This window comes from Micromonospora mirobrigensis (assembly GCF_900091555.1).
Classification (GTDB): Bacteria; Actinomycetota; Actinomycetes; order Mycobacteriales; family Micromonosporaceae; genus Micromonospora; species Micromonospora mirobrigensis.
This window is the reverse complement of record NZ_FMCX01000001.1, coordinates 1248263-1357297: the sequence shown is the minus strand read 5'-3', so window position 1 is coordinate 1357297 and position 109035 is coordinate 1248263. Positions and strand designations below refer to the sequence as shown.

At 73.7% G+C, this 109035-nt stretch carries 117 protein-coding genes, 1 tRNA gene, 1 pseudogene and 1 riboswitch (2 of these 120 only partly in view); of the genes and pseudogenes, 55 read left to right on the top strand and 64 right to left on the bottom strand.

Annotated elements, in window-relative coordinates; genetic code table 11:
* Positions 1 to 702, top strand: partial view of a cryptochrome/photolyase family protein gene (locus GA0070564_RS06435; RefSeq protein ID WP_091603800.1) — the 3' portion only. 621 nt of this gene lie to the left of the window's left edge; the window shows 702 of its 1323 coding nt (coding positions 622-1323); its start codon lies beyond the left edge, outside the window; the stop codon is at positions 700 to 702.
* A gap of 361 nt (positions 703 to 1063) precedes the next feature.
* Positions 1064 to 1210 carry a hypothetical protein gene (locus GA0070564_RS06430; RefSeq protein WP_218104878.1) on the top strand — a complete coding sequence of 49 codons (147 nt, stop codon included), beginning with the start codon at positions 1064 to 1066 and terminating at the stop codon, positions 1208 to 1210.
* 4 nt (positions 1211 to 1214) lie between these two features.
* On the opposite strand, the gene GA0070564_RS06425 is transcribed toward GA0070564_RS06430, so the two are convergent.
* On the bottom strand, positions 1215 to 2315 hold the full coding sequence (locus tag GA0070564_RS06425) for a serine hydrolase domain-containing protein (protein WP_091604674.1): 1101 nt from the start codon (positions 2313 to 2315) through the stop codon (positions 1215 to 1217).
* Positions 2316 to 2407: 92 nt separating this feature from the next.
* Here GA0070564_RS06425 and GA0070564_RS06420 point away from each other — a divergent pair, with 92 nt between their 5' ends.
* Complete coding sequence (locus tag GA0070564_RS06420; protein ID WP_091604671.1) at positions 2408 to 3892, top strand: dihydrolipoyl dehydrogenase family protein; 1485 nt, start codon at positions 2408 to 2410, stop codon at positions 3890 to 3892.
* Here the strand turns inward: GA0070564_RS06420 and GA0070564_RS06415 are convergent.
* The 5 genes from GA0070564_RS06415 to GA0070564_RS06395 all read right to left on the bottom strand — a co-directional run bounded on the left by GA0070564_RS06415 (position 3889) and on the right by GA0070564_RS06395 (position 9272).
* Entirely contained in the window at positions 3889 to 4650 is a 762-nt protein-coding gene (locus GA0070564_RS06415) for a crotonase/enoyl-CoA hydratase family protein (RefSeq protein WP_091603797.1), read from the bottom strand. The genes GA0070564_RS06420 and GA0070564_RS06415 overlap by 4 nt on opposite strands.
* Positions 4651 to 4846: 196 nt before the next feature.
* On the bottom strand, positions 4847 to 4951 hold the full coding sequence (locus GA0070564_RS06410; RefSeq protein ID WP_091603795.1) for a DUF397 domain-containing protein: 105 nt from the start codon (positions 4949 to 4951) through the stop codon (positions 4847 to 4849).
* A gap of 164 nt (positions 4952 to 5115) precedes the next feature.
* Positions 5116 to 6111, bottom strand: a complete 996-nt coding sequence (locus GA0070564_RS06405; protein WP_091603792.1) for a ribonucleotide-diphosphate reductase subunit beta — start codon at positions 6109 to 6111, stop codon at positions 5116 to 5118.
* Between the two features lie 2 nt (positions 6112 to 6113).
* Positions 6114 to 8384: a ribonucleoside-diphosphate reductase subunit alpha gene (locus tag GA0070564_RS06400; protein WP_425412425.1), complete on the bottom strand. Its 2271-nt coding sequence runs from the start codon at positions 8382 to 8384 to the stop codon at positions 6114 to 6116.
* Positions 8385 to 8579: 195 nt separating this feature from the next.
* Positions 8580 to 8745: riboswitch (cobalamin riboswitch) on the bottom strand.
* 116 nt (positions 8746 to 8861) lie between these two features.
* The gene (locus GA0070564_RS06395) at positions 8862 to 9272 is read right to left on the bottom strand and encodes a hypothetical protein (RefSeq protein WP_141714707.1); all 411 of its coding nucleotides are present in this window, start codon (positions 9270 to 9272) and stop codon (positions 8862 to 8864) included.
* 182 nt (positions 9273 to 9454) lie between these two features.
* Here GA0070564_RS06395 and GA0070564_RS06390 point away from each other — a divergent pair, with 182 nt between their 5' ends.
* From GA0070564_RS06390 to GA0070564_RS06380, 3 genes are all read left to right on the top strand, one after another.
* On the top strand, positions 9455 to 9970 hold the full coding sequence (locus tag GA0070564_RS06390; RefSeq protein ID WP_091603786.1) for a SigE family RNA polymerase sigma factor: 516 nt from the start codon (positions 9455 to 9457) through the stop codon (positions 9968 to 9970).
* On the top strand, positions 9967 to 11076 hold the full coding sequence (locus tag GA0070564_RS06385) for a hypothetical protein (RefSeq protein ID WP_091603783.1): 1110 nt from the start codon (positions 9967 to 9969) through the stop codon (positions 11074 to 11076). The genes GA0070564_RS06390 and GA0070564_RS06385 overlap by 4 nt, the downstream gene beginning before the upstream one ends.
* 89 nt (positions 11077 to 11165) lie before the next feature.
* Positions 11166 to 12005: a Rieske (2Fe-2S) protein gene (locus GA0070564_RS06380; RefSeq protein WP_245669819.1), complete on the top strand. Its 840-nt coding sequence runs from the start codon at positions 11166 to 11168 to the stop codon at positions 12003 to 12005.
* A 14-nt stretch (positions 12006 to 12019) separates the two neighbouring features.
* On the opposite strand, the gene GA0070564_RS06375 is transcribed toward GA0070564_RS06380, so the two are convergent.
* Genes GA0070564_RS06375 through GA0070564_RS06320 form a run of 12 tightly spaced genes read right to left on the bottom strand, consistent with a single transcriptional unit; the run spans position 12020 to position 21270 of the window.
* A complete protein-coding gene (locus GA0070564_RS06375) occupies positions 12020 to 13327 on the bottom strand; it encodes a LysM peptidoglycan-binding domain-containing protein (RefSeq protein ID WP_091603777.1) in 1308 nt (435 codons plus the stop codon).
* A gap of 15 nt (positions 13328 to 13342) precedes the next feature.
* Positions 13343 to 13768, bottom strand: coding sequence for a pilus assembly protein TadG-related protein (locus tag GA0070564_RS06370; RefSeq protein ID WP_091603774.1), 426 nt, complete (start codon positions 13766 to 13768; stop codon positions 13343 to 13345).
* Positions 13765 to 14244: a TadE/TadG family type IV pilus assembly protein gene (locus tag GA0070564_RS06365; RefSeq protein ID WP_245669818.1), complete on the bottom strand. Its 480-nt coding sequence runs from the start codon at positions 14242 to 14244 to the stop codon at positions 13765 to 13767. Before GA0070564_RS06365 ends, GA0070564_RS06370 begins: the two co-directional genes overlap by 4 nt.
* Positions 14229 to 14738 carry a TadE/TadG family type IV pilus assembly protein gene (locus GA0070564_RS06360; RefSeq protein ID WP_091603771.1) on the bottom strand — a complete coding sequence of 170 codons (510 nt, stop codon included), beginning with the start codon at positions 14736 to 14738 and terminating at the stop codon, positions 14229 to 14231. Before GA0070564_RS06360 ends, GA0070564_RS06365 begins: the two co-directional genes overlap by 16 nt.
* Before the next feature lie 9 nt (positions 14739 to 14747).
* On the bottom strand, positions 14748 to 14945 hold the full coding sequence (locus GA0070564_RS06355; protein WP_091603768.1) for a hypothetical protein: 198 nt from the start codon (positions 14943 to 14945) through the stop codon (positions 14748 to 14750).
* 27 nt (positions 14946 to 14972) lie between these two features.
* Positions 14973 to 15839, bottom strand: a complete 867-nt coding sequence (locus GA0070564_RS06350; RefSeq protein ID WP_091604662.1) for a type II secretion system F family protein — start codon at positions 15837 to 15839, stop codon at positions 14973 to 14975.
* A complete protein-coding gene (locus GA0070564_RS06345; protein ID WP_176730589.1) occupies positions 15839 to 16786 on the bottom strand; it encodes a type II secretion system F family protein in 948 nt (315 codons plus the stop codon). The genes GA0070564_RS06350 and GA0070564_RS06345 overlap by 1 nt, the downstream gene beginning before the upstream one ends.
* Positions 16735 to 18285 (bottom strand): TadA family conjugal transfer-associated ATPase, encoded by a 1551-nt coding sequence (locus GA0070564_RS06340; protein ID WP_091603762.1) that lies wholly within the window; start codon positions 18283 to 18285, stop codon positions 16735 to 16737. Before GA0070564_RS06340 ends, GA0070564_RS06345 begins: the two co-directional genes overlap by 52 nt.
* A complete protein-coding gene (locus GA0070564_RS06335) occupies positions 18275 to 19075 on the bottom strand; it encodes a CpaE/TadZ family protein (protein ID WP_091603759.1) in 801 nt (266 codons plus the stop codon). Before GA0070564_RS06335 ends, GA0070564_RS06340 begins: the two co-directional genes overlap by 11 nt.
* 2 nt (positions 19076 to 19077) lie before the next feature.
* Positions 19078 to 19740 (bottom strand): SAF domain-containing protein, encoded by a 663-nt coding sequence (locus GA0070564_RS06330; protein ID WP_091603757.1) that lies wholly within the window; start codon positions 19738 to 19740, stop codon positions 19078 to 19080.
* A gap of 31 nt (positions 19741 to 19771) precedes the next feature.
* Positions 19772 to 20707, bottom strand: a complete 936-nt coding sequence (locus GA0070564_RS06325; protein ID WP_176730554.1) for a hypothetical protein — start codon at positions 20705 to 20707, stop codon at positions 19772 to 19774.
* The gene (locus GA0070564_RS06320; protein ID WP_091603753.1) at positions 20701 to 21270 is read right to left on the bottom strand and encodes a hypothetical protein; all 570 of its coding nucleotides are present in this window, start codon (positions 21268 to 21270) and stop codon (positions 20701 to 20703) included. The genes GA0070564_RS06325 and GA0070564_RS06320 overlap by 7 nt, the downstream gene beginning before the upstream one ends.
* 358 nt (positions 21271 to 21628) lie before the next feature.
* Here GA0070564_RS06320 and GA0070564_RS06315 point away from each other — a divergent pair, with 358 nt between their 5' ends.
* Positions 21629 to 22399: a prepilin peptidase gene (locus tag GA0070564_RS06315; RefSeq protein WP_245669817.1), complete on the top strand. Its 771-nt coding sequence runs from the start codon at positions 21629 to 21631 to the stop codon at positions 22397 to 22399.
* A gap of 15 nt (positions 22400 to 22414) precedes the next feature.
* Here the strand turns inward: GA0070564_RS06315 and GA0070564_RS06310 are convergent, their stop codons facing one another.
* Positions 22415 to 22879 (bottom strand): hypothetical protein, encoded by a 465-nt coding sequence (locus GA0070564_RS06310; protein WP_091603750.1) that lies wholly within the window; start codon positions 22877 to 22879, stop codon positions 22415 to 22417.
* Between the two features lie 186 nt (positions 22880 to 23065).
* On the opposite strand from GA0070564_RS06310, the gene GA0070564_RS06305 reads away from it, so the two are divergent.
* A complete protein-coding gene (locus tag GA0070564_RS06305) occupies positions 23066 to 23863 on the top strand; it encodes an SAM-dependent methyltransferase (RefSeq protein ID WP_281182061.1) in 798 nt (265 codons plus the stop codon).
* Positions 23864 to 23881: 18 nt separating this feature from the next.
* Here GA0070564_RS06305 and GA0070564_RS06300 read toward each other — a convergent pair whose 3' ends face one another.
* From GA0070564_RS06300 to GA0070564_RS06280, 5 genes are read right to left on the bottom strand one after another with little or no spacing between them, the layout of a single operon-like run.
* Positions 23882 to 24244 carry a hypothetical protein gene (locus GA0070564_RS06300; protein ID WP_091603744.1) on the bottom strand — a complete coding sequence of 121 codons (363 nt, stop codon included), beginning with the start codon at positions 24242 to 24244 and terminating at the stop codon, positions 23882 to 23884.
* The gene (locus GA0070564_RS06295; RefSeq protein WP_091603741.1) at positions 24241 to 24729 is read right to left on the bottom strand and encodes a hypothetical protein; all 489 of its coding nucleotides are present in this window, start codon (positions 24727 to 24729) and stop codon (positions 24241 to 24243) included. The genes GA0070564_RS06300 and GA0070564_RS06295 overlap by 4 nt, the downstream gene beginning before the upstream one ends.
* Positions 24722 to 25210, bottom strand: a complete 489-nt coding sequence (locus GA0070564_RS06290) for a WXG100-like domain-containing protein (RefSeq protein WP_245669852.1) — start codon at positions 25208 to 25210, stop codon at positions 24722 to 24724. The genes GA0070564_RS06295 and GA0070564_RS06290 overlap by 8 nt, the downstream gene beginning before the upstream one ends.
* Positions 25211 to 25220: 10 nt before the next feature.
* Complete coding sequence (locus GA0070564_RS06285; RefSeq protein WP_091603735.1) at positions 25221 to 25541, bottom strand: hypothetical protein; 321 nt, start codon at positions 25539 to 25541, stop codon at positions 25221 to 25223.
* A gap of 4 nt (positions 25542 to 25545) precedes the next feature.
* Positions 25546 to 25962 carry a YbaB/EbfC family nucleoid-associated protein gene (locus tag GA0070564_RS06280; RefSeq protein WP_091603732.1) on the bottom strand — a complete coding sequence of 139 codons (417 nt, stop codon included), beginning with the start codon at positions 25960 to 25962 and terminating at the stop codon, positions 25546 to 25548.
* A 246-nt stretch (positions 25963 to 26208) separates the two neighbouring features.
* On the opposite strand from GA0070564_RS06280, the gene GA0070564_RS06275 reads away from it, so the two are divergent.
* Both GA0070564_RS06275 and GA0070564_RS06270 read left to right on the top strand, forming a co-directional pair.
* Positions 26209 to 26562: a YciI family protein gene (locus GA0070564_RS06275; protein WP_091604654.1), complete on the top strand. Its 354-nt coding sequence runs from the start codon at positions 26209 to 26211 to the stop codon at positions 26560 to 26562.
* Positions 26563 to 26564: 2 nt separating this feature from the next.
* Complete coding sequence (locus GA0070564_RS06270; RefSeq protein ID WP_091603729.1) at positions 26565 to 27857, top strand: RNA polymerase sigma factor; 1293 nt, start codon at positions 26565 to 26567, stop codon at positions 27855 to 27857.
* An 11-nt stretch (positions 27858 to 27868) separates the two neighbouring features.
* Here GA0070564_RS06270 and GA0070564_RS06265 read toward each other — a convergent pair whose 3' ends face one another.
* The 8 genes from GA0070564_RS06265 to GA0070564_RS06230 form a co-directional block, all read right to left on the bottom strand.
* Positions 27869 to 28498: a hypothetical protein gene (locus GA0070564_RS06265; RefSeq protein ID WP_091603726.1), complete on the bottom strand. Its 630-nt coding sequence runs from the start codon at positions 28496 to 28498 to the stop codon at positions 27869 to 27871.
* A complete protein-coding gene (locus GA0070564_RS06260; RefSeq protein ID WP_091603724.1) occupies positions 28495 to 29985 on the bottom strand; it encodes a hypothetical protein in 1491 nt (496 codons plus the stop codon). The genes GA0070564_RS06265 and GA0070564_RS06260 overlap by 4 nt, the downstream gene beginning before the upstream one ends.
* Entirely contained in the window at positions 29982 to 30842 is an 861-nt protein-coding gene (locus tag GA0070564_RS06255) for an ATP-binding cassette domain-containing protein (protein WP_091603721.1), read from the bottom strand. Before GA0070564_RS06255 ends, GA0070564_RS06260 begins: the two co-directional genes overlap by 4 nt.
* Positions 30839 to 31669: a zf-HC2 domain-containing protein gene (locus GA0070564_RS06250; RefSeq protein ID WP_091603718.1), complete on the bottom strand. Its 831-nt coding sequence runs from the start codon at positions 31667 to 31669 to the stop codon at positions 30839 to 30841. Before GA0070564_RS06250 ends, GA0070564_RS06255 begins: the two co-directional genes overlap by 4 nt.
* Positions 31666 to 32244, bottom strand: coding sequence for an RNA polymerase sigma factor (locus GA0070564_RS06245; RefSeq protein ID WP_091603714.1), 579 nt, complete (start codon positions 32242 to 32244; stop codon positions 31666 to 31668). The genes GA0070564_RS06250 and GA0070564_RS06245 overlap by 4 nt, the downstream gene beginning before the upstream one ends.
* A 104-nt stretch (positions 32245 to 32348) precedes the next feature.
* Positions 32349 to 33236, bottom strand: coding sequence for a transglutaminase-like domain-containing protein (locus GA0070564_RS06240; RefSeq protein ID WP_091604649.1), 888 nt, complete (start codon positions 33234 to 33236; stop codon positions 32349 to 32351).
* A gap of 118 nt (positions 33237 to 33354) precedes the next feature.
* Positions 33355 to 33816, bottom strand: coding sequence for a hypothetical protein (locus GA0070564_RS06235; protein ID WP_245669816.1), 462 nt, complete (start codon positions 33814 to 33816; stop codon positions 33355 to 33357).
* Positions 33817 to 34548, bottom strand: a complete 732-nt coding sequence (locus GA0070564_RS06230; RefSeq protein WP_091603711.1) for a hypothetical protein — start codon at positions 34546 to 34548, stop codon at positions 33817 to 33819.
* 306 nt (positions 34549 to 34854) lie between these two features.
* Between GA0070564_RS06230 and GA0070564_RS06225 the strand changes: the two genes are divergently transcribed.
* The 5 genes from GA0070564_RS06225 to GA0070564_RS06200 all read left to right on the top strand — a co-directional run bounded on the left by GA0070564_RS06225 (position 34855) and on the right by GA0070564_RS06200 (position 39173).
* Positions 34855 to 36300: an endo-1,4-beta-xylanase gene (locus GA0070564_RS06225; protein ID WP_091603708.1), complete on the top strand. Its 1446-nt coding sequence runs from the start codon at positions 34855 to 34857 to the stop codon at positions 36298 to 36300.
* 84 nt (positions 36301 to 36384) lie between these two features.
* A complete protein-coding gene (locus tag GA0070564_RS06220) occupies positions 36385 to 36900 on the top strand; it encodes a hypothetical protein (protein WP_141714706.1) in 516 nt (171 codons plus the stop codon).
* Between the two features lie 104 nt (positions 36901 to 37004).
* Positions 37005 to 37460: a lamin tail domain-containing protein gene (locus tag GA0070564_RS06215; RefSeq protein WP_245669815.1), complete on the top strand. Its 456-nt coding sequence runs from the start codon at positions 37005 to 37007 to the stop codon at positions 37458 to 37460.
* Positions 37461 to 37947: 487 nt separating this feature from the next.
* Positions 37948 to 38688: an HAD family hydrolase gene (locus GA0070564_RS06205; protein ID WP_218104876.1), complete on the top strand. Its 741-nt coding sequence runs from the start codon at positions 37948 to 37950 to the stop codon at positions 38686 to 38688.
* A 17-nt stretch (positions 38689 to 38705) separates the two neighbouring features.
* Positions 38706 to 39173 (top strand): DIP1984 family protein, encoded by a 468-nt coding sequence (locus GA0070564_RS06200; protein ID WP_091603693.1) that lies wholly within the window; start codon positions 38706 to 38708, stop codon positions 39171 to 39173.
* A gap of 281 nt (positions 39174 to 39454) precedes the next feature.
* Here GA0070564_RS06200 and GA0070564_RS06195 read toward each other — a convergent pair whose 3' ends face one another.
* The 3 genes from GA0070564_RS06195 to GA0070564_RS06185 form a co-directional block, all read right to left on the bottom strand.
* Positions 39455 to 39985, bottom strand: coding sequence for a DUF6036 family nucleotidyltransferase (locus GA0070564_RS06195; RefSeq protein ID WP_091603691.1), 531 nt, complete (start codon positions 39983 to 39985; stop codon positions 39455 to 39457).
* Positions 39982 to 40281, bottom strand: coding sequence for a hypothetical protein (locus tag GA0070564_RS06190; RefSeq protein WP_141714705.1), 300 nt, complete (start codon positions 40279 to 40281; stop codon positions 39982 to 39984). Before GA0070564_RS06190 ends, GA0070564_RS06195 begins: the two co-directional genes overlap by 4 nt.
* Before the next feature lie 420 nt (positions 40282 to 40701).
* Positions 40702 to 40773: transfer RNA gene (locus GA0070564_RS06185), tRNA-Lys, on the bottom strand.
* Positions 40774 to 40877: 104 nt separating this feature from the next.
* On the opposite strand from GA0070564_RS06185, the gene GA0070564_RS06180 reads away from it, so the two are divergent.
* Both GA0070564_RS06180 and GA0070564_RS06175 read left to right on the top strand, forming a co-directional pair.
* Entirely contained in the window at positions 40878 to 41171 is a 294-nt protein-coding gene (locus tag GA0070564_RS06180) for a hypothetical protein (RefSeq protein ID WP_245669814.1), read from the top strand.
* 45 nt (positions 41172 to 41216) lie between these two features.
* Positions 41217 to 42299 (top strand): NAD-dependent epimerase/dehydratase family protein, encoded by a 1083-nt coding sequence (locus GA0070564_RS06175; RefSeq protein ID WP_091603682.1) that lies wholly within the window; start codon positions 41217 to 41219, stop codon positions 42297 to 42299.
* A 153-nt stretch (positions 42300 to 42452) separates the two neighbouring features.
* Here the strand turns inward: GA0070564_RS06175 and GA0070564_RS06170 are convergent, their stop codons facing one another.
* Both GA0070564_RS06170 and GA0070564_RS06165 read right to left on the bottom strand, forming a co-directional pair.
* A complete protein-coding gene (locus GA0070564_RS06170) occupies positions 42453 to 43664 on the bottom strand; it encodes a hypothetical protein (protein WP_091603679.1) in 1212 nt (403 codons plus the stop codon).
* Between the two features lie 79 nt (positions 43665 to 43743).
* Positions 43744 to 44493, bottom strand: a complete 750-nt coding sequence (locus GA0070564_RS06165; protein WP_091603676.1) for a ZIP family metal transporter — start codon at positions 44491 to 44493, stop codon at positions 43744 to 43746.
* A gap of 71 nt (positions 44494 to 44564) precedes the next feature.
* Between GA0070564_RS06165 and GA0070564_RS06160 the strand changes: the two genes are divergently transcribed.
* On the top strand, positions 44565 to 45260 hold the full coding sequence (locus GA0070564_RS06160; RefSeq protein ID WP_091603673.1) for an SDR family NAD(P)-dependent oxidoreductase: 696 nt from the start codon (positions 44565 to 44567) through the stop codon (positions 45258 to 45260).
* Positions 45257 to 46903, top strand: coding sequence for an MFS transporter (locus tag GA0070564_RS06155; protein ID WP_091603670.1), 1647 nt, complete (start codon positions 45257 to 45259; stop codon positions 46901 to 46903). Before GA0070564_RS06160 ends, GA0070564_RS06155 begins: the two co-directional genes overlap by 4 nt.
* Before the next feature lie 16 nt (positions 46904 to 46919).
* Here GA0070564_RS06155 and GA0070564_RS06150 read toward each other — a convergent pair whose 3' ends face one another.
* Together GA0070564_RS06150 and GA0070564_RS06145 are read right to left on the bottom strand one after the other, a co-directional pair.
* Positions 46920 to 48113 carry a GNAT family N-acetyltransferase gene (locus GA0070564_RS06150; protein WP_091603667.1) on the bottom strand — a complete coding sequence of 398 codons (1194 nt, stop codon included), beginning with the start codon at positions 48111 to 48113 and terminating at the stop codon, positions 46920 to 46922.
* A 62-nt stretch (positions 48114 to 48175) separates the two neighbouring features.
* Entirely contained in the window at positions 48176 to 48895 is a 720-nt protein-coding gene (locus tag GA0070564_RS06145) for a PP2C family protein-serine/threonine phosphatase (protein ID WP_091603664.1), read from the bottom strand.
* A gap of 64 nt (positions 48896 to 48959) precedes the next feature.
* Here GA0070564_RS06145 and GA0070564_RS06140 point away from each other — a divergent pair, with 64 nt between their 5' ends.
* Together GA0070564_RS06140 and GA0070564_RS06135 are read left to right on the top strand one after the other, a co-directional pair.
* On the top strand, positions 48960 to 49973 hold the full coding sequence (locus GA0070564_RS06140) for a response regulator transcription factor (RefSeq protein ID WP_091603661.1): 1014 nt from the start codon (positions 48960 to 48962) through the stop codon (positions 49971 to 49973).
* Positions 49974 to 50055: 82 nt separating this feature from the next.
* On the top strand, positions 50056 to 51324 hold the full coding sequence (locus GA0070564_RS06135) for a benzoate/H(+) symporter BenE family transporter (RefSeq protein WP_091603658.1): 1269 nt from the start codon (positions 50056 to 50058) through the stop codon (positions 51322 to 51324).
* Here GA0070564_RS06135 and GA0070564_RS06130 read toward each other — a convergent pair whose 3' ends face one another.
* The gene (locus tag GA0070564_RS06130; RefSeq protein ID WP_091603655.1) at positions 51325 to 51600 is read right to left on the bottom strand and encodes a hypothetical protein; all 276 of its coding nucleotides are present in this window, start codon (positions 51598 to 51600) and stop codon (positions 51325 to 51327) included.
* 76 nt (positions 51601 to 51676) lie between these two features.
* On the opposite strand from GA0070564_RS06130, the gene GA0070564_RS06125 reads away from it, so the two are divergent.
* Complete coding sequence (locus GA0070564_RS06125) at positions 51677 to 52303, top strand: pyridoxamine 5'-phosphate oxidase family protein (protein ID WP_091603652.1); 627 nt, start codon at positions 51677 to 51679, stop codon at positions 52301 to 52303.
* A gap of 10 nt (positions 52304 to 52313) precedes the next feature.
* Here GA0070564_RS06125 and GA0070564_RS06120 read toward each other — a convergent pair whose 3' ends face one another.
* The 4 genes from GA0070564_RS06120 to GA0070564_RS06105 all read right to left on the bottom strand — a co-directional run bounded on the left by GA0070564_RS06120 (position 52314) and on the right by GA0070564_RS06105 (position 54385).
* Positions 52314 to 52688, bottom strand: a complete 375-nt coding sequence (locus GA0070564_RS06120) for a hypothetical protein (RefSeq protein ID WP_091603648.1) — start codon at positions 52686 to 52688, stop codon at positions 52314 to 52316.
* A 29-nt stretch (positions 52689 to 52717) separates the two neighbouring features.
* Complete coding sequence (locus tag GA0070564_RS06115) at positions 52718 to 52963, bottom strand: hypothetical protein (protein WP_091603645.1); 246 nt, start codon at positions 52961 to 52963, stop codon at positions 52718 to 52720.
* Positions 52964 to 53189: 226 nt separating this feature from the next.
* Complete coding sequence (mscL, locus tag GA0070564_RS06110; protein ID WP_091603642.1) at positions 53190 to 53663, bottom strand: large conductance mechanosensitive channel protein MscL; 474 nt, start codon at positions 53661 to 53663, stop codon at positions 53190 to 53192.
* 38 nt (positions 53664 to 53701) lie between these two features.
* Positions 53702 to 54385 carry a FadR/GntR family transcriptional regulator gene (locus tag GA0070564_RS06105; RefSeq protein ID WP_091603640.1) on the bottom strand — a complete coding sequence of 228 codons (684 nt, stop codon included), beginning with the start codon at positions 54383 to 54385 and terminating at the stop codon, positions 53702 to 53704.
* 187 nt (positions 54386 to 54572) lie between these two features.
* Here GA0070564_RS06105 and GA0070564_RS06100 point away from each other — a divergent pair, with 187 nt between their 5' ends.
* Complete coding sequence (locus tag GA0070564_RS06100; RefSeq protein ID WP_245669851.1) at positions 54573 to 55727, top strand: MFS transporter; 1155 nt, start codon at positions 54573 to 54575, stop codon at positions 55725 to 55727.
* A gap of 9 nt (positions 55728 to 55736) precedes the next feature.
* Here the strand turns inward: GA0070564_RS06100 and GA0070564_RS06095 are convergent, their stop codons facing one another.
* The gene (locus GA0070564_RS06095; protein WP_088969299.1) at positions 55737 to 56093 is read right to left on the bottom strand and encodes an STAS domain-containing protein; all 357 of its coding nucleotides are present in this window, start codon (positions 56091 to 56093) and stop codon (positions 55737 to 55739) included.
* A gap of 158 nt (positions 56094 to 56251) precedes the next feature.
* Between GA0070564_RS06095 and GA0070564_RS06090 the strand changes: the two genes are divergently transcribed.
* The 6 genes from GA0070564_RS06090 to GA0070564_RS06065 are packed head-to-tail and all read left to right on the top strand — an operon-like array spanning position 56252 to position 61847.
* Complete coding sequence (locus GA0070564_RS06090) at positions 56252 to 57109, top strand: STAS domain-containing protein (protein ID WP_091603633.1); 858 nt, start codon at positions 56252 to 56254, stop codon at positions 57107 to 57109.
* Positions 57109 to 57525, top strand: coding sequence for an STAS domain-containing protein (locus tag GA0070564_RS06085; RefSeq protein ID WP_091603630.1), 417 nt, complete (start codon positions 57109 to 57111; stop codon positions 57523 to 57525). The genes GA0070564_RS06090 and GA0070564_RS06085 overlap by 1 nt, the downstream gene beginning before the upstream one ends.
* A complete protein-coding gene (locus tag GA0070564_RS06080) occupies positions 57522 to 57941 on the top strand; it encodes an ATP-binding protein (protein ID WP_091603627.1) in 420 nt (139 codons plus the stop codon). The genes GA0070564_RS06085 and GA0070564_RS06080 overlap by 4 nt, the downstream gene beginning before the upstream one ends.
* On the top strand, positions 57938 to 58951 hold the full coding sequence (locus GA0070564_RS06075) for a SpoIIE family protein phosphatase (protein ID WP_091604644.1): 1014 nt from the start codon (positions 57938 to 57940) through the stop codon (positions 58949 to 58951). Before GA0070564_RS06080 ends, GA0070564_RS06075 begins: the two co-directional genes overlap by 4 nt.
* Positions 58952 to 58977: 26 nt before the next feature.
* Complete coding sequence (locus tag GA0070564_RS06070; protein WP_091604641.1) at positions 58978 to 60306, top strand: ATP-binding protein; 1329 nt, start codon at positions 58978 to 58980, stop codon at positions 60304 to 60306.
* Complete coding sequence (locus GA0070564_RS06065) at positions 60303 to 61847, top strand: SpoIIE family protein phosphatase (RefSeq protein ID WP_091603623.1); 1545 nt, start codon at positions 60303 to 60305, stop codon at positions 61845 to 61847. Before GA0070564_RS06070 ends, GA0070564_RS06065 begins: the two co-directional genes overlap by 4 nt.
* A gap of 81 nt (positions 61848 to 61928) precedes the next feature.
* On the opposite strand, the gene GA0070564_RS06060 is transcribed toward GA0070564_RS06065, so the two are convergent.
* On the bottom strand, positions 61929 to 62726 hold the full coding sequence (locus tag GA0070564_RS06060) for a helix-turn-helix domain-containing protein (protein ID WP_091603620.1): 798 nt from the start codon (positions 62724 to 62726) through the stop codon (positions 61929 to 61931).
* Positions 62727 to 62757: 31 nt separating this feature from the next.
* Between GA0070564_RS06060 and GA0070564_RS06055 the strand changes: the two genes are divergently transcribed.
* From GA0070564_RS06055 to GA0070564_RS06045, 3 genes are all read left to right on the top strand, one after another.
* The gene (locus tag GA0070564_RS06055; RefSeq protein ID WP_091603618.1) at positions 62758 to 63330 is read left to right on the top strand and encodes a TIGR03086 family metal-binding protein; all 573 of its coding nucleotides are present in this window, start codon (positions 62758 to 62760) and stop codon (positions 63328 to 63330) included.
* Positions 63331 to 63511: 181 nt separating this feature from the next.
* Positions 63512 to 63994 (top strand): hypothetical protein, encoded by a 483-nt coding sequence (locus tag GA0070564_RS06050; protein WP_091603614.1) that lies wholly within the window; start codon positions 63512 to 63514, stop codon positions 63992 to 63994.
* 2 nt (positions 63995 to 63996) lie between these two features.
* Complete coding sequence (locus GA0070564_RS06045) at positions 63997 to 66102, top strand: bifunctional polysaccharide deacetylase/glycosyltransferase family 2 protein (RefSeq protein ID WP_091603611.1); 2106 nt, start codon at positions 63997 to 63999, stop codon at positions 66100 to 66102.
* A 63-nt stretch (positions 66103 to 66165) separates the two neighbouring features.
* Here the strand turns inward: GA0070564_RS06045 and GA0070564_RS06040 are convergent, their stop codons facing one another.
* Positions 66166 to 66354 (bottom strand): hypothetical protein, encoded by a 189-nt coding sequence (locus tag GA0070564_RS06040; RefSeq protein WP_091603608.1) that lies wholly within the window; start codon positions 66352 to 66354, stop codon positions 66166 to 66168.
* A 74-nt stretch (positions 66355 to 66428) separates the two neighbouring features.
* Between GA0070564_RS06040 and GA0070564_RS06035 the strand changes: the two genes are divergently transcribed.
* Positions 66429 to 66989, top strand: coding sequence for a GNAT family N-acetyltransferase (locus GA0070564_RS06035; protein WP_091603605.1), 561 nt, complete (start codon positions 66429 to 66431; stop codon positions 66987 to 66989).
* A gap of 190 nt (positions 66990 to 67179) precedes the next feature.
* Here the strand turns inward: GA0070564_RS06035 and GA0070564_RS06030 are convergent, their stop codons facing one another.
* Positions 67180 to 69276, bottom strand: a complete 2097-nt coding sequence (locus GA0070564_RS06030) for a S9 family peptidase (RefSeq protein WP_091603603.1) — start codon at positions 69274 to 69276, stop codon at positions 67180 to 67182.
* A 97-nt stretch (positions 69277 to 69373) separates the two neighbouring features.
* On the opposite strand from GA0070564_RS06030, the gene GA0070564_RS06025 reads away from it, so the two are divergent.
* The gene (locus tag GA0070564_RS06025) at positions 69374 to 70753 is read left to right on the top strand and encodes an FAD-binding oxidoreductase (RefSeq protein ID WP_091603600.1); all 1380 of its coding nucleotides are present in this window, start codon (positions 69374 to 69376) and stop codon (positions 70751 to 70753) included.
* A gap of 219 nt (positions 70754 to 70972) precedes the next feature.
* Here GA0070564_RS06025 and GA0070564_RS06020 read toward each other — a convergent pair whose 3' ends face one another.
* Both GA0070564_RS06020 and GA0070564_RS06015 read right to left on the bottom strand, forming a co-directional pair.
* Positions 70973 to 71404 carry a hypothetical protein gene (locus GA0070564_RS06020; protein WP_091603597.1) on the bottom strand — a complete coding sequence of 144 codons (432 nt, stop codon included), beginning with the start codon at positions 71402 to 71404 and terminating at the stop codon, positions 70973 to 70975.
* Positions 71405 to 71451: 47 nt separating this feature from the next.
* Positions 71452 to 73515 carry a SpoIIE family protein phosphatase gene (locus GA0070564_RS06015; RefSeq protein ID WP_091603595.1) on the bottom strand — a complete coding sequence of 688 codons (2064 nt, stop codon included), beginning with the start codon at positions 73513 to 73515 and terminating at the stop codon, positions 71452 to 71454.
* Between the two features lie 206 nt (positions 73516 to 73721).
* Between GA0070564_RS06015 and GA0070564_RS06010 the strand changes: the two genes are divergently transcribed.
* Together GA0070564_RS06010 and GA0070564_RS06005 are read left to right on the top strand one after the other, a co-directional pair.
* On the top strand, positions 73722 to 78092 hold the full coding sequence (locus tag GA0070564_RS06010) for a hybrid sensor histidine kinase/response regulator (RefSeq protein WP_091604638.1): 4371 nt from the start codon (positions 73722 to 73724) through the stop codon (positions 78090 to 78092).
* Entirely contained in the window at positions 78089 to 78643 is a 555-nt protein-coding gene (locus tag GA0070564_RS06005; protein WP_091603592.1) for a response regulator, read from the top strand. Before GA0070564_RS06010 ends, GA0070564_RS06005 begins: the two co-directional genes overlap by 4 nt.
* Positions 78644 to 78800: 157 nt before the next feature.
* Here GA0070564_RS06005 and GA0070564_RS06000 read toward each other — a convergent pair whose 3' ends face one another.
* Complete coding sequence (locus tag GA0070564_RS06000) at positions 78801 to 79292, bottom strand: GbsR/MarR family transcriptional regulator (protein WP_091603589.1); 492 nt, start codon at positions 79290 to 79292, stop codon at positions 78801 to 78803.
* Between the two features lie 93 nt (positions 79293 to 79385).
* On the opposite strand from GA0070564_RS06000, the gene GA0070564_RS05995 reads away from it, so the two are divergent.
* Positions 79386 to 80303, top strand: coding sequence for an ABC transporter ATP-binding protein (locus GA0070564_RS05995; RefSeq protein ID WP_091603586.1), 918 nt, complete (start codon positions 79386 to 79388; stop codon positions 80301 to 80303).
* Positions 80300 to 81892 carry an ABC transporter permease gene (locus tag GA0070564_RS05990; RefSeq protein ID WP_091603583.1) on the top strand — a complete coding sequence of 531 codons (1593 nt, stop codon included), beginning with the start codon at positions 80300 to 80302 and terminating at the stop codon, positions 81890 to 81892. Before GA0070564_RS05995 ends, GA0070564_RS05990 begins: the two co-directional genes overlap by 4 nt.
* A 24-nt stretch (positions 81893 to 81916) precedes the next feature.
* Here the strand turns inward: GA0070564_RS05990 and GA0070564_RS05985 are convergent.
* A pseudogene (locus GA0070564_RS05985) lies at positions 81917 to 82525 on the bottom strand (VOC family protein); the annotation flags it as partial.
* On the bottom strand, positions 82518 to 82850 hold the full coding sequence (locus tag GA0070564_RS05980) for an STAS domain-containing protein (protein WP_091603580.1): 333 nt from the start codon (positions 82848 to 82850) through the stop codon (positions 82518 to 82520). The pseudogene GA0070564_RS05985 and the gene GA0070564_RS05980, both read right to left, overlap by 8 nt.
* Positions 82851 to 82997: 147 nt before the next feature.
* On the opposite strand from GA0070564_RS05980, the gene hemL reads away from it, so the two are divergent.
* Genes hemL through ccsB form a run of 6 tightly spaced genes read left to right on the top strand, consistent with a single transcriptional unit; the run spans position 82998 to position 89015 of the window.
* A complete protein-coding gene (gene hemL / locus GA0070564_RS05975; RefSeq protein WP_091603577.1) occupies positions 82998 to 84335 on the top strand; it encodes a glutamate-1-semialdehyde 2,1-aminomutase in 1338 nt (445 codons plus the stop codon).
* 4 nt (positions 84336 to 84339) lie between these two features.
* Positions 84340 to 84990 (top strand): histidine phosphatase family protein, encoded by a 651-nt coding sequence (locus tag GA0070564_RS05970; protein WP_091603574.1) that lies wholly within the window; start codon positions 84340 to 84342, stop codon positions 84988 to 84990.
* The gene (locus GA0070564_RS05965) at positions 84990 to 85553 is read left to right on the top strand and encodes a TlpA family protein disulfide reductase (protein WP_091603571.1); all 564 of its coding nucleotides are present in this window, start codon (positions 84990 to 84992) and stop codon (positions 85551 to 85553) included. The genes GA0070564_RS05970 and GA0070564_RS05965 overlap by 1 nt, the downstream gene beginning before the upstream one ends.
* Complete coding sequence (locus GA0070564_RS05960) at positions 85553 to 86416, top strand: cytochrome c biogenesis CcdA family protein (RefSeq protein ID WP_091603568.1); 864 nt, start codon at positions 85553 to 85555, stop codon at positions 86414 to 86416. The genes GA0070564_RS05965 and GA0070564_RS05960 overlap by 1 nt, the downstream gene beginning before the upstream one ends.
* On the top strand, positions 86416 to 88038 hold the full coding sequence (locus GA0070564_RS05955; RefSeq protein ID WP_091603565.1) for a cytochrome c biogenesis protein ResB: 1623 nt from the start codon (positions 86416 to 86418) through the stop codon (positions 88036 to 88038). Before GA0070564_RS05960 ends, GA0070564_RS05955 begins: the two co-directional genes overlap by 1 nt.
* Positions 88038 to 89015: a c-type cytochrome biogenesis protein CcsB gene (ccsB, locus tag GA0070564_RS05950; protein ID WP_091603562.1), complete on the top strand. Its 978-nt coding sequence runs from the start codon at positions 88038 to 88040 to the stop codon at positions 89013 to 89015. Before GA0070564_RS05955 ends, ccsB begins: the two co-directional genes overlap by 1 nt.
* On the opposite strand, the gene GA0070564_RS05945 is transcribed toward ccsB, so the two are convergent.
* Both GA0070564_RS05945 and GA0070564_RS05940 read right to left on the bottom strand, forming a co-directional pair.
* Positions 88984 to 89199 (bottom strand): hypothetical protein, encoded by a 216-nt coding sequence (locus GA0070564_RS05945; RefSeq protein WP_091603559.1) that lies wholly within the window; start codon positions 89197 to 89199, stop codon positions 88984 to 88986. The genes ccsB and GA0070564_RS05945 overlap by 32 nt on opposite strands.
* Positions 89200 to 89243: 44 nt before the next feature.
* Positions 89244 to 89714: a MarR family winged helix-turn-helix transcriptional regulator gene (locus GA0070564_RS05940; protein WP_091603556.1), complete on the bottom strand. Its 471-nt coding sequence runs from the start codon at positions 89712 to 89714 to the stop codon at positions 89244 to 89246.
* Between the two features lie 63 nt (positions 89715 to 89777).
* Between GA0070564_RS05940 and GA0070564_RS05935 the strand changes: the two genes are divergently transcribed.
* On the top strand, positions 89778 to 90338 hold the full coding sequence (locus GA0070564_RS05935; RefSeq protein ID WP_091603553.1) for a carboxymuconolactone decarboxylase family protein: 561 nt from the start codon (positions 89778 to 89780) through the stop codon (positions 90336 to 90338).
* A 29-nt stretch (positions 90339 to 90367) separates the two neighbouring features.
* Here the strand turns inward: GA0070564_RS05935 and GA0070564_RS05930 are convergent, their stop codons facing one another.
* Positions 90368 to 91237, bottom strand: coding sequence for an alpha/beta fold hydrolase (locus tag GA0070564_RS05930; RefSeq protein ID WP_091603550.1), 870 nt, complete (start codon positions 91235 to 91237; stop codon positions 90368 to 90370).
* 171 nt (positions 91238 to 91408) lie between these two features.
* Between GA0070564_RS05930 and GA0070564_RS05925 the strand changes: the two genes are divergently transcribed.
* Together GA0070564_RS05925 and mqnP are read left to right on the top strand one after the other, a co-directional pair.
* The gene (locus GA0070564_RS05925; RefSeq protein ID WP_091603547.1) at positions 91409 to 92869 is read left to right on the top strand and encodes a menaquinone biosynthesis decarboxylase; all 1461 of its coding nucleotides are present in this window, start codon (positions 91409 to 91411) and stop codon (positions 92867 to 92869) included.
* Positions 92869 to 93774: a menaquinone biosynthesis prenyltransferase MqnP gene (mqnP, locus tag GA0070564_RS05920; RefSeq protein ID WP_091603543.1), complete on the top strand. Its 906-nt coding sequence runs from the start codon at positions 92869 to 92871 to the stop codon at positions 93772 to 93774. The genes GA0070564_RS05925 and mqnP overlap by 1 nt, the downstream gene beginning before the upstream one ends.
* Here the strand turns inward: mqnP and GA0070564_RS05915 are convergent.
* On the bottom strand, positions 93749 to 94735 hold the full coding sequence (locus GA0070564_RS05915) for a terpene synthase family protein (RefSeq protein WP_091603540.1): 987 nt from the start codon (positions 94733 to 94735) through the stop codon (positions 93749 to 93751). The genes mqnP and GA0070564_RS05915 overlap by 26 nt on opposite strands.
* 109 nt (positions 94736 to 94844) lie before the next feature.
* Here GA0070564_RS05915 and GA0070564_RS05910 point away from each other — a divergent pair, with 109 nt between their 5' ends.
* Positions 94845 to 95474 (top strand): UbiX family flavin prenyltransferase, encoded by a 630-nt coding sequence (locus tag GA0070564_RS05910; protein WP_091603537.1) that lies wholly within the window; start codon positions 94845 to 94847, stop codon positions 95472 to 95474.
* A 65-nt stretch (positions 95475 to 95539) separates the two neighbouring features.
* Here GA0070564_RS05910 and GA0070564_RS05905 read toward each other — a convergent pair whose 3' ends face one another.
* On the bottom strand, positions 95540 to 95806 hold the full coding sequence (locus GA0070564_RS05905) for a BldC family transcriptional regulator (protein WP_091603534.1): 267 nt from the start codon (positions 95804 to 95806) through the stop codon (positions 95540 to 95542).
* Positions 95807 to 96074: 268 nt separating this feature from the next.
* Between GA0070564_RS05905 and GA0070564_RS05900 the strand changes: the two genes are divergently transcribed.
* The 3 genes from GA0070564_RS05900 to cds1 all read left to right on the top strand — a co-directional run bounded on the left by GA0070564_RS05900 (position 96075) and on the right by cds1 (position 98939).
* Positions 96075 to 96533, top strand: coding sequence for an Lrp/AsnC family transcriptional regulator (locus GA0070564_RS05900; RefSeq protein ID WP_091603531.1), 459 nt, complete (start codon positions 96075 to 96077; stop codon positions 96531 to 96533).
* A gap of 446 nt (positions 96534 to 96979) precedes the next feature.
* On the top strand, positions 96980 to 97837 hold the full coding sequence (locus GA0070564_RS05895) for an SDR family NAD(P)-dependent oxidoreductase (RefSeq protein WP_091603529.1): 858 nt from the start codon (positions 96980 to 96982) through the stop codon (positions 97835 to 97837).
* A gap of 10 nt (positions 97838 to 97847) precedes the next feature.
* Complete coding sequence (gene cds1 / locus GA0070564_RS05890; RefSeq protein ID WP_091603526.1) at positions 97848 to 98939, top strand: L-cysteine desulfhydrase Cds1; 1092 nt, start codon at positions 97848 to 97850, stop codon at positions 98937 to 98939.
* A gap of 25 nt (positions 98940 to 98964) precedes the next feature.
* On the opposite strand, the gene GA0070564_RS05885 is transcribed toward cds1, so the two are convergent.
* From GA0070564_RS05885 to GA0070564_RS05870, 4 genes are all read right to left on the bottom strand, one after another.
* On the bottom strand, positions 98965 to 99585 hold the full coding sequence (locus tag GA0070564_RS05885; RefSeq protein ID WP_091604636.1) for a putative glycolipid-binding domain-containing protein: 621 nt from the start codon (positions 99583 to 99585) through the stop codon (positions 98965 to 98967).
* 135 nt (positions 99586 to 99720) lie between these two features.
* A complete protein-coding gene (locus tag GA0070564_RS05880) occupies positions 99721 to 101517 on the bottom strand; it encodes a DEAD/DEAH box helicase (RefSeq protein ID WP_091603523.1) in 1797 nt (598 codons plus the stop codon).
* 221 nt (positions 101518 to 101738) lie between these two features.
* On the bottom strand, positions 101739 to 103208 hold the full coding sequence (locus tag GA0070564_RS29775; protein WP_091603520.1) for a hypothetical protein: 1470 nt from the start codon (positions 103206 to 103208) through the stop codon (positions 101739 to 101741).
* Between the two features lie 114 nt (positions 103209 to 103322).
* Entirely contained in the window at positions 103323 to 105080 is a 1758-nt protein-coding gene (locus GA0070564_RS05870; RefSeq protein WP_091603517.1) for a C40 family peptidase, read from the bottom strand.
* Positions 105081 to 105319: 239 nt separating this feature from the next.
* On the opposite strand from GA0070564_RS05870, the gene mqnE reads away from it, so the two are divergent.
* From mqnE to GA0070564_RS05855, 3 genes are all read left to right on the top strand, one after another.
* Positions 105320 to 106489, top strand: a complete 1170-nt coding sequence (gene mqnE, locus GA0070564_RS05865; RefSeq protein ID WP_091603515.1) for an aminofutalosine synthase MqnE — start codon at positions 105320 to 105322, stop codon at positions 106487 to 106489.
* Between the two features lie 26 nt (positions 106490 to 106515).
* Positions 106516 to 106974 (top strand): hypothetical protein, encoded by a 459-nt coding sequence (locus tag GA0070564_RS05860; RefSeq protein WP_091603512.1) that lies wholly within the window; start codon positions 106516 to 106518, stop codon positions 106972 to 106974.
* Between the two features lie 95 nt (positions 106975 to 107069).
* Positions 107070 to 107351 carry a DUF4229 domain-containing protein gene (locus GA0070564_RS05855; protein WP_091603509.1) on the top strand — a complete coding sequence of 94 codons (282 nt, stop codon included), beginning with the start codon at positions 107070 to 107072 and terminating at the stop codon, positions 107349 to 107351.
* A 66-nt stretch (positions 107352 to 107417) separates the two neighbouring features.
* On the opposite strand, the gene GA0070564_RS05850 is transcribed toward GA0070564_RS05855, so the two are convergent.
* Complete coding sequence (locus tag GA0070564_RS05850; RefSeq protein ID WP_176730552.1) at positions 107418 to 108287, bottom strand: septum formation family protein; 870 nt, start codon at positions 108285 to 108287, stop codon at positions 107418 to 107420.
* A 202-nt stretch (positions 108288 to 108489) separates the two neighbouring features.
* Here GA0070564_RS05850 and GA0070564_RS29195 point away from each other — a divergent pair, with 202 nt between their 5' ends.
* Positions 108490 to 108894 (top strand): hypothetical protein, encoded by a 405-nt coding sequence (locus GA0070564_RS29195; protein WP_176730551.1) that lies wholly within the window; start codon positions 108490 to 108492, stop codon positions 108892 to 108894.
* Positions 108895 to 108946: 52 nt separating this feature from the next.
* Here GA0070564_RS29195 and GA0070564_RS05845 read toward each other — a convergent pair whose 3' ends face one another.
* Positions 108947 to 109035, bottom strand: partial view of a C39 family peptidase gene (locus tag GA0070564_RS05845; protein WP_091603503.1) — the end only. Its footprint extends 1249 nt past the window's final position; 89 of the gene's 1338 nt are visible here — the last part of the coding sequence; its start codon lies beyond the right edge, outside the window; its stop codon occupies positions 108947 to 108949.

Here is a 109035-nt window from a genome sequence, read left to right as displayed (position 1 = left end):
CCGACCCTGGACCGGTACGACGACATCCACGACGACATGGCCGGCGACGAGACCTCGCGGCTCAGCCCGTACCTGCGGTTCGGCTGCGTCTCCCCGCTGGCGGTGGCCGAGCGGGCCGGCGACCGGTCCCACCCGTTCGTCCGGCAGCTCTGCTGGCGCGACTTCTACTACCAGGTGACCGCCGCCTTCCCGGAGATCTCGACGAAGGCGTACCGGCGCGGCGCGAGCGAGGACTGGCGGTACGACGACGAGGCGATGGCCGCCTGGACCGAGGGCCGGACCGGCATGCCGATCGTGGACGCCGGGATGCGGCAGATGCGCGCCGAGGGCTGGATGCACAACCGGGCCCGCCTGATCACCGCCGGCTACCTGACCAAGGTGCTCGGGCTGGACTGGCGGCCCGGGGTGGCGGTCTTCGCCCGCTGGCTGCTCGACGGGGACGTGGCGAACAACTCCGGCAACTGGCAGTGGGTGGCCGGCACCGGCAACGACAGCCGCCCCTACCGGAGCCTCAACCCGGTCCGGCAGGCCGAACGGTACGACCCGACCGGCGACTACGTCCGGCGCTGGGTGCCCGAGCTGGCCTCCGTGGCGGGCAAGGCGGTGCACCAGCCGTGGCGGCTGCCCCCGGAGGCACGCCGGACGCTGGACTACCCGGCCCCGCTGGAGGTCCCCGGCGCCGACCCGGTCTGGATGCGCTGACCAGTCCCACGGTTGCGCTGCCCGGCCGTGGTCGGGCTGCCCGCCTGCGGCTGGGCTTGGCCGATCAGCGTCACCGAGCGCGATTGCCCGGCCGCCCCGCCGACCTGTCTCCGCTCCCTTTGCTCTGCTGCCACCCGCGCAACAGTCACCGAAAGTCACCCGCAGTGGCCGTCATGCGGGCTCTCCAGATGGTTGAACCGCTGTTCAGCACTGTGTTGCTTGGGTGGCAGCAGAGCAAAGCGGCGGAGGAAGGAACGTGGACCCGGGCGGGCTGGTGACGCCGGGTGATCGGCGGCGCCCGTAACGGAAGGTGACGGGGGCGGGTGGGCGGCGATGCTCCCGCCCCCACGGCGGAAAGTCGGTGGAGCTGCTGCGGGCCGCCGGGGTGACCCTGGCCGTGGTCGGCACCGGCGGGGAAGACGGGCACGCCCCCGCCCGCCGGACGTACGAGAAGGCGGGATTCACCGGGTTGCCGTTGGTCCGCTACTACGCGCGGCTGGACGGCTGAGGAGTCACAGGCAGGAGTGCAGCGCCTCGACCAGCTCGTCGACCCGGTCGTGGGCGGCCAGCCGGGCCGTCGCGTAGGCGAAGGTGTAGCCGCGTTCCGGGTCCGCCCAGGCGCTGCTGCCACCGATCCCGCCCATGCCCCAGCTGCCGTCCGGCTCCCACTGCATGCCCAACGTCCAGTACGCCCGCCGGTCCAGCACCAGGTCCGGGCCGTCGTACTGCACCCGGGTCGCCTCCGCCACCAGGTCGGGGGAGAGCAGCCGTACGCCGTCCAGGGTGCCGCCGGCCAGCAGTCCGCCGTAGAGGCGGGCCAGCGCGGTGGCGGTGGCGTGCAGGTTCACCGCCGGGATCTCCGCGGCCCGCCAGGCCGCCCCGTTCACCACCGCCACGTCCCGGCCACCGGGCGGGTTGTCCAGCGCCCGGGCCCGCAGCGACCCCGGCTCACCCCGGGTCGCGTCCGGCCAGCCCCGATCGGCGTACGACAGGTCGGCGCACCGCCGCCGGTCGGTGGCACCCAGTCCGAAGGCCAGGTCGAGTCCCCACGGACCGGCGACCTCCTCGGCCAGGAACCGGCCCACCGTCCGCCCGTCCACCCGCCGGACCAGTTCGCCCACCAGATGCCCGTACGTCCAGGCGTGCTCGCCCGCGCTCGCCCCCGGCTCCCACTCGGGGTCGGCGGCGGCCAGGTCGGCGCAGAGCAGCGCCCAGTCGGTGACCGACCCGGCGGGCCGGGGCACCGGGAAGGCCGGCAGCCCGGCGGTGTGGCTGAGCACCTGCCGCACGGTCGCCGGGGTGCGGAACCCCGGCCAGTACGCCGACACCGGCGCGTCCAGCTCCACCCGCCCCCGGTCGACGAGGATCAGCAGGCAGAGCGCGACGACGGGCTTGCCCACCGAGTAGACGTTCACCAGGGTGTCCGGCCGCCACGGCCGGTCGGCGCCCACCGCCGGCACCACCACCCCGGGTGGGACCGCCGCACGGGTCCCGCCGACCAGGTCGACCACGGTCTCCCCGGCGTACCGGACGGTCAGCGCCGCCCCGGTCTCCCGGCTGGCGGCGAAGAGGTCGTGGAAGCAGTCCCGGACCGGGGCGAAGCGCGCGTGCATCCCGCCACGGTAGGCGGTGAGGATCATTACGGGCGGGGGAATTCCGCCCGGGCGTGGTGGCCGGCGGCCCGGCGGTGCGCAATGCTGGCGGGGTGACGGAGCCGGAGATCGTGGACGTGGTCGTCGTCGGGCTGGGCGTGGGCGGCGAGGAGGTGGCCGGGCGACTCGCCGAGGCCGGCCTCAGCGTCGTCGGCGTCGAACGGGACCTGGTCGGCGGCGAGTGCCCGTACTGGGGCTGCATCCCGAGCAAGATGATGATCCGGGCGGCGAACGCCCTGGCCGAGGCGCACCGGGTCAACGAGCTGGCCGGTTCGGCGCAGGTCCGGGCGGACTGGGCGCCGGTGGCGAAGCGGATCCGCGAGGAGGCCACCGACACCTGGGACGACCGGGCGGCGGTGGACCGGTTCACCGGCAGGGGCGGCCGGTTCGTCCGGGGCGCCGGGCGGCTCGACGGCCCCGGCCGGGTACGCGTCGGCGACCAGGTGTACCAGGCTCGGCACGGGATCGTGCTGGGCACCGGCACCCGCCCCTCGGTGCCGCCGATCGAGGGGCTGGCCGACACGCCGTACTGGACGAACCACCAGGCGATCGAGGTCGAGGAGCTGCCGGACACGCTGCTGGTGCTCGGCGGCGGGGCGATCGGGCTGGAGCTGGCGCAGGTCTTCGCCCGGTTCGGGGTGCGGGTGATGGTGATCGAGGCCGCCGACCGGGTGCTCGCCGTGGAGGAGCCGGAGTCGTCCGAGGTGGCCGCGAAGGCGCTGCGCGCCGACGGCGTCACCATCGAGACGGGCGTCAAGGCGGAGCGGGTCAGCCACGACGGTTCGGCGTTCACCGTGCACGCGGGCGGCGGGTCGTACACCGGCGAGCGGCTGCTGGTGGTCACCGGCCGCCGGGCCCACCTGGAGGAGCTGGGCCTGGACAGCGTCGGGGTGGACGCGAAGCAGCGGTACCTGCCGGTGGACAACCGGATGCACGCCGCCGACGGGATCTGGGCGGTCGGCGACCTCACCGGCGAGGGTGCGTTCACCCACATCGCCATGTACCAGGCGGGGATCGTCGTGGCCGACGTGCTCGACCACGTGCGCCGCGCCAAGGGCGGGCCGGACGCCAGCGGCACCGCCAGCGTGGTCGGCGGCGCGGCCGGCGTGGTCAGCGCCGTCGGCGGGGCGATGAGCGCCGGCGGGTCGACCGTCGCGCCCGGCAGCGTCCCGGTCGCCGACTACCGGGCCCTGCCCCGGGTGACCTTCACCGACCCGGAGGTGGGCGCGGTCGGCCTCACCGAGCAGCAGGCCCGGGACCGGGGGATCAACGTGCAGATCGGCTTCGCCGAGCTGTCGTCGTCCACCCGCGGCTGGATCCACAAGACCCCCGGCGACGGCTTCATCAAGCTGGTCGCCGACGCCGACCAGGGCGTGCTGATCGGGGCCACCTCGGTCGGCCCGGCCGGCGGCGAGGTGCTCTCCGGGCTGGTGGTGGCGGTGCACGCGGCGGTGCCGGTCAGCCAGCTCCGGCATATGATCTACGCGTACCCGACCTTCCACCGGGCGATCGAGACGGCGCTGAAGGACCTGCGCTAGGGCGCGGTGCCGTGCCGGCCCGCGCCGGCGGCGAACCGGGCCGCTCCGGCCGCCGCGTCGGTGGCCAGCGAGCCCATCCCGTAGGTCAGCTCGACGGCGAGCGCCTCCGGCTCGGGCCGGCCGGCGGTGGCGAGGACCGAGGCGCGGTCGTTGCGCAGGCAGGTCTGCGGGTGCCGGGCGATCTCGGCGGCGAGCCGCTCGGCCGCCGCCCGCGCCTCGCCCGGCGCGACCAGCCGGTTCACCAACCCCATCGCGTACGCCTCGTCGGCGCCGACGGGCCGGCCGGTGAGGATCAGGTCCATCGCCCGGCTCTCCCCGATGAGCCGGGGCAGCCGGACCGTCCCGCCGTCGATCAGCGGTACGCCCCACCGCCGGCAGAACACCCCGAGGGTGGCGTCGGACTCGGCGACCCGCAGGTCGCACCAGAGCGCCAGCTCCAGGCCGCCGGCCACGGCGTACCCGGAGATCGCGGCGACGACCGGCTTGGACAGCGACATCCGGGTGGGGCCCATCGGGCCGTCGCCCTCCGGTTCGACCCGGTTGCCGCTGGGCGTACCGATGGCCTTGAGGTCGGCCCCCGCGCAGAACGTGCCGCCGGCTCCCCAGAGCACGGCGACCGCCGCGGTGGGGTCGGCCTCGAAGGCGCGGAACGCGTCGGCCAGCGCCCGCGCGGTCGGGCCGTCGACGGCGTTGCGGGCCGCCGGCCGGTCCAGGATCACCGTGGTCACCGGCCCGTCGCGTTCCACCCGTACGCCCATCGGGACAGCATGCCCGGCGGTGCCGCCCGCGCGCCACGGCCCGGGGGCCTGATCGGGCCCACGTTCCGCCTGGGGCCGGTCCTCGCCCACGTTCGGCCCTGGGTCTGTTCCGGGGCCGGTGCCGGCGCGGGGTGGTGTCTTTCGCTGGCTGTCGACCTGATGGCGTGAACGACTCAGGGGCGGGGCCGCCGGCACCTCAAGGGCGTCCGGCCACGTCCCGGACGAAGGATTGCCAGACTGCGGGGGCGAAGGTGAGGGTAGGGCCGGACCGGTCCTTGGAGTCCCGGACCGCAACGGCCATGTCGTGCCGGCGGACCTGACCGAGCGCTTCCTCGCCTGGGCCCGCGCCCGCTGACCGGACCGCGCTGAGTCGTTTGTGCCATCAGGTCGACAGGGTGGCGAAGGGGGCACCCGGGCCCGCCCACCGACGGCGGGACGAGCGGGCCCGGACGGGCTAACGCCGGGTCAGAAGGCCTCGTCCAGCGCCACCGTTCCCCCCACGGCCACCTGGTAGGCCGACACCCGCCGCTCGAAGAAGTTCGTCAGCTCCTGCACGTCCTGCAACTCCATGAACGGGAACGGGTTGGCCGACCCGTACGCCGGAGGAAGGCCGAGTCGGGCGAGCCGCGCGTCGGCGACGTACTCCAGGTAGCGGCGCATGTCGGCGGTGTTCATCCCCGGCAGGCCCTCCCCGCAGAGGTCCCGGGCGAACGCCAGCTCCGCCGCGACGGCCTCGTCGAGCATGGTCCGCACCTCGGTCTCCATGGTGGAGTCGAAGAGTGACGGCTCCTCGGCACGGACCGTGTCCACCACCGAGAAGGCGAACTCCATGTGCATCGACTCGTCGCGGAACACCCAGTTGGTGCCGGTGGCCAGGCCGGAGAGCAGGCCGCGCGAGCGCAGCCAGTAGACGTAGGCGAAGGCGCCGTAGAAGAACAGCCCCTCCACGCAGGCCGCGAAGCAGATCAGGTTGAGCAGGAACGCCCGCCGGTCGGCCCGGGTCTCCAGCCGGTGCAGGCTGCCGATCGAGTCGATCCAACGGAAGCAGAACTCCGCCTTGTCCCGGATCGACGGGATGTGCTCGACCGCCGCGAACGCCTTCACCCGCTCCTCGTGGTCGGGCAGGTAGGTGTCCAGCAGGGTCAGGTAGAACTGGACGTGCACCGCCTCCTCGAAGAGCTGCCGGGACAGGTAGAGCCGGGCCTCGGGCGCGTTGACGTGCTGGTAGAGGTTGAGCACCAGGTTGTTCGCCACGATCGAGTCGCCAGTGGCGAAGAACGCCACCAGGCGGTGCACCAGGTGCCGTTCGCCGGGTGACAGCTTCGCCAGATCGGGTACGTCGGAGGCCAGGTCCACCTCCTCCACCGTCCAGGTGTTGCGGATGGCGGCCCGGAACCGCTCGTAGAACTCCGGGTAGCGCATCGGTCGCAGGGTCAGGTCCATGCCGGAATCCAGCAGCATCGTCACTGGCAGGCCTCGCAGACTTCCGGGTTCTCCAGCGAGCAGGCGACGGCGCTGTCGTCGGCGGGCGCGAGCGCGATCAGGTTGCTGCTCACCGTGGTCTGGGCGATCCGGGTGGCCGGGCGGGACCGCAGGTAGTAGGTCGTCTTCAGGCCGGCCCGCCAGGCGTACGCGTACATCGAGGAGAGCCGGCCGATGGTGGGGCTGGCCTGGAACAGGTTCAGCGACTGCGACTGGTCGACGTAGGGCGCCCGGGCGGCGGCCAGGTCGATCAGTGCCTTCTGCGGCAGCTCCCACGCGGTGCGGTGCAACGCCTTCAACTCCGCCGGCAGGTTGTCCAGCTCCTGGACGGACCCGTCGGCCCGCTTGATCGCCTCGCGGGTCGGCGCGTCCCACCGGCCCAGCCGCTTCAAGTCCGCCACCAGGTGGCGACTGACCTGGAGGAACTCCCCGGAGAGGGTCTCCCGCTTGAACAGGTTCGACACCAGCGGCTCCACGCACTCCGCGCAGCCGGCGATCGACGCGATCGTCGCCGTCGGGGCGATCGCCACCAGCAGCGAGTTGCGCAGCCCGTGCCGGGCGACCTTCTCCCGCAGCGCGGCCCACGCCTCCGGTCGGGTGGGGCGGGCGTCCGGCCAGTGGTCCGGGTGCAGCACCCCGCCCGCCGCCCGGGTCAGCGGGTACGCCGGGTGCGCCCCCTTCGCGGCGGCCAGGTCGGCCGACGCGTCGTACGCGGCCAGGGCGACCTCCTCGGCGATCCGGGTGGAGAGCGCCAGCGCCGCCGCCGAGTCGAACGGCAGCCGCAGCGCGGCGAACACGTCGGCCAGCCCCATCACGCCCAGCCCCAGCGGACGCCACCGCCGGTGCGCCGTCCCGGCCTCCTCGGTGGGGAACCAGTTCCGGTCGATCGCCCGGTCCAGCGCGCCGACCGCGATCCGCACCGTCTCGCCCAGCGTGGCGAAGTCGACCTCGCCGTCCCGCACGTGCGCCGCCAGGTTGATCGAGCCGAGGGTGCAGACCGCCGTCTCGTCGTCGCTGGTCACCTCCAGGATCTCGGTGCACAGGTTGGAGTGGTGCACCACCCCGCCGCCGTTGCCGACCTGGTTGCAGGTGCGGTTCGCCGCATCCTTGAAGGTCATCCAGCCGTTGCCGGTCTGCGCCAGGGTGCGCATCATCCGGGCGTACAGGGAACGGGCCGGCAGCGTGCGGACCGCCCGGCCGGCGGCCTCCGCCGCCCGGTACGCGGTGTCGAACTCCTCGCCCCACAGGTCGACCAGCTCCGGCACCTCCTTCGGGTCGAAGAGCGACCACTGGGCGTCCGCCTCGACCCGGCGCATGAACTCGTCCGGCACCCAGTTGGCCAGGTTCAGGTTGTGGGTCCGCCGGGCCTCGTCGCCGGTGTTGTCCTTGAGCTCCAGGAACTCCTCGACGTCGGCGTGCCAGGTGTCCAGGTAGACGCAGGCCGCGCCCTTGCGCCGGCCGCCCTGGTTGACCGCGGCCACGCTGGCGTCCAGCGTCCGCAGCCACGGCACGATGCCGTTGGAGCGGCCGTTGGTGCCCCGGATCAGCGACCCCCGCGAACGCACCCGGGACCAGGACACCCCGATGCCGCCGGCGAACTTCGACAGCCGGGCGATCTGCGTGTACCGCTGGTAGATCGAGTCCAGCTCGTCCCGGGGTGAGTCGACCAGGAAGCAGGAGGAGAGCTGCTGGTGCCGGGCGCCCGCGTTGAACAGGGTCGGCGAGCTGGGCAGGTAGGCCAGCCGGGACATCCGCCGGTAGAGCGCCGCGGCCTCGGCGACGGTGTCCGACAGGCCGGTGGCGACCCGCAGCCAGAAGTGCTGCGGGCGCTCCAGCACCGCCCGCGTCTCCGGGTGTCGCAGCAGGTAGCGGTCGGTGAGCGTACGCAGGCCGAAGTATTCGAACGCCGCGTCGTGCGCGTGGTCGACCAGGCCGTCGAGGGCGTCGGCGTGCGCGGCCACGAAGCCGGCGAAGTCCGGGTCCAGCAGCCCCTCGGCGTACGCGGCGGCGACGCTGTCGGAGAACCGCAGGATGCCCTGCTCCCGGGTCTCGTCGGCGGTCCGGGCGGCGAGCAGCCGGGCGGCCAGCTTCGCGTACGCGGGCTCCTCGGCGATCAGGCCGGCCGCCGCCGAGATGGCCAGCCCGGTCAGCTCCGCCGCGTCGGCCCGGGCGGTACGCCCCGACTCGACCAGGGCGAGGATCCGCTCCGGGTCGGTGTCGGGCAGGTCGTGCCGGTGCAGCAGTTCCCGCAGTTGGTCGACCGCGGGCGGGGCAAGGGTGGATGACGCCGTCACGTGCTCTCCTGGATGGTCGGTGTGGACCGTGGGGAGGGCACGACGGCACGCCGGAGCGCCGCCGGTCGGTGTGCCGGCGGTGTCCCGTTGCGGCTCGACGGCCCTCCCACGAGGCCCCGAGGTGGTACGCGCACCCGGCGGGCGCGCACTGCTGGCAGGTCTTCGGACTCGCGGGCGGACGCGTTGGCGACGCGCTGGCCTACCGGCCGTCGCTTCCCGGGCCCCGTCGGGCCCAGTGCTCAGTTGACGGCTCTCGTTCCCGCTCACCGCTGCGGGGCAGTCCCGGACTCGCACCGGGTTCCCTGTTCGGCGCGACACCTGGCGGGCGTCGACGCCTGGCGGACCCGTCGGACGGGTCGCACCAGCAGTGCCACTGATCCTAGATGTAGTGGCTCGGAAAAAGCCACTACACCACATGCTGTGGGCGTGTCGGGCTCAGGCTCCGGCGGTCGGCTTCGGGAGGCCCTGGTGGTTGAGGTAGAGCACCGCCCGCAGGTCGGTGCCGTCGTCGTAGAGCAGGAACGTCGACGCCAGCGGAACGTCGCCCTCCCCGTCCAGCCGCGGAGCGCTCCACTCGGTACGGACGAGCAGGTAGTGGTCGTCGAGCCGCTGGTGGTCCACCGAGACCAGCCGGGCCGCGCCGATGCCGGCGGTGGTGAACGCGTCGGCCCGCTTCGGCAGCGCCCGGAGGAACGCGGCGCGGGGCACGGGTCGGGCGCCGGTGGGGTCGGCGGCGAGGAACGGGTCGGTGAAACCGCGGCTCAGCGCGTCGGGGTCGAGCGCCTTCCCGGTGGCGGCGATGGTGTCGAGGAAGCGGCGGAGTCGGCTGTTCATGGTCGTCGTCATGGCCGCCACGCTAACCCGGACAATCGGGCATAATACCATAAAAATCTTCGATAATCCAGTGCCCGGCGGGCCGAGCGGGCTGGCTGATCGGCTGAATTCCGCTCCGCCCGCAGAGCCGTACAACCTGGACGGGGGCCGGGCCCGTCAGCGGGGTGGAATCACACACGAACGGGGTTGGGTGGATGCGGGCGGACCTGGAGCAGGAGTACGTCGAGTACGTCACCGCGCGGCTGCCGCTGCTGCGCCGGATCGCCTGTCAGCTCACCGGCGACCCGCACCGGGGCGACGACCTGGTCCAGACGGCCGTCACCCGGCTCTACGTCAACTGGCGGCGGGCCCGCGAGGCGCAGAACCTCGACGCGTACGTCCGGACGGTCCTGGTCCGGGTCTTCCTCGACGAGAAACGCCGGCTCTGGTCCCGGGTACGCCTGACGGACACCCCACCCGAGCCGACGGCGACGCCGATCGGGGACGCCGTCGAGGACCGGGAGCTGCTGCACGCCGCGCTGGCCCAGGTGCCGCCCCGGCAGCGGGCCGTGCTGGTGCTGCGCTTCCTGCACGACCGGCCGGTCGACGAGGTGGCCGCCACCCTCGGCTGCACCGCCGGCACCGTCAAGAGCCAGACCTCACAGGGGCTGGCCCGCCTGCGCCGCCTGCTCGGCGCCGCCGACTACGTGATCACGGGAGAGGGAAGATGACCGACGGGAAGCTCCTCGAGCCGCTCCGGGACACGCCGCTGCCACCCTCCGGGGTGGACCTGCACCGGGCCGTACGCGACGGGCGGCGGCGGATCCGGCACCGGCGGATCGCCGCCTCGGCCACCGCCGGGCTCGCCGTCGTGGCGCTCGTCGCCACCGCACCGACCCTGCTCGACCCCCGCGACCGGCCCGCGCCCCCACCGGTGGCCGCGCTGCCCACGGCGACCGCCGCGCCGACCGCCGCGGCCCCGCTGCCCGACCGGGCGCCGACCGCCTTCGACCCGGCCCGCCAGTACGCCGACCTCGGCTGGCTCCCCGCCGGCCTCACCGACCGGACCGTCGTCACCGGACCCACCCGACTCACCATGTACGCGGCGAGCCCGCCCCAGGTCGTGGGGGAGGGGATGCGGCTCATGCTGCGGATGGTGCCCCGGGGACACGACATCGCCCTGGCGGACGACGACTTCTTCGACCGCCCCGCCGGGAGCGTCGGCACGGCCGGCCTCACCGCCGCCGAACCGGTCGCCGGCCGCCCCGCCTGGTGGAACTCGTTGCCCGTCGTCGGCCGGGGCGCCGCCCTGCGCTGGCAGTACGCCCCGGGCGCCTGGGCGGAGGTGGGCCTGATCAACGTGCCGGACGGCACCGACCCGCAGGCCCTCGTCCGCCGGATCGCCCTCGACATCCGCTACGCCGTCGACCGGCCGGTCCGCCTCCCGGTCGCCTTCCGCACCCTGCCGTCCGCGCTGAAGCCGATGTCGTTCCAGGTGACCACCCGATCCGGCGGTGGCTGGGACGCACGCCTCGCCTACGGCGCCGGCAAACGCACGAAGTACGGCGACTGGCCGCTGACCGTGCAGCTGATGCCCCGTACCTCGGAGAAGGGCGACGGTTCGGTGCTCGCCGACCCCGACTCGACCCTCGACGGGCACCCGGCCCGCCGCCGCACGTCCGGTGCCGGCGGCGCCAGCCTCCAGGTCTACAACGCCCAGGGCCTCTACCTGGAACTCACCGCCAACGATGGGGCGACCCTGCGCGCCCTCGGCGGCGACCTGGACGAACTGTTCCGGGGGGCGGTGCTCCGACCGAAGGTCGCCGACTGGCGGTGATCCCCCGATCGGGCGACGAGCGCCGTCCGGTGCCCGTCGCCCGGTTTGCGGTCGCTCCTGCCGGGAAGTCGGAGAAGGTGCGAGCGCTGATGAACAGGATCGAACAGAACTCATCCCTGGACCGGGTCGGTGACCGGCTCCAACGAGCCGTCCAGGCCACCCTGCGCCCGCAGCGGGTCCGCGACCTGCTGCACGGGGTGTGGCTGGGCCACCCGCTGCACCCGGCGATGGTGCAGGTGCCCGTCGGCGCCTGGATCAGCGCCGCCGTGGTCGACCTGCTGCCCGGCCAGCGGCGCGCCGCGACCACACTGGTCGCCCTCGGCACCGTCAGCGCGGTGCCGGCGGCCGTGGCCGGCCTCAACGACTGGGCCGCCCTCTCCCGCGACCAACGCCGGATCGGGCTGGTGCACGCCGCCTCCAACACCGTCGGGCTGGCGCTCTACGCCGGCTCGCTGGCCGCCCGGCTCAACGGCCGGCACGGCAGTGGGCGGGCGTTGGCGTACCTGGGACTGAGCGCGGCCAGCCTCGGGGCGTACATCGGCGGGCACCTGGCGTACAAGCAGGGCGCCCAGGTCAGCCAGAGCGTCTCCGAGCTGCACCGGATGAGCGACGAGTGGCAGGCCGTTGCCGACCTGGCCAGCCTGCCGCAACGTGAACTGGTCACCCGCGAGGTGGACGACGTGTCGGTGATCCTCTACCGGCACGGCGACGAGGTCACCGTGATGCTGGAGCGCTGCCCGCACCAGAGCGGGCCGCTCGGCGAGGGCGAGGTCCAGGAGATCGACGGGCATGCGTGCGTGGTCTGCCCCTGGCACGGCAGCGCCTTCCGGCTCAACGGGGGCGAGGTCGTGCAGGGCCCGGCGGCCACCGACCAGCAGATCCTGCCGACCCGGGTGGTCGACGGCGTCCTCCAGACCCGCATCCCCTGACCGCCCCGGGCGGGTCAGTCGCGGCGGTGCCGGCCGGAGATCAGGGCCCGGGCGGTCCGGAGAGGGCGGCGACGCAGTCCGAGTACCGCGCCGATCTGGGCGCCGACGATGCTCGCCACGGCGAGCACCGCGGAGACGGCCAGCGGGCGGTTCATCCCGTCGTCGTCGGTGGCCCGGGCCGCTCCGGCGGCCATCGCTGGTGGCGCCCCCGCGGGCTGCGCGGCCGGGGGCAGCGGCTGCTGGTTCGGCGTGGGCCGACCGGCGTTCCCGCCCCGGCTCGGGCCGGCCGCCCCACCGGGATTCGCCACACTGGTCCGCCCCGGCTGCGGGCCGGCGGACGGTCCGGCCTTCGGGCCGGTGGTCGGCCCCGCGTGCGGCCGGGTCTGCGGCCCGGCCGTCGGCCCCGCGTGCGGCCGGGTCTGCGGCCCGGCCGTCGGCCCCGCGTGCGGTCCGGTCTCCGGGCCGGCCGAGGGCCGGGCGTGCGGGCCCGTCGCGGGTCCGCCGGGGCTGGAGGTGTCCGGGCCGGCGTGGCCCTCGGGCGCGGGCGGGGTGGCCGCGGGCGGGTGCGGTGACGGCCGCCTGGGCGTGGAGCCGGCCTCCACCAGCCGGCCGGTGGCGTGCCGGCGGGCACCGGTGTCGTCCGCCCGCGCCGGTAGCTTGATCAACTGCCCGGGCTGGATCCGGTCGGCGTCGGGCAGCCGGTTGAGCGCGGCCACCTCCCGGTAGCGCCCGAAGTCGTCCAGGTACCGTTCGGCCACGTCGCCCAGGTAGTCGCCCTCGGCGACCCGGTACACCGGGGTGCCGGCCGCCCGCCCCGCGCTCCACGTCGACGGGGCTGTCGTCAGGTGCGTACCGGCGGTGGAAGGGCCGGCGTGCGGGGTGACCGGCAGCGTCGCCACGGCCGGGTGCGGCGCGGACGCCACCGTGGCCGCGCTCGCGGCCGGGGCCGCCGCGAGGATCAGCGCGACCGAGCCGACCAGGGCGGCCGCCGCCTTCTGCTGGCGGCGCATCCCCGGCAGCCGGGGCGCCGGGCGGCGCAGGGTCTGCGCCCCCAGTTCCACGAGTACGGAGAAGGCGAACGTCGCCCAGCCGAACCAGCCCAGCACCGCCAGCGCCCGCAGGAAGAGCTGGCCGTCGTCCCGGCTGGTCAGCGTGGTGCCGACCTCCGCGAGGGTGGGCAGATGGTCGGGGAGCGGGTTGCCGGCGAAGGCCAGCAGCGCCACCGGCGCACCGGCCAGCACCGCGCAGAGCACGACCAGCGCGCCGAAACCGGCGAAGATCTGCCCGGCCCGCCGTACGGCGGGGCCACGGGATGCGGCCATGGCTGCCTTCCTTCCCTACGGTTCCTCGGTGATGGCCCGGGCGGTGGCCTCGCCCGAGACGGTGACGGTGTTGCCGAAGCCGAAGAGGCCGAGCAGGTAGCGGTCGTAGGTGACGGTCACCCGGACGCGGACCCGCTTCTCGCCGTCCACGACGGGGAACGTGACGGTGTGGCCGGCGACGCCGGCCGCGGCGAGGTAGCCGTCCACGGCGGCCCGGGCGGCGTCCTCGTCGATCTCCTTCGGCCCGCCCTCGATGGCCCGGGCCCGGTCGATGGCCTGCCCGCCGGAGCGGGCCGCCTCGGCGGCGAGGTTGTCGGCGCGCTGCATGGACCGCAGTTGGCCGGCGCCGTCGAACGCCAACCCGATCACCACCAGCACGCCGGTCATCGCCACGGCCAGGAAGAGGCTGACCCGGCCGGCGTCCCGGCCCGGCCCGGTCATCCCCGGCTCCGGTAGCGGTCCAGCGGCGAGGTGAACCGCGCCGACACGGTGCTCCCGTCCGGCATGCCGGGCGTGGTCGACAGTTGGATGTCGGCGTACGAGATCACGCAGGTGACCTGGACCGAGACGGTGGCGACCTGCCCCGGCCCGCTGGCGAACGCCGCGTCGAAGCTGGTGGAGACGCCGCCCACCGAGCCACTGAAGCTGAGCTGCGGGGCGCCCTCGCAGTTGAGCCGCTGCCAGTCCAGCGACTCGCTCACCGCCTCCCCGGCGGCCTCCCGGGCGGCACCGGCGGTACGCGAGATCGAGGCGGCCCGGGCCGCGTCGTGCGCCGCCGAGCCGATCGCCTCCTGCGCGATCGCCGTCCGCCCCGCCACCCCGGCGAGCACCAGCAACGCGATGAACGCCGGGGCGAGCACCGCCACCTCCACCGAGACCGAGCCCCGCTCGGCGCGCCCGGTCACGGCGCGGTCCACCGTTCGACCGTCCCGTGTGCCCGCTGCTCCACCGGGAAGCTCACACCGGGGACGACGGAGAGGGATCTGCCGGTCACCGTGCAGGTCACGCCGCCCCCGTCGACCACGCAGTTCGGCCCCGGATCGTTCCAGCCCACCAGCCAGTCCCCGGCCGCATTGAGGAAGGCGACCGCACGGGCCTCGCCGGCCCCGGCCGGGGCGGCCTGGACCCGTTGCGCGGTGACCGCGCTCTGCGCCGCGTTCAGCGCAGTGGCCCGGGCGACGAACCAGGCGGCGACCTGGATCGAGCCGAAGAGCAGCACGAACACCACCGGCATCACCACCGCCAGCTCGACCGGGTTCGCCCCCCGGTCACCGCCGGCAACCCCGACCCGCCGCAGCGGCGCCCCGATCCGTCCGAGCGGCGGGGCCTGCCGGCGGGGCGCACCGGGCACGCCGGTACGCCGGGCGGCGGGTGCCGCCCGGCGGGGACCGGCGGAGGGTGGACGGCGCATCGGTCGTCCCTACGGGGCCGGGTCCGGAATGGCGTCCATCCAGCCGCGGGCCTTGGTCGCCACCAGTCCGGTGACGATGACCGCCGCGGCGACCAGACCGAAGATGATCACGGCGGTGGGCACCGGGCTGTCGCCGCGCTCACCGTCGCGGCGCAACTCGGCCAGCCGTGTGGTCAACGCGACGTGCAGGTAGGCGAAGAGATGCATGGCGTGCTCCTTACTGTCGGGGTGTGTTCACAGGCGGGCCATGAACGGATAGACGGCGAAGCCGAGCAGCACGAAGACCAGCAGCGCGCCCGGGATGTCGAGCCGGCTGGTGACCCCCTCGGCCCGGGCCAGGTTGTCGGTGCGGATCTGGTCCCGCAGCGCGTCGGCGCGGCTGCGCAACGTCTCGTGCACCTGGGCGCCCTCGCTGCCGGAGGTGCGCATGATCGCGCCCACGTCGCCGAGTTCCGGGATGCCGATCCGGTCGGCCAGGTCCCGCAGCTCGTCCCAGGGGGAGTGCATCTGCATCTGGGCGATCCGCAGCGACTCCCGGATCCGGTCGAAGACCCAGCCGTCGCAGACGGTCGCCGCCCGCTCCAACGCCTGCACCGGCCCGTGCGCGGCGGACAGTTGCAGGGCCACCAGGTCCAGGTAGGTGCAGACGGCCTGGCGGAACTCGTCCCGGGCGGCCTCGGCGCGGGTCAGCACCGCCCGGTGGGCGAGCACGGCGGCGAGCACCGCCATCGTCAGGCTGCCCAGCACCGGCACGGCGATCGGCACGCCGACGCCCATCAGGAAGAGCCCGGCCGCGATCAGCGTCGGCGAGACCAGCCCGATCAGCGCGGAGAGCAGCAGCGAGAAGGTGTACTGCTCGGGCGTGCGGTCGATCAGGGCGAGCTGCCGGTGCGGCGGGCGCAGCCAGCGGGACAGCCCGCCCAACCACTCCAGCCGGCGGCCGGCCGACCCGGCGGGGCCGACGCCCGGCGGTTGGTGCAGCCGGCGCAGTGCCGGGCCGAGCGCCGGGGCGGCCGGGACCGCCTCCCGGACCAGCAGGAACAGGCCCAGCCCGACCACCGCGCCACCGACCACGGCCAGGGTGAGCTGCCAGTTGAGGATCACGCCACCACCTCCTGCGGGTCGGGGGCCGGCAGGAAGCGGGCCGGTCGGGGCGGCTGGCTCATCGACCGGACCCAGACCAGCAGGCCGATGAACGCGACGCCGAGAATCGTCATCACGAACTGCCCGACCGGCGTGCCGTACGGGCGGACGTACTCGGTGTTCACCAGCCCGTACGCCAGGGTGGCCAGGGTCATCCCGGTCAGGAACCGGACCGCGAACCGTGGCTGGGTGCGTTTGGCCTCGATCTCCCGCCGCGTCGTCACCTCGGCCGCGGCGGCGGAGGCGATCGAGCCGAGCACGTCGCCGAGCCGCTCACCCCGGTCGGTCAGGTGCAGGATCAGCGCGGCGACCACCTGGTCGCAGACCGGGTCGCCGATCTCGTCGGCGAACGCCAGCAGGGCGGAACGGGCCAGCCAGCCGGCCTGGAGCCGGGCGGCGAGCAGGCGTACCTCCTCCTGGATCTCCTCCGGCACCGTGTTGATGGTGCCGACGATCGACTGCTGGAGACCCTGCCCGGTGGCGGAGACGTCCTTGAGCCGGCGGGTCCACTCGCCGACCGCCTCGATCCGCTCGATGGCCCGCTGTTCGGCCTTGCCCACGCCGAGCAGCCACGGGGTGCCGGGCACCGCCACGGCCACCAGCAGCCCGACCACCGGCAGCCCGGTGACCAGGAAGGCGAGCGCACCGGCCAGCAGCGCGCCGCCGAGCAGCAGCCGGCGGGACCGCTGCTCGTGCGGGCTGCCGCCGGTGAGCCCGAGGCGGTGCAGCGGGCTGCGGGCGCCGGGCCGGGGCCCGGCGGGCCGGCGGGTCCCGACCAGCGCCACCACGGCCAGCACCAGCCCGGCCACGCAGGCCGCCCCGGAGACCATGGCGATCAGCTCGATGTCGCTGGTCATCGTGGGCTCCCCCGACCGGCCAGCCGGGTGTGCCGGGGCCGCCGCCAGGCGCCCTGGCCGGCCTCGATGAACCGGCTCAGCAGCCGGGCGTCGTAGCCGATCCGCAGCAGCTGGTCGCGGACCCGTTCCGGCAGGTGCCGGGGCACGGCCCGCCCGTCCGGCCCGGGACCGAAGACCGTGGTGGTGGTGATCCGGTTGCCCTCGCCGACCCCGATCACCTCCTCCACGTGGGAGACGAACCGGTACTTGCGGCCGCCGATCGCGGTCTCGTCCTCCACCGTCACGTAGACGATCAGGTCGAGGGCGTTGCCGGCCATCCGGCGGGCCTGCTCGACCGTCATCTCCCGACCGTGGGCCAGCGCCAGCTCGATGATCCGCTCGCTCACCCCGGCCGGCGTACGGGCGTGGATGGTGCACATCGACCCGCGGCTGGTGGTCATCGCCTGGAGCATCGGGACGATCTCCCGGGACCGGACCTCGCCGACGATGATCCGCAGCACGCCCATCCGCAGCGACACCGGGATGAGGTCGGCGATGCTCACCTCGCCGGCGGGCCGGCCGTCGGCCCCACGCTCGCCGTGCCCCTCCCGGGCCTCGAAGCTCATCACCGCCCGGTGCTTGATCCCGCGCCGGGTCGGCAGCAGCTCCCGGCTCTCCTCCAGCAGCACGTACGGCTCGTCGGCCGGGATCTCGTCCATCAGCGCCCGGATGACGGTGGTCTTCCCCGCCCCGGCCAGCCCGGCGACCATGATGTTCAGCCCGGCCCGCATCGCGGCGCGGAGGAAGTCCCGCAGCAGCGGGTCGATCATCTCGTCCAGGTCGGCCCGGGTGCCGCAGATGTCGTCCAGGCTCACGTCCAGGGTGTTGTGCTTGCGGATCACCGCGTACGGGCGGTGGGTGACCAGGAAGACCGCGGCGAGTCGGCTGCCGTCGGGCAGCTGCAGGTCGAGCGTCGGCTTGGAGGTGGAGAGCGAGCGTTCGGTGGCACCGGCCCGACGGGCCGCCGCCTGGAGGATCTCCACCAGCTCGTCGTCGCTGTCGGCGATCGGCTCGGCCCAGTCGACGCCGCCGCCGTGCCGGGTGATGCGCACCTGGTCGCAGCCGAGGATGTGCACCTCCTCGATGGTCTCGTCGACCAGCAGCGTCTGGAGCCGGCCGAGCCCGACCAGCTCGGCGGTCACCTGGTCGAGCAGCAACCGCTCCTCGCCGGACGCCATCGGGGTGCCGGCCCGGCGCACCGAGTCCGCGTACGCCGAGACGACGGCGACCGCGAGCCGGGCCCGCTCGATGTCCTCCTCGTCCGGGTTGAACTCCCGGCCCCGCTGCCAGAGGGTGAGCCGTTCGGTCAGCTCCCGGCGCAGCTCGCGGACCACGGCGAAGTCGACCCGGGGGCGGGGCGTCTCGGGCGGGGCGGGCGGCAGCACCGCCACCGGCTGCCCCGGCATCGGGGCGGTGGCGTGCGGGTAGCGGCCGTTGACCGGCGGGACGATGGACGTGGCGCCCGGCTGCTCGCCGCGCGGGTCGTGGAAGACCGGCTCAAACCGCATCCGGCACCCCCTGGACGACCGGCCAGCCCAGCCGCGCCCGGCGGCGTTCCAGCATCGCCCGGACCGGCACCTCCAGGGCGGCAGCCGCGCGGATCAGCGGCCGGCCGGCCCGCACGGTGCCGCCGAGGCTGAGCACCTGGGCGGTACGGGTGTCCTCCGGTAGCCGGGCGATCACCGGCACGCCGAGAGCCTTACTGACCTCGCCGTTGCCGTGGCCCGGGCCGACCAGCAGCAGCCGGAGCGTGCCGGGCGGCACCCGGTGCTCGGCGAAGTCCCGCTCGATCGCCCGGATCATCGCCCGGGTGCCGGAGAGGTCGGGCAGGTGGGCCCGGGTGACCAGCAGGACCACGGCGGCGGCGCGCAGCATCGGCCACGGCGGGCCGGGCACCTGCAACCGGCCACAGTCGACCAGGACGTCGTACGGCGGTTGGCCCTTCTCCAGGTCGGCGAAGAAGTCGGTGAACCGCTGCCAGAGTGGGGTGACGCTGCCGGCCTGCACCGGGTCGACCACGCCGGGCAGCAGCAGCCGCTCCCGCTTCGGCGCGTCCAGGTCGACCAGTTGCGACCAGAACGCCTGCTCCAGGTTGCCGTCGCGCAGCTCGCCCACGGCCAGCTCGCCGATGCCCCGGGGCCCGTCGAGCGCGCCGCCGAGGTAGCCGGCGAGGATCGACCCGCCGGCCGGGTCGCACTCGGCGAGCACCAGCCGGCGGTGCCAGCTCAGCGCGCAGGCCAGCGCCGAGGTGGTGACGCCCGGCGAGCCCTTCGCCGAGACCAGCGCGATGATCGCCATGCTCAGGCCGCCTCGGTGAGCACGACCGCGACCCGGTCCTGGGCGGCCAGCACCACCACGGCCGGTACGTCCCGGGTGGCCAGCGCCAGGTAGACCACGATGTCCCCGCTCTTCGGCGGGTACGTGTCGATCACGGTGGCCGGGAAGCGGGTGGTGGTCGTCGCCCGGTCGGTGCTGTCGTCGTTGCGGGCGGGCGTGCCGATCAGCAGCACCTTGTCGCCGGGGTGCAGCTTGCGGGCGGGCACCCGGGCCGGGTCGAGGCCGAGGGAGACCTGCTGCTGCCCGGCGCCGAGCAGTGGACCGTCGGTCAGTTGGCGCATGGTGAGCAGCGTCCCGGGGATCAGCGACACGGCGGCCCGCTTGCCGACCACGTCGGCGATCCGCTTCGCCGGCACGGGGGACAGGCCCTGCCCACCGGCGACCTGCACCGAGACCAGGTCATCGGCGCCGATGACCCGCCCGACCTCCACCGGCCGGGCGACCGCGAGATAGCTGCCGGTGGCCCGGACGGAGGTGACGGCGAACGCCGCGCCCAGCCCGCCGAGGGCGATCAGGAGCACGGCCAGCCCGAGCAACCCGGGCCGGGTACGCCGCTGGCGGACCACCTTCGGTGGGGCGACCGGCGCGTCGACCGGCCCGGAGTTGTTCTGCGTCACCAGGCTCATCGGGTCTTCTCCGTCCGCTCCGGTGCGCCGGTCATCCGGTCACCACCTGGAGTTCGTCGATCTCGATCGGTACCACGTTGCTGGTGCGGGTGAGTGGGAAGCTGTCGCTCTGCCCGCCACCGGACCAGCTGACCGTCCAGTGGGTGGTGGCGCGGATCCGGTACGTCCGGGCCTGCGCGTAGCCCTGGTCGTAGCCGCAGTCGGGCGAGGTGAGACCGGCCCGCGGGCCGTCCACCGTGTACGGCGTGCCGGGACCGGTGCAGGTGACCTGGTCGCCGTTGTCCATGTCCCAGACGATCTGGTCGACGGTGGCGCTCAGCGCCACGGTCAGCCCCCGGTCGGTCTTGCTGGCGTGCAGCGGGCCGAAGTAGTTGGGGCCGGGGCTGGCCCACATCCAGACCGGGAGGCCGACCAGGCCGGGGCCCTTGCCGCGCCGGGGCGCCACCTTCAGCCGGGGCGGCAGCAGCTCGATCGAGGCCAGCGCCTGGCGGGCCAGTTCGGCGGGGTCGGGCGGTGCCTCGAAGCCACCCGGTGCGGCGTCGAGCAGCACCGTCTCCTGGGCGCCCAGGTCACCGCCGTTGCAGGTCTTGACGTACCACTGCTTGCCCTCGACCACGCTGGGCTGTGGCTCGGCCAGCTTGTAGTAGCAGCCGTCGCCGTTGTTGAACCAGCCGAGCAGGTCGTCGTGGCAGGGCAGCGCCCGGCCGTTCCACTGGCACTTCGCGGCGGGACCGTCGGTGGAGCCACCTCCGCCGGTGCTGCCGCCGGTGTCCCCGCCGGTGCCGCCACCGCCGGTGTTACCGCCGGTGCCCGGGTCGTCGTCCCAGATGCTGCAGTCGTTCTGGCCGGCGGGGCACTCGACGTCGGGGCCGCCGCGCAGCGCCGCCCCGGCCGGGCCGACCGTGCCGAGGACCAGTAGCAGGGCGAGCGCCGCCCCGGCCAGCCCGCGCCGGGCCGCGGTCAGCACGGCTGGTCCTGGTGGCTGGCGCTGGTGCTGATCAGCCAGCGGCCGTCGGGGTAGCGGGCGGCGGTGGCGGTGGCCAGCCAGCGCCCTCCCCGGGCGCCGGGCACGGGCCGGTGGTCCTTGGCGTAGACCAGCCGCCAACCGGTCGCGTCCAGGCAGTCCTGGATCTCCACGGTGGGCGGCGTCGAGGCCAGGTCGACCGAGGTCACGGTGGGATCGGAGACCAGTTTTCCGGTACGCATAGCGCCGTGCTCCTTCGCCTCACGAATTGCCAGGCGGACCCGGGTGAGCAGGGGGTCGGCCGCATATCGGGCCAACTCCGGATGGCGGGGATCGCCGCGTCGGCTCGCCGTTCCGGATGCCGTCAGATATCCGGAGTACGCGGCCAGCGCCGCCTTTCCGGCCGCCTCCTCGGCGGCGGCGTCCGGGCCGGCCTCGGTGGCGGCCGCCGCGCGGGGGACCGGTTCCCCGCCGGGCTGCGCGGTGCCACCGCAGCCGGTGGGAATCCCGGCAGCGACGGTGACGACCAGGCATGTTGCCCAGCGGCGGGAATGCCGTACTCGCAACGCCGCGTCCTCCTCGTTGGCGACCCGGTCGCGCTGCGGTCAGCGACTTCCGGGCATGCGGAAGCGCACCCGGAAGATGCCGGCCGGGCCGGAAAGGGAACGCATCCGCATTTACATCTGTGGAAGTTGTGCGTTATCGGTGAGTCGATGTCTCCTGTGGTCTCCGACGCCTGCTGTCGGGGGTTGCGTCGTACCCAAGGGGCGAGCATAGGCTGACGTCCGCCGATGCAACAGAGGCAATTCATTCGAACACGCAGCGTGATGTGAGGTGGTGGTGGTCGATGTCCGGGCTGTCCGGGGCATCCCTGCCGTTTGTCGCACCATCCGGCACACTCCGGCGATCGTGAGGTTACTTTCCGTGTCTGCCTCGTTGGCCCCAGAGCCGCCCATCGCCACCGCTCACCGGGGATCGGCCCTGCTCGCGGTGCTGGCCGTCGCGCCGGCCTGCCGCTACGCGGTCGCCCGGTACGCCGTACCCCCGGGCACCGCCGACCGGATGGCGTGCGACGGCTGCGCCGCCCCGATCCGGCTGGACCGGGCCTGGCCGGCGCTCGGCCCGGCGGGCCGCTGCCCCGGCTGCCGCCGCCGGATCGGCGCGCCACCCTGGACCGTCGAGGTGGCCCTGGTCGCGGCGCTGCTGCTGGTGGTCGCCCTCGCCGACGGGCCGCCGGTCGAGCGGTTCGCGCTGGCCTGGTGGCTGGCCTGGGCGGTGCCCCTGGTCCTCATCGACATCGCGGTGCACCGGCTGCCCGACCGGCTCACCTGGCCGGCCGCCGCGGGCACCCTGGTGCTGCTGGGAGTCGCGGCGTGGACCGGCCCCGGGGCCGGGGCATGGCTGCGCGCCGCCGGCGCGGCGGCCCTGCTCGCGGCGTTCTTCGCCGGCACCACCCTGCTGCTGGGGCGGCGCGGGTTCGGGCTCGGCGACGCCAAGCTGGCGCTCGGCGCCGGCGCGCTGCTCGGCTGGTACGGCTGGCCGTTGCTGCTGGTCGGCCCGGCGCTGGCCTGCGTGTTCTCCGCGCTGACCGGGCTGCTCCTGCTGGCGGCCCGGCGGGTCCGCTGGTCCAGCCACCTGCCGTTCGGCCCGTTCCTGCTCCTCGGCACGCTGGCCGCGCTGGCCCTGACCTGGTGAGCCAGCCCGGAGACGTCAGGCCGTCGCAATCGGGCCGGACATCCGCTCCAGCACCGCCTCCAGCGCCTCGAAGGCGTACGCCCAGTTGTGGCACTTGAAGCTGCGCAGGTCCTCCACCGGCGTGCGGCAGTCCACGCAGTACACCCCGGCGATCGCGTCCGGCACCTCGGTGTTGACGTACTTGCGGTCACCGAGGATCACCGTGGCGATCATCGCCGGGTCGTGCACCCCGGACAGGGCCGACGAGACGATGTCGAGCCAGTTCACCCGCCGGCCGCACTTCGGGCAGTCCGGTGTGTCACCGCTGACCCACAGTGGGGCGCCGATGCTGTGCGGGGGCATGTTCAGCAGCTTCTCGATCCGGCGTACGTCGTGCTCGCAGGTGACCCAGCGATGCGCGCCGGGCAGCGCGGCCGGTGAGTCGTACACGGCCTTGAACAGGACCGTGTCCACCTCCACGGTCTCCCGTTGACGGGTCATCGGCGTCCCTCCTCGACGATCGGTGCCCCACCACCGTGGGCCCGGCCGGCGACCGGTGCAGCCGGATCAACGACAGCGGACACCCGCACGGAACGGGACCGGTCGGTGACACACGGGTCAGCGCGGCGACGCGAGCGGTGCTAGACATTCAGGCGCCAGCAGTGCCGCGCCGGAGAAGGAGTCGACGTGTCCAGTGAGCCGACGAGCGGGCCGAAGGATGCCGAGGCCCGGCCGAACGTCGCCCGGATGTACGACTACTACCTCGGCGGCTGCCACAACTTCGCCGCCGACCGGGCCGCCGCCGAGAAGATCCTGGAGATCTTCCCGGACACCGGGGTCGCCGCCCAGACCAACCGGGCGTTCCTCCGCCGCGCCGTCCGGTACGCGGCGCAGCGGGGCGTCCGGCAGTTCCTCGACATCGGCGCCGGCCTGCCCACCCAGGGCAACGTGCACGAGGTGGTCCGCGCGGTGGCGCCCGACTCCAGGGTGGTCTACGTCGACTCCGACGAGGTGGCCGTCGCGTACGCCCGGCGGCTGCTGCCCGAGGACGGCCGCACCGTGGCCGTCCGGGGCGACCTGCGCGCCCCCGACGAGATCCTGGCCGACCCGCAGGTCCGCGGCCTGATCGACCTCGCCGAGCCGGTTGCGGTGCTGGTGGTCGCGGTGCTGCACTTCGTCCCCGACGCCGACGACCCGTACGCGGCGGTGGCCCGGCTGCGCGCCGCCACGGTGCCGGGCAGCCTGCTGGCGCTGTCCCACCTGACCATGGACGGCGCCCCGGCGACGGCGGCCCGGCAGGGGCAGGCGGTCTACCGGCGCAGCAGCGCACCCCTGGTGCCCCGCTCGTACGCCGAGGTCGAGCGCTTCTTCGACGGCTACGACCTGGTCGAGCCGGGTCTGGTCCGGTTGGCGCAGTGGCGGCCCGACGGGGAGCCGCAGGCCGGGGTGTCGCACGGCTACGGCGGGGTCGGCGTGCGCCGCTGAGGCGGATGGCCCGGCGGGTCAGGCGGTGCCGGGCGGCAGGCCGAGGAACTGGAGGATGTCGGCGATGGCGTCCTCGACGGTGCCGCCGACGGCCGGGTCGGCCAGCCGGGCGCGCAGCGCGGGCAGCACCTTAGCGGTGTCCAGCTCGTGGTGGATGCGGGCCAGGTGGCTCAGGCAGATCGCCGCGCTGGCCCGGACGTCCTCCTCCGGGTGGTCCAGCAACCGCAGGTAGAAGTCCTGGCACCAGCGCCAGTCGGGGTCGTGCAGGGCCAACGCCACCATCGAGTCGGTGAGCGTGTCGATGTCGTTCGCGGCGAGCGCGTCGGTGGCCGTCTCGTGGCTGGTCGGCGCGGGCTCGTAGTAGCTGCGCTGGGTGCTCATTCGGTGTCCTTCGGCGGCGGGGTCGGCCTGCCCTTCTTGTCTACCAGCCCGCCCCGCTTGAGGGCGTTGCGCATGTCGTCGTTGAGGCCGTCGGCGCTGGTGTCGTTCCAGTCGCGGACGTGCCCGTGGTAGATCTCGACGACGTCGCCGCCCGGGTTCTGCGGCTCGATCCGGCGGTGCCGGTCGAGGATGACGATCTCGCCGGTGTCGTGGTCGACGCCGATCCGGCGGCGTTCGTTGGTCGACTTGATCTGCACCGAGCGGTCCAGCGCCGCCTGTCCGTTCGCCGGGGCGCGGCTGGCGCTGCCCATCGCGAGGTTGCGGTCCTTCTCGCGGTGCTTCGGGCGCTGCTCGTCGCCGACATGGTATTCCCGGCGAACCCGGGGCGGGTGGGCCAGCTCGGCGACCGGCTTGACCAGCGCCGACTCCACCTGCGGCGGCACGGCCGCGTCCCGCAGGTGCCGGTTGCGGTTGCGCTTACCCACCGAGGACCGCCTGCATGGCCAGGTCGATGAGCTGGTCGATGACCAGGCCGGTGAGCATCTTGAAGATCGGGATCTCCAGCAGCGACGCGCCGAAGGTGGCCACCGCCGTGGCCACCGCCTGGGCGATCTGGATGGCCAGGATGACCAGCTGGACGATCATCTGCACCTTGAGGGCGAGCACCACCGCGGCGACCACCACGTAGCCCGCGCCGAGCACGGTGGTGGCGGTGCCGTTGCCGTCCAGCACCCCGCCCGGCCCGTCGGCCCCCGACCAGTACGCCTCGAACGCGGCGATCACGTCGCCCCGGTTGTCGGCGGTCACCTCGGCCGCCAGCGCGTTCGCCTCCCGGCCCAGCTCCTCGACGGTGGTGGCGAAGTCCATCCAGACCTGCCCCAGCTCGAAGAGCTTCTCCTCGTCGCCCTCCGGCCAGTCGTACCCGATCATGCTGAGCAGCGAGGCCAGCTCGGCGGGGATCATCATGCCCACGGCGTCAGCTCAACTCCCCGCCCAGCGACTGGAAGCGGCCGACCAGGTCCGCCTCCACGGCCGCCATCTCCTCACCCAGGGCGACCAGGTCCTCGCCGCTGCTCTGGTATTCGTCGGCGACCGCCTCGCAGCACGTCGCGAGATAGTCGGAGACCACCGGGAAGGAGAGGCCGACAAGCGTGCCGAGCATGTCCCCGCCCCACGGCTGGCCGTAGCCCGCCACCCGGGCCCGCACCGTCTCGACCGCCGTGGCCAGCCGGTCACCCACCTCCGCGAGGCGGGTGCCCGCCGCACGGACCTGGTCCGGGTCGATCTCCAAGCTCATCGTCTCAGCCCCGCTGCCGGCCGATCCGGGCCTGCGCGTCGGTCAGCGCGCCCAGGAACGAGCGCATCTGCCGTACCGACTGCTGCTGCACCTCCTGGAGGCGTTCCAGCAGCACCGCCGGGTCCGGCACGTCCGGCGCCCCGGCGAGGGTGCGCTCCCGCAGGTCGTCCAGGGCCGCGTTGACCGCCAGGGTCAGCTGCTCGCCCAGGTGGTCGCTCCCCTCCCGCAGGGCCTGCGGCGCGACCGTCACCGACTCGATCCGGCCGCCCGGCCCGGCGACCACGGTGATCAGGCCGTCGGCCGTCGTCCCCTCACCCCGGGTCTCGGCGGCGTCCGGGTCCGGACGGTGCGCCCGCAGCTCACGCAGGGTACGCAGGGCCTCGTCCATCGACTGGCGGAACTCGTCCGCGCTGGCTGGCACAGCACTCCCTCCCCGACCGTCCGGCCCGGGCCGCTCCCGTTGCGGGACAACGGAAGCCGGAGTGGACGGTCCGGGCGGACGTTACCGGATCGCGCCCGGCACCGGGGTACCCGTGGCGGCGGGCTGCGGTGTGATCCGCGCCGGCCCGTAAATTCCTCGGCCGCGCATGTCGATCCGGGGGTATGGCGTGCGTCGTGCTGTCGTACCGACAATGACCGGGACGACGGGAGACCGACCGTGAAGTACATGCTGTTGATCCAGAGCGCGAGCAACCCGGAGGAGCTCGATGCCGCCACGGCGGCCGACGGGAGCACCTTTTCCGACTGGGTGAGCTACGACAGGACGATCCGGGACTCCGGCGTCCACGTCTCCGGCGAGTCGCTGGCCGACCTGACCACCGCCACCACCGTCCGGGTCAGCCCGTCGGGGGAGCGGCTGATCACCGACGGCCCGTTCGCCGAGACCCGGGAGGTGCTCGGCGGCTACTACGTCATCGACGTACCCGATCTGGACGTGGCCCTGGACTGGGCGGCGCGCTGCCCGGGTGCGCGCGGCGGCGGCTCGGTCGTGGTGCGGCCGGTCGCGAACTTCGACGCCTGACCGTGCCCGGCGAGGACGCCTCCACCGGCGGGGGCCCGACGTCGTCGGTCGCGTCGTCGGTGGAGGCCGTCTTCCGGGAGGAACGTGGCCTGCTGCTCGCCGCCCTGGTCCGCCGCTTCGGCGACCTCGACCTGGCCGAGGAGGTCACCTCCGAGGCGATCGAGGCGGCGCTGGTGCACTGGCCGGTCGACGGCGTGCCGGCCCGCCCCGGGGCCTGGCTGTTGACCACCGCGCGGCGCCGGGCGGTGGACCGGCTGCGGCGGGACCGCAGCGCGGCGGTCCGGCTCGCCCTGCTTCAGGCGGAGGCGGAACGCGCGCCCGCCGTCCCGCCGCCGGACGTGGCCGGTGACCTGCCCGACGAACGGCTGCAACTCTTCTTCACCTGCGCCCACCCGGCCCTGTCGGCCGAGGACCGCACCGCGTTGACGCTGCGCTGCCTCGCCGGCTTGGGCACGCCGGAGGTCGCCCGGGCCTTCCTCGTGCCGCCGGCCACCATGGCGCAGCGGATCGTCCGGGCCAAGAGGAAGATCCGCGAGGCGCGGATCCCGTTCCGCACACCCGGACCGGACGAGCTGCCCGACCGGCTGCCCGGCGTCCTCCAGGTCGTCTACTCCGTCTTCACCGAGGGCTACGCGGCCAGCGCCGGCACCGACCTGCAACGCGCCGACCTCGCCGAGGAGGCGATCCGGCTGGCCCGGCTGCTGCGCCGCCTGCTCCCCACGCAACGCGAGGTGGCCGGCCTGCTCGCGCTGCTGCTGCTGATCCACGCCCGCCGCGACGCCCGCACCGGCCCGCACGGCGAGCTGGTCCTCCTCGACGACCAGGACCGCGGCCGGTGGGACCGCGCCATGATCGAGGAGGGCCGGGCGCTGGTGCGGGTCGCGCTGACCGGCGGTCCACCCGGGGTGTACGCGGTGCAGGCCGCGATCGCCGCGCTGCACGACGAGGCCGCCGACGTCGCCACCACCGACTGGCCGCAGGTGGTGGCCCTCTACGACGTGCTGTACGCGCTGGCCCCGTCGCCGGTGGTGGCGTTGAACCGGGCGGTCGCGGTGGCCATGCGGGACGGTCCCGAGGCCGGGATCGCACTCCTCGACGAGCTGGCCGGCGAGGCGCGGCTGCGCGGGCATCACCCGTACCACGTGGCGCGGGCGGAGCTGCTGCGCCGGATGGGCCGGCTGCCCGAGGCAGCCCGGGCGTACCGGCGGGCATTGGAGCTCGCCGGCACCGAGCCGGAGCGGGCCCACCTCCGGCGGGTGCTGGCGGCGCTCTCCCCACCCGGCATCAGTGGCTGAACGGTGCTGCCTCACGACCGGACCACCTCCCGGTTGGCCAGCAGGAGTACGGTCGCGAGCAGCATCAGCGCCGCCGGCCAGGCCAGTGCCACCCCGCTCCACTCCGGCGCGACGGGGACCGACCACGGTGACGCGGAACCGGCGAGGAACAGCGTTCCACCGAGCGCGACCCCCTGGGCCAGCGGTCCGACGAGCGCGGCGCCGACGTCGTTCCGGTATCGGGCCGCCACGGCCGCCACGGACTGGGGAAGCAGGCCGCAGACCGCCGCCTGCACGAAAAGGTAGCTCCGCGGACCGGTGACGAGCCGGCCGTCGACGGTCACCACCATCAGGTAGAGCAGCGCCCAGACGGCGCTGGCCGGCACCAGGGTGAGCGTCGTCCGCAGCCACTGGCGTATCCATCGCGGGGACGGGGCCGGCACCGTCGCGGCCATCGGATCGGGCAATGCGAAGCAGACCGCCGCGCCCAGCGTGGCGGCGGCCAGCCGGAGCCCGGGCAGCGCGAGACCCGGCGTCGGCTCGACGACCAGGGCGGGTAGCTGGCTGAGCACCGCGAGCGCCGTCGCGGCCGCCAAGGGCCACCAGGGCACCGATCGAGCCAGCCGCCCGGTCAGCAACATCGTCAGTCGAAGGGTGTTCACCGGCAGGATTCCGGCCGGTTCGTCACGCCGGACGCCGGTGGCGCGTCGGTGGGCGGAACCCTCGGCGGTCTCGTTGTCACACCCAGCGGCGCGAGCGCCATTGCGTTCGGGTCCATGAGCTGTGTCCAGTGCGCCGCCAGGAAGGTGGCGACCTCGTCGTGCGGGCGCTCCAGCAGCGCCGACGCGGCCTGCTCGTCCGCCCGACCGTGCTGGACCCGCCCGAGGTCCAGCCGGCCGTCGGCGAGGCGGCGGCGGCCGTCCGGCGTTGCCTGCGCCAGCAACCACAGTGCCACGACGGTGCGGTGCTGGCCGGCACCCGTGCAGGCGGAGCCACCCGGAGCAGCCGTCGGGAGCCGGCGCTGGAGCAGTCCGGTGACCGCGGTGACATAGGCGACGGTCATCCGGTCGCGGGAGTCCTCCGCCCAGCGCCCGTGCCGGCCCCAGACCGTCCCGGTGACGATCTCCGGCTCTCCGACGACGAGGGGGTCGCCCCACTGGGCGTCGCCGAACTGGCGGACCGCCGGCCGTCGGGCCGCAGCCGGCAGATTCCGGCTGACCGGCTCGACCGCGTCCCGCCACAGCGGAACCCAGCCCGTGTAGTGCGGAAGGGCGCAGTAGCGCACGCCACCGTGCATCTCGCAGTCGAGCACGGCCGGACCGGTCAGCGCGTCCTCCATTGACTTGTCGATCACCGCCGGCACGGCCCGGAGCTGCTGGTCGGTGGCCACCACCGCCGCGACGACCGCCACGGCGACCACCCCGGCCGTGACGACCCGCCGGTGTCCCCAACCCAGCATCGCGACGATCGCGACGAGGACGGCCAGCAGGTAGCTCAGGTGCCATCCCGTCGGACGAGCCGCCCCGGTCTCCCACGGTGCCGTGGGAACGGGGAAGAGCTGCCAGACCAGGCTGTCGGTGCCGGTGCTGAACACCGGCAGGCTGGCCAGCACCACGGCCGCCCCGACCAGGGCCAGCGGGCCGGCGGCGGTGGCGGGCAGCCGGCGACCGACCGCCACCCCGATCGCCGCCCCGATCGCCGGGACGACCATGGTGACCAGCAACGTCCAGGGATCGAAGCGCCCGACCGGCCAGGCCGGAAGCAGGAGGAGCAGCTCGGCGAGGCAGAGCACAGCCCCGGCCCCGCCGGCCACCACAACGAGTGCGAGCAGGGCGAAGCCGCGTCGAACACGGGTGGTCGGCACGGTCTCGATGCTCTCCGCGCCGGCCCGTCGGTCCCGGCTCGCCGCCAGTTGCCCAGCCAGTAGAAGGGCGCCCGCCAACACCAACGAGGACATTCCCGCGTTCTGGGCGAACGTCTCCCAGGTCGGCATCCGGGTCCATCCCCATGCCGTGCCCAGCCCCACCGACAGCAGCAGACCGCCCCAGAGCAGCGGGCTGCGCAGCACCAGGCGTGCCTCGGCCCGGGCCAGCGTGGCAACGGCGACCCGACCGGCGGGTCGGGCCTCCGGTGCCGCGAGGACGATCACCGGGCCACCCTCGCCGGCGCCGACCTGTGGAGCAGCAGCAGATAGCCGTCCTCCAGGGTGGGCTGCGCCGGTCGACCGTCATCGGGGCGGTCACCGAGCCTGCGGTACAGCCCGTCGGCGTTACGCCAGTAGGGCTGGGAGCCGGTCGGCGCGGTGGTCGACAACCACACTCGGCCGTCGGCGCGGTTGATCAGCTGTCGGGGGGTGCCGTCGAAGGCCGCCCGCCCCGCGTTCATCACCACCACCCGCTCACAGAGCGCGCCCACGTCCTCGGTCTGGTGGGTGGACAGCAGCACCGTGTGGCTCTCGCCCACCCGGGAGATCAGGGCCCGGAACAGCATCCGTTGCTCCGGGTCGATGCCGACCGTCGGCTCGTCCAGGATCAGCAGCGCGGGCTGCCCGAGCAGCGCCAGCGCCAACCCCAGCCGCTGTCGCATCCCGCCGGAGAGCTTGCGCACCTTGGTGCGGGCGCGGTCGGTCAGGTCGACCTCGTCGAGCACCCGGCGCACCTCCGCACGGCGCCGTCGGCCGTCCGTCAGCTCCTTCAGCACGGCCACGTAGTCGAGCAGGTCGTACGCGGTGAACTGGGGATAGAGGCCAGGGTTCTGCGGGAGGTAGCCGATCCTGCGGCGGAGCTCGGTCCGCTGTGCGGGGACCGCCGGGTCGAGCCCGAGGATCCGCAGCCGGCCACGATCGGGCGCCAGCGCGGTGGCCAGACAGCGCAGCAGGGTGGTCTTGCCGGCGCCGTTGGGGCCCAGGAACCCTGTCACCCCCGTACCGAGTTCCAGGTCCAGGCCGTCCAGAGCGGGGGTGGCCCCGTAGCGCTTGCCGAGGCCGTCGATGCTGACGGTGTTCATCGGGTCTCTCCCGGGTCGAGGCGGCGTCGCCGCACGGTCAGCACCACGACGGCCGTCATGGCGGCGAACAGGTAACCGAGTTGAGCGGTACGGCCGAAGACGAGTGGCAGGGACGAATCCCGGTGGATGGTGACCGCGGTGCCGACCCCGGCCAGCCAGATGCCGCCCAGCACACCGGCGGCTGCCGGGAGCGCGATGACCGTGCTCAGCGCCAGGGTCCCGACGCTCAACAGCAGGGCCGGCAGCAGCCAGGCCACGGCGTACCAGCCCGGGCCGGGCAGCAGGACCGCCGCCACGACGCCCATGACGACGGCGACCGTGACGACCGTGGTGGCGCGCCAGAGGACGAGCGCCGGACCCGCCGCCGGTGTGGTGTCGGTGATCTCGTGCATCGGGTCGGCCGGTGGGCCGTACGCGGTGGCGACCGCCAGCACCGGCAGGACCGGCGCGACGACCAGCAGGACCGCGTTGCTGACCTGCATTCCGCCCCGACCGAGGTAGGCCGCGGCCACCGCGAGGGCCAGCACCGTCGCCGTCGCACCCAACCAGGACCAGCGCAGCGCGGGGGTCGCGGCAATCAACCGGATCCGGTGCTCGGGCAGTCCGAGCCGGCGCAGGAACCGGTGCAGCGGGCCCGATCGGGGTTCGTGCAGCGCGTCGAACACCACCGACCAGTTGCCCGTCAGCCACACCGGGTCGACCCTGACCTGCTCCCGACAGGAGGCGCAGGCCAACAGATGGGTGTCGACGGCCAGGACGCGGCTCGGCGGGAGCGTGCCCCGGTCGTAGTCGGCGAGCAGCCCCTCGTCGACGTGCCAACCGCTCATGTCAACAGCTCCCTCAACCGGGCCCGGGCGCGCAGCAGGCGGGTCTTCGCCGTGCCTTCCGCGATGCCGAGCAGCTTGGCGCTCTCCCGTACGGTCAGGCCGTCGATCGCAGTGGCCTGGATGAGCACCCGCAGCTCGGGCGAGAGCCGATCGATCGCCGCGCCCAGGTCGCCGTGCTCGATGCCGAGCAGCACCAGTTCCTCCGCCGACGGTGCCGTGGCGACGTCGGGCAGTGGCTCGGCGACCCCACCGAGCCAGCGATGGGCCGGGCCCCGTAGCGCGGACACCAGCCGCCGAGCGGCGATCGTCCATATCCAGGCCGCGGCGTCGGCACCGGTTGCCTCGTAGCGGTGTGCGTCCTTCCAGATGGCGACGAACGTGTCCTGAACTGCTATGTCGACCACGTCGGCGTCGGCGCAGCGCCGGCGCAGGCGGGCGCGCAGCCATGGCGCGTGCCGCTGGTGCAGCAGCCGGAGAGCATCCGCCCGACCGGCCGCGACGGCGCCCAACAGCTCGGCGTCACCGCTCGACTCGTCGACCGGCCGCTCCACCGCCTGGTCTCGTCTCCGCCACACACAAGGACTATCGCCAGTCGCGGGCGATTCGGTTCATCGAATCGGTGCCCTGGCGGTCGGCCGCACGGCGAGCCGGTCCGCCCCGGCCCGGACCGGCGCCAGCCTCAGAGCGGCTCGAGGCGGTCGCGCGGTCCGTTCCGGACCCGATCAGGTACGCGCAGCCGGTCGTCCGCGAGCAGCCGTCGCAGCTCCTCCGCGTGCCGGTCGGGGTCGACGGTGAGTCGGGCCAGCTCGTCGAAGAGGGTCATCCGTTCGTCGTCGATCGTCTCCTCCGGCTCGGGCATCGCACCCCAGGCGTCCCAGGGCAGCAGCTCGAGGCCGTCGAGCGCGGCGGCGTCCCGCATCAGGCTGCCGGCGATCCACCACCAGCCGCTCTCGTGCAGGAAACTCAACCCGAACGCGTCCGGGTCGGCCTCGCCGGAACGGCAGCGCCGCCACGCCTCGCCCGCCACCAGGAAGCGGTCCCGGGGCACGTCGGTCACGTCGAAGTCGATCCCGAACCGCTCCCTCTGCGGCTCGTCGAGCTGAGCGTCGACCAGCACCCAGCGCCGCCGTGCGGCGTCCCAGTACTCGGCCACCCAGTGGTCCTCGTACCGCCCCTCGACGAAGTACCCGCCGAAGCCGCAGCGGGCCCGCGCCGGCACGCCTCGGGCGCGCAGCACGGTCACCAGCAGCACACTGAAGTGCCGGCAGTTGGCGGCGATCCGCTGCTCGGGGGCGCGCGGGAGGTCCAGCGGCCGGTCGTCACGTTCGGCGATCCGGGCCAGCAGCTCGGACACCGGTCGGAGGTGGACGGTCTGCCGGTCGGCCTCCGACAGCGTCACCCCGTACGCGTCGGTGATGTGCTCGTGGATGAGCAGGCCGTGCCCGGCGCGGGCGATCCCCGCGACGTCCGCGGGCAGCGCGTCGACCAGGCCGGCGTACGCCCCGGCGGAGGTCATCCGGCCCGGTTCGGCGTAGGCCGCGGATGTCCGAGCGATCGAGCTGTCCATCAGTGCCTCCTCGAGCTCGGGACCCAGCATGTCAAGATTCGGCGGGCCCGCGCTGCCCCGCCGGCCCGGCCGACGGCGGCCGAGCTGAGTGACGTGCCGGCCGGGTTGCGCCCGCTGCTCACCGGGTGGTTGTGGTGGGCCGGTCGGCCGTCGTCCACGCGGCGGCGAGCGCGGCGGCGGCAGCCGTGTCGGCGATCAGAGAGGTGATCAGCGACGCCGCGAGCCGGGGTTGGGCGGCGAACAGGAGGCCCTGCGCGGTCACCCAGCAGCCGAAGAGCGCGACGACGGCCACCGCGACGACGAGCGGCGCGAGTGGCACGGGGGTGCGGCGCAGGCCGAGGACGACCACGACGGCGACGGGCAGCGTCAGTGCCAGGTAGGGCAGGTGGACGGTGAGGTTGACGGCCAACCGGCCGCCGGCCTCCAGGTCGTCCCACGCCCGCCGGTCGGGTGGTGAGAGGAGCGGGAACAGGCCGTAGCCGAGCATCGCCCAGGCGAGCGCCACCAGGGCGGCGGCGAGCCGGCGGAGGGCGACGGCCGCGCCGCCCGGGGTTCGGGGACCGGCGGCGTACGCGGCCATTCAGGATCCGGTCGTCCGGTACCTGCGGACCGCGGCCTCGGCGAGCTGGACGAGGAGTTCGTCGCCGCCGGGCTTGTTGCCCTCCTCCTGGATGACCACCAGGTCGGTGCCGACCCGGACGAGCAGGCAGTCCCACCGCGTCGTGTCGGGGCCGGTTCCCGCGCTCTGACGGACGTGCACGCTCTCGTCGCCGAGCCGCGGTCCCGGGGCGATCGCGTAACGGTAGCGGCCGGTGCCGTCGGGCGGGAGGACGTTGGGGCAGCGGGCGACGAGGGTACGCAGGTCGGTCAACGCGCGACGGGCACCGTCGTCGGCGTAGGTGCGGAGAACCTCGGTGCCCAGCCACAGGTCGTCGGGGCCCGAATCCCGGGGGAGGGTGGCCGCGGCGATCGCCGACGGGGTGCCGGTCAACCGGCGGGCCGACAGCAGCGGGACGATGTCCGAACAGGACGTTCCGGTGCCCGGCAGGCGGTTGCCGGCGTCGGCCGCCATCACCGTCGCGATCTCCACCGTGAAGCCGGGCGGCAGGGAGTCCTCGGTCAGCAACCGTGCGGACAGCGCCGCGGAGTAGCCGGGCTCATCCGTCGTACCGGTGGGGGAGGCCGGGGCGGAGGTCGGGGCCGGGCTCGTCGGAAGTGCCTCGTTCCCGGTGGGGGTGGTCGAGGGACCGCAGGCGGCGACCAGGCCGACGGCCACCACCGCGACCGCGCGGCGTAGCACCGTGTCGAGCATCGACAGACCCCCTCCGGGCGTGAGGCGCCAGGCTAACCAACGCGCGGCGTCCGAGGTGTCCTCGGGCGCGCGGTCCGCGCCTCCCGGAGATCCGCCTGCCGGCAGCAGCTCCGAAACTTTCGGCGACGCCGACGCTCCGGGCACCCGGATGGTGGCCGCCTTGAGGCCGTCATATCGACATTGACCGATCACTGGCTCGTCGGTATCGTCCGATGTCAGTTACCGGAACATTACCGAAAAGTTTCGGTGCCGCGGCCCCGGAGTGGTGGCCGCGGGTCGCCCGTTCGATACGCGCAGAGGAGTGTCATGAGACGTCTGACGAGACACGGCCGCTACCGGTTGGCGGTGGCCGCCGCCAGCGCCCTCGCCGTGGTCGGTGCGGCGCTGGTGGTGCCCAGCCTGGCCCAGGCGGCCAGCACGCTGGGCGCCGCCGCGACGCAGTCCGGTCGGTACTTCGGCACCGCCATCGCCGGCGGCAGGCTGGGCGACTCGGCGTACAGCACCATCGCCGCCCGCGAGTTCAACATGGTCACGGCCGAGAACGAGATGAAGCCGGACGCGACCGAGCCCCAGCAGAACGTCTTCAACTTCACGGCCGGCGACCAGATCTACAACTGGGCCAACAGCCGGGGCATCAAGGTCCGCGGGCACACCCTCGCCTGGCACTCCCAGCAACCGGGCTGGATGCAGAACATGTCCGGCAGCACGTTGCGCAACGCGATGATCAACCACATCAACGGCGTGATGGGCCACTACAGGGGCAAGCTCGCCGCCTGGGACGTGGTCAACGAGGCGTTCAACGAGGACGGCAGCCGCCGCCAGTCGAACCTCCAGGCCACCGGGAACGACTGGATCGAGGTGGCTTTCCGCACCGCCCGGGCGGCCGACCCCTCGGTCAAGCTCTGCTACAACGACTACAACATCGAGAACTGGTCGTACGGCAAGACGCAGGGCGTCTACCGCATGATCCAGGACTTCAGGTCCCGCGGCGTACCCATCGACTGCGTCGGCCTCCAGACCCACTTCACCGGCGGCAGCTCGCTGCCCGGCAACTTCCAGACCACCCTGTCGAGCTTCGCCGCCCTCGGGGTCGACGTCGCGCTGACCGAGGTCGACGTCACCAACGCCTCCACCACCCAGTACGCCGGGCTGACCCAGGCCTGCGTGAACGTGCCGCGCTGCATCGGCATCACCGTCTGGGGCGTACGCGACAGCGACTCCTGGCGGTCCAACGAGAGCCCGCTGCTCTTCGACGGCGGCGGCAACAAGAAGGCCGCGTACACCTCGGTCCTCAACGTCCTCAACGGCGCCGGCCCGGCACCCACCGGCACGCCGACCCCGACGCCGACCACGCCCCCGCCGGGCGGCGCCAACAGGATCGTCGGTAGCCAGTCGGGCCGCTGCATCGACGTACCCAACAGCTCGCGGACCAACGGCACCCGGGTCCAGCTGTACGACTGCCACGGCCAGACCAACCAGCAGTGGACCTGGACCGCCAACCGGCAACTGACCGTGTACGCGGGCAGCATGTGCCTCGACGCCGCCGGCTCCGGCAACAGCGCGGCGGTGCAGATCTACAGCTGCAACGGCCAGGCCAACCAGCAGTGGAACGTCAACTCCAACGGCACCATCACCGGCGTCCAGTCCGGCCGCTGCCTTGACGTCTGGGGCACCGCCAACGGACAGCAGGTCCAGATCTACGACTGCAACGGGCAGGCCAACCAGCAGTTCCGACTCGTACCCGTCGGTTAGCGGCGACGGAGCGGGAACCGGCGGGCTCGGTGCGCAACCGGGCCCGCCGGTTTGCCGTTGGAGGCCACCGGGCAGCAAGGGTCGGTGAGCGCCGCCGATGAAACGCCCGCAGTCGTGTTCCGGTACTCGCCCCGCCGCTGGCTCCTCACCATGGTGGTGACCCTGCTCTGCGCGGTCCCCGTCGTCGCCGTGCTCAGCGCGCTGCAACACAAGAGATGGTGGGAGCTCGTCCTGCTCTACGGCCCCATGATCGTCGTGGTGGGGATCATGTCCCGCCGCGTCCGCAGGCGTCAGCCCCGGCTGCCGCTGCGGCTGACCGACACGGCGCTGGAGGTGGCCACCCCGGACGGCGGCACCCTGGTGATCGACTATGCCAACATCGCCCGGGCGCGGGTGCACGGCTGGGCGGAGCCGCGGCTGACCGTGGAACCGGTGGACCCCCAACTGGCCCGGCCGCCGCTCAGGGCGAACCACTGGTTCGGGCGCGGCCGGAACAAGCCGTACGACGTGATCGTCCCGCTGGACTGGATGACCCCGGGCCGCACCGTCCTGCGCCGGGAGCTGGACCGGCGAATTTCTGTCGGAATTCCGACGCCCTAGCCTTCCTCCCCGCGACGAGACGATCTTGGGCGCATATGGTGCTGTCCACTCGTCGGCGACGAAGGGGTTCTCGCCGACCTCCATCTTCGAGTCAAGGGGACCACTTGAAGACCAAGCTCATCGGCGCCTTCTCGGCGCTCGCCCTCGCGCTCGGCGGCTCGCTGGCCGTCGCCACCCCCGCGCAGGCGTCCTACCCCGCCATCATGTTCACCCTGGCGTACTACAACTCGCCGGGCAGCGACACCGGGTCGAACACCAGCCTCAACGCCGAGTACGTCCGGGTGACCAACAAGCGGACCTACTCCATCAACCTGAAGAACTGGACCATCCGCGACAAGGCCGGACACGTCTACAAGTTCCCGACCGACTACTGGCTGCCCGCCGGGTACGCGGCGTACCTGCACACCGGCAAGGGCACCAACGGCAACCGGCACTTCTACTGGGGCCGCTCCGCGTACGTCTGGAACAACACCGGCGACGCCGCGTACGTGCGCAACGCGGCCGGCGCTGCGATCGACTCCTGCTCGTGGGGGAGCACCGGCAGCTACACGTACTGCTGAACCTGGCTGACCATCGGCGCCGGCCTGCCCCCGGGTGGGCCGGCGCCCGGGGTCGGCGGACGGGCGTTCGATGCCGGCCCTTCGGGGTAGTTGCCGCCGTGCGACCACTCGGGCGGGACGAGCAACCCGCGGCTCAGGGGCGGCAGAACTCCTCTGACGATCGAGTCGAGGCCCTCCTGGCTTCGGTGGGGCGGGTCGGCGGCCTGCTGGTGGTGCTGGCCGGCCGTCCTGCTCAGCGGCGAGGGCGGATTCATCGCCCAGGCCGGGGGTGCCGCCGGCAACCCGCTGTGCTTGTTCCTGGTGGTTACGGTCCCAGTCATGGGATGGGCTATCGGGGTTGCGGTGTTGCTCGTGCTGGCGGCGGTTGCCCTGGGCCGCGCCCGGGACGCGAGCCTCGCGAAGCGCATCGGTAAGGAGGTGCGCAAACGTGAGGACGACCGATAGACGTCCCCCGCGCCCGCGAGGGTCTGCGGGTAATCTGCCATTGGTGGACGGGCAGGGGCATGTTCGCGGCGTGATGTTCGACGCCGGCGGTGTTCTGACCCGCCCGGTCGGTGGGCGGTGGAATCCCCGGTACGACTTCGAAAGCATCGTCGCGGCGCACCACCCGCACGTTCGGAAGGACCTGTTCCCGCAGGCCATCGACGTCGGGCAGCGTTTCCTGGACGCGGGAACGGCCACGGCGAACCGGACCGACTATCACCGGGCGATGCTGGCGGTGCTCGGCATCGACCGCCCGTCGGAGCAACTGCTGCGACAGTTGGAGGCTCCAGCCGTGGGCCCGGTGATCGAGACCTACCCCGACGTGCGACGCGTCCTCGACCAGCTGCAAGCGTGGGACATTCGCATGGCGGTGGTCTCCGACACCTGGGTCGGGCTGGAGGCGATGTTCGCCGATCTGGGCATCCGGCACTACTTCGAAGGCTTCGCGATCTCCGAAGTTCTCGGCTGCCGCAAGCCCGACCCGCGGATGTACGCCGAGGGCAACCGGCTGCTCGGGCTCGAGCCGCACGAGTGTCTGTTCATCGACGACGACCCGCAGCTCGTGACCGCGGCCAAGGATCTCGGATATCACGGCGTCACACTCGACCGCGAGGCGCAGCGCGGGACCGCGAGCGGTGTCATCGTGTCGTTGGACGAACTCCTGCCCATCATCGAGACCGAGCGCACCGCTGACCGGCCGCCCGCCGGCCCGGCGCCGAAACGGGATCGTGGAGCTGATCATTGATGGCCATACTGGTGCCCATGAAGCTCGCTGAGGCTCTGGCGCTGCGCGCGGACGCGGCCCGCCGCGCCGAACAACTCCGCACCCGCATCACCGCCAGCGCCCGCTACCAGGAGGGCGAAGCGCCCGCCGAGGACGCGTCGGCCCTGCTCGTGGAGGCGGGCGAGGTGCTCGGTGAGCTGGAGTCGCTGATCCGGCGGATCAACCGCACCAACGCCGCCACCGAGGTGACCGGGGAGGGCACCCTCACCGACGCGCTGGCCCGTCGGGACGTACTCCGGATGCGGCACGGCGTGGTCACCGCCGCGGCCAACGCCGCCGCCGGTGACGGCCAGCGCGGATACCGGCAGCTGCGCTCGGAGTTGAAGATGATCCCGGCGCTGCCGGTGGCCGAGCTGCGCCGGCAGGCCGACGACCTGGCCCGGCAGCTCCGCGAGGTCGACACGCTGATCCAGCGGTCGAACTGGGAGGTCGGGCTGCTGGACTGAGGTTGCGGAGCAGGTAGCCGACGTGGAGGCGTGCACGACCAGCGGGCCGGCTGTAATCCGGTCCACCTCCTGGCGCGCCGAGGGCGGGCGTGGGGTTCGACTCCCCGAATCACAACGCATGCCCAGCACAGCACACAGGTGACGGCGCACGGGGCACGGCACACCACCAGGTGCAGATCCACGACGGTGAGGGCGGGACAGGGGACCTCCGCAACCCTCGTACGACACGAAATGCGCTGCACGACCAGCAGGACGACTTACGCCGGTTGCGGCCGGCTGGGTCAATGGCCGTCGAAGACGTCGTCGAGGACGAGTCTCGCCCTACCGGGGACCTCCTCCTCAGGGAAGATCTCCGCGCACAGACCGAGGACCTCCTCGGCGCTGGTCAGCCCGAGGTGGTCCACCAGGAAGCGGATGTCCTCCGCGTCCCGACGACGTGCGGCAAGCACCTTCATGGCCAACAGGTGCTCGGCAGATGCCGCCGCGACCCGGAGCCCCGGATGATCGAAGACGCGAGGAGCTGCGGCGTCTCCGCCGGGGGCGACGTAGGCGCTCGCCTGCTCGTTGAGCCACCAGTGCGGCAGGCCGAGATCGTCGGCCACCGCTCGGGCCTCATCGAGTACGACCCCGTGGGGCTGGAACACCGCATCGATGTCTCGGGTCGCCCGCCGTGCGTCGTAGGCAAGAGCCATGGCTGCCCCACCGAAGATGTACAGATCCGCGACGACACCCCGCCGCGCCAGCCGGTCTCCCAGCCGACGGAAGGCGTCCTCGATCGCAGCACGGTCCAGCAGCGGATCATCGAAACTCACGCGACGTTCAACTCCTGCGCCGACACGTACACGCCCCGTCGGCGGAACGCCGCCGGCGCGTGGACCACCGCGTCGACCCGGGCCGCGCGAGTGTTGAAGGGGAACCAGAAACGCCGCAGCGACCGCGTCTCAGCCCAGGGCGGTGCCCCGCGCCCGTCCTTGGCTGCCAGGTGCTCGGTCAAGGCTGCGAGGAACACGTCCCAATGCTCGTCCCCGGTTGGCGAAGGCTCCTGCTCCAGCAGCCCAGCGCGCGTCTCGGAGGACTCCCATCGGTACTCCTCCAGGAACTCCGCCACCAGCCGCCACCGTCGCGTCTCGTCGGCTCCGACGAGCAGAGCGCCCAGGCGTGCCACGGTCAGTGGCTCGTACCTCGTAGCTGGCTTCCTCACAACCCCGACGCTAGTACACGGAAGGGCCCATCCGCGGCGGCCACGACTGGCGGGCCAGCCTTTACGGCCCTGTCCCTGTCCCCACGACTTCAGAGCAGGATCAACGTAGGCGACGCCCCCATGCGTGCTGAACTCATCGATCATCCGCCGATCGTCACTGACGCTCGCAACATCCGTGCCGCCCAATGAGAAGGGGAGGATGTGCCGTCGTGCCCTGGCCGTGAGTCGTTTACGTCATCAGGTCTGTAGGCGGCTACCGCCTTACTGCGCCACCAGCCGCCCCATCATCACGACCACCCCACAAGAGGCCGCTGAGCTGTGAAAGAGTGGGCCGCCAGGGACTCGAACCCTGAACCTATGGATTAAAAGTCCACAGCTCTGCCATTGAGCTAGCGGCCCGCCGCACCAGGCTACCGGACCGTGCCCCTCGGGGCCTTCCGGCTTCCCGTCGATGGATGAGGGGCATGGACCGCCCCGGCCGGGGAACCGGTCGAGGCATGCGGATGACGAGCAGGCCGGCCGTCGCGGCCTCCGGCGAGGAGACCGACCCGACCGGGGTACGCGAACCCGCCGGCGAGGTGCACGCCTGGCAGCCCGGCCAGAACTCGACGGTCTGCGGGCTGCAACTGAGCCGTACGAGACTGCGTCGCTTCCCGCACGTGCCGTTCGACTACCGTTCCACCGACCAGCTCACCTCGGCGGACCCGGTCGGCTTCGTCTGCCCGCGCTGCCTGGCGGCGGTCTCCGGCGGCCGGCGGCAGGAGAGGAGTTGGGTGCGGCACTCGCCCCGGCCGTGACCGGTTCGGCGGTTGGAGTCCTGTTCAACGGGTACGACGGCTGGCATGCGCATCGTGATCGTGGGGGCCAGCGGTAACGCGGGGACGGCGCTGCTGCGCCGACTGCGGCAGGAGTCCGGCGTGGAGGTGGCCGGGGTGGTCCGCCGGCTGCCGGCCGAGGACGCCGGCGAGCCGTACGACCGGGTGCAGTGGCACTCCTGCGACATCGGGGCGCCCGGTGCGGCCGACAAGCTGGCCACGATCTTCGCCGGGGCCGCGGCGGTGGTCCACCTGGCCTGGCAGATCCAGCCCAGCCACGACCAGCGCACCCTGCACCGCACCAACGTCGGAGGCAGCCGCGCCGTCATCGACGCGGTGGTCCGCGCCGGGGTACCGGCCCTGGTGTACGCCTCGTCGGTCGGCACGTACGCGCCCGGCCCGAAGGACCACCCGATCAGCGAGCGGTGGCCGGTGACCGGGGTGGCCGGCTCGTCGTACAGCCGGGACAAGGCCGAGGTCGAGGCGATGCTGGACTCGGTCGAGGCCGAGCACCCGTCCCTGCGGGTGGTACGCCTGCGTCCCGGCCTGATCTTCCAGCGCGACGCCGGCACCGAGATCGCCCGCTACTTCCTCGGCCCGCTCGCCCCGGTCCGGCTGCTGCGCTACGGCCGCATCCCGGTCGTCCCGGCCAACCGCCGGCTGCGCATGCAGGGCGTGCACGCCGACGACGTGGCCGACGCGTACGCCCGGGCGGTGCTGGGTGATGCGCGCGGCGCGTTCAACATCGCCGCGGACCCGGTGCTGACCCCGGAGCTGGTGGCCCGGCACTTCCACGGCTGGACGGTGCCGGTGGCCTCCCCGGTGTTGCGGGTCGCGGCGATGCTGACCTGGCGGGCCCGCCTGCAACCGGTCGACGCCGGCTGGGTGGAGCTGGGACTCAACGCGCCGCTGATGTCCAGCGAACGCGCCGAGACGGAGCTGGGCTGGCACCCCAGGGTGGACGCGCTGACGGCCTTGAAGGAACTCTTCGCCGGCATGGCCACCCGCGCCCACACCGACAGCCCACCCATGTCCGGCGACCCGGACCTGCCCGGCCGCCCCGCCGGCCTCCTCAAGGCCCGCCTCCCCGGCCACCCCAACCCCTACTGACCCCCGCCCCGCCCCGCCCCGTTGATCATGAGGTTTGCGGCACTTGAGGAGATCGACTTCGCCGCTAACTTCATGATCAACGCGGACTGGGGCGGTGGGCGGGGCCGGGCGCGGGCGGGGCGGGGCGGGGTGGGGTGGGGGTGGGGGTGGGGGTCAGGAGATGGTGGGTGGGTGGGCGCCGAGGAAGAAGATGCCGGGAAGGCCCTTGGTCTCGAAGCCCCTGCTGGGGTTGTGGCGCAGGGTGGAGTTCTCGATGGTCATCGTGCCGGTGCGGTCGTTGCTCACGAAGAAGATCGCGCCGCCGCCCTCGTTGGCCTCGTTGTCGCGGATGACCGAGCCGGCGATGCGTACCCGGAAGGTGTTGCCGTCGCAGTAGATCGCGCCGCCGCTGCCGCCGCCCGGGGTGCCGCCACGGGCCGGGTTGGCGCCGGAGCCGATCGCCTTGTTGCCGGTGAAGACGCTGTTCAACACGGTCCAGGAGACGCCGATGCTGCTCAGCGCCGAGCCGTTCGAGCAGACCCCGCCGGTGAAGGTGCTGCCCACGACGTACACCGGCCGGTTGTCGTACTGGCTGAGCGCCCGGATGGCCGCGCCACCCAGGTCCGGGCCGGTACGGTCGCAGCGGTTGTCGACGAAGCGGGAGTTGACCACCTTCAGCCGCCCGCCGCGGACGAAGATCGCCCCACCCCCGCCACCCTCGGTCCTGTCGCCGGTGGAGTTGCCGCGGCTGAAGGTCAGGTTCTGCACGGTCAGCCGCGGGTGGTCCTGGTTCTGGCAGTGCGAGGTGGTCCAGCCCTGGGCGCCGTCGCAGGTGTTCATGTAGAGGATGCGCCGGGCGCCGCCGCCGGAGAGGGTTACCCTGCCGCCGCCGTCGAGGACGATCTCCGGGCCGTTCGCGTTACGGATCTTGGCGGTGGCCGTCATGGTGATGGTCACCGGCTGCGACCCGCAGTCGAAGGTGATGATCCCGCCCGCCGCGACGGCCTTCACCACCGCGTCGGAGGTGCAGCTCGCCGCGGTGCCCTTGCCGATCGTCCGGGTGGGCCGGGAGGTGTCCACGGCGCGGGCCTCGGCGGGGACCGACGCACCGCCGCCGGGGTTGCCGGCGCGCAGCGTCGGCGCGGTGGCGGAGCGGGACGGCTTCGGCGACGGGGAGGCCGAGCGGGACTTCGACGGCGACGGGCTCGGCCGGGCCGACCTGACCGGGGACGCGGACGCGGCCGGGGTGGCCGGCGCGGTCGGCGAACCCGACGACCAGGCCGCCACCGGGGCGGCCGCGGGGGAGTCGGTGGACGACTCACCGCCGCAGGCGGGCAGGGTGGCGGTGGCGACACCGAGGACGAGCAGGGCGACAACGGACTTCACGCGCACTCCGCCGATGTTAGGACCCCGCCGGGCCCCGACACGAACCGTCGCCGAAGTCTTAACCCGCCGCTAAGCCGGGTCAGGCGTGGGAGAGGGCGAAGGCGGTCAGGAAGCCGGCCACCGTGATCAGCCCGACCAGCAGGTGGGCGTCCTCGAACGCCTCCGGGACCATGGTGTCGGTGATCATCGCCAGGATCGCCCCGGCGGCCAGCGCCGTGATGCCGGCCAGCACCTCCGGCGGCGCCCCGCCGAGCAGCGTGTAGCCGGCCAGCGCCGCCAGGCCGCTGATCAGCGCGATGCCCGTCCAGAGCAGGAAGACGTACCGCTTCGTCCGGCCGGCGCGGCGCATGCCCGCCGCGCTGGACAGCCCCTCCGGCACGTTGCTGAGGAAGACCGCCACCACGGTGACCAGGCTGACCGGACCGCCGGCCAGCAGGCTCGCCCCGATCACCACCGATTCGGGTACGCCGTCCAGCAGCGCACCCACCGCGATGGCCGACCCGGAGCCGGGCTGCTCCTGCTCGGAGGGCTGCTCCTCGCCGGACCGCTTCCGGTGCCGGGCACCGTGCCGGGCCAGCAGCACGTTCGCCCCGGTGTACGCCAGCGCCCCGCCCGCCGCCCCCAGCGAGGTGGCCAGCAGTCCACCCTGCTCGTGCGCCTCGGCGATCAACTCGAACGAGACGGCGGAGAGCAGCACGCCCGCCCCGAACGCCATGATCGACGCGATCATCCCGCGGGGAACCCGGGCGAAGAAGCCCACCGCCGCGCCGATCAACAGGGCGGACCCGGCCAGCAGTCCCCACCCACCCGCTTGCAACCACTCCGGCATTCGCTGGACCGTACCCCGGGTGTGCCGCGCCCAAAAGCGGGAAGCCCCTCACGATCGAGGGGCGGGGGGACATGGCAGCCAGATCGTTCGTGGTGGTCGGCGGGACGAGCGGCCTCGGTCTGGCCGTGGCCAGGCTGCTCGTCGACGAGTACCGGGTCGCCGTGCTCAGCGACCAGGCCGACGAGGTGGCCACCGTCACCGCCGAACTGGGCTGCGACGGCAGCGTCTGCGACGTCTCCGACCACGACCAGGTACACGAGGCGTTCGCCGCGCTGGCCCGGCGGTGGGACACCATCGACGGGGTGGCCGCCTGCGCCTCCATGTGGGCCGGCGGTGACCTGGAGGACCTCGCCCCGGAACGGATCCGCCGGGCGGTCGAGGTCAACGTCCTCGGCGCCACGTACGTGCTCAAGGAGGCGCTGCACCACCTGCGCCGACAGGGCTACGGCAACGTGGTGTGGATCGGGGCGATGGCGGTGGCGAAGCCCCGACCGGGCATCCCCGTCTACCGGGCCACCAAGAGCTACGGCAGCAGCCTGGTCGAGTCGCTGGCCGAGGCGCAGCACAGCAACGCCGTCAAGGTGATGCAGGTGCACCCCGGGCCGATGCCCACCCGGTTGCAGGAACGCGTCGGCGACGAGTTCCTCGACGAGGTCTACGCCCTGCCCGAACAGGTCGCCGCGGAGGTCGTACGCCTGCTCCTGCTGACCCCCGACGACCTGTACGTCTCCGGCGAGCGCGTGCTCCGCGCGGACGGGCGGTTTTGACCGCCACCGGCGCCGGCGCCGAGCCGGCCGTCTCGGCGTTGGCCCCGCTGCGGACGGCCGCCTACCGCAGCCTCTGGCTGGCCCTGCTCGCCGCGAACATCGGCACCTGGATGCAGACCGTCGGCGCGCAGTGGCTGCTCATCCACCAATCGAACGCCGCCACGCTGGTCGCCCTGGTGCAGACCGCCAGCCTGCTGCCGGTGCTGCTGCTGGCCCTGCCCGCCGGCGCGCTCGCCGACACCTTCGACCGGCGGCATCTGCTCATCTCGGTGCAGCTGTTCATGGTGGCGGTGGCCACCGCACTGACCCTGCTCACCGCCGCCGGCCGGATGCCACCGGCGCTGCTGCTCACCCTCACCTTCGCGTTCGGCGTGGGACAGGCGCTCACCCTGCCGGCCTGGGCCGCCGTCATCCCCGAACTCGTGCCGCGCGACCTGCTCCGCTCGGCGTCCGCGCTCGGCTCGATCAGCGTCAACGTGGCCCGGGCCGTCGGCCCGGCGGTGGCCGGTGTGCTGATCGCCCGGGTGGGGGTGGCCCCGGTCTTCGCCCTCAACGCGGTGGCCTTCGCGGTGTTCGCGTTCGCCCTGGTGCGGTGGCGGCCCGGCAACGCCCGCGCCGTCGAGGTGCCGGAGCGGTTCACCGCCGCGCTGCGCGCCGGCGGCCGGTACGTCCGGCACTCGCCGACCGTCCGGCGGCTGCTGCGCCGGGCCCTGGTCTTCGTCGTCCCGGCCAGCGCGCTCTGGGCGCTGCTGCCGGTGGTGGCCAGCCGCCGCCTCGGCATGGACTCCAGCGGGTACGGCCTGCTGCTCGCCGCGCTCGGGGTGGGTGCCATCGCCGGCGGCCTGCTGCTGCCGTGGACCCGCACCCGGATCACCGCCAACCAGTTCCTGCTGCTCGCCGGGGTGGTCTACGGCACCACCCTGATCGTGGTCGGCACCGTCCGGGTGGTGCCGGTGGTGCTGGTCGCCCTGCTCCCCGCCGGGGTGGCCTGGGTGACCGTGCTGGCCAACGTCAACGCCGAGATCCAGCTCTTCCTGCCCGGCTGGGTACGCGCCCGCGGCCTCGCCGTCTACCAGGTGGTGCAGGGCGGGGCGCAGGCCGTCGGCGCGTTCGCCTGGGGTCTGCTGGCCGACATGAGTGGCCTGGTCGTCGCCTTCCTGGCCGCCGGGGTGCTGATGGTGATCGGCGGTCTCACCTCGCAGATCTGGCCGCTGCCGGAGCTGCGCGGCGCGGGCCGGCACACCGAGACCTACCAGCCGCGGCTGAACCTGGCGCTGGAACCGGACCCCCGGGTCGGCCCGGTCCTGGTCACCGTGACCTACCGGGTGCCGGCGAAGCGGCGGGCCGCGTTCCTCTCCGCGATGGAGGTGGTCCGGGGCGCGCGGCAGCGTACCGGCGCGATGCGCTGGGGGATCTTCCAGGTGGGCGAGGCCCCCGACCGGTACGTGGAGGTCTACCTGGTCCCCTCCTGGGACGAGCACCTGCGCCAGCACGGCGGCCGGCTCACCGGGGCCGACCAGGAGGCCGAGCAGCGCGCCCACGACCTGGCCGACGGGGAACCAGAGGTGCGGCACCTGATCCCGCCCGACGGCGGGGAGCAGGCGATCCCACCCACGCCCGCCGGCCCCGGCCTGCCCGGCTGAGCCGCCGGGTCCGCGGTCAGAAGTCGGCGAAGAGGTACGGCAGCTCGCGCGGGAAGATCCGGCGCAGCTCCGCCGCCGCGTCCGGCGGCACCCGGCCCAGCCCGCGCACGTCCACCTCGGCCGGGTCGAGCACCCCGTACGCGAGGGCGGAGAGCCCGGCCGCGGTCAGCGTCGCCACCGGCGTGCCCGCCCCGGCGGCGTCGCCGCGCACCTCCAGGTGCCCGGTCGCCCCGTCGAACAGGTACGTCCCGGCCAGCCACCGGTCGGCGACCAGCTCCACCCGGACCCGGCCGGCACCGGCGGGCAGCCCGGCCAGCGCGTCCAGCGACAGCAGCCGGGCCATCGGCGCCGGCGACCCCGGGCCGGCCACCCGGGCCTCCACCCGGACCGCCAGGTCGGTCAGCCACAGCTCGGGCAGCTCGTCGGCGGGCACCGTGAAGCTGACCCGCTCCACCTGGTCGACGTGCCGGGCGAAGAACTGCAACAGCAGCGCCCGCGCGTACGGGTCGGTGGCGAGCAGGTCGTCGCCGACCAGCTCGCCGCCGTGGTCGTCGATCCGGTAGGTGACCGCCCCGACAGTCGTCGCGTCGATCCGGGCGGTGAGCAGCCAGCGGTCGTCGCGGTCCCGCAGCCCGACCGCCCGGAACTCGGGGAAGACCGCGAAGCCGTGCCGCTCGGCCAGGCACCGCTCGGTGAAGGCCAGGTAGCCGTCCCAACCGGCGGCGATCCGCTCCCAGCCCAGCTCGCCGGGGAGGTCCGCCCGCAGCAGCGACCCGAGGTGCGCCGGGGAGAGGGTCACCCGCCGCGGCGCGGGCAGCCCGACATAGCCGAACCGCTCGTAGAACGAGGCCCGGAACGGGTAGAGAGCGGTCAGCGCGTGCCCCTCGTCCCGCATCTCGTCGAGCAGCTGGTGCAGCAGCGCCCGCACGTGACCGCGCCGGCGGGCCAGCGGATGCGTCGCCACCCCCGCCACCCCCGCCATCGGCAGCACCCGGCCGCGCAGGTTCTGCCGCATCGGGACCGCCGACGCCGCGGCCACCGCCCGGCCGTCCTCCTCGGCCACCAGCGTCCGGTTCCCCGAGTTGTACGGCAGGTAGGCGCGGAACTCCTCCGCCCGGGCCGCGGTCATCGGCGACGCCTCGAAGGCGTACCCCTGGAGCGGGAAACTGTCGGTCAGGCGTTCCTCGGCGGCCAGGCGGCGGATGAGCATTCCCCCATCCCAACCCGCCCCGGTGACCGGCGCAACCGCTATGCGCCGACGGCGGCCCCCGATCAGGCCTGCGTGACGTCGGAGACGACCACCGTGACGTTGTCCGGCGCGCCGGCCTGATGGGCGAGCTTCACCAGCTGCTCGCCGCAGTGCTGCCGGTCGCCGTACGTGCCGAGGGTCTGCGCGATCACCTGGTCGTCGACGTAGTCGGAGAGCCCGTCGGTGCAGAGCAGCAGCCGGTCGCCGACGAAGGTGGCGAGCACCCCGATCGCCGGCGGCGCGTCCTGGCCCTGCACCGCCCGGGTCACCAGTGAGCGCTGCGGATGGTGGCGGGCCTGGTCGGGGGTGAGGGCACCCTGGTCCACCAGGGCCTGCACGAAGGTGTCGTCCCGGGTGAGCTGGGTCAGCTCGCCGTCGCGCAGCAGGTAGCAGCGGGAGTCGCCGACCTGGGCGAGGACCAGCTCCTGCCCGGCCAGCAGCGCGGCGGTCAGCGTGGTGCCCATGCCGTCGCGGGCCGGGTCGACCGTGATGGCGGCGCGGATGCGCTGGTTGGCCGTGCTCACCACGGCGCGCAGCGCGTCCCCGGCCTCGTCGGCGGTGGCCGGCGGGGTCAGCTCGTCCAGGATCCGGATGACGATCTCGCTCGCCACCTCACCCGCGGGCAGCCCGCCCATGCCGTCCGCCACCGCCACCAGGCGGTCACCGGCGAGGGCGGAGTCCTCGTTGTTGGTGCGGACCAGACCGACGTCGTTGAGGATGGCCGAGCGGAGGATCAGCGTCATGGGGTCAAGCTTGCCAAGAACACCCTGCCTTCGTCTCTACGCAGTAGTGCGTAGGGTGAGATGAATGATGCCGGTGTCGATGGTGGGCCGAGCCGGCGAGCTGGCGGAGCTCGACCGGGCGTGGTCGGCCGTGGCCCGGTCGCACCGGTCCGCGCCCGCCGTCACGGTGATCACCGGCGCCGCCGGCGTGGGCAAGAGTCTGCTGGTGGCGGCGGCCCTGGAGGGGTTCGCCCCGCGTCCGGCGGTGGTGCTCTCCGGCGCGGCCCGGGTGCACGACCCCGCCCCGTACGACTGGTTGGCGGCGGTGCTCTCCGGCCGGGACACCGGCGGCCTCGACCTTCCGGCGGACGCCCTGGCGTGGCTCGCCCAGCAGCCCGACACGCCGCGCGAGCGCTACGCGCCGGGCGCCCTGCTGCGGGTCGCCGTGCGCGTGGTCCGCGGCCTGGTCGGCGCCGGGCCGGCGGTGCTGGTGGTGGAGGACCTGCACGCCCTCGACCCGGCCAGCCTGAACCTGGTGGGCGAGCTGGCCACCGCGGCGGACCTGCCGGCCCTGCTGGTGGTGGCGAGCCGGCCGGCCGCGGACGCGGTCGCGCCGGACCTCACGGTCCGCGCGCTGGCCCGGCTCTGCGGGGTACGCGGCGCCGTCCGCCAGCACCTCGGCCCGCTCACCGCCGCCCAGGTCGCCGAGGTGCTGACCCAGGTGTACGGCTCCCGGCCCGCCCACCGGCTGGTGAACGCGGTGTGGCAGCGCACCGGCGGCAACCCGTACGCGCTGACCGAGCTGCTCGCCGCACACTCCGGGCAGGGCGTGGCGGCGCTGTTCCATTCGCGCCCGGCGGTGCCCCGACCGGCCGCCCCGCCCGACGTCGAGCTGACCGCACGGGAGGTCGAGGTGCTCGACTGCCTGGTCGCCGGGATGTCGAACAAGCAGGCTGCCCGGGCGCTCGGCATCTCGGTGCGTACGGTCACCGTGCACGTGTCGAACCTGCTGCGCAAGACCGGTTCGTCGTCCCGGACGGAGGCGGCGCTCTGGGCGGTGCGGCACCGCCGGCCGGTCTCCGCGCCCCCCGCCGGCTGACCCTTCCCGGCTGCTGGGCCCCGCGGGCGCGGCGACGAACGGCGTACCGCCCTCGCCTAGGGTGCGATCGGGGGTGAGGGACATGGCGGATCGGCTGCAACCCGTACTGGCCGGGATCGTGACCGCGCTGGTCGGCTTCGCCAGCTCGTTCACGGTGGTGCTGGCCGGGCTGCGCGCGGTGGGCGCCGACGACGCGCAGGCGGCCTCCGGGCTGCTGGCGGTCTGCGTCGCGGCGGGGGCCTGCGCGGTCTGGCTCGGGTTGCGGCACCGGTTGCCGATGGCGATCGCCTGGTCCACCCCGGGCGCGGCGCTGCTGGTGGCGACCGGTCCGGTGCCGGGCGGGTGGCCGGCCGCGGTCGGCGCGTTCCTGGTCGCCGGGGTGCTGATCGTCGCCGCCGGGCTGATCCCCGCGCTGAGTCGGGCGGTGGGGGCGATCCCGGCGCCGGTCGCCGCGGCGATGCTCGCCGGGGTGCTGCTGCCGCTCTGCACGGCGCCGGTGCGGGCGCTGGTCGAGGTGCCCCGGCTGGCCGGCCCGGTGGTGCTGGTCTGGCTGCTGCTGCACCGCTTCGCCCGCCGCTGGGCGGTGCCGGGCGCGCTGGCCGTGGCGGCGGTGGCGATCGCCCTCACCAGTCCCGGTCCGGGGCCGGGCGGGCTGCACCTCGCCCCGGCCGTGGCGTTCACCCGGCCGACCTGGACGGTGGCCGCGGTGGTCGGCCTCGCCCTGCCGCTCTTCCTGGTCACCATGGCCGCGCAGAACGTGCCCGGGATGGCCGTGCTGGCCGGCTACGGCTACCGGGCGCCGCTGGGCTCCGCGCTGCGGGTGACCGGCCTGGCCACCGCGTTGGGCGCGCCGGCCGGGGGGCACGCGGTGAACCTCGCCGCGATCACCGCCGCGCTGGCCGCCGGCCCGGACGCCCACCCGGACCCGGACCGGCGGTGGATCGCCTCGGTCACCGCCGGGATCGGGCTGGCCCTGCTCGGCCTCGGCGCGGGCGCGGCGACCGCCCTGGTGCTGCTCTCCCCGCCGATCCTGGTGGAGGCGGTCGCCGGGCTGGCGCTGCTGGCCGCGCTGGCCGGCGCGGTCTCGGCGGCCGTCGCCGCGCCGGAGACCCGCGAGGCGGCCGTGGTCACCTTCGTGGTGACCGCCGCGGGGATCAGCCTGCTCGGCATCGGCGGGGCGTTCTGGGGGCTGGTCGCCGGCTGGGCGATGGTGCTGCTCTTCCGCCGCCGGCCGACCTCGGGCGGCCCGGGCCCGACGGGCACTGCTCCCGACCGGTCGGTCTCGCCGGGTCCGGCGCCCGGCGCGCCCGCCGAGGAGCCGGGGCCGGCCGCGCCGGCGCGGGCCGGCTGATCAGCGCTCCGCCTCGGCCTCGACGTCGATCTCCATGAGCCGCAGCCGGACACCGGTGACGTGCTCCTCGACCATGCGTCTGACGGCCTCCGCGTGCTCGTGCGTGTCGAGCACGGTGAGGACGTGGACCAGTCCCGGATCGTCCTGGTCCACCCCCCACCAGCCCCGCACGAAGCCCGGCGCCTGCCGGGTGACCTCGGCCATGTGGCTGAACTGGACGTGCCGCTCGTCCGGACCGATCACGTCGGCCCGCTGCTCTCCGATCACGATGAACATGCGGTCACGTTAGGCGGGACCTACGACACCGGGACCGGGCAGCGGCGGCGGGCGCCGGCCGGGAATACTCGGCGGCATGGGAAAAACGTACCCTCGGATCGACGGACGTCTCCGGGACTTCATCCTGGCCCAGCCGATGTTCTTCACCGCGACCGCCCCGCTGAGCGGCGACGGCACGATCAACCTCTCGCCCAAGGGGCTGACCGGCTCGTTCGCCGTCCTGGACGAGTCCACCGTGGCGTACCTGGACTTCGCCGGGAGCAACGCCGAGACCATCGCGCACCTGCGGGAGAACGGCCGGATCACGCTGATGTGGTGCGCCTTCGCCGGGCCGCCGAACATCGTCCGGGTGCACGGCCGGGGCGAGCCGGTCTTCCGCGACGACCCCCGCTGGGCCGAGCTGATCGGCCACTTCCCGGACATCGACACCAACCTGCACGGGTTACGCGCGATCGTCGTGGTCCGGGCCGAGCTGATCCGGGACACCTGCGGCTACGCGGTGCCGCTGATGACGTACGACCAGGACCGGGATCTGCACGCCAAGCGCTTCGAGCGGGAGGACGATGCCTCGTTGGACGCCTACTTCGCGAAGAAGGAGCACGTGGCGACGAGCATCGACGGGCTGCCGGGGCTGCCCCTGCCGTTGCCGCCGACCCCGGCCGTGCCGGCTGCCCGGGCTACCGAGGCGCCGGCTGTCGGCTGACGCCCGGCGGTCACTCCTCCGGTTGCAGGTCGGCGGCCGGTACGCCGAGGAGCACCCGGCCGTCGGCGATCGTGCCGATCTGTTCGGCCAGCACGTAGACGGCCCCGGTGCGGGCCAGGTCGCTGGAGACCTTCAGGTAGCCGCTGCGCAGCAGCCGGGCGGCCAGGTCGGCGGGGACGTCCGGCTCCTCCACGGCGGCGGACTCGATCAGCTCGTTGAGGCTGCCGCCCGGATCCGGGGTGGGAGCCTGCACGGTCACCGCGTTCGGGTCGCCGCGCTGGACCAGGTCCACCGTGCCGACCTCCCGGCCGTTGGCGTCCACCACCAGCATGCCGGTGGTCACGTGGGAGATACCCGCCTGCGTCTGGATGCCCTGCTGCTTCATCCTGGCGCGGTTCCCGGGCCACCGTCGAGCTAAACGCGGGGCGGGTCGACGGGCGGGCGAGGGGAGAGTTCGCGCCAGGAGCCCGGGCCGTCGAGCAGCGCGCGGACCGTCTCCTCGGCCTCCTCGACGCTGGCGTGCTCGTAGAACTGGGAGACCCCTTCGGCGCCGCCGGCCCGCTGCTCGACGTGCCAACGGTCGGCGTCCACCCGGAGGAAGACGTCCCGCCGGGCCAGTCGTCCCCACTTGCCGTTCCACCAGTGCTTACGCTGCTCCATGGCGGCACTCTATCGAACATGTGTACGACACACGTCCGCCCCCGCGGGATTCCCGCGCAGGTCGATGTGCGGGGAACAGGTTGCCGCATCCCGCGGCATCGGGGGTGTGAGGGTGTCAGAGCGGGCCGGAGGCACCCATGGCGTTCCACCGAGCTCTTCGATCGCGGGGGTGGCCGGCCGGGGTTGAGGGCCGGGCCGGTCCGTGGGTCGGACCGGCCCGGAAGGGTCAGCGCGGCGCCGGCGGCTCGGTGCGGCGGCCGAGCACGTCGTCCAGCGCGCCCCGGTACTGACCGGGCACCGCCTCGCCGGGCCGGGACTGGCCGGCCGCGACCAGGGCGTCGCGGATCTCGCTCAGCAGCTTGACCTCCTCGCTGGGTGCGGCGGGCGGCGGCTCCTCGCCCCGCCGGCGCCGCTCGGCCAGCTTGTTCATCGGGAAGACCACCAGGAAGTAGAGCACCGCCGCGGTGAGCAGGAACGTGATCAGGGCGTTCAGGAACGCTGCCCAGTCCATGTAGTTCTTCTCGCTGATCTCCCAGCGGCCGGAGAACTCGTTGCCGCCGCTGAAGAACTTGATCAGCGGTTCCAGGAACGACTTGGTGAGCTGGGTGACCACGCCCGTGAACGCGGCACCGATGACGACGCCGACCGCGAGGTCGACGACGTTTCCGCGCATGATGAAGTCTTTGAAGCCCTTGAGCATCCGTACTCCCGTGCTGTCCGGTTTTTGTCGAGGACAACCTATGCCCCGGGGGCGGGCTCCAGAAAAGCGCCGGCTTCGATCGCCGCCCGGGCGGGATCCCCGTCGGCGATGGCGGCCACCAAACGGCCGTGGTCGACGTACCGCTCGGGGGTGAGCGCGTCCCCCATGGCCTGCGCGACGGTGCTGCGCAGCGCCGCGCCGACCGAGGCGTAGAGCTCGGCGAGCATGCCGTTGTGGGCGGCGGCGACCACCGCCGTGTGCAGGGCGGCGTCGGCCTCGACGAACTCGTCGACGCGGCCCGCGCGCCAGGCCGCCTCGCGGGCGGCGAGCGCGGCGTCGAGGGCCGCCAGGTCGGCGGGCGTACGCCGGGTGGCGGCCAGCCGCGCGGCCTCCACCTCGAAGGCCCGGCGCACCTCGACCACCTCGGCCATCCGGTCGTCGGTGAGCCGGCGGGCCACCACCGGGGCGAGTTCGTCGGTGGAGACCACGTACGTGCCGGAGCCCTGCCGGGGTTCGAGCACCCCGGCGTGCACCAGGGCCCGGACCGCCTCCCGGACGGTGTTGCGCCCCACGCCGAGCGCCGCGACCAGTTGCGGCTCGGTGGGGATGCGGGTGCCGACCGGCCACTCGCCGCCGAGGATCCGCTCGCGGAGCTGGGTGATCGTCTGGCGGACCCGGTGGCCGCGCGGCGGCACGGCCGGGGAATCCACGGGTCGTGTCACCGGTTACACCTGCTGCCGAAATTCATCCCATGATTGTAGGTTCGAGGTCATGACCCCGCCAGCCACCTGCGCCGACGCGCCCGCCTCCGCCGTGCCCACCGCCGACGTCACGCCCGGCCCGGCGCCGCAGGCGCTCCCCGCGCGCCGGGTACCGCCGGTCACCGGGGGCGCGCTGGTGCTGGTCGGGATGCTGCTGGTCGCGCTGAACCTGCGCGCCGCGGTCACCAGCCTCGGCGCCCTGCTCGACGAGGTGCGCACCGGTCTGGGCCTCTCCGGAGCGATGGCCGGCCTGGTCACCACGCTGCCCACCATCGCCTTCGCCGGTCTGGGGGCGCTCACCCCGTGGCTGGTCCGTCGGTTCGCCCCGGCCCGGCTGCTGGTGGCGGCCATGCTCGCCCTCGCCGTCGGGCAGGTGCTGCGGGTGCTCACCGACTCGGCCCCGATCTTCGTGCTCACCAGCGCGCTGGCCCTGGCCGGCATCGCGGTGGCGAACATCCTGCTGCCGATGCTGGTCAAGCAGCACTTCCCGCACCGCACCGGGTTGGTCACCGGGGCGTACACGATGGCGTTGACCACGGGCACCACGATCGCCGCCGCGTCCGCCGTGCCGATCGCGCACGCCTTCGGGTCCTGGCGGGCCGGGCTCGGCGTCTGGGCCGGGCTGGCCGCGGTGGCCGTACTCCCGTGGGTGCCGCTGGCACTGCGGGCCCGCGCCGCCCGACGGGCCGCGCCCACGACGGCGGCCCCGGCCCCCTGCCCCCGGATCCGGCCGGCCCGCACCGGGTTGGGCTGGGCGATGGCCGTGTACTTCGGCGCCCAGTCGCTCAGCGGGTACGCGATCATGGGCTGGCTGGCCCAGCTGTTCCGCGACGCCGGCTACCGGCCGGAGAGCGCCGGGCTGCTGCTCGCCGGGGTGACCGCGCTCGGTGTCCCGGTGGCGCTGGTGATGCCCACGCTGGCCGGCCGACTGCCCACGCTGCGCCCGTTGGTGCTCTCGCTGACCGCGTTCTCGGCGGTGGCCTACCTCGGGTTGGCGCTGGCGCCGCAGGGCCCCGCGCTGCTCTGGGTGGCGCTGCTCGCCGTCGGCCAGGGCGCCTTCCCGCTGATCCTCACCACCATCGGCCTGCGCGCCCGCACCGCCGAGGGCACCGTGGCGCTGTCGGCCTTCGCGCAGAGCACCGGGTACGTCATCGCCGCGCTCGGGCCGCTGCTCGTCGGCGTCCTCTACGAGGCGACCGGCGGCTGGGTGGCGCCGATCGGCTTCCTGCTCGGCGCGCTGGCCGTGCAGACGGCAGCGGGCATGGTGATCGCCCGCCCCCGGTTCATCGAGGACGGGCGCTGAGCCGATCGGTCAGGAGGAGGCCGGTGTGGGATCGCCCGCGACGGCCTGCTCGACCGTCGGGTAGGTGTGCAGCACCTCGACGAGGCCGCTGACCTCGAGGATGCGCAGCACGCCACGCTGCGGGGCGGCCAGGCGCACCACGCCGCCGGCCTCGTCGCAGCTGTTCTTGGCGCGCACGAACACCGACAACCCGGTCGAGTCACAGAACGACACGTCGGCCAGGTCGAACACCAGACGACTGCGCCCCCGGTCCAGCAGGTCCGTGATCTGGTCCTGCAGCTGAGGCGCGGTCGCCATGTCCAGCTCGCCCGCGACCGACACGACGACCACGTCGCCGCGTTGTTCCGTGTGCACCGTCAAGGACATTCGGGACCTCCTGTTATCGGTGGAACGGTAACCCACCGGGGGCGGGCTCCGCAGAACGGGAGCGGGTACCGGTGCACGTTGTCATTCCGTTGCCACGTGGCAAGGAGTTGACAGATCTCCGGTGATAGAGTCCGGCCGGTCCAGGTCAAGGAGGAAACATGGTGCTGAGCGCGGAAGAGAGTGGTCGGCTCGCCGGTCTGCTCAGTGGGCACGCCGACCGGGTCACGGCCCGTTGGACCGAATCGGTCGTGGCTTCGCTGCGCGGCCGGCTGAGCCAGGCCGAGCTACGCCGCCAGCTCCAGGAGCTGCACGCTAGCATGATCGCCGCCGCCGAGGGCGGGCTGGTCGACCTCGACGACGACCAGGGCGCCGAGCTGCGCGCCCTGCTCGCCGAGCTGTCCCGCGGCCGGGCCCGGCAGGGCTTCTCCGCCACCGAGACCGCGGTCAGCGTCTACGCCCTCAAGGACGTCCTGCTGGGCCTGCTCGACACCGGCGACGCCCACGCGCTGCGCGACTTCGTCGCCTACTCCCGGCTGATCGACCAGATGGGGCTCTTCACCTTCGAGAGCTACGTCCGCACCCGGGAGAGCCTGATCGCCGACCAGGCCGAGCAGCTGCTCGAACTCTCCACCCCGGTGGTGAAGCTCTGGGAGGGCGTGGTCGCCGTGCCGCTGGTCGGCACGCTCGACTCCGCCCGCGCCCAGGTGGTGATGGAGCGGCTGCTCCAGACGCTTGTCGACACCGGCTCGCCGTACGCGATCATCGACATCACCGGTGTGCCCGCGGTCGACACCCAGGTCGCCCAGCACATCCTCAAGACCGTGGTGGCCGCCCGGCTGATGGGCGCCGACTGCATCATCTCCGGCATCCGCCCGCAGATCGCCCAGACCATCGTCGCGCTCGGCATCGAGTTCGGCGACATCGCCACCAAGGCGAGCCTGGCCGACGCCCTGCGCCACGTGCTGCGACTCACCGGCGTGGAGACCGCCCGCCGGAACCACCGCCGGGAGGCCTGATGGACCGCGTGCCGATCCTGAAGATCGGCGACGTGCTGCTGGTCTCCATCCAGGTCGACATGTCCGACCAGACCGCGCTCCAGCTCCAGGACGACCTGGCCGAGCGGATCGTGGCCACCGGCTGCCACGGCGTCATCATCGACATCACCGCGCTGGACATCGTCGACTCGTTCGTCGGCCGGATGCTCTCCACCATCGCCTCCATCTCCAAGGTGCTCGACGCCGAGACGGTGGTGGTCGGGATGCGCCCCGCGGTCGCCATCACCCTGGTCGAGCTGGGCCTGTCGCTCAACGGCATCCGTACCGCGCTGAACGTCGAGCGCGGGATGGAGCTGATCGCGGCGGCCCGCTACGACGAGGGCGGGTACGGGCCCGACGGCGACGACGCGGACACCGAGACGACGGCCGTGCCATGACCGCCGGCGTCGACCTGGGGACGCCGCAGACCCAGGCGATCCGCAGCGACGAGGACGTGGTGCGGGTCCGGCAGCTGGTACGCACGGTGGCGGTCGCCGTGAAGCTCTCCCTGGTGGACCAGACCAAGTTGGTCACCGCGGCGAGCGAGCTGGCCCGCAACACCCTGGTCTACGGCGGCGGGGGCGCCGTCGAGGTGGTGACCGTGGACAACGGGCGGCGACGCGGCGTCCGCATCGTCTTCGACGACTCCGGGCCGGGCATCGCCGACCTCGACCTGGCCCTGACCGACGGCTACACCACCGGCGGCGGCCTGGGCCTCGGGCTCAGCGGTGCCCGCCGACTCGTCGACGAGTTCGACATCCGGACCGGCGTGGGCGAGGGCACCACGATCACGGTCACCAAGTGGTCCCGATGAGCCGGGAGGTCGTCGCCGACGACGGTCTCTGGTTCCGGATCGAGGGTGGCAACGCGGTAAGCGGGGTGCGCCGGGCCGCCGAACGCCTCGGCATGCAGCTGGAACTGGGCGACGACCACGTCGCCGACCTGGCCATCGTCGCCGCGGAACTCACCAGCAACCTGGCCAAGCACGCCCAGGAGGGCACGATGCTGGTCCGGCCGGTACGCCGGGCCGGCCGGGCCGGGGTGGAACTGGTCGCCATCGACTCCGGACCCGGCATGGCCGACCTGACCGTCTCCTCCCGCGACGGGCACTCCACCGCCGGCACGCTCGGCATCGGGCTCGGCGCCATCGCCCGGCAGGCGACCTGGTTCGACGGATACTCCCGCCCCGGGCGGGGCACCGTCTTCGCCGTCCAGGTCTGGTCCGGTGCGGCGCCGGAACCGTCCTGGGCGGGCGCGCTGACCCGGCCGATCACCGGCGAGCAGGTCAGTGGGGACGGCTACGCCGTACGCGTCGCCGAGGGCCGGCGCCAGCTGCTCACCTGCGACGGGCTCGGCCACGGACCACTGGCCGCCTCCGCCACCGGCGCGGCGCTCGCCGCGTTCCGGGACGCGCCCGCCGGGCCGCCCGGCGTCGTGGTGCAGCACCTGCACCGCGCCATGTCGCACACCCGGGGGGCGGCGCTGGCCGTCGCCGAGATCGACCGGGAGGCGGGCGTGCTGCGCTACGCCGGGCTGGGCAACATCTCCGCCGCCGTCGTCGAGGAGGGGCAGCGGCGGCGGGGGCTGGTGTCGCTCCCCGGCATCGCCGGGCACCAGCGGCCGTCCGTCCGCGAGTACGACTATCCGTTCGGTCCCGACGCGACGCTGGTGATGCACAGCGACGGTGTGGTGGACCGCTGGGACCTGGCCGACTACCCGGGACTGGTCGGGCGGGCCCCGACGGTGGTCGCCGCGACCCTGCTGCGCGACGCGGGCACCCGCCGCGACGACGCGTGCGTCCTGGTGGCGAGGTCCCGGCCGTGACTGGTGCCGTCGAACCGCTGCTGCTGATGGCGCTGCGGGTGGAGCAGGACATCTTCCTGATCCGCCAGCGGGGTCGGGAGGTCGCCGCGGCGGTCGGGCTGGAGCACCAGGACCAGGTCCGGCTGGCCACCGCCCTCAGCGAGGTGGCCCGGGACCTGCTGCACGCCGCCGCCGGCGCGGACGTCGCCTTCGGCGCCGTCTTCGAGGCGGTCGACGGCCGCCACCACCTGCGGGTCGACCTGGCGCCGGTACGGCCCCTGCCCGACGGCTGGTACGAGCCCCGGTCGGGTGCGGTGGCACGTCTGGTGGACACGCTGAGCGTGGTCGGCAGTGAGGGGGATACGGTCGTGAGGATGTCCCGACGGATCCCGGCCAACGCGCAGGCGCTGACCCCGGAGCGACTGGCCGAGCTCCGCGCCGAGCTCGGGCAGGTCGTCCCGGGCAGCGCCCTGGACGAGCTGGCCACGCAGAACGCCCAGCTGATCGCCGCGCTGGACGAGGTCCGTAGCCAGCGCGACGAGCTGGCCGTGCTGAACGCGGAGCTGGAGGAGACCAACCGCGGCGTGATGGCCCTCTACACCCAGCTCTCCGAGGAGCTGGAGGAGACCAACCGGGGCGTGGTGGCCCTCTACGCCGAGCTGGACGAGAAGTCGGCGCAGCTGCGGGCGGCCAGCGAGTCCAAGAGCCGGTTCCTGGCGAACGTCTCGCACGAGCTGCGCGCCCCGGTGACCGCGATCATCGGGCTGGGGCGGCTGCTCACCGACTCGGCGTCCGACCCGCTCACCGCCGCCCAGTCGGAGCAGATCGGGCTGATCCGGTCCTCGGCGACCGACCTGCTCACCCTGGTCAACGACCTGCTCGACCTGGCCAAGGCGGAGTCCGGCCGGATCGAGCCGGACTGGGCGGAGGTGGACCTGCGGGTCGTCTTCGGGCAGCTGCGGGGCACCCTGCGGGCGCTGAGTGCCCGACCCGAGGTCGAGCTGGTGGTGGAGGAGCCGCCGACCCCCGCGGTCGTCGTGTCGGACGAGGTGCTGCTGGCCCAGGTGCTGCGTAACCTGCTGCACAACGGGTTGAAGTTCACCGAACGGGGTGAGGTCCGGATGCGCGCGGAACGGCTCGGCGACCGGTGGCGGCTCACCGTGGCCGACACCGGCGCCGGCATCCCGGCCGAGCTTCAGGAGCGGATCTTCGAGGAGTTCTACCAGGTGCCGGGGAACACCCGGGTCCGCGGCACCGGCCTCGGCCTGCCGTACGCGCGGCGGCTGGTCACCCTGCTCGGCGGGACGTTGGAGCTGACCAGCGAGCCCGGCCGGGGCAGCACCTTCACCGTCACCCTTCCCGTGGAACGGGCATGACCGCACCGGTCACGGCCCCGACCGTGCTGGTCGTCGACGACAGCCGGACCAAGCGCTACCTGCTGGTCAGCTGGCTCACCCGGGCCGGCTTCGACGTGATCGAGGCGGAGAGCGGCGGGGCGGCGCTGGAGTGGGTGGCCCGGCAGGCCTTCGACCTGGTGGTGCTCGACGTCCGGCTGCCCGACCTGAGCGGCTTCGAGGTGTGCGAACGGATCAAGGAGGCGCACCCGGCCATCCCGGTCATCCACGTCTCCGCGCACGCCGTGGACGTGAACGACCGCGCCCAGGGGCTGACCCGGGGTGCGGACGCGTACCTGGCCGAGCCGATCGAGCCGGAGGAACTGATCGCCACCGCGCACGCGGTGCTCCGCTACTACCAGGCGCGGCAGCGGGCCGAGCTGCTCGCCGAACGGCTGACCGGGCTCGCCGACACCACCGTCGCGGTGCACGCCGCGCCGAACTTCGCCCGGCTGCTGGAGGCCGCCGCGGTGGGCGCCGCGCAGATCTTCAAGGGCCCCGCGGCGGTGGTCGCGGAGACCTTCGACGGTGACTGCATCGCCGGCGTGGCCGCCGGTCCCGGCGACCCGGGGCGGATCGTCCCGTGGATCGTCGACGACACCGGCGTGCCCACCGGCTCCACGGTGCGCTCGGACGACCCGGCCAACTGGGCGCTGGTCGACTGGCCGACCGGTGGCCTGGTCACGGTGGCCGCCGCGAAGCTGCGCGACGACCGCGCCCCGCTCTACGTGGTGGTCCCCTCGCACACCCAGACCGCGCGCACCCCGGTGCTGGTGCAGCTCGCCCAGGCGGTCGCGGCGGCCGTGGAGGCGCAGCGCTCCTTCGACGAGGAGCACCGGATCGCGGTGACCCTGCAACGCAGCCTGCTGCCCCGGCGGATCCCGGAGATCGCCGGGCTGGACCTCGCCGTGCGCTACGAGCCGGCCAGCGCGCAGACCGAGGTCGGTGGCGACTTCTACGAGCTGGTGATGCTCGACGGGCACCTGCTGATGGCGATCGGCGACGTCGCCGGCCACTCGCTGCACGCGGCGACGGTGATGGCCGAGCTCCGGCACGCCGTCCGGGCGTACGCGGTGGAGGGGCACCAGCCGGGCGTGATCCTGGAACGGGTCAACGAGCTGATGCGTACGCTGCTCCCCAACGAGCTGGCCACCATCTGCCTGTTGCTGCTGCACCCGCCGTCGGGGCGGGTCCGGCTGGCCAGCGCCGGTCACCTGCCGGCGTTGATCAGCCGCGCCGGCCGGACGGAGTACGTGGAGCACTACGCCCCGCTGCTCGGGGTCCGCGCACCCCGGCCGGCGGACCTGGAGTTCGTGCTGCCGGCCGGCGCCACGCTGGTGCTCTACACCGACGGGCTGATCGAGCGGCGGGACGCCACCATCGACGAGGGGTTGGCGGCGCTGGCCGCCTGCGCCGAGCGGGTCGACGACGACCTGGACCGGTTCTGCGAGCGGCTGCTGGTCGAGCTGGCCCCCGACGAGATCCACGACGACGTGGCCGTGGTGGCCCTGCGCCGCCGCTGAGGTGCAAGCAGGGGCCCCCTGTTAACGCCTGGGGTATAGCAGGGGCCCCTTCTTAACGCCCGGCCACCCGCCCGGCCGGGGTCAGCCCAGCGAGCGGGCGTACGCGGCGGGGGAGACGCCGGTGACGGCGGTGAAGTCACGGACCAGGTGGGCCTGGTCGGCGTAGCCCAGGTCGGCGGCGAGGGTGGCCCAGTCGAGCGGCCCGACGGCGGCCCGCTCGATCGCCTCCTGGAGCCGGTACCGGCGGATCACCCACTTCGGCCCGATCCCCACGTGGTCCAGGAAGAGCCGTTGCAGCCGTCTGGTGTTCAGGTCGTGCCGGCGGGCGAAGTCGTCCACCCGCAGCACCCCGCGGTCGACGCGGATCTCCTCGACCAGCGCGACGACCTCGGCGGTGACCGGGTCGGGCTCCGGTGACCAGCCGGTGAGGAGGGCGTCCAGCCGCCGGCAGCGGTCGTCGTCGGTGCCCGCGCCGATCCGGCCGGCGGGGACCGGCAGGCCCAGCCCGGCCAGCGGCTGCCGGAGCCCGGTCAGCTCGGCGACCGGCCGCCGCCAGAACGGGCGGAAGCCGCCCGGCCGGAACTGCGCCCCGCTGGCCCGGCCGGTGCCGTGCAGCGTGATCGAGAAGAGTCGGGTGTCCACGCCGGCCAGTTCGGCGGTCTCCGGCCCGTCGTCGTTGCCGTGGAAGACCACGTTGACCGCCGGGTGCGGGACCAGCCGCTGCTCGTACGGCTCCGGCAGCGTCCAGTCGATCAGCCAGTAGTGCTCCACGTAGGGCAGCAGCGCGGGGGCGGGCAGCCGGCGGCGGAACCGGACCTGGCGTCGTAGCCGCCCGGGGTCGAGGATCCCCCGGTCGTCGCCGCGGGGTCGCTGTCGCATTTCTTCAAGACCGCCCTCTTAAGCTGCCCGTATGAGCACGAAGACTAGTGAGCTGCTGGCCGGGACCGCACCTGCGACGGTGGCGGTGGTCCGGGGGGTCGCCGACGATCAGCTGGACCTGCCGACCCCGTGCCCCGAGTTCCGGGTGCGTGATCTGCTCAACCACCTCTTCGACGTGGTGGTCAACTTCCAGGCGTTGGCCCGGCGCCAGGAGGTCGACTGGGCGGCCAAGGAGGACCGGCTCGCCGCGGGCTGGCGGGACCGGTTCGCGGCCGAGGTGGAGCGGGTGGTCGAGGCCTGGTCGGATCCGGCCGCCGTGGAGGGGGAGTCGCCGGGGATGGGGCTGCCGCAGGCCGTCGTCGGGGCCATGCTGCTGGCCGACCTGACCGTGCACGGCTGGGACCTGGCCCGGGCCACCGGGCAGCCGGTGGCGGCCGCGCCGGACGCGTTGGTCGCGCTGCACGGCTTCATGGACCGGATGGGCACCACGGGGCAGGAGATGGGCGCCTTCGGCCCGCCGGTGGAGACCGCCCCGGGGGTGACCGAGCTGGACCGGCTGCTGGCCCGTACCGGCCGCGACCCGCGCTGGGCCCCGGCCGCCTGACTCGGCGCCGCCGCGCCGCCGCCGGGGCAGGTCACGGCGGCGGTCCGGGGTACGCGGATCGCCCGAAGCCGGACGTAACGCTGCGGTTCGCCGGGGCGCTGTTGCCTGCGGAAGGCCCGCCCACGGGCCCGCGTCCGGGGCGGAGCCCGCCCCGCCGAATGCGACAGCGGGAGTTCACCAGATGCAGAACCAGCCGGGCGGCCTGCCGCCGGTGTTCGTCGATCGGACCGGCCGGCGTCGCCGGCTCACCATGGTGGCCGGGACCGTCATGGGCCTCGGCCTGCTCGCCAGCGTCGGGCTGATCGCCGCCGGGCTCCTCTCCGACTCGTCCGTGTCGCTGCCGGGCTGGTCGGAGCAGGGCCGGCGGCCCGCGCCGATCGAGGCGGGCGTGCGCCAGGACATCGACGAGGCCGGGCAGCCGGCCAGCCGGCAGCGCCCGCGCCCGAGCGCGGCGACCAGCACCACCGCCCCGGTGCCGACCCGGACCGCGACCGCCGGGACCACGCCGGCCACCGCAAGGACCACGACGACCACCGCGGCCGACCCGACCGCCACCACGACGGCGGCACCCACCCCCCAGCCCACCCCGTCCACCAGCCCGCCCGGCCAGGGGTACGAGCGGCGGAGCACCGCCAAGCCGAGCAGGTCCCCGGGTAAGCCCTGACGATGGCCCTGCACGCAGCCCGTCGTGATCCCCGGGCGCACTGGCTCCTGCTCCTGCTGGGTCTGGCCGTCCTGCTGGCGGCGCTCAGCCTGCACGCCGTGGTGACCGGCATGGCCGGGGGTTCGGGCCCGTCCGCCGCGTACGCCTCACCCGCGCCGCCGGAGGCCACCGCCGGGGGCCCGGTCCTGCGGCTGGACCGGGCGAAGCCGGTCACCCGCCGGATGCCCACCCGGACGATAGCGCTGACCTTCGACGACGGGCCGGATCCGCGCTGGACGCCGCAGGTGCTCGACGTGCTGCGCCGGCACCACGCGCACGCCACCTTCTTCGTGGTCGGCGCCCGGGTCAACGCGCACCCGGAGCTGGTCCGGCGGATCCTCGCCGAGGGCCACGAGCTGGGCTCGCACTCCTTCACCCACACCGACCTGGGGGAGGCGCCGCCCTGGCGGGCCGAGTTGGAGCTGTCGCTGACCCGCAAGGCGATAGCGGCGGCCACCGGCCGGGAGGCCACCCTGCTCCGACCGCCGTTCTCCTCGACCGTGTCGGCGATGACCGACCTCCAGTACGACGCGCTGCGCGCCGCCGCGCGTACCGGTCACGTGGCGGTCCTCGCCGATCTGGACAGCAACGACTGGCGGCGGCCCGGCGCCCCGGCGATCGTCCGGGCGGCCACCCCGCAGGGCGGCCGGGGCGCGGTGGTGCTGATGCACGACGGCGGTGGGGACCGGAGCCAGACGGTGGCCGCGCTGGACCGGCTGCTGCCCCGGCTGACCGGGCAGGGCTACCGGTTCGCCACCGTGTCGCAGGGCATCGGCGCCCTCGACTCGACGGTCGAGGCGGGGCTCGCCACCCGGTTCAGCGGTACGGCGCTGCGCTGGGCGCAGAGCGGGGCGGCCGGGTTGGCGGCGGTGATGAACGGCCTGCTCGGGGTGGCCCTGGTGCTCGGCCTGGCCCGGCTGGCCGTGCAGGTGGTCTGCGCCCAGGTGCACGTGCGGCGGGTCCGCCGGCCGAAGCGCCACCGGCCGCCGGTGGACGCCCCGGTGTCGGTGATCGTGCCGGCGTACAACGAGGCCGCGAACATCGCCGCGACGGTGCGGTCGCTGGTGGCCAGCGCGTACCCGGCGCTGGAGGTGATCGTGGTGGACGACGGGTCCAGCGACGGCACCGCCGACATCGTGGAGCGGATGCGGCTGCGCGGGGTGCGGGTGATCCGGCAGGCCAACGCCGGCAAGCCGGCCGCCCTGAACACCGGCATCCGGGCCGCCCGCGCCGACCTGCTGGTGCTGGTGGACGGCGACACCGTCTTCCAGCCGGACACCGTCGGTCGGCTGGTGCAGGGCTTCGCCGACCCGACGGTGGGCGCGATCTCCGGCAACACCAAGGTGGCGAACCGGCGCCGGCTGCTCGGCCGCTGGCAGCACCTGGAGTACGTGATCGGCTTCAACCTGGACCGCCGGATGTACGACGTGCTCCGGTGCATGCCGACCATCCCCGGCGCGATCGGCGCGTTCCGCCGGCAGGTGCTGGTCGGCGTGGGCGGGGTCCCGTCGGACACCCTCGCCGAGGACACCGACCTGACCATGAAGGTGCTCCGGGCCGGCTGGCGGGTGACGTACGAGGAGTCGGCGATCGCCTGGACCGAGGCGCCGTCGTCGCTGCGGCAGCTCTGGCGGCAGCGGTACCGCTGGTGCTACGGCACCCTCCAGGCGATGTGGAAGCACCGCGGGTCGCTGCGGGAGCCGGGCACCGGTGGCCGGTTGGGCCGTCGCGGCCTGCCGTACCTGACGGTGTTCCAGGTCGTGTTGCCGCTGACCGCGCCGGCGGTGGACGTGTTCGCCCTCTACGGCCTGGTCTTCCTGCCCTGGACGAAGCTGGCGGTGGCCTGGCTGGGTCTGCTCCTGCTCCAGGGCTTCACCGCGGCGTACGCGCTGCGCCTGGACCGGGAGCGGTTCGGTCCGCTCTGGACGCTGCCGTTCCAGCAGCTGGTCTACCGGCAGGTGATGTACCTGGTGGTGGTGCAGTCGGTGGTGACCGCGGTGATCGGCAACCGGCTGCGGTGGCAGCGGATGGTCCGCACCGGCGAGGCCGCCGCCCTTGTCGAGGTGTAAGGAGGGGCCCCCTGTTAACGCCTGCGGTATAGGAAGGGGCCCCTGTTAACACCTGCGGGGCGGTCAGCCGCCGAAGAGGCCGGTCCGCCAGGAGACCGCCAGGCCGATCACCGCCGAGCAGCAGCAGACCAGCAGGGCGGCGGCGACCACCGCGAGGATCAGCCAGGTGGGCCCGCGCCGGGCCGCCCCCGGTTCCGCCCCGGCCGTGGGTACGTCCGTCCCGGCCCGTTCCTCGTCGTCGGCCTCGCTCACCCGCGCAGTCTAGGTGCCGGCCGTCGGCCGGTAATGGGGAGAGCCGCCGGCCGCGGCGTGCCTACCATCGCCTGATGTTCCGACCGGCGTACCCGATCCGCACCTCGCGGCTCACCCTGCGCCCGTTCACGCCGGACGACCTCGACGACGTGTACGCGTACCAGCGCCGGCCCGACGTCGTCCGCTGGATGCTCGGGGCCGAGCCGCGTAGCCGCGAGCAGTCGCGGGCGTCGGTGGCCGCCATGGCGGGCGAGGACGCGCTGCGCGCGGAGGGCGACTGCCTGACCCTGGCCGTGGCGACCGAGGGCAGGGTGATCGGGACCGTGGAGCTGGTCTGGCGCAGCGACCGCGACCGTACCGGGGAGATCGGGTACGTCTTCCACCCCGACCACGGCGGTCGTGGGCTGGCCACGGAAGCCGTCGCGGCGCTGATGGACTGGGGGTTCACCGAGTTCGGGCTGCACCGGATCTACGGCCGGTGTCACGGCCGGAACGACGCGTCGGCCCGCCTGATGACCCGTCTCGGCATGCGCCGGGAGGCGCACCACCTCCGCAGTTACCGGTTCCGGGGCGAGTGGGCCGACCAACTGGTCTTCGCCGTCCTGGCCGACGGGTGGCGGGCCGGGCCGCGGTGATGCGGTAGCCCGGCCGGGCGGGTGGGCGACCGTCGCGCCCCGACCTCGGGTACGTCCGCCCCGCCGGCCTCGTCCACCCGCGCGGTCTAGGCGCCGACGTGTGCCACGGACCGGGGTCGCGCGGCGACCGGGTGTTAAGAAGGGGCCCCTGCTATACCTCAGGCGTTAACAGGGGGCCCCTCCTTGCACCTCAGGCGCGGCCGAGGCGGTCCAGGATCCAGGCGTTGATGAACGCCTCCTCGCGCCAGGCGTCGTACCGGCCGCTCGGGCCGCCGTGCCCGGCGCCCATCTCGGTCTTGAGCAGGTAGTCGCCCCGCGGCGCCACCTCCCGCAGCCGGGCGATCCACTTGGCCGGCTCGTGGTAGAGCACCCGGGTGTCGTTGAGGCTGGTCACGGCCAGGATCGCCGGGTAGTCCACAGCCGACACGTTCTCGTACGGGGTGTAGCCCTTCATGTAGGCGTACACCTCCGGGTCGTCGAGCGGGTTGCCCCACTCCTCCCACTCGGTGACCGTCAACGGCAGCGACGGGTCGAGGATGGAGGTGAGCGCGTCCACGAAGGGCACCTGCGCGACGATGCCGGCGAAGGCGTCCGGGGCGAGGTTGGCCACCGCGCCCATCAGCAGCCCACCGGCCGAGGCGCCCCGGGCGACCAGCCGGTCGCTCGCCGTCCAGCCCGCCTTGACCAGGTGCCGGGCGCAGGCCACGAAGTCGGTGAAGGTGTTCTTCTTGGCCAGCAGCTTGCCCTCGTCGTACCAGCGCCGGCCCAGTTCGCCGCCGCCGCGGATGTGCGCGACGGCGAAGATGACGCCCCGGTCGAGCAGGGAGAGCCGGGCCACCGAGAACCACGGGTCCATGCTGGCCTCGTACGAGCCGTAGCCGTAGATGACGGCCGGGGCGGAACCGTCGCGCGGGGTGCCGGCGCGGCAGACCAGCGAGATCGGCACCCGGGTGCCGTCGTCGGCCAGCGCCCAGTCGCGGTGCTGCTCGTAGTCGGCCGGGTCGTACGCCCGCCCGTCCGGTCCGGGCCGGACCGGCTTGCGCCGGCGCAGCACCATCTCCCGGGTGACCAGGTCGTAGTCGTAGACCGAGTCGGGGGTGACCAGCGAGGTGTAGCGCATCCGCACGGTGGTGGTGCGGTACTCCGGGTTGGCGTCCAGGCCGACGCTGTAGATCGGCTCGGGGAAGTCGATGTCGTGCGGGTCGCCGCCGCCGACCGGGAGCACCCGCAGCCCGGTGAGGCCGCCGGTGCGCAGCGAGACGACGAGGTGGTTCTCGAAGGCGTCGACCGCCTCCAGCCGGGTGCCCGGCGAGTGGTCGATCAGCGGCACCCAGTCGCCGGGGGCGTCGGCCGAGGTCCAGGCCAGCGCGAAGTCCTCGGCGCCGTTGTTGTGCAGGATCAGGAAGCGGTGGCCGTGGTGTTCGACGGCGTACTCGACGCCCTGCCGGCGCGGGGCGACGATCGCCGGCTCGCCGGTGGGGTTGGCGGCCGGGACGACCCGGACCTCGCTGGTGACCTTGCTGTGGATGTCGATGACGACGAACCGCTCGGAGCGGGTCAGCTCGACACCGACCCAGAACCGCTCGTCGGCCTCGGCGTGGACCACCACGTCCTGGCCCGACGGGGTGCCGACGGTGTGCCGCCAGACCCGGTCGGGCCGCCAGGCCTCGTCGACGGTGACGTAGAAGAGCACGGTGGCGTCGGCGGACCAGGCCGTGCCGTAGAACGTGTCGGGCACCTCGTCGGCGAGCACCTCGCCGGTGCTCAGGTCCTTGATCCGCAGGGTGAACCGCTCGTCGCCGGCGAAGTCCGTCGAGTACGCCAGCCAGCGTCCGTCGGGGCTGACGTCGAACGCGCCGAGGGCGAAGAAGTCGTGCCCCTCGGCGAGCAGGTTGCCGTCGAGCAGCACCTCCTCGCCGTCGAGCGGGGCGCCGTCCGCGCTGACCGGCGGGACGGTCTCACCGTCGCGGACCGCGCGGCGGCAGTGCACGCCGTACTGCTGGCCCTCCACGGTGCGGGTGTAGTACCAGTGGCCGCCCTTGCGGGTGGGCACCGACAGGTCGGTCTCCTGGGTGCGCCGGCGGGTCTCCTCGAACAGCTCCTCGCGCAGCTTCTCCAGGTGCGCGGTCCGCGCCTCGGTGTACGCGTTCTCCGCCGTGAGGTGGGCGATCGTCTCCGGGTCGTCCTTGCCGGCGAGCCAGGCGTACTCGTCGACGAACGTGTCGCCGTGGTGGGTCCGCTCGGTGGGGACGCGCTTGGCGACGGGCGCTGTGGTCTTGGTGGTCACGCGGGTCAGGTTACCGGCCGGAGGGTCGCCGGCCGGGCCATCGGGCCGCGGGGCGAACGATCACCACGGGCTTTCGAACATGTGTACGATAGCCGGCATGGCGGCAGCGAGTTCGACCGGCGCGACGGAGATCACCCGCAGGCTGACCGGGATCTGTGGCCCGCCGTTCGCCCGGTTCGCCGGGGCCGCCGACGAGGTGGCCGGCCGCTCCGCCCGCTGGGTGGCGGTGCCGGGTGGGCCGGAGGCCGCGGCCGAGGTGCTGCGGCTGGCCGCCCGGCACGACCTGACCGTGGTGCCCCGCGGTGCGGGCACGAAGATCGACTGGGGTGCCGCACCGGCGCGGGTGGACATCCTGCTCGACACCGGCCGGCTCGCCGGGATCGGTCACCAGCCCACCGGATCGCCGGTGGCCGAGGTCGGCGCCGGTACGCCGTTGCGCGCCGTGCAGGCCACCCTGGAACGGACCGGCCGGCGGCTCCCGCTCGACCCGCCGTCCCCCGGGGCCACCCTCGGTGGCGTGCTCGCCGCGGACGAGGCCGGGCCGCTGCGGCTGCGGCACGGCACCGCCTGCGAGCAACTGGTCGGGTTGCGCTGGTTGCGGGCCGACGGCGAGCTGCTCAGCGCCGGGATCGGCGGGGTCGACCGGGTGACGACCACCCCGCCGGTCGGGCTCGATCTGGGCCGGCTGCTCTGCGGGTCGCAGGGTGGGTTGGGCGTGCTGGTCTCGGCCACGCTGCGCGCCCAGGCGCTGCCGGCCAGCCGGGTGTGGATCTCCCGTCCGGTGTGGACCCCGCTGGAGGTGCACGACCTGATCCGGGCCGTCCTCGCCGCCCGCCTCGACCCGGCCGCGATCGAGCTGGACCTGCCGGCGGCCGGCTCCCGGGCCCGGCGGCCGATCAGCGCGGCCCGGGCCGCGGCGCTCGCCAACCACCCCTCGATGACCGGCCGGCGGCTCGGTCCGACCCCCGCCCGGGACGGTGCCGGCACCCTCGCCGTGCTCCTGGAGGGCGGGCCGGCCGAGGTGACCGAGCGTGCCGACCGGCTGGTGGCCTTGGTGACCGGCGACGCCACCGTGGACCATTCCCCGCCGGAGTGGTGGCGGCGCTACCCGTTCGCCCCGGGTGACACCGCGCTGCGGGTGGAGGTGCCGATAAGTGACCTGCACGCCGCCGTGTACGCGCTCCGCGACGCCGCCGGCACCCCGGTCCCGGTCCGCGGCTCCGCCGGCCTGGGCGTGGTGCACGCCGCGTTGCCCGGCGCGCTGCCCGCCGAGCGGGTGGCCTCGATCCTGGCCGCCGTCCGGGGCGTGCTGCTGGCCCGGCGGGGCCGCTGCGTGGTGCTCTCCGCGCCGCCGGCGGTCCGGCAGGCCGTCGACATCTGGGGCGAGCCGGCGGTGATCCCCCGACTGCGCGCGGCCAAGGAGCACCTCGACCCGCACCGGCGACTGGCCCCGGGTCGCCTGCCTGGCGGCCTGTGACCAGCGCTGCCCCGGGCGCTCCTAGCGGCCGCGGCCCGGGGGCGGACTCCGGCCGTTTCCAGGGCCAGGTTGGCGCTTGCCGCGTGACCAGGGGAGAGGTTCGCCGGCCCCTGTCGACCTGATGACGTCACCGACTCAACCTGCCGGGCGGCGGCGTGAATCGTTCGCATCATCAGCTCGAAAGGCGCGGCACCGCAAGCGCCGGCGTCGCGGTGCCGCTCAGTCCGCCAGCCAGCGGTTCATCGGCTCCAGCAGCGGGCTGACCCGCAGCGCGGTGACCGTCACGGTCGCGAAGAGGGCGGCCAGCAGGAGGGTCCGTCGGCCGGCCGTCAGCCGCTCCCAGCGCCGGGCCAGCACGACGACCGTCCAGGTCGCGACCACCGGCCCGAGGAACGCGGCGAAGAGATAGACCAGCAGCACCACCAGATAGAGCCAGCCGATCGGGTTGGCCCAGGTGATACCGAACGGGACCACGTCCTTGGGGTCGTAGCCACCGGCGGCCAGTTCGCCCGGGCCGACCCCCTCGCCGGCCATCCGGGCGAGCCAGGTGGCGAGGATCAGCAGGAACGCGCCGACGAGCAGGAGGTTCGCGGCGGTGACGAGGCGGAGCCGGGGTGCGGCCGGCGTCCCGGCGGCGGTGTCGCTCGACATACCGGCACGCTAGCGAGTCGAGGGGGCCCCGCGCTGCCCCGCGCGGCTCAGAGGGCGTCGTTGCGGAGCACCAGCACGGCGATGTCGTCCCGGGGCGCCTCCACCGAGAAGTTGATCGCGGTGGCCCGGAGTCGGGCGGCGACCACGTCGGCCGAGTACCCGGCCAGCGGGGCGGCGGCATCACGCAGCCGTTCGGTGCCGAAGAGCTCCCGGCCGCGCCGCCGCTCGGTGACCCCGTCGGTGTAGAAGATCAGCGAGTCGCCCGGGTCGAGCGGGATCTCGGCGGTCGGCGTGGTGATCGAGTCGAGCAGGCCGAGGGCGGTGCCACCGGTGCCGGTGAACGCCGCTCCGCCCCCGCCGCGCAGCAGCACCGGCCGGTCGTGGCCGGCCAGGTGCAGGGAGACGTCGAGCTGGTTGCCGTCACCGGGGCCGACGGCCGCCAGGGCGAGCGTGCAGTAGCGGCCACCGCCCCGCTCGACCAGCGTCTCGTTGAGCCGGTTGAGCACCTCCGGCAGCGGCTTGCCGTCCCCGGCGAGCACCCGGATGACGTCGCGGACCAGCCCGGTCACCGCCGCGGCCTGCACCCCCTTGCCGGAGACGTCGCCGATCACCATCAGCCAGCGCCCGTCCGGCAGCGGCACCACGTCGTAGAAGTCGCCGCCCACCTCGGCATCGTCGCCGGTCGGCACGTACTCGGCGGCGAAGCCGATGCCCTCGATCACCGGCAGCACCGGGGGAAGCAGGGACTGCTGGAGGGTCTGCGCGACCCGCCGCCGCTCGGCGTGGATCCGGGCGTTCTCGATGGCCAGGGCAGCTCGGCGGGCGACGTCCTCCAGCACGGAGATTTCGTCCGGGTCGTGCCGGTGCCGCGGATGCCGACCCACCGCCAGGGTGCCGAGCCGCTGGCCACGGGCGATCAGCGGCACCGCGAAACCCTCCATGGGGGCGCCCAGCGGCACCTGGGCGGCGCTGCGCGACGCCTCCCGGAGGCGGGCGTGCACCGAGTCCGGGCCGGTGGCCTGGAGCGCCTTGTGCAGTTGGGGCAGCACCGACTCGTCGGCGTGGGTGGCGGCGGCGAGCTTGAGCCGCCCCCACTCGTCGGTGGTGTGCACCGCGCACCACTGACCGAGCCGGGGCACCACCAGCTGGGGGATCAACGCCATGGTCAGCTCGACGTCCAGCGACTGGGCGAGCAGCTCACTCGCCTCGGCCAGGAAGGTCAGCCACGCCTGCCGCCGGGTGTCCGCCCGGCGCAGCCGGTCGTTCTCCAGGTGCAGGGAGAGCCGTTCGGCGGCCAGCACGGCCAGCGGCCGGGCATACGCGCTGGGCGCCGCGTCCAGCTCCAGCTCCCCGGCGTACGGGCGGTGCACGGCGAGCGGCACCCGGAGCAGCTCGTTGTCGGGGCGGGGCTGCCGGCCGTACCGGGCGAGCACCTGGGGACTCGGCCCGTCGCCCCGGTCCAGCCGGACCACCCCGCCGGCCGCGCCCACCATCTCGGCGACCCGGGTGAGCAGGTCGGTGGCGAACTCGGGCAGCGGGTCGTCGGCGTACGGGTCGGGGGTGGTCTGCATCAGCTCGCTCATCGCGGCGGCGCTGGGCGTCGAGCTCTCCACGTGCCCGCCGTTCCCGCCTGCGGCCGGGAGATGCCCGCCCGGCCCGCCCAGGTCGGTGCCGTGTCGGTCGAGCCGGAACCACACCCCCTTGCCGCTGGGCTGGTAGGTGGTGCCCCAGCGGCTGGCGAAGTGGTCGACCAGGAGCAGTCCCCGTCCCCGCTCGGCCACCTCGCCGATCTCGGACGAGTCGTTGCGTACGCCGACGACCAGTTCGTCCGCGGGCCCCCCGGCGAAGTCGGTGACGGTGACGGTCAACCCGATCGTGTCCGCGACGACCTCGATGTCCAGTTCCGTCCGGGCGTGCTCGACGGCGTTGGTGGAGAGTTCGGTGGTGAGCAGCAGCGCCTCGTTGAGCAGCTCCTCCAGCTCGGCCTCGGCGAGCACGGAGCGGACCAGGGCGCGCGCCGCCGCGGGCGTACGCCGGTCGGCGGGGAGGCGGACGCGCCGCACGTGCTCCTGCGGGCCGTCGCTCGTCGCGGGCCCCGTCTCCGCTGACACCCCGACATCCTCCACCGTCCGGCCCCGGGTGCCAACCCGGGCGGGGCGTCGCCCGGTGTCGGAGTGTGCCGCCGAGCTGGGCGGACGGCGACGCGCCGGGGCGGCGGCGGGCCGGGCGGCGCGGCCTCGACGGGGGCGCGGGCACAATGATGGGATGGCCGGCAGGTCGCCACGAGCCGGAGGCCCCCGAGCTGAGTGAGGGAATGATGACGACGGCGAGAAACCCGGTTGCCGCGGATTCGTCCGCTCCCGACCACGAGGCGATGCTCGCGGAGTTGGCGCAGGCCCTGCGCCGGGTGCGTGGGGGTGACCTGAAGGTCCGGTTGCCGCGGCGGGCGGGTGCGGCCGGCGAGGTCGCCGACGCCTTCAACGACGTGGTGGCGCTCCAGGAGCGGCAGCACCTGGACCTGCGCCGGATCAGCCGGATCGTCGGCCGGGACGGCCGGCTCACCGAGCGCCTCGACGAGGAGGGCCTGGAGGGCTCGTGGGCGGAGGGGCAGCGGGCGATCAACTCGCTGATCGACGACCTGGGCCGCCCGACCACGGAGATCGCCCGGGTGATCGTGGCGGTGGCCGACGGCGACCTGTCGCAGCACATGGCGCTGGAGATCGACGGTCGCCCGCTGCGCGGCGAGTACCTGCGCATCGGCCGCACGGTGAACACGATGGTCGACCAGCTCTCATCCTTCTCCAACGAGGTGACCCGGGTGGCCCGCGAGGTGGGCACCGAGGGCAAGCTGGGCGGCCAGGCCGACGTCCGGGGCGTCGCCGGCACCTGGAAGGACCTCACCGACTCGGTGAACACCATGGCCTCGAACCTGACCGGCCAGGTGCGCTCGATCTCCCAGGTGGCGACGGCGGTGGCCCGCGGCGACCTGTCGCAGAAGATCACCGTCGGGGCCCGGGGTGAGGTCGCCGAGCTGGCCGACACGATGAACTCGCTCACCGACACGCTGCGGCTCTTCGCCGAGCAGGTGACCCGGGTGGCCCGCGAGGTGGGTACCGAGGGCAAGCTCGGCGGTCAGGCGGAGGTGCCCAACGTCGCCGGCACCTGGAAGGACCTGACCGACAGCGTCAACTCGATGGCGTCGAACCTGACCGCCCAGGTGCGCAACATCGCGCAGGTCTCCACGGCGGTCGCCCGGGGTGACCTGTCGCAGAAGATCACCGTGGCGGCGCAGGGCGAGATCCTGGAGCTCAAGGACACCGTCAACACGATGGTGGACCAGCTCAGCTCGTTCGCCGACGAGGTGACCCGGGTGGCCCGTGAGGTGGGCATTGAGGGCAAGCTGGGTGGTCAGGCCCAGGTGCGTGGGGTCTCCGGCACCTGGCGGGACCTGACGGAGAACGTCAACCAGCTCGCCGGCAACCTGACCAGCCAGGTCCGCAACATCTCCCAGGTCTCCACGGCGGTGGCGAAGGGCGACCTGTCGCAGAAGATCACCGTCGACGCGCAGGGTGAGATCCTGGAGCTGAAGAACACCGTCAACACGATGGTGGACCAGCTCAGCTCGTTCGCCGACGAGGTGACCCGGGTGGCCCGCGAGGTCGGCACCGAGGGCAAGCTGGGCGGTCAGGCCCAGGTCAAGGGCGTTTCGGGGACCTGGCGGGACCTGACCGACAACGTGAACTCGATGGCGTCGAACCTGACCAGCCAGGTGCGGAACATCGCCTCGGTCACCACGGCGGTGGCGAAGGGTGACCTGTCGCAGAAGATCACCGTCGACGCCCGGGGTGAGATCCTGGAGCTGAAGTCCACCGTCAACACGATGGTGGACCAGCTCAGCTCGTTCGCCGACGAGGTGACCCGGGTGGCCCGCGAGGTGGGTACCGAGGGCAAGCTCGGTGGTCAGGCCCAGGTGCGCGGCGTCGCCGGCACCTGGCGGGACCTGACCGACAACGTGAACTCGATGGCGTCGAACCTGACCGCCCAGGTGCGCAACATCGCGCAGGTCTCGACGGCCGTCGCGAAGGGTGACCTGTCGCAGAAGATCACCGTGGACGCGCAGGGCGAGATCCTGGAGCTGAAGTCCACGGTCAACACGATGGTGGATCAGCTGTCGTCGTTCGCCGACGAGGTGACCCGGGTGGCCCGCGAGGTGGGCACCGAGGGCAAGCTCGGTGGTCAGGCCCAGGTCAAGGGGGTCTCGGGGACCTGGCGGGACCTGACCGACAACGTGAACTCGATGGCGTCGAACCTGACCAGCCAGGTGCGGAACATCGCCTCGGTCACCACGGCGGTCGCCAAGGGTGACCTCGGCCAGAAGATCACGGTCGACGCGCAGGGCGAGATCCTGGAGCTGAAGAACACCGTCAACACGATGGTCGACCAGCTCAGCTCGTTCGCCGACGAGGTGACCCGGGTGGCCCGCGAGGTCGGCATCGAGGGCAAGCTCGGTGGTCAGGCCCAGGTCAAGGGGGTCTCGGGGACCTGGCGGGACCTGACCGAGAACGTCAACCAGCTCGCCTCGACGCTCACCACCCAGCTGCGGGCGATCGCGCAGGTCTCCACCTCGGTGACCCGCGGTGACCTGACCCAGCGGATCGCCGTCAAGGCGCAGGGTGAGGTCGCCGAGCTGAAGGACAACATCAACCAGATGATCGTCACCCTCCGGGAGACCACGAAGAAGAACGCCGAGCAGGGCTGGTTGGACTCCAACCTGGCCCGGATCGGCGGTCTGCTCCAGGGCCAGCGGGACCTGGGCGAGGTCTGCCGCATGATCATGATGGAGGTGACCCCGCTGGTGGACGCGCAGCTCGGCGCGTTCTTCCTGGCGGACAGCTCCGACGGGGGTGTGCGGCTGCGACTGACCGCCTCCTACGGGTACGTCGCCCGCGGTCACGACGTCACGTTCGGCCCCGGTGAGGGGCTGGTCGGGCAGGCGGCGCTGTCCCGCCGGACGATCCGGGTCAACGCGCAGCCCGACGGGCGGCTGGTGCTCCGCTCCGGGCTGGCCGAGACCCCGCCGGCGGACCTGGTGGTGCTGCCGGTGCTCTTCGAGGGCGAACTGCTCGGGGTGATCGAGTTCGCCGGGGTCTCCACCTTCTCCGACCTGCACCTGTCGTTCCTGGAGCGGCTGGTGCTCACCATCGGCCTGGCGGTCAACACCATTCAGGCCAACCGGCGTACGGAGGAGCTGCTGGCGCAGTCGCAGCGGCTCGCCCACGAGCTCCAGGAGCAGTCGGCCGAGTTGCAGCGCACCAACGCCGAACTGGAGGACAAGGCGCAGCTGCTCTCCGAGCAGAAGGCCAACATCGAGACCCAGAACCGGGAGATCGAGCTGGCCCGGCTCGGGCTGGAGGACAAGGCGCAGCAGCTCACCCGGGCGTCGGCGTACAAGTCGGAGTTCCTGGCCAACATGAGCCACGAGCTGCGTACGCCGCTGAACTCGCTGCTGCTGCTGGCCCGGCTGCTGGCCGAGAACTCGGAGCAGAACCTCAGCCGCAAGCAGATCGAGTTCGCCCGGACCATCCACAGCGCCGGCTCGGACCTGCTCTCGCTGATCGACGACATCCTCGACCTGTCCAAGATCGAGGCTGGCCGGATGGACGTCGAGCCGACCGAGGTGCGGTTCGACGAGATTCGCAGCTACGTCGAGCAGGCGTTCGCCCCGCAGGCCGAGGAGAAGGGCCTGGACTTCCAGGTACGGGTGGCCAGCACGCTGCCGCCCGCGCTGGTCACCGACGCCCAGCGGTTGCAGCAGATCCTGCGCAACCTGCTCTCCAACGCGGTGAAGTTCACCGACAACGGGGCGGTCACCCTGCGGATCGGGCCGGCGCCCGAGCACGCGGTCTTCGACGTGCCGGCGCTGACCAACGCGCAGCAGGTGATCGCGTTCACCGTCATCGACACCGGCATCGGCGTGTCGGACGACAAGCTGTCGCTGATCTTCGAGGCGTTCCAGCAGGCCGACGGCACCACCAGCCGCCGGTACGGCGGGACGGGGCTGGGGTTGTCGATCAGCCGGGACCTGGCCCGACTGCTCGGCGGTTCGATCACGGTCAGCTCGGCGCCCGGCCAGGGCTCGACGTTCACTCTCTTCGTACCCGATGTGCTGGCGCCGGACGCGGTGGTGGCGCCGGCGCCGCCGTCCCCGCAGCGGGCCGGCCTGCCCTCGTCGTTGCTGATGCCGCCGATGGAGCTGCTGCCCCAGCCGGCGACGGCGCCGGCCACCCGGCAGCTCGACGGCGCGACCGTGTTGATCGTGGACGACGACGTGCGGAACGTGTTCGCGCTGACCTCCGCGTTGGAACTGCACGGCATGACCGTGTTGTACTCGGACAACGGGGCGGACGGGGTTCGCCTGCTGGCCGAGCATCCGGAGGTGGACATCGTGCTGATGGACGCGATGATGCCCGACCAGGACGGCTACGAGACCACCCGGCAGATTCGGCGCAACCACCGCTTCGCCGACCTGCCGATCGTCTTCCTCACCGCGAAGGCGATGCCGGGTGACCGGGAATCCGCGCTGGCGGCCGGTGGCAGCGACTACATCACCAAGCCGGTGGACCTGGACGAGCTGATCGAGCTGATGGCGTCCTGGATCAACGGCAGCCGAGGCGAGGAGCATTCGTGACGCAGACGGCGAAGGCGCTGCTGGTGGACGACCGCCGGGAGAACCTGATGGCGCTGGAGGCGATCCTCCAGGGGCTCCCGGTGCAGTCCGTGGCCGTGGAGAGCGGCGAGGCGGCGCTGAAGCAGCTGCTGGTCGACGACTTCGCGGTGATCCTGCTGGACGCGCAGATGCCCGACATGGACGGCTTCGAGACCGCCAGCCACATCAAGCGGCGGGAACGGACCCGGCACGTCCCGATCATCTTCCTCACCGCGGCCGACAAGGACGCCCAGCTCGCCCTGCGCGGGTACGCGGTCGGCGCCGTCGACTACCTCACCAAGCCCTTCGACCCGTGGGTGCTGCGGGCCAAGGTCTCCGTCTTCGTGGAGCTGTGGGTGAAGACCCGGCAGCTGGCCATGCAGTCCGACGTGGTGCGCGAGCGGGAGACCCAGTGGCGCAACCTCAGCGACGCGGTGGACGAGGCTACGACGCTGCTGCGGTCCGGTCAGTCGGACGAGGTCGAGCGGGCTGTCGAGCTGTTGGAGCAGGCTCGCTGGGGTTCTTCCGCTTAGGTCGTGGGTGGGTGGGTGGGGCCGACCGTGCCCGGCTCCGGGCGGTCAGGCTTGATCCCTGCGCCGGGCACGGTCGGCCCCACCTCGTCGTGGTCCTGGTGATCCCGTCCCGACCGGGTGGGAGGTGGCTTGGTGGTGGGCCTGTCGGCGGAGCCGGTCAGGGGTGGCGGGTGGCGCGGCGGGCGCGCCAGCGTTCGCCGAGGGCGTCGATCTCCTCCTGGACGAAGAGGAAGAAGTCCCGCATCTCGGTGACGCGTTCGCCGGCGGGGGTGGCCCGGCCGTCCAGCGCGTCCACGCCGCTGTTGGCGATGTCGATGAAGTTCTTGTAGAGGCCGGTCTTGGTGACCGTGGCCTCGTACCAGGGATTGTCGGGCATCCGGTAGCGGTCCCGGCGGGAGCCCTTGACCGGCTCGCGGACCAGCATGCCGAACTGGGTCAGGTAGCGGACCGCGCCGGAGACCGCGGCGGCGCTGACGTCCAGCCGCTCAGCGATCTCGGCCGCGGTGAGCGGCTCGTCGGCGCTCATCACGGCGAAGAGGGCTCGGGCGGCCATCCGGGGGAAGCCGACGTCGGCGAACGCCATCGCCATCCGTTCGACGAAGAGGTGGACCTCCTCCTCGTCGCGGGCGGGGCGGGTCGCGTCTGCCATCGGTGTGCTCTCCCTGGTCGTGGTCGGGAACCCGATCGTGCCTCAGATCTCACAGTCTTCACAAGTTTGTGAAACAAGCGTAGCTTCCAAAACATGGAAACTCCCATTGAGGTGTCCGGCCTGGTGAAGACCTTCGGCCGGGTCAGGGCGCTCGACGGACTCGACCTCACCGTCCGCCCCGGGGAGGTGCACGGCTTCCTGGGCCCCAACGGCTCCGGCAAGTCCACCACCATCCGGGTGCTGCTCGGCCTGCTGCGGGCGGACGCGGGGGCCGTCCGACTGCTCGGCGGCGACCCGTGGCGGGACGCCGTCGCACTCCACCGCCGGCTCGCGTACGTGCCGGGTGACGTCACCCTCTGGCCGAACCTGACCGGCGGCGAGGTGATCGACCTGCTCGGCCGGATGCGCGGCGGCCTCGACCCGCAGCGCCGCGCCGAGCTGCTGCACGACTTCGAGCTGGACCCGCGCAAGAAGGGCCGCGCCTACTCCAAGGGCAACCGGCAGAAGGTCGGCCTGGTCGCCGCGCTCGCCTCCGACGTCGAGCTGCTGATCCTCGACGAGCCCACCTCCGGGCTGGACCCGCTGATGGAGGAGGTCTTCCAGCGGTGGGTCGGCCGGGCCAAGCGGGACGGCCGCACCGTGCTGCTCTCCAGCCACATCCTGGCCGAGGTGGAGGCGCTCTGCGACCGGGTCACCATCATCCGGGGCGGGCGGGCCGTGGAGAGCGGCACCCTGACCGAGCTGCGGCACCTGCACCGCACCGCGATCGACGCCGAGATCACCGGCGCGGTCGACGGGCTGGGTCAGCTGCCCGGGGTGCACGACCTGCGGGTGGACGGGCAGCGGGTGCGCTTCGACGTGGACACCGCCGCGCTGGACGTCGCCCTGCGTCACCTCACCGAGCTGGGCGTACGCAGCCTGGTCAGCCAGCCGCCGACGCTGGAGGAGCTCTTCCTGCGGCACTACGAGGGCGCGGCGGGCGCCGGCTCGCCGGCCGAGGTGACCCGATGAGCACCCTCACCGGCACCCGGCACCTGGTCCGACTGATCCTGCGCCGGGACCGGATCGTCCTGCCGCTCTGGGTGCTGCCGCTCGCGGTGCTGCCGATGACGTACGCGACCAGCTTCTTCGAACTCTTCCCGACCGCCGCCGACCGGGCCGCGTACGCCGCCGGGACCGCCCGCAACCCGTCGATCGTCGCGCTGCTCGGCCCGGTGTACGGCGAGAGCGTCGGCGCGCTCACCGCCCAGCGCGGCGGCTTCCTGCTGGTGATCATCGCGCTGGCCACCCTGCTCACCGCCGTCCGGCACACCCGCACCGAGGAGGAGGCCGGCCGGCACGAGCTGCTCGCCGGTGGCGTCCTCGGCCGGTACGCGGCGCTCACCGCGGCGCTGCTCGTGACGTACGCGGCCAGCCTGCTGCTCGGCCTGCTCACCGCCGCCGGTCTGGTCGCCGCCGGACTGCCCACCGCCGGCTCCCTCGCGTACGGGCTGGGTGTCACGCTCACCGGCGTCGTCTTCGCCACCCTGGGCGGGCTGGCCGCCCAGCTCACCGAGAGCGCGGGCGGCGCCCGGGGGATCGGCATCGCCGCCCTCGGGCTCGCCTTCGCGCTCCGGTTGGCCGGGGACGCCGGCCGGCACGAGTGGCTGAGCTGGCTCTCCCCGCTCGGCTGGGCGGCCCGGGTCCGCCCGTACGAGGGGGAGCGCTGGTGGGTGCTGCTCCTACCGCCCGCCGCGACGGTGGCGCTCGCCGCTGTCGCGTACCCGCTGTCGGTCCGCCGGGACCTGGGCGCGGGGCTGCTCCCGCCGCGACTCGGGCCGGCCGGGGCGGGCCGGGCGCTGACCGGGCCGTTCGGGCTGGCCTGGCGGCTGCACCGGGGGCAGCTCCTCTGGTGGTCGGTCGGCTTCGGCCTGCTCGGGTTGATCCTCGGCGGGGCCGCCAAGGCGGCCGGCCGGTCGGTCGAGGGGAACCCGCAGCTGGAGGAGATCCTGGCCCGGATGGGCGGTACGACGGCGCTGTCCGAGGCATACCTCGGGGCGACGTTGAGCCTGGCCGGCCTCGCGGCGGCCGGGTACGCCGTGCAGGCGGCGCTGCGGATGCGGTCGGAGGAGGCCGCCGGCCGGGCCGAACCGCTGCTGGCCACCGGCACCCACCGGTCGGCGTGGCTCGCCTCGCACCTGGTGTTCGCGCTGCTCGGACCGGTGGTGGTGCTGGCGGTGACCGGCTTCGCCACCGGCCTGACCTACGGGCTGAGCGTGCGGGACGTGCCCGGCGAGCTGCCCCGGCTGCTCGCCGCCGGGCTGGCGCAGGTGCCGGCGGCCTGGGTGCTGGCCGGCCTGGCGGTGCTCCTCTACGGGCTGCTGCCCCGGCTGGCCCCGCTGGTCTGGGCGGCGTTGGCGGCCTGCGTGCTGCTCGGCCAGCTCGGCCCGGTGCTGAGGCTGGACCAGTGGCTGCTGGACCTCTCCCCGTTCACCCACACCCCGCAGGTGCTGCGGCCGGCCTGGGACGCCACCCCGCTCTGGGCGCTCACCGTCCTGGCGGTGGTGCTGGCGGCGGTGGGGTTGACCGGCTTCCGCCGCCGCGACCTGCCGATCGGCTAGGGCGGGTCGCGGCGGCCCCACCGGTCACTTCGGGCTGAGCAGGCAGAACTCATTGCCCTCCGGGTCGGTGAGGACCGTCCAGTGGATGCCGTCCAGCTCGACGGGGGTCGCGCCGAGGGCCCGCAGCCGGGCCACCTCGGCCTGCGGGTCGTCGCCCGGGTACGGGCGGACGTCGAGGTGCACGCGGTTCCACCCGGTCTTCACGTCCGGCGTGCGGTGGAACCGCAGGTACGGGCCGACACCCTGGGCGGAGCGCAGGACGGCTTCGGAGTCGGTCACCTCGTGCACGGTCCAGTCCGTGGCCTCGCCCCAGAACCGGGCCATGGCCCGCGGATCGGCGCAGTCGACCACCACGGCGGCGATCGGTCCGGTGTCCCGGTGCTCCGGCCGGGGGTCCAGCACGCAGAACTCGTTGCCCTCCGGGTCGGCCATGACCGTCCACGGGACGTCGCCCTGGCCCACGTCGGCGCGGGTCGCGCCGAGCGCCGTGAGGCGCTCGACCAGCTCGGCCCGGTGGGCCGCCGAGGTGGTGGCGAGGTCGACGTGCACCCGGTTCTTCCCCACCTTGGGGTCCGGGTAGCCGACGAGGTCGATGAAGAGGACGGCCGGGTCGGGATAGTCGACGCTAGGGGGCGGTCTCGTTGCGGATCATCAGGGCGCTGCGCAGGCCGGTGATGTCCAGGACGCGGAGCAGGAAGTCGCCCACGTTGCTGAGGACCAGCAGGCACTGGGCGTGGCTGGCCTTGCGGCTGAGCACGACCAGGGTGCCGAGACCCTGCGAGTCGCAGAAGGTGACGCCGCCCAGGTCGAGCACGATCCGGGGGGGAGCATCCGCCAACACCTCGTTGACCACGGTGCTGAGTTGGGCGGCCGTGAGCATGTCGATCTCACCGGCGAGGCGAAGCACCACTTCATCGCCTGACCGGTGTACGGTGATGGACAGTTCGGCACGATCCACCCGGTCACCCTATCGCGATCCCGCGCACCGAGCCCGTCGAGACGCCCGGGCGACCGGTCCGGGCCGCCGGTCCGGTGCGTGAGCCCGGTAACCCGCTGCCGGGGTGGCTGCCGCTTCGCCGTCCGGCGCTGACACAATGGCGGCATCGTGACCGATACCTTTTCCGCCGGATCCGGCCGTTACCCGGCCGACGCGCCGGCCTCCGAGGCCCTGTTCGACCGCGCCAAGGCCATCGTGCCGGGCGGGGTGAACTCTCCCGTGCGCGCCTTCCGTGCCGTCGGCGGCACCCCGCGCTTCATGGTCCGGGGGGAGGGTCCCTGGCTCTTCGACGCCGACGGCCGGCGCTACGTCGACCTGGTCTGCTCCTGGGGGCCGCTGATCCTCGGCCACGCCCACCCCGAGGTGGTCGAGGCGATCCGGGACGCCGCCGGGCGCGGCACCAGCTTCGGCACCCCCACCCCGGGTGAGGTGGAGCTGGCCGCCGAGATCGTCGCGCGTACCCCGGTCGAGCAGGTCCGGCTGGTCAACTCGGGCACCGAGGCGACCATGTCGGCGATCCGGCTGGCCCGGGGCTTCACCGGCCGGGCGAAGATCATCAAGTTCTCCGGCTGCTACCACGGGCACTCCGACGCGCTGCTCGCCGCCGCCGGCTCGGGCGTGGCCACCTTCGGCCTGCCCGACTCGCCCGGCGTGACCGGCGCGGCGGCCGGCGACACCATCGTGCTGCCGTACAACGACATCCGCGCGGTCGAGGCGGCCTTCGCGGCCGAGGGCCCGCACATCGCCGCGATCATCACCGAGGCCGCCGCCGGCAACATGGGCGTGGTGGCCCCCCGCGACGGCTTCAACCAGCAGTTGGCGGCGATCGCCCACGCGCACGGCGCGCTGCTGATCGTCGACGAGGTGATGACCGGGTTCCGGGTCTCCCGCGCCGGCTGGCACGGCCTCGACGCCTCCGACGCCGACCTCTGGACGTACGGGAAGGTCATGGGGGGTGGGCTGCCCGCCGCGGCCTTCGGCGGCCGGACCGAGATCATGGCGCGACTGGCCCCGGCCGGCCCGGTCTACCAGGCCGGCACGCTCTCCGGTAACCCGCTGGCCTGCGCCGCCGGCCTGGCCACGCTGCGGCTCGCCGACGACGCGCTCTACCGCAGGCTCGACGAGACGGCCGCCGTCGTGGGCAGGCTGGCCGGCGACGCGCTGACCGCCGCCGGGGTCCCGCACCGCCTGTCGTACGCGGGCAGCATGTTCTCGATCTTCTTCACCGACGCCGACGTGGTCGACTACGACACCGCCCGCACCCAGCAGGTGCCCGCGTTCAAGGCGTTCTTCCACGCGATGCTGGCCGCCGGCGTCTACCTGCCGCCCAGCGCGTTCGAGTCGTGGTTCGTCTCGGCGGCGATCGACGACGCCGCGTGTGAGCAGATCTCCGCCGCCCTGCCGGAGGCGGCGCGGGCGGCGGCAGCCGCGGGACACGGGGGTTAGCCAGATGGGCAAGGAAACGGTCGTGCACGTGCTGCGGCACGGCGAGGTCTACAACCCCGAGGGCGTCCTCTACGGCCGGCTGCCGGGTTTCCGCCTCTCCGAGCTGGGCGTGCAGATGGCCAAGGCCGCCGCGCAGGCGCTCGCCGAGAAGACCGTGGTGCACGTGGTGGCCAGCCCGCTGGAACGCGCCCAGCAGACCGCCGAGCCGATCGCCGCCCAGTTCGGGCTCTCCGTCGGGGTGGACGACCGGCTGATCGAGAGCGCCAACTGGTTCGAGGGCAAGAAGGTCTCCCCGGGCGACGGCGGGTTCCGCGACCCGCGCAACTGGTGGGTGCTGCGTGACCCGGTGACCCCGTCCTGGGGCGAGGCCTACCTGACCATCGCCGAGCGGATGTTCGCCGCCCTCCAGGCCGCCCGGGTGGCCGCCGCGGGGCGCGAGGCGGTGCTGGTCTCCCACCAGCTGCCGATCTGGACCCTGCGCCGGTACGTCGAGCGCAAGCGGCTCTGGCACGACCCGCGCCGCCGGCAGTGCGGCCTGGCCAGCCTCACCTCGTTCCACTTCGACGGCGACCGGATCGCCGGCATCTCCTACTCCGAGCCGGCCGCGCACCTGATCGCCATCTCGCCGACCGCCCGGACGGCCAAGGGGGCCTGATGCTCACCCGGAGGCTCGCCGCCGCCCTGCTCGCCGCCGTCACCGCCGGTACGGCGTTGGTCGGCTGCTCCTCCGGCACCGAGGAGAGCCGCTGCGACACCGCCGACGGCATCGTCCAGTGCGCCCCCGACCAGCGCTCCCCGGCCCCGAAGATCGCCGGTGACCTGCTCACCGGCGACGGCCGGTACGACGTGTCCCAGGCCCGCGGCCAGGTGGTGGTGCTCAACTTCTGGGGCTCCTGGTGTGCGCCCTGCCGGGCCGAGGCCGACGACCTGGAGGCGACCTACCAGGCGACCAAGGGCTCCGGGGTGGCCTTCCTCGGGATCAACGTGCAGGACAACCGGGACAAGGCGGTCGCCTTCGAGGAGGGTCGGGTCACCTATCCGAGCCTCTTCGACCCGGCGAGTCGGCTGGCGCTGGCCCTGGACATCCCGCCGAACACCATCCCGGCGACGGTGATCCTGGACCGGGAGGGCCGGATCGCCACGGTGATCCGGGCGGCGGTCACCCAGGACGGCCTGCGGCCCCTGGTCGAGAAGGTCGCCGCCGAGGGTTCACGCTGATGGGTGAGACCTTTCGCCAGCTCGCGCTCTCCGGCCCACTGCTGCTGGCCGTCGGCGCGGCGGCGCTCGCCGGGCTGGTGAGCTTCCTGTCCCCGTGCGTGCTGCCGTTGATGCCCGGCTACCTGTCGTACGTCACCGGCCTGGCCGGCGCCGACCTCGAGGGCCGGGATGCAAGGAAGGGCCCCCTCTTAACGCCTCCGGTAGAGCAGGGGCCCCCTGTTAACACCCCCGACGGGGACGGCGCGGTGGCCGTGGCCGCGCCGGCCGTACGGCGGACCGCAGCCGTCAAGGGGCGGGTGCTGGCCGGCACGCTGCTCTTCATCGCCGGCTTCACCTTCGTCTTCACCTCCACCGCGATCCTCTTCGCCAGCTTCGGCCGGGTCTTCTTCGACCACGAGCGGACCCTGGAGATCGTCCTCGGCTCGCTGGTGATCGTGCTCGGGCTGGGCTACCTGGGTCTGGTGCCCGGGATGCAGCGGGAGTTCCGGATCAACCGGCTCCCGTCGGCCGGCCTGCTCGGCGCGCCCGCCCTCGGCGCGGTCTTCGCGCTGAGCTGGCTGCCCTGCACCGGCCCGACGCTCAGCGGGGTGCTGGCCCTGGCCACCGCCGGTGGACAGACCGACCGGGCGGTGCTGCTGGCCGTGGCGTACTGCCTCGGGCTGGGGATACCGTTCATCGTCTTCGGGCTGGGCTTCCACCGCCTGCTCGGGGTGTTCCGCGCCGTGCGGCGCAACAGCCGCTGGGTGACCCGGGTCGGTGGCGCCCTGCTGATCCTGATCGGGCTGGCGCTGGTCACCGGGGGCTGGCAGAACGTGGTGATCTGGTTGCAGACGAACGTGGGCCCGGGTGAGGTGAGCATCTGATGACGACCGTCGACGACCGGCCGGCGGCCCCACCCGCGGGGGCGCCCCGGCGGCGGGTCAATCCGGTGCTGGCCCTGCTGCGCAACTCGTGGCGGCAGTTGACCAGCATGCGTACCGCGTTGGTGCTGCTCTTCCTGCTCGCGGTCGCGGCCGTCCCCGGCTCGGTGCTGCCGCAGCGCGGGGTGAACCCGGAGAACGTCGACCGGTACTTCGTCGACCACCCGGACCTGGCCCCCCGGCTGGACCAGCTCGGCTTCTTCGAGGTCTTCGGCTCGGTCTGGTTCTCCGCGATCTACCTGCTGCTCTTCACCTCGCTGGTCGGCTGCATCCTGCCCCGGGCCCGGGACCACGTCCGGGCGCTGCGGATGCGCCCGCCGGCCGCGCCGAAGCGGCTCGACCGGCTGCCCGCGCACGCGGTACTGGAGGCGCCGGCCGCCGCCGACGCCGAGGCGATCGCGGCGGTGCTGCGCCGCCGTCGCTGGCGGGTCGTGGTGCGCGGCAACGAGGTCTCCGCCGAGAAGGGCTACCTCAAGGAGACCGGCAACCTGCTCTTCCACGTGTCGCTGGTCGCCGTCCTGCTCGGGGTCGCGCTGGGTTCCTGGTACGGCTGGCACGGCAACCGGATCCTGGTCGCCGACCCGGAGAACGCCTTCTGCAACACCCGCCAGCAGTACGCCGAGGCGACCCTCGGCCCCCGGGTGGACAGCGCCGACCTGCCGCCGTTCTGCCTCACCCTGGACCGGTTCGAGGCGGAGTACCTCCCCTCCGGGCAGGCCAGGCGGTACTGGGCCACGGTGACCGTGGACAACCTGCCCGGCGATGCGGCCCGGACCGCCGGCTTCTCGGTGAACTCGCCGCTGCGGCTCGACTCGGCCAACGTCTACCTGCTCGGCAACGGGTACGCCCCGATCCTGAAGTACACCGACCGGTACGGCCGCAGCCAGACCAGCACGACGCCGTTCCTGCGTACCGGCGACCCGAACGCGACGGAGGAGGGGGTGGCCGCCTTCCCCGACGCGAACGTCGACCCGAAGACCGGCAAGCGCGCCCCCGACCAGCAGATCGCCTTCGAGGGGCTCTACCTGCCGACCGCCCCGGACCAGGGGCCGTTCGTGGAGTCCCGGTTCCCGGCGGAGCGCAACCCGGCGGTGGTGCTGGTCGCGTACCGGGGGAACCTCGGGCTGGACGCCGGCATCCCCGGCTCGGTCTACAAGCTGGACCAGCGGCAGGTGGAGAACGGCAAGCTCAAGCAGATCGGCGACAAGAAGCTGGCGCCGGGCGAGAAGTGGACCCTGGACGACGGCAGCACGCTGGAGTTCGTCGGCACGAAGCCGTACATCACCATCGCGGTCCGGTACGCCCCCGGCCAGCTGCTGATGCTGGTCGCCTGCGCCACCCTGCTGGTCGGGCTGATGGGTTCGCTCTTCGTCCGGCGGCGGCGGGTCTTCTTCCGGGTTGCCGCCCCCGACACTGGATCTCCGACGAGCGGTAGTAGCTTGGTGGAGGCCGGTGGGCTGCCGCGCACCGAACATCCGGGTTTCGCCGACGAGTTCGCCCAGCTCGTCGCCGCGGTCAGCGGTGACGGACGGGACGACCGGCGGGCGCCAGAAGGAGACGAGTGATGTCCGCACTCTCCGACCAGCTGGTCACGTACGCGATCCTGGCGTACCTGGTCGCGATGATCAGCCACGCCGTCGAGTACGCCCTGGGCAACGCCCGGGCCGTGCCGGCGAAGGCCGCAGCCCCGGCCCGGGAGCTGGTCGGCGCGGGCGTCGGCGGTGTGGGCGGGACGGTGGACGAGCCCGCCGCGCCGGCCGTGACCCGGCCAGGCCGCTCGGGCGCGCGTGCGGAGCTGGCCGGCCGGGTCGCCGGCTGGCTCACCGCGCTCGCCGTGGCGCTGCACCTCGGCGCGCTGGTCACCCGGGGCATCGCCGCCGAGCGGATGCCCTGGGGCAACATGTACGAGTTCGTGCTCACGGTCACCTGGATCGGCTCGGCCGCGTGGCTGGCCGTGCTGGTGAAGCGGCCGCAGCTGCGCCGGCTCGGGCTCTTCCTGACCCTGGTGATGGTGCTGCTGCTGGCGTTCGCCGAGCTGAAGCTCTACGTGCAGGTCACGCCGCTGATGCCGGCGTTGCAGTCGTACTGGTTCATCATCCACGTGTCGACCATCGTCTTCGCCTCCGGCATCTTCCTGCTGGGCGTGGTGCCGGCCACGGCGTACCTGCTCCGCTCCGGCTGGGAGCAGGGCAGGCGGAGCTTCCCGTACACCCTGGCGAAGCGGCTGCCCGGCGCGGCCGGCCTGGAGCGGCTGACCTTCACGCTGCACGCCTTCGCCTTCCCGATCTTCACCTTCGCGGTGATCGCCGGGGCGATCTGGGCCGAGGCGGCCTGGGGTCGGGCCTGGGGCTGGGACCCGAAGGAGACCTGGGCGTTCATCTCCTGGGTGGTGTACGCGGGCTACCTGCACGCCCGCGCCACCCCGAGCATGAAGCGCAGCGTGGCCACCTGGATCTCGATCCTGGGCTTCGCCACCATGCTGATGAACCTGTTCGGCGTGAACTTCTTCTTCACCGGTCTGCACTCGTACGCCGGGGTCTGACCCCGGTCAGCACCTCGTCGACGCGCAGGGTGACCTGGTAGGCCACCTCCGGCAGGTCGGCCAGGTCGAGGCGGTCGGCCCGCAGGGCGTACTGGGCGTGCAGCTCGCGGGCCACCGCGTCGCGGATCTGCCGGAGCAGCGGGGTGAGGCCCTCCGGGTCGCCGGAGACGTACGCGTCGTCCATCCGCCCATCGTGGCGCGTGGGCGTGGCGCTGTCAGCACGAGGGGTCAGCCGCCGAACCAGCCCGGGACGTCGAGGCGGAACACGTCGGCCGGGACCATCCGGCGCAGGTCGTCCTCGACGGCGGCGACCCGGTCGGCGCCGAGCGCGCCCACCCAGCGGTCGCGGAGCTGGTCGAAGACGACCGCGGACCGGTGCAGCCCGTCGTGGCCCTTCGCCGTCATCCGGACCAGCTTGCGGCGGGCGTCGGCGGGGTCGTCGGCACGTTCCAGGTACCCGAGGGCGACCATCCGGTCGACGGTCTTGCCGGCCGCCTGCTTGGAGACGCCGAGGCGTTGCCCCAGCTCGGAGGCGGTGGTGCCGGTGTCGCCGACGGCCTGGAGGACGAAGCCGTGCAGCGGCCGCAGTTCGGGGTGCCCGTGCCGGGCCAGCTCGGCGTGCAGGTCGTCGATGAGCGTGCGGAAGCCGGCCAGCAGCAGCAGCGGCAGCGCGAAGCCCGGGCGGTCAGACGTTGCCATTTTCGACAACCTGGTTTACGGTTTGGTCAACCACGTTGACTATTCTACGTCAGGGGTTCCGTGATGTCCCGTCCGGTCTTCACCGTCCACACCACCGACACCACGTCCGACGCCGGACGTCAGATCATGGCGACCGTGCAGCGCAAGCAGGGGCACGTGCCCACCGCCGTCGCCCTGCTGGCCGAGTCGCCCGAGCTGCTCAAGGGCTTCTTCGCCGCCACCGCCGCCTTCGAGTCCACCGACCTCGACCCGGTCGCCCGGGAGGTGGTGGTGCTCACCGTCGCCACCCGCAACGAGTGTCACCTCTGCGTGGCCATGCACACCGCGACCCTGACCGGGCTGGGCGGCACGCCGGAGCTGATCGAGGCGCTGCGCTCCGAACGCACGCTCCCCGAGCCGCGCCTGGAGGCGCTGCGCCGCTTCACCCTCGCCGTCCTCCACCACCGGGGCGCGACCCCCGACGACGAGCTGGACGACTTCCTCGCCGCCGGCTGGCGCCCCCGGCACGCGCTGGACGTGGTGCTCGGCGTCGGCGCGTACACCATCTCGACCTTCGCCAACCGGCTGGTGGCCGCCCCGGTCGACCCGCCGCTCGCCGCGTACGCCTGGGAACCGGCCGCCTGAGGTCCGGCTGCCCTCCCGTGGCCGCCGGGTCAGCCCCGCAGGAACGGCAGCAGCAGCGCGCACATCTCGGCGGGCCGCTCCTCGAAGAGCCAGTGCCCGCAGTCCTCCACCACCTCGCCGGTGACCGTGTCGGCGTACCGGCGGACCTGCATGGCCACCTGCTCGCCGAGACTGGCCCGGGCGCCCACGGCGAGCACCGGCATCGGCAGCTTCGTCGCCCGGTACCCGGCGTTGTCCGCGACGTCCCGGTCGAACGCGCGGAACCAGTCGAAGCTGGCCCGCAGATGGTCCGGGTCGCGCAGGTGCCGGGCGTACTCCTCGACGTCCTCCGGGCCGATGCTGCCCTTGTTGACCATGATCGAGTCGGTGAAGCGGTCCACCCAGAGCGACTCCCGGCCGGTGATCAGCTGCTCGGGCAGGCCGTTGGCGACATTGAAGAAGCCGAAGTTCCACACCGCCGGCCCGGCGGTCGTCAGGGCCGGGAGGGTGTAGATGCTCTCGTCCGGGATGGGCGCCTCGGTGAGCACCAGCCGGGACACCGCGGCGGGGTGGGCGGCGGCGTACGCGTAGGCGACCATCGTTCCCAGATCGTGCCCGACCAGCCGGAGGTCGTCGGTCAGACCGAGGGCGGTGAGCAGGCCGTGCAGGTCGGCGGCCACGGTCTTCTTGTCGTACCCGCCGGGCGGGGCGTCCGTGTCGCCGAAGCCGCGCAGGTCCGGTGCCACCACCTCGAACGAGCGGGCCAGTTCGGGCAGCACGTGCCGCCACATGTGCGCGCACTGCGGATAGCCGTGCAGCAGCACCAGCGGGGGACCGCTGCCGCCGCGCAGGTGGTTCATGGTGATCCCACCGACCTGGATCCGCTGCTCGGTGAACCCCGCCGGAACCCGCTCGCCCATCGCTGCCCCCGTCCGTCGCCGCAGCCGCGGTTACCCGGTGGGCCGCCGCCCATGCCGCCCGAGTGTTAACAGGGGGCCCCTGCTCTACCGAATGCGTTAACAGGGGGCCCGTGCTTACATCACAGGCCCCGGCGTGGGCGGAGTGGCCGGGGGTGCGGGAGACTTGCGGGCATGGCGGCTCGTGGCTTCCCGTACACCGATCTCAAGGACTTCCTCGCGGCCCTGGAACGGGCGGGCGAGCTGCGGCGGGTCAGCGTCCCGGTCGACCCCACCCTGGAGATCAGCGAGATCGTCACCCGGACGGTCCGGGCCGACGGGCCGGCGCTGCTCTTCGAGCACCCCACCCGGGGCGAGATGCCGGTGGCGATCAACCTGTTCGGCACCGAGAAGCGGATGGCGATGGCGCTCGGCGTCGACTCGCTCGACGAGATCGGCGACCGGATCGGCGCGCTGATCAAGCCGGAGCTGCCGGTCGGCTGGTCCGGCATCCGCGAGGGCCTGGGCAAGGTCATGCAGCTCAAGTCGGTGCCCCCGCGCAAGGTGAAGACCGCCCCCTGCCAGCAGGTGGTCTACCGGGGCGACGACGTCGACCTGAACAAGCTGCCCGGCCTGCAGGTCTGGCCCGGCGACGGCGGGATCTTCCACAACTACGGGCTGACCCACACCAAGCACCCGGAGACCGGCAAGCGCAACCTGGGCCTCTACCGGCTCCAGCAGCACGGCCGGAACACCCTCGGCATGCACTGGCAGATCCACAAGGACTCCACCGCGCACCACGCCGTCGCCGAGCGGCTCGGCCAGCGGCTCCCGGTCGCCATCGCCATCGGCTGTGACCCGGTCGTCTCGTACGCGGCCTCCGCGCCGCTCCCCGGTGACATCGACGAATACCTGTTCGCCGGCTTCCTGCGGGGCGAACGGGTCGAGATGGTCGACTGCCTCACCGTGCCGTTGCAGGTCCCGGCGCACGCCCAGATCGTCCTGGAGGGCTACCTGGAGCCCGGCGAGCGGCTCCCCGAGGGCCCGTTCGGTGACCACACCGGCTTCTACACCCCGGTCGAGCCGTTCCCGGTGCTGCACGTCGAGACGATGACCATGCAGCGCGAGCCGGTCTACCACTCGATCGTCACCTCGAAGCCGCCGCAGGAGGACCACGGCCTCGGCAAGGCCACCGAGCGGATCTTCCAGCCGCTGCTCAAGCTGATGATTCCGGACATCGTCGACTACGACCTGCCGGCCGCCGGGGTGTTCCACAACTGCGCGATCGTGTCGATCCGCAAGCGCTACCCGAAGCACGCGCAGAAGGTGATGAACGCGATCTGGGGCGCCCACCTCATGTCGCTGACCAAGCTGATCGTGATCGTCGATGAGGACTGCGACGTGCACGACTACAACGAGGTCGCCTTCCGCGCCTTCGGCAACGTCGACTACGCCCGCGACCTGCTCCTCACCGAGGGCCCGGTGGACCACCTCGACCACTCGTCGTACCAGCAGTTCTGGGGCGGCAAGGCGGGCGTGGACGCCACCCGCAAGCTGCCCGCCGAGGGCTACACCCGCGGCTGGCCGGAGGAGATGACCATGTCGCCGGAGGTCACCTCCCTGGTCGACAAGCGCTGGAAGGAGTACGGGATCTGATGGCCACCGCCGTCGCGGAGCGGCCCGGCCGGGTCACCTCCTTCCTCAAGCTGGTCGCGATCGAGCACTCGGTCTTCGCCCTGCCCTTCGCGTACCTGTCGGCGCTGACCGCCATGCAGGTGAACGGCGGACGGGTCCGCTGGCTCGACCTGCTGCTGATCACCGTGGCGATGGTCGGCGCGCGGACGTTCGCCATGGCCGCCAACCGGATCCTCGACCGGCGGATCGACGCCCGGAACCCGCGTACCGCGAACCGGGAACTGGTCACCGGGGCGGTGAGCGTCCGCACGGCCTGGACCGGCGCGGCCGTCGCGCTGGTGGTCTTCCTGGCCGCCGCCGCCCTGCTCAACCCGCTCTGCCTGGTGCTCGCGCCGCTCGCGGTGATCCCGCTGGTCGTCTACCCGTACGGCAAGCGGTTCACCAACTGGCCGCACGCCATCCTCGCCATCGCCCAGGCGGTCGGACCGGTCGGCGCCTGGCTCGCGGTCACCGGCACCCTCGACGGCTCCTGGCCGGCCTGGCTGCTCGGCGCCGCCGTCGGCCTGTGGATCGGCGGCTTCGACCTGATCTACGCCTGCCAGGACTCCGAGATCGACCGGGAGATCGGCGTGCGCAGCGTCCCGGCCCGCTACGGCCGGCGCTTCGCGCTGCACGCCTCCACCGTCGCGCACGTGATCACCTTCGCGTTGTTCATCTGGTTCGGCGCGCTGGTCGGCTTCGGCTGGCTCTGGTGGATCGGGCTGGCGTTCACCGCCGTCGCCTTCGGCTACCAGCACCTGGTGGTCAGCCCGACCGACCTGAGCAAGGTCAACCGGGCGTTCTTCACCGCCAACGGCTTCGTCGGCATCGCGCTGTTCGTCTTCGCCCTGCTCGACCTGGTCATCCGCCTCGGGTTGCGGGGCTGACGGGCCCGGTGGGATAGCGGGCGCTCTCCAGCGTCCACTCGATGGTGCCGCGCACCGCCGCGGCCACCCCGTCGAGATGGTCGGTGACCGCCTCGTCCAGCCCCGGACCGAACGACGGCACGGCGGCGCGCAGCGCCACGAACTCGCGCATCGTCTCCCGCCAGCGCGCCGCCGCCAGGTCGACCGCCGCCTCCGGGTCGACCCCGTGCTCGGTCGCCAGCGCCAGCACCAGGTTGTGCCCGCCGGCGGTCGCCCGGTCCCGCTCCAGCGAGGCGATGTCGTTGTACCAGGAGAGCAGGTCGTTGCCGAGGTCGGCGAGGCGACGCAGCCGCGGATGGTGGTAGACCGGGTCCGGCAGCGGCCGGCCGGTCACGAACTCCACCAGCGGGTACGACACGTACGCCGCCGAGGTGGCCCGGCGCAGCGCCACGTACTCGGCCACCCCGGGGCGGCGCCCCGCCTCCTTCGCCGCGGCCTCCCGCCGGACGCCGTGCAGGTGGTGGCCGACCGCGTCGGCGAACCGCACCCGCCAGCGGACCGGCATCCGCCGGCGCGGCTCCCGCCAGGCCTGCACCAGCAGCCGGCGCAGCGGACCGGTGAACGCCGGATGGCGGGCCCGCGGTCCGTCGCGCAGCACGGCGAGCACGCCGTCCCGCAGCCGGCGGATCTGGTCGGACGTGAACCGGGCCGGGCCGTCGCAGGCGTCGTCGACCAGGAAGAACCAGGTGAACAGCAGGCTCAGCACCCGCAGGTCGGCCTCGGTGGCGGCCGGGTAGAGGCGGGCCGCGTACCTGGCGAAGCCGGCCTCGGCCAGCCGGGTGCGGGCCGCGGCGTCCACCGGCAGGCCGTGCCGGTGGAGCTGCCCGACCAACCACTCCTGCACCCGGTCGGCGTGCGGGGAGATCCGGGCCGGAACGGGACACTCGGTGCGCAGCGACTCCAGAACCGCTCCGCCGGTCACCGGCCACTCCTCCGTCGAGGGTCGATCGTCCCCGGCAGCATGGCAGGTCCGCGCGGGTACCGCCGCCCCGGCGCACCCGCACCCGCGGTGACCAGGCACTCTTGACGGCATGCGCGAACCATGGGTGGTGGGGGTCTCCGGTGCGTCCGGCACGCCGTACGCCGCGGCGGTCGTCCGCGGGTTGCTCGACGCCGGTGAGCCGGTCGACCTGATCGTGTCCCGGGCCGCCCGGCTGACGATCCTGGACGAGACCGGCCGGCCGTTCCGCGACGCCCACTGGGCCGACGACCTGGCCGGCTGGCTCGGCCGCGACCTGGCCGACGCCGACGTCCGGCACTGGCCCGCCGGCGACCTCGCGGCCGGCCCGAGCAGCGGCTCCTACCGGGTACGCGGCATGGCGGTCGTGCCGGCGAGCACCGCGGCGTGCGCCGGGATCGCCATCGGCCTGTCCAAGGATCTGTTGCAGCGCGCCGCGGAGGTCAACCTCAAGGAGCGGCGGCCGCTGGTGGTGGTGCCCCGGGAGACCCCGGTGACCCGCAGTCACCTGGAGCACCTGATCGCGCTGCACGACGCCGGGGCGGTGGTGCTGCCGGCCAGTCCGGGTTTCTACGGCGCCGGGGCGTCCGCCTCGGCCCAGCAACTGGTCGACTTCGTCGCCGGCAAGGTGCTCGACGCCCTCGGCGTGCCGCACACCCTGTTCCGTCGCTGGTCCGGTCAGCTCGCCGCCGACCGGTCCTGACCCGCCGGTCTCACCGGTGCGCGGACCGGAGCCTGTCGCCCGGTCCGCGTACCACCCGGCACCACTCAGTACATGCCGGCGTTGGCCGGCCCTGGACCGGTCGAGGCGGTCGGGCCCACGTTGCGTGGCTTGCCCATGTCCTCCGCCTCGTCCAGCATGCCCTCCCCCTCAAGCAGGGCCCGCACCTCGGATTCCCGAAACCGGCGATGCCCGCCTGGAGTCCGGATGCTGCCTATCCGGCCGGCCGCCGCCCATCTCGTCACAGTTTTCGGGTCCACCCGAAACAGCGCGGCGACCTCACCCGGTGTCAGCAGGCGATCTCCAGTGTCCACAGCCCCCTCCTCGCGTCGACGAAGCCCCCGGCTGAACACACTGCCCCCGGCCGGTGCGAGCCCAGAGCCGTCATGAGGGACGTATGGCAATTACAGCACCAGCGACCTGGCCTGTCCGCCAAACGCGAAAAAAGCACTGAGTGGGAAGTTAGTAAATGGTACCGGCGGCGGGGCCCTCCGACTGTGAGTCTGCGAACTGTCACCTGACGTCATGTTCAACGGACACCGAGCGTCCCGCGTTACGCCGTGACCGATAGGGTCACCGTCCGTGGACGCCATCGACCTGAGCCTCGTGGAGCTGCTGCGCGGCAACGCCCGACTGTCCTACGCCGAGCTGGCCAGGCAGGTCGGCCTCTCCGCGCCGGCGGTGCACGAGCGGGTCGGCAAGCTGGAGTCCGGCGGAGTGATCCGGGCGTACCGGGCGGAGGTCGAGCCGGAGGCGATCGGGCTGGGCGTCACCGCCCTGATCGGCATCGTCGAGGACTCCGGCGGCGACGCCGACGACGTGCTCGAGGCGTTTCGGCAGATGCCGGAGATCGAGTCCTGCTACTTCATGGCCGGCGTGGAGTCGTTCCTGCTCAAGGCGCGGGTCGGCACCATCGCCGAGCTGGAGCAGCTGATCGTGCGATTGAACCGGACGCCCGGGGTGGCCTCCACCCGGACCGGGATCGCGCTGTCGACCAAGTGGGAGAACCGCCCCCAGCCCCTCACCCCGCCCGGGGCCTGACCGCGCTGGAGTGCCCGAGCCGCCGGCCCGGCCCGATGGGATCGCTCGCGTTGGAGTCGCCGGACGCCCGGCCCGGCCGAAGTGGGCTGCCCGCTCCACGCTGCGGAGCGTGACATCCCCGCCGCTCCACCGGACCCCTTGCCCCCGCTTTGCTCTGCTGCCCTCGGACGCAACAGCCACCGAGCGTGACCACCGGCGAGGCGGTGTCGAGTTTTGCCGACCCTGGAACCGCTGGTTGGGGTGCTGTTGCGTGGGTGGCAGCAGAGCAAAGCGGGGAGGACGGGTGCACGCTACCGCGCGCGCCGGTGACGCAGGGTGGCTAACGTTTGCGGTCACCCACAGCGACAACAGCGGGCCGTCGCATGAGTGACAGGGCCGGCGGGTCGTCACATGGGGGCCCGTGGGCGCTCTGGCGCGGGCCGGGGCGGTGGCGATACCGTGCGCCGATGAGACCGCCAGCACGCGAGCCGGCGCGGGCAGTGGCCGTCGTGACCGGGGCGGCCGGTGGGCTCGGCCGGGCGATCGCCGCCGCGCTGCACAGCGACGGGTGGGACGTACTCCTGACCGACCTGGACGCCGACGCGGTCCGCGCCGCCGCCGGGCCGCTCGGCGGCTGGTCCCGGGCCCTGGACGTCCGCGACGCGGCGGCCTGCGCCGACGTCGCCGCCGAAGCGGCCGGGCGGGCCGCCGACGGGCTCGGGCTCTGGGTGAACAACGCCGGCATCCTCGCCACCGGCCCGTCCTGGACCCACGACGCGGCGACCCGGCGACGGATCGTCGAGGTCAACGCGCTCGGGGCGATGAACGGCACCCTGGCCGCGCTGGACGTGATGCGCCCGCGCCGGCGCGGCCACGTGCTCAACGTCGTGTCGCTGGCCGGGCTGGTCGCCGCCCCGGGCGAGACCGTCTACGCGGCCAGCAAGCACGCGCTGCTGGCGTTCAGCATCGGCACCCTCGCCGACCTGCGCACGGTCGGCCTGCGGGACGTACACGTGTCCTGCCTGTGCCCGGACGGGATCTGGACGCCGATGCTGCACGACCGGCTGGCCGACCCCGGCGCCGTGGCCTCCTTCACCGGGGCGATGCTCAGCCCGGAACGGGTCGCCGCCCGGGCCGTCCGGCTGGCCCGGCGACCCCGGCCGGTGGTCAGCCTGCCCCGGTGGCGCGGCGCCCAGGTGCGGCTGCTCGACGCCTTCCCCCGGATCGCCCTCGCCCTCCTGCCCGCCGTCCGGGCGGCGGGCCGGGCCGGGCAGCGCCGGCAGCGCCGCCGGGTCGGACCGGACCCGAGCCGACCTCACTTGTAACGTTGCCCGGGTGACACACCTGGACCGGTGCGACGAGGCGGGCCGGACGTGGCTGACCGAGGCGATCGCCACGGTCGAGGCCGACGCCAACCGGTCCGCCGACACCCACCTGCTGCCCTTCCCGCTGCCCCGGGCCTGGGGGATCGACCTCTACCTCAAGGACGAGTCGGTGCACCCCACCGGCTCGCTCAAGCACCGGCTCGCCCGGTCGCTCTTCCTCTACGGCCTCTGCAACGGCTGGATCGGCCCGCAGACCACCATCGTCGAGGCGTCCTCCGGATCGACGGCCGTCTCCGAGGCGTACTTCGCCCGGATGCTCGGGCTGCCGTTCATCGCCGTCATGCCCGCCTCCACGTCACCGGAGAAGATCACCCAGATCGAGTTCCACGGCGGTCGCTGCCACCTCGTCCGCGACCCGGCCAAGGTGGTCATCGAGGCCCGCTGGTTGGCCGAGGACTCCGGCGGCCACTTCATGGACCAGTTCACCTACGCCGAACGGGCCACCGACTGGCGGGGCAACAACAACATCGCCGAGTCGATCTACGCCCAGCTCGCCCTGGAACGGCACCCCGTACCGGCCTGGGTCGTCGTCGGCGCCGGCACCGGCGGCACCAGCGCCACCATCGGCCGGTACGCCCGCTACCGGCGGCTGCCCACCAAACTCTGCGTGGTCGACCCGGAGAACTCCGCCTTCTATCCCGCCTGGCAGGCCGCCGACTGGTCGGTCCGCACCGGCCGGGGCTCCCGGATCGAGGGCATCGGCCGGCCCACCGTCGAGTCGTCCTTCCTGCCCTCGGTCGTGGACCGGATGGTGCAGGTGCCCGACGCCGCCTCGCTGGCCGCCATGCGGGCCGGCTCCCGGGTGCTCGGCCGCAAGGTCGGCGGCTCCACCGGCACCAACCTCTGGGGCGCCTTCGGGTTGATCGCCGAACTGCTCGCCGCCGGCCGGACCGGATCCGTGGTCACCCTGATCTGCGACGCGGGCGACCGCTACGCCGACACCTACTATTCCGACGAGTGGGTCGCCGGACAGGGCCTCGCCCTGACCCCGCACGCCGCCACCATCGACCGCTTCCTGAGCACCGGCGCCTGGCCGGCCTGAGGCGTCCCGGGCCGACCCGACCGCCTCAGCGCGGGTCGGCCCGCTCGGCCAGCCCCGGGTAGCGGACCACCCAGCCCTCCGGGTCCACCTCCAGCTCCGCGGTGAAGGTGTCGCTGGCGAAGCGCACCCGACCCGACCCGAGCGACGTGTACGTCTGCTCCGCCGGTACGACCACCAGGCTCGGCACCAGCACCCACGCCACCGTCAGCCGCCGCTCGGGCTGCCCCGCCGCCCGGTGCAACCCCAGTCGCCGGATCGGCAGCGAGTTGAACAGCGGAGAACCGCCCAGGTCGACGTCGACCGCGTCGGCCAGCCGGTCCGGGTCGTCGGTGCCGGGCAGCCCGGCCGGCGGATGCCCCGCCGCCCGCAGCGCCCGGTCCAGGTCACCCTCCTCGCCGGTGGTCACCCGCCACCGGTCGGTCGCCCGCTCCAGGCGTACGCTCCGCCGCCAGCCGGCCCCCTCGACCTCGACCTCCAGTCGGCCGGTCGTCCCGTCCGGCCCGGCGGTGAGCCGGTAGCGGCAGGTGAAGGCGAGCGGGTCGACGGCCAGGATCGTGCCCTGGGCGGTGAGCCCACTCCCGTCGTCCAGAGTGACGTGCTCCGCGCCGGTGGTGTCCGTGCGGGTCCAGAAGAGCGACTTCGGCATCGTCGGCATGAGCCGGACGTTACGCCTGATCCCCGACACCGGCAGCGGATGCGCCGACGCCGCCGCGGAACCAGGGTTCCACGGCGGCGTCGAAGGTCAGGCACCGGCGTCGGCCGGGCCGGTCACGCGGATCGTTCAGTGGGTGCGGGCCGGTGCCCGGCCGCCGAAGCCACGCCGGTCGTCACGCCCACGGTCATCGGCGCGGAAACCACCCCGGCCGTCCCGGTCGGCGAACCGGCGCTCACCGGCCGGGCGGTCGGCCGCGAAACCGCGCTCGCCCCGGCCGTCGCGCTCGCCGTAGGGGCGGGGCGCCCGGTCGCCGTAGGGACGGCCACCGTCCCGGTCGCCGTACGCGCGGGGGGCGCGGTCGCCGTACCCGCCGCGGGTGTCCCGGTCGCCGTAGCCGCCGCGGGTGTCCCGGTCGCCGTAGCCCCGGTCGCCGGTCGGGCGGTCGCCGTAGCGCCGGTCACCGGTCGGGCGGTCGCCGTACGAGCGGCGGTCACCGGCCGGGCGGTCGCCGTACGAGCCGCGGTCGCCCGCGGGCCGGTCGCCGTAGCCGCGCGGGCCCCGGTCACCGAAGGAACGCGGGCCACGGTCCCGGTCGCCGAAGCGGCGCTGCCCGGACGGGCGGTCGCCGTGCCGACGCGGCTCCGGCTCCTCGCGGACCGGCACGCCACTGGGCTCCCGGGCGCCGGTCAGCTCGGCCAGTGCCGGGTCACCGACCCGGACCCGGGTCTCCGCCGGCTCCACCCCGGCCTTCTCCAGCATGGCGAGCGTGGTCCGCCGCTGCTTCGGCAGCACCAGCGTGGCAACCGCGCCGGACTCGCCGGCCCGGGCGGTGCGACCCGCGCGGTGCAGGTAGTCCTTCGGGTCCTTGGGCGGGTCGACGTGCAGCACCAGCGAGACGCCGTCCACGTGGATGCCCCGGGCCGCCACGTCCGTGGCGACCAGCACGTTCATCCGGCCCTCCTTGAACTCGGCGAGGGTCTTGGTACGCATCCGCTGGGTCTTGCCGCCGTGCAGCCCACCGGCGCGTACGCCCACCGCCGCGAGCTGCTCGACCAGCCGGTCGACGCCCAGCTGGGTACGGGCGAAGACCATCGTCCGGCCGTCCCGGGCGGCGATCGACGCGGCGACCGGGAACTTGTCGTGCGGCGGGATCAGCAGCATGTGGTGGTCCATGGTGGACACCGACGCGGTCGACGGGGCGGTCGAGTGGGTCACCGGGTCGGTCATGAACCGCTTGACCAGCGCGTCGACGTCACCGTCCAGGGTGGCCGAGAAGAGCAGCCGCTGGCTGCCCGCCGGCGTCTTCGCCAGCAGCTCGGTCACCTCGGGCAGGAAGCCCATGTCGGCCATCTGGTCGGCCTCGTCCAGCACGGTCACCTCGATGTCGTCGAGGTTGCACACGCCCCGGGAGATCAGGTCGCCGAGCCGGCCCGGCGTCGCCACGATGATCTCCACGCCGCGGCGCAGCGCGTCGATCTGCCGGTCGTACGGCACACCGCCGACGGCGGTCTTGAGGAAGATGCCGACGGACTTGCCGAGCGGCAGCAGCGCGTCGTTGACCTGCATGGCCAGCTCGCGGGTCGGCACCAGCACCAGGGCGCGCGGGTGCAGCGGCCGGGCCCGGTTGAGCTCGGCGAGCCGGGCGATGATCGGCAGCCCGAAGGCCAGGGTCTTGCCGGAGCCGGTCTGACCGCGGCCGAGGACGTCCCGGCCGGCCAGCGCGTCCGGCAGGGTGGCGCGCTGGATCTCGAACGGCGCGGTGATGCCCTGCCGGGCCAGCGCACGGACCAGCTGGTCCGGCAGGCCGAGGGCGGCGAAGTCGGGGGAGTCGGCGCCCTCGGGACGCTGCTCCACGGGGGTGGCCGGGGCCACCGGGGAGTCGGAGACGGACGGGGACATGCCGAGGTCAGCAGAGCTGGTCAAGTAAAACCTTTCGGGCGGGGCGCATCTTCGCGATGGCCCGCCGCGGCTCACCGCCGCCGAATCGCCCGCAAGATCGCCCATGGGCGCGTCGAACGCGCGCCGGGTCAGTGATCCCCACCAGTGTACGGCGGCCCGGCGAACCGGCCAGCCGACCTCGAGCCGACAGTGGGCGGGCTCACCATGGCCGCAGGTCGTGCCGGGGCGGCGCCGACCGGGCCGGGTCAGCGGGCCAGGACGTTGCCGACCAGCCCGTCCAGCGCGTCGTTGGCCAGGAAGAGGACGAGCACGCTGATCGCCACCAGCAGGGCGAGCGAGGCGGCCAGGACCACCACCACCCGTACCGTCCGGGAGCGGGTGGTGGTCGGTTCCTCCGCCCAGCCCTGGGCCAGGATGTGGCCGGTCAGCGAGCCGGAGTTCTCCACCGGGTTGCCGGCCGGGAAGGAGACCGTCGCGTGGCCCGGGCCCTCGGTGCCGCCGTACACGGTGCTGGCCAGGTCCGGTCCGCCCCGGTACGGGGGCCGTCCGGCGGGCGGGGCGGGCGGCGACCAGGAGGGGCGGGCGGTGGCGGCGGGCGCCGAGGGCCCGCCGGCCGCGGTCCGTTGGCCGGTCGGGTTGGTGGGCGGGGGCCACGCGGGCAGCGCCGGGGCCGGCACCACCGGTGGCGCGGACACCGGGGGTACGACGGCGGGCGCGGAGGCCACGGACGCCGTGCCCCGGGGCATGGCGGAGGCCGGCGGCGGCGGGAACGGCGGCGCGGGCATCGGCCCGGGCGGGGCGGGCGGGCCGGGGATCGGCGGCCCGGGCGGCGGGGCGGGCGGGCCGGGCAGCGGTGGGACCGGGCCGGGCGGGGTGGGACCCGGGCGCGGCGGACCGGGAACCGGGCCGGGCGGCACGGGCACCGGCGCCGGCTCGGGCCTCGGAGGCTCCGGTGCGGGCGGCATCGGACCCGGCACGGGGGCGGGCGCCGGCTCCGGTTCGGGGGTGGGTGGGTTGGGCGGCTGGACGGGCTCGGGCGGCTGCACGGGCTCCGGCGGCGCGGGCTCGACCGGGCCGCTGCGATAGACGGTGGCGCCGGACTGGGCCGTGGCGGCCGGCGCGGAGTCGGCCGGGGAGATCCGGTTCAGCCCGGGAACCGAGGCGGTGGCCCGGGCGGCACCGCCACCCCGTCGCTGTTCCGGCACCGCCGACGGCTCGGGTCGCCCACCGGCCGCCTCCGGGCCTTCGCTGCCGCTGCCGCTGCCGCTGCCGCTGCCGGGCCGGGCGGTGCTGCCGCTGTCGCTCTCGGGCTGCGCGCTGCCGCCACCGGCGCTCCCGGCGGGCTGCTCGGCGCTGCCGAAGGCGGACCAGCTGCCCGGTTCGCTCACGGTGGCGCCGGGGCGGCGGCGCTCCAACGGCGCGACCGCCGGAGCCCGCGAAGCGACCGGACTCGCCGGGGGCGCGGGCGCGTCGGGAGCCGCCGTGGTCGGGGCGCCGGCCCGGTAGGTGGTGGCGGTCGCCCGCCCGCCCGGCACGGCGCCGTCGGCCGGGGCCTCGGCGCCGGCCACACTCACCCGTCCGCGGGCCGGTGCGGCGGCCGGTGCCGCGCTGACCGGGCGTACGGCGGCAAGAGGCTGGTCGTGACCGTCCGGCGCCGGTCCGGCCGGCACGGGATCCCGGTCCACGGTCTCCGCCGCAACCTCATGCTCACCCATGCCCGACCTCCGCGCCCATGCCCGCTACCGGACCGGTGGCGCCGGCCCGGGAGTGCCTGAGTGTCACGGTGCCACATTCCGGCCGTACCGCACAGTCGGAGTGGGCGGTTGGGCTCAGCCGCCGGTGCCGGTGCTGGTCGACGGCTCCGACGACGTGCTGTCCGACGGGGCGACGCTGGTGCTGCCCGCCGGGGCGACGCTGCTGGTCTGCACCGGACTCGGCTCGTTGGTGGTCTCCGCCGGGCTGGGCTCGGTGGTGGTCTGCACCGGGCTCGGCGCGGTGGACGTCTGCGTCGGGCCGGGCTCGGTGGTGGTCGGGGCGCTGGTGCTGGGAGCCGGCGCCGAGGAGCTGGGCGGGGTGGTCGGCGTGCCGCTCGGGCTCGGGGTGGAGGAGCCGGTGGGGCTCGGCGTGGGAGCAGGCGTCGGAGTGCTGCCCCCGGTCGGGGTCGGGCTGGTGGTGCCGCCCGGCGACGTGGTGCGGCTCGGGGTCGGCTTCGGCGAGGCGGGCCGGCTCGGCGTGGGCGTCGGGGTCGCGCTGCGGGTGGGGGTCGGGGTCGGGACCGTGGTCGGCGACCCGCCCGGGGTGCCGGGCACGACGGGCAGCGGAGCCGCCGGCCCGTTCACCGCCCCGACGACCCGGGTGGCGGCGTAGAGGCGGGACCAGCGGACGGTGGAGATCTTGACCAGCTCGCCCGTCCGGGGCGCCTCGACCATCTTGCCGCCGCCGATGTACATCGCCATGTGGTGGACCGTGGTCCAGCTGCTGCCCGAGGCGAAGAAGAGCAGGTCGCCCGGGAGCAGGGCAGACGGGTCGACGGTGCGGCCCCGGGTCGCGTAGTACTGGTCGCGGGCGACCCGCGGCAGGCCGTAGTAGCCGGCCGAACGGTACGCCGCCCAGACCAGTCCGGAGCAGTCGAACGCGTCCGGCCCCTCCTCGGCCCAGACGTACGGATCGCCGACCTGGGCCAGCGCGTACCGGACGGCGGCCAGCGCCTGCGGGTGGGCGGTCAGGCCGCCGACGTTGCGCCCGACACCGGTCGGACCGTCGAGGTAGCCCGCGCCGATCCGCTGCTCGACGACGTCCTGCTGCTGCTCGATCCGGGTCAGCTGGGCGGCGTTGTCCCGGCGCAGACTGACCAGGCGGGTCTCCTGGGAGCGCAGCGAGCGCTGGGCGGCGGCGAACTGCTCGGCGACGTTGCGGTCCCGGTCCTGGGCGGCGGCGTACGCCTGGTCGGCCACCTGCGCGGCGGCTCGGGCCCGGGTCAGCTCGCCGGAGGTGCCGGTGGTCGTCGGCTCGGTCCGCTCGCCGCGGGTCAGGCGCTGGAACGCGGTGAGGTCCTGGAGGTTGCGGGCGAAGGCGCCGGGCGGCAGGGCGGCGGCCTCCTTCAGCGCCGACGCGGCGGCCTCGTCGGCCTGCGCCTGCGCCTTGGCCAGCGCCTCCTGGGCGGCGGCGCGGTTGCGCTCGGCGTCGGCGAGCTGGGTGGCGGTCTCGGCGCGCTGCTGGCGCAACGTGATCAACTGGTCGCCGAGGCTCCCCACCTGGGCGTCGACCGCGTTGATCAGGGCGAGCAGCGGGGCGTCGGCCGGGTTGGCCACCGGCGCCGCCGGATTGGTGGCGGGCCGGCCGCCGACCGGGGCGGGAGCGTCGGAGACGGCGGCCCCGGTGCCGGGAAGCAGCAGCGAGCCGGTGGCGAGCGGCCGGGAACCGGCGTCGGGCACGGTGTCCGGCAGGGCGGGTTCGGCGTACGCGGGGCTGGCGATCACGGCGGCCACGATCGCACCGAGCAGTGCCGACCAGAGCCGGGGACGGAGGACCGGCGAGATCACCGGGCTCCGTCGACGCTGCCCTGGCCCGTGCCCGCTGTCGACCATTCCGCTCCCCGTCCGGCGTGGTGTCGCCGCGTCCGGTGGGCACGGCGGAGGGAGGCTACCAGTGTGTGTCGCCTCCCCGATCTGTCTTACCTCACGGACGCAGGGATGTCGATGTGCGGAGGGTGACGATGCACCGGAGAAGCGGTGAACTGGGTCGCTGCGCGCGCCCGGGGCGTCGGTTCGTCGGATGTCCGACGTAGGCTCGACCGGGACCGCAGGTGGAAGGGACGTGGCTTTCGATGGACGCCGGACTCAAGCGTGAGCTCGAAGCGAAGGTGTACGCCGGGGAGCGGCTGACCCGGGAGGACGGGATCGCCCTCTACGACAGTGACGACCTCTCCTGGTTGGGGCGGCTGGCGCACCACAGGCGCACCGAGCTGAACGGCGACCGGGTGATGTTCAACGTCAACCGGCACCTCAACCTCACCAACGTCTGCTCCGCGTCCTGCGCGTACTGCTCGTTCCAGCGCAAGCCGGGCGAGAAGGACGCGTACACGATGCGGATCGACGAGGCGGTCCGCAAGGCCAAGGAGATGGAGGACGAGCAGCTCACCGAGTTGCACATCGTCAACGGCCTGCACCCGACGCTGCCCTGGCGCTACTACCCCAAGGTGCTGCGCGAGCTGAAGGCGGCGCTGCCGAACGTCAAGCTCAAGTGCTTCACCGCCACCGAGGTGCAGTGGTTCGAGAAGATCAGCGGCCTGAGCGCCGACGAGATCCTCGACGAGCTGATGGACGCCGGCCTGGAGTCGCTCACCGGCGGCGGCGCGGAGATCTTCGACTGGGAGGTCCGGCAGCACATCGTCGACCACGAGTGCCACTGGGAGGACTGGTCGCGGATCCACCGACTGGCCCACTCGAAGGGGATGAAGACCCCGGCGACGATGCTCTACGGCCACATCGAGGAGCCCCGGCACCGGGTCGACCACGTGCTGCGGCTGCGTGAGCTCCAGGACGAGACCGGCGGCTTCGCGGTCTTCATCCCGCTGCGTTACCAGCACGACTTCGTCGACTCCGCCGACGGCAAGATCCGCAACCGGATCCAGGCACGGACCACGATGGCGTCGCCGGCCGAGTCGCTGAAGACCTTCGCGGTCTCCCGGCTGCTCTTGGACAACGTCCCGCACCTGAAGAACTTCTGGGTGATGCACGGTCTGTCGGTGGCCCAGCTCTCGCTGAACTTCGGCGTGGACGACCTGGACGGCTCGGTCGTCGAATACAAGATCACCCACGACGCCGACTCGTACGGCACGCCGAACACGATGCACCGGGACGACCTGCTGCACCTGATCTGGGACGCCGGCTTCCGGCCGGTCGAGCGGAACACCCGCTACGAGGTCGTCCGCGAGTACGACGCCGCCCCGACCCTGGCCGAGCGGCGCGCCGAGCCGCAGCAGGTCTGGGCCTGAGCCGCCCGGCGTATCCTCCTCGCACGATGACCGAGCAGCAGCGGAACCGGACCGCCGACGGCACCGGGCAGCAGCCCGGCGGCTTTCCCCGCCGGGACAGCCACGGGCGCGTCCTCACCCTGGGCGACCTGCTCGGGATCAGCCTGGCCGGTTGGTTCATCGGGGTGCTGGCGCTGGTGCTCTTCGACTGGGCCTTCGCCGGCCTGGGCGCGGGGTCGTTCGGGCACACCAACGGCTGGTTGGCGATCATCCTGCCGGCGTGGCTGTTCTGGGACGACTTCCGGGCTTGGGAGTTCGGCGCGGCCCGGGTGGTCGCGGCCCTGGTCGCCGCCGCGCTCGCGGTGCTGGGCGGGCTGCTGGTCGCGGGGTTCGCGGCCGGCCTGGCGCCGCTGGCCACCGGCGGTCTCGCCGCCGCGGCCTTCACCCTGGTGTACGCGGTGGTGTGGTTCCGGGGCGTGCACTGGCTGGCCCGGCGGACGGGCTGAACGAATCGCCCGGCGAGGGCGCGACGGCTGGCCCGGCGACGGGCCGAACGAACCTGGGCCCGGGGTGACCGGGCGTGGACGAACGGAGTGGGCACGTGAGCGCGGCGGTCAAGTACACGCTGGGCCGGATCGGGTTGTTCGTCGTCGTGCTGGCGGCCCTCTGGTTCGTCGAGATGAACATCTTCCTGCGGCTGATGCTGGCGCTGGTCTTCTCCGCCGCGCTCTCGTTCTTCCTGCTCAAGGGCTGGCGGGACGAGATGGCCGGCGAGATGGCCGAGGCGGCGGTCCGCCGGCGGGCCGACAAGGAGCGGCTGCGGTCCGCGCTGGCCGGCGACGACCAGCCCACCGACGGCGAGCCCGGCGACCGCCGCGACTGACCGCCGGGGCGGGCTTCGGATCAGCCCGCGCGACCGACCGTCGGGCGGGCTTCGACCGGCCCAGGATCAGCCCTCGAGCGGGCGGCTCATCGTCCGGTACTCGCCGGACCAGTAGAAGCACCGGATCCCGCGGTCGCCGCGCTGCCAGGCCCCCGGCGAGGGCAGCCGGTACATCGTGCCGGAGCCGGGAACCGGCCGCTCGTCCGCCGTGCCCCGAACCCGCCGGGCGATCACCTGCTGGCAGTGGTTGTAGATCACTTCCGGGTCGCGGCCGGCCCATTCGTAGGTGCCCTCCGGCGCGGTCCAGATCCCGACGTACTCGAAGTGGTGCGCCCTGGCGCAGGGGACCGGCGCCAGGTTCTCCCACCTGTCCTCGTCGAAGCAGGCGAACCGCAGCGGTGACGGCCGGGTGAGCACCCCGCGCAACGAACCGGTGCGCTGGGTGGCGAAGTCGTCAGGGTTTCGTCTGCTGGAACTGCCGTCGATGCTGGACAGGGTGAACAGGTCGCAGCGGTACCAGCGGCTTCCCGCAGTCCAGTCCCGCGGCTCGGGGGTGACCAGTCGCAGCGACATCAGCGCGCCCCGCCAGTCGGCCCCGGCGTAGGCGGTCGCCCGGGCGTCGCAGGCCTTGAACGCGGTCCGCCTGTCGGCCGAGCCGGCCGGGGGAGGCGTGGTCCGTCCGGCGGCCGCGCCGGTGAACGTACCGACATGGACGGTCTCGGTGCGGTGGACCTCAGCGCAGTCCACCGGCGCGTACGCGAAGCGGTAGCCGACGTTCTCGACCTCCCGGTGGCAGGCACCGGCCACCGGGACGAACGGCGCGGCGGAGGCGCTCTCCCACTTCGGTGTGGCGCCGGCGTCGGTCGGGCCGGCGCAGCCGGTCACCAGGGTGGCCAGCAGCAGCCCGAGTGCCGTACCGCGGAGTCGACGTCGCATCCCGTCCCCGTCCTGTGTGTCCCGACAGCCGGCACAGCGTAGGGCAATCCCCGCACTTCCCGCGGTCCCGTCGGCGCCCGATCCGGCGGGTGGGGCCTGCGCCGTCGCCTGCGGGGCGCGCGGGCCGGGGATGAGTGGCGGCCGCCCGCTAGGGTGGGCGGCCGTGCTGAAAAGGATCACCAGATGGTGCGTACGGTGGGTCGTGCTTCCGGTCGTGGCGCTGGTCGCCCTGGGCGGCGTCGGCTCCGAGGTGGGGCCGGCCTGGCAGGCGAAGTCCGGTGGTGGCACTCCGGGGACGTTCACGGCCGGGTACGAGACGTGCGGGCGGCGGGCCTGCACCTGGTACGGCGACTTCGCGCCCGGTGACGGTTCGCCGGTCCGTCGGGACGTCATTCTGTACGACGCGCCGGATGAGCTGGTCCGGGGCGGCAGCGCGCCGGCCCGGGACACCGGTGCCCGCAGCGGCGTCTTCGGCGCCTCGGGCGGTGGTTTCTGGGTGGCGGCCACCCTCTTCGCGGCGGTGGGCGTCGCGGCGGCGCTGGCCTGGTTGGTGCTGCTCGCCCGGGCGGTCCGCCGTCGCCGCGCGCTTAGCGGGCCGGGGCGTTAAGAAGGGGCCCCTGCTATACCGAATGCGTTAACAAGGGGCCCCTCCTTTCACCTCACCAGTTGGTGGAGCCGGGGATGACGGGCCAGGGCCGGTCGGCCGGCTTGATCAGGTACGCGATGCCGCCGGAGCCGCCGGCCACCG

Bases quoted from the DNA above. Each gene is read 5' to 3' on its own strand.
- GA0070564_RS06425 (WP_091604674.1), bottom strand. From the start codon at position 2,315: ATGCACGCGCGCTTCGCCCCGGTCCGGGACTGCTTCCACGACCTCTTC.
- GA0070564_RS06415 (WP_091603797.1), bottom strand. From the start codon at position 4,650: ATGGGCGTACGGGTGGAACGCGACGGGCCGGTGACCACGGTGATCCTG.
- GA0070564_RS06410 (WP_091603795.1), bottom strand. From the start codon at position 4,951: ATGGCCGTTGCGGTCCGGGACTCCAAGGACCGGTCCGGCCCTACCCTC.
- GA0070564_RS06405 (WP_091603792.1), bottom strand. From the start codon at position 6,111: ATGCTGCTGGATTCCGGCATGGACCTGACCCTGCGACCGATGCGCTAC.
- GA0070564_RS06395 (WP_141714707.1), bottom strand. From the start codon at position 9,272: ATGACGACGACCATGAACAGCCGACTCCGCCGCTTCCTCGACACCATC.
- GA0070564_RS06390 (WP_091603786.1), top strand. From the start codon at position 9,455: ATGCGGGCGGACCTGGAGCAGGAGTACGTCGAGTACGTCACCGCGCGG.
- GA0070564_RS06385 (WP_091603783.1), top strand. From the start codon at position 9,967: ATGACCGACGGGAAGCTCCTCGAGCCGCTCCGGGACACGCCGCTGCCA.
- GA0070564_RS06380 (WP_245669819.1), top strand. From the start codon at position 11,166: ATGAACAGGATCGAACAGAACTCATCCCTGGACCGGGTCGGTGACCGG.
- GA0070564_RS06375 (WP_091603777.1), bottom strand. From the start codon at position 13,327: ATGGCCGCATCCCGTGGCCCCGCCGTACGGCGGGCCGGGCAGATCTTC.
- GA0070564_RS06370 (WP_091603774.1), bottom strand. From the start codon at position 13,768: ATGACCGGGCCGGGCCGGGACGCCGGCCGGGTCAGCCTCTTCCTGGCC.
- GA0070564_RS06360 (WP_091603771.1), bottom strand. From the start codon at position 14,738: ATGCGCCGTCCACCCTCCGCCGGTCCCCGCCGGGCGGCACCCGCCGCC.
- GA0070564_RS06355 (WP_091603768.1), bottom strand. From the start codon at position 14,945: ATGCATCTCTTCGCCTACCTGCACGTCGCGTTGACCACACGGCTGGCC.
- GA0070564_RS06340 (WP_091603762.1), bottom strand. From the start codon at position 18,285: ATGCGGTTTGAGCCGGTCTTCCACGACCCGCGCGGCGAGCAGCCGGGC.
- GA0070564_RS06335 (WP_091603759.1), bottom strand. From the start codon at position 19,075: ATGGCGATCATCGCGCTGGTCTCGGCGAAGGGCTCGCCGGGCGTCACC.
- GA0070564_RS06330 (WP_091603757.1), bottom strand. From the start codon at position 19,740: ATGAGCCTGGTGACGCAGAACAACTCCGGGCCGGTCGACGCGCCGGTC.
- GA0070564_RS06310 (WP_091603750.1), bottom strand. From the start codon at position 22,879: ATGACCCGTCAACGGGAGACCGTGGAGGTGGACACGGTCCTGTTCAAG.
- GA0070564_RS06300 (WP_091603744.1), bottom strand. From the start codon at position 24,244: ATGAGCACCCAGCGCAGCTACTACGAGCCCGCGCCGACCAGCCACGAG.
- GA0070564_RS06290 (WP_245669852.1), bottom strand. From the start codon at position 25,210: ATGATGATCCCCGCCGAGCTGGCCTCGCTGCTCAGCATGATCGGGTAC.
- GA0070564_RS06285 (WP_091603735.1), bottom strand. From the start codon at position 25,541: ATGAGCTTGGAGATCGACCCGGACCAGGTCCGTGCGGCGGGCACCCGC.
- GA0070564_RS06275 (WP_091604654.1), top strand. From the start codon at position 26,209: ATGCTGTTGATCCAGAGCGCGAGCAACCCGGAGGAGCTCGATGCCGCC.
- GA0070564_RS06255 (WP_091603721.1), bottom strand. From the start codon at position 30,842: ATGAACACCGTCAGCATCGACGGCCTCGGCAAGCGCTACGGGGCCACC.
- GA0070564_RS06250 (WP_091603718.1), bottom strand. From the start codon at position 31,669: ATGAGCGGTTGGCACGTCGACGAGGGGCTGCTCGCCGACTACGACCGG.
- GA0070564_RS06240 (WP_091604649.1), bottom strand. From the start codon at position 33,236: ATGGACAGCTCGATCGCTCGGACATCCGCGGCCTACGCCGAACCGGGC.
- GA0070564_RS06235 (WP_245669816.1), bottom strand. From the start codon at position 33,816: ATGGCCGCGTACGCCGCCGGTCCCCGAACCCCGGGCGGCGCGGCCGTC.
- GA0070564_RS06230 (WP_091603711.1), bottom strand. From the start codon at position 34,548: ATGCTCGACACGGTGCTACGCCGCGCGGTCGCGGTGGTGGCCGTCGGC.
- GA0070564_RS06225 (WP_091603708.1), top strand. From the start codon at position 34,855: ATGAGACGTCTGACGAGACACGGCCGCTACCGGTTGGCGGTGGCCGCC.
- GA0070564_RS06200 (WP_091603693.1), top strand. From the start codon at position 38,706: ATGAAGCTCGCTGAGGCTCTGGCGCTGCGCGCGGACGCGGCCCGCCGC.
- GA0070564_RS06180 (WP_245669814.1), top strand. From the start codon at position 40,878: ATGACGAGCAGGCCGGCCGTCGCGGCCTCCGGCGAGGAGACCGACCCG.
- GA0070564_RS06175 (WP_091603682.1), top strand. From the start codon at position 41,217: ATGCGCATCGTGATCGTGGGGGCCAGCGGTAACGCGGGGACGGCGCTG.
- GA0070564_RS06165 (WP_091603676.1), bottom strand. From the start codon at position 44,493: ATGCCGGAGTGGTTGCAAGCGGGTGGGTGGGGACTGCTGGCCGGGTCC.
- GA0070564_RS06160 (WP_091603673.1), top strand. From the start codon at position 44,565: ATGGCAGCCAGATCGTTCGTGGTGGTCGGCGGGACGAGCGGCCTCGGT.
- GA0070564_RS06150 (WP_091603667.1), bottom strand. From the start codon at position 48,113: ATGCTCATCCGCCGCCTGGCCGCCGAGGAACGCCTGACCGACAGTTTC.
- GA0070564_RS06145 (WP_091603664.1), bottom strand. From the start codon at position 48,895: ATGACGCTGATCCTCCGCTCGGCCATCCTCAACGACGTCGGTCTGGTC.
- GA0070564_RS06140 (WP_091603661.1), top strand. From the start codon at position 48,960: ATGATGCCGGTGTCGATGGTGGGCCGAGCCGGCGAGCTGGCGGAGCTC.
- GA0070564_RS06135 (WP_091603658.1), top strand. From the start codon at position 50,056: ATGGCGGATCGGCTGCAACCCGTACTGGCCGGGATCGTGACCGCGCTG.
- GA0070564_RS06130 (WP_091603655.1), bottom strand. From the start codon at position 51,600: ATGTTCATCGTGATCGGAGAGCAGCGGGCCGACGTGATCGGTCCGGAC.
- GA0070564_RS06125 (WP_091603652.1), top strand. From the start codon at position 51,677: ATGGGAAAAACGTACCCTCGGATCGACGGACGTCTCCGGGACTTCATC.
- GA0070564_RS06120 (WP_091603648.1), bottom strand. From the start codon at position 52,688: ATGAAGCAGCAGGGCATCCAGACGCAGGCGGGTATCTCCCACGTGACC.
- GA0070564_RS06115 (WP_091603645.1), bottom strand. From the start codon at position 52,963: ATGGAGCAGCGTAAGCACTGGTGGAACGGCAAGTGGGGACGACTGGCC.
- mscL (WP_091603642.1), bottom strand. From the start codon at position 53,663: ATGCTCAAGGGCTTCAAAGACTTCATCATGCGCGGAAACGTCGTCGAC.
- GA0070564_RS06100 (WP_245669851.1), top strand. From the start codon at position 54,573: ATGCTGCTGGTCGCGCTGAACCTGCGCGCCGCGGTCACCAGCCTCGGC.
- GA0070564_RS06095 (WP_088969299.1), bottom strand. From the start codon at position 56,093: ATGTCCTTGACGGTGCACACGGAACAACGCGGCGACGTGGTCGTCGTG.
- GA0070564_RS06090 (WP_091603633.1), top strand. From the start codon at position 56,252: ATGGTGCTGAGCGCGGAAGAGAGTGGTCGGCTCGCCGGTCTGCTCAGT.
- GA0070564_RS06085 (WP_091603630.1), top strand. From the start codon at position 57,109: ATGGACCGCGTGCCGATCCTGAAGATCGGCGACGTGCTGCTGGTCTCC.
- GA0070564_RS06080 (WP_091603627.1), top strand. From the start codon at position 57,522: ATGACCGCCGGCGTCGACCTGGGGACGCCGCAGACCCAGGCGATCCGC.
- GA0070564_RS06075 (WP_091604644.1), top strand. From the start codon at position 57,938: ATGAGCCGGGAGGTCGTCGCCGACGACGGTCTCTGGTTCCGGATCGAG.
- GA0070564_RS06070 (WP_091604641.1), top strand. From the start codon at position 58,978: ATGGCGCTGCGGGTGGAGCAGGACATCTTCCTGATCCGCCAGCGGGGT.
- GA0070564_RS06065 (WP_091603623.1), top strand. From the start codon at position 60,303: ATGACCGCACCGGTCACGGCCCCGACCGTGCTGGTCGTCGACGACAGC.
- GA0070564_RS06060 (WP_091603620.1), bottom strand. From the start codon at position 62,726: ATGCGACAGCGACCCCGCGGCGACGACCGGGGGATCCTCGACCCCGGG.
- GA0070564_RS06055 (WP_091603618.1), top strand. From the start codon at position 62,758: ATGAGCACGAAGACTAGTGAGCTGCTGGCCGGGACCGCACCTGCGACG.
- GA0070564_RS06050 (WP_091603614.1), top strand. From the start codon at position 63,512: ATGCAGAACCAGCCGGGCGGCCTGCCGCCGGTGTTCGTCGATCGGACC.
- GA0070564_RS06045 (WP_091603611.1), top strand. From the start codon at position 63,997: ATGGCCCTGCACGCAGCCCGTCGTGATCCCCGGGCGCACTGGCTCCTG.
- GA0070564_RS06035 (WP_091603605.1), top strand. From the start codon at position 66,429: ATGTTCCGACCGGCGTACCCGATCCGCACCTCGCGGCTCACCCTGCGC.
- GA0070564_RS06025 (WP_091603600.1), top strand. From the start codon at position 69,374: ATGGCGGCAGCGAGTTCGACCGGCGCGACGGAGATCACCCGCAGGCTG.
- GA0070564_RS06020 (WP_091603597.1), bottom strand. From the start codon at position 71,404: ATGTCGAGCGACACCGCCGCCGGGACGCCGGCCGCACCCCGGCTCCGC.
- GA0070564_RS06010 (WP_091604638.1), top strand. From the start codon at position 73,722: ATGACGACGGCGAGAAACCCGGTTGCCGCGGATTCGTCCGCTCCCGAC.
- GA0070564_RS06000 (WP_091603589.1), bottom strand. From the start codon at position 79,292: ATGGCAGACGCGACCCGCCCCGCCCGCGACGAGGAGGAGGTCCACCTC.
- GA0070564_RS05995 (WP_091603586.1), top strand. From the start codon at position 79,386: ATGGAAACTCCCATTGAGGTGTCCGGCCTGGTGAAGACCTTCGGCCGG.
- GA0070564_RS05990 (WP_091603583.1), top strand. From the start codon at position 80,300: ATGAGCACCCTCACCGGCACCCGGCACCTGGTCCGACTGATCCTGCGC.
- GA0070564_RS05970 (WP_091603574.1), top strand. From the start codon at position 84,340: ATGGGCAAGGAAACGGTCGTGCACGTGCTGCGGCACGGCGAGGTCTAC.
- GA0070564_RS05965 (WP_091603571.1), top strand. From the start codon at position 84,990: ATGCTCACCCGGAGGCTCGCCGCCGCCCTGCTCGCCGCCGTCACCGCC.
- GA0070564_RS05960 (WP_091603568.1), top strand. From the start codon at position 85,553: ATGGGTGAGACCTTTCGCCAGCTCGCGCTCTCCGGCCCACTGCTGCTG.
- GA0070564_RS05955 (WP_091603565.1), top strand. From the start codon at position 86,416: ATGACGACCGTCGACGACCGGCCGGCGGCCCCACCCGCGGGGGCGCCC.
- ccsB (WP_091603562.1), top strand. From the start codon at position 88,038: ATGTCCGCACTCTCCGACCAGCTGGTCACGTACGCGATCCTGGCGTAC.
- GA0070564_RS05945 (WP_091603559.1), bottom strand. From the start codon at position 89,199: ATGGACGACGCGTACGTCTCCGGCGACCCGGAGGGCCTCACCCCGCTG.
- GA0070564_RS05940 (WP_091603556.1), bottom strand. From the start codon at position 89,714: ATGGCAACGTCTGACCGCCCGGGCTTCGCGCTGCCGCTGCTGCTGCTG.
- GA0070564_RS05935 (WP_091603553.1), top strand. From the start codon at position 89,778: ATGTCCCGTCCGGTCTTCACCGTCCACACCACCGACACCACGTCCGAC.
- GA0070564_RS05930 (WP_091603550.1), bottom strand. From the start codon at position 91,237: ATGGGCGAGCGGGTTCCGGCGGGGTTCACCGAGCAGCGGATCCAGGTC.
- GA0070564_RS05925 (WP_091603547.1), top strand. From the start codon at position 91,409: ATGGCGGCTCGTGGCTTCCCGTACACCGATCTCAAGGACTTCCTCGCG.
- mqnP (WP_091603543.1), top strand. From the start codon at position 92,869: ATGGCCACCGCCGTCGCGGAGCGGCCCGGCCGGGTCACCTCCTTCCTC.
- GA0070564_RS05910 (WP_091603537.1), top strand. From the start codon at position 94,845: ATGCGCGAACCATGGGTGGTGGGGGTCTCCGGTGCGTCCGGCACGCCG.
- GA0070564_RS05895 (WP_091603529.1), top strand. From the start codon at position 96,980: ATGAGACCGCCAGCACGCGAGCCGGCGCGGGCAGTGGCCGTCGTGACC.
- GA0070564_RS05885 (WP_091604636.1), bottom strand. From the start codon at position 99,585: ATGCCGAAGTCGCTCTTCTGGACCCGCACGGACACCACCGGCGCGGAG.
- GA0070564_RS29775 (WP_091603520.1), bottom strand. From the start codon at position 103,208: ATGGGTGAGCATGAGGTTGCGGCGGAGACCGTGGACCGGGATCCCGTG.
- GA0070564_RS05870 (WP_091603517.1), bottom strand. From the start codon at position 105,080: ATGGTCGACAGCGGGCACGGGCCAGGGCAGCGTCGACGGAGCCCGGTG.
- mqnE (WP_091603515.1), top strand. From the start codon at position 105,320: ATGGACGCCGGACTCAAGCGTGAGCTCGAAGCGAAGGTGTACGCCGGG.
- GA0070564_RS05860 (WP_091603512.1), top strand. From the start codon at position 106,516: ATGACCGAGCAGCAGCGGAACCGGACCGCCGACGGCACCGGGCAGCAG.
- GA0070564_RS05850 (WP_176730552.1), bottom strand. From the start codon at position 108,287: ATGCGACGTCGACTCCGCGGTACGGCACTCGGGCTGCTGCTGGCCACC.